Below are 93,877 nucleotides of genomic sequence, written 5' to 3' on the forward strand. Positions count from 1 at the left end.
GGCAGGTCGTGACGCAGCGGCGGCACGCCGAGTTTTCCCTGCGGACGACGCTTCCACCAGATCACCACGCCGCTGACCGCACTGAGCAGGATCATCAGGCAGATCAGCAGCACTATGATCTGATTGAGCGTGCCGAACATCTTGCCTTCGTGCAGCATCACGCCGATTTCCGTGGCGCGGGCGACGGCGCCGTATTGCTCGTAACGCACATCGGCCAGGACCTTGCCGGTGTATTGATCGATGTGCAATGTGGCGTCGTTGCGCGGGTCGTCGGCGAACACGGCGATGGTGAACACACCGGTGGCGGTGGTCGGCAAGGTGATGCTGTAACCCGGCTCGACCTTGCTTTGCACGGCGATGTTTTGCACGTCCTGAAGGCTGATGGTCGGCGCGGCCGGGCCGGCCTGCGCACCGTCGTGGGCCATGTGTTCGGCATGATCGCCGGACATTGGCATCGGTGTATTTTCCATGGCCCACGGCACGGTCTGGCGAGTGGCGCTGTTGAGGCTGCGCGCCTCGACGTCGGACTTCGGCACGTCATCCCACATGGCCGCCGGGAACACGTTCCAGACCGCCGCGTATTGCTGGCCCCAGAACCCGGTCCAGGTCATGCCGCTGAGCAGCATCACCAACAGCAGGGAGGCGCCCCAGAATCCGGTGACGGCATGCAGGTCACGCCAAAGCACCCGCCCGCGGCTGCTCAGGCGTGGCCACAGGATGCCGGCGGCCTGACCGCGCGGCCACCACAGAAATACCCCGGAAACCACCAGCACCACGCCCCAACCGGCGGCCAGTTCGATCAGCCGGTCGCCGACGGTGCCGATCATCAGGTCGCCGTGAATTGCCCGTGCAATGGCTTGCAGGTTCTTCTTGGCGTCTTGCTCGCCGAGGATGTCGCCGTGGTAAGGGTCGACGAAAACATTCAGCTCCTGGCCATCGTTGAGCACGACAAACTGGGCGCTGCGTTCGGCATTGACCGGTGGCAGGTACTGTTTGATCGTTGCCTGTGGATACGCGCCTTTTACCCGCTTGAGCAGGTCGTCGGCCGCAACGGTGTGATGACCGGCCGGGACGTTGAGCAGGCTGCTGTACATCAGCGAATCGAGTTGCGGCTTGAACAGGTAGATGGTGCCGGTCAGGGCCAGCATCACCATGAAGGGCGCAACGAACAATCCGGCATAGAAATGCCAGCGCCAGGCCAGGTTGTAGAAGTTCACTTTGGGCTGTTTCATCACGTGTGCTCCGCTTGGCTGGATCTTTTAGTTGTTTGTTTGGCGGTTGCCTTGCAACCGATCGCGAGCAAGCTCGCTCCTACAGAGCGAGCTTGCTCGCGAAGCTTTTAGAAACTCATGTCCACCTTGGTCCAGAGCGTTCGCCCCGGCTCCTTGATGGCTTGCGGGTCATTGGCCGGGTAGCCGAAACCGGCATTACCGGCCAGGTTCAAGTGCTCGGCGTAAGCCTTGCCGAACAGGTTGTCGACGCCGCTGCTGACCTTCCAGTTGCTGTTGATCCGATAGGCACCGTTGAGGGAGAACACGCCGAACCCCGGCGTCTTGTCGAAGTCCTTGCCGACCACGTTGCCCTTGTTCTGGTCGATGCGGTTTTGTGCGGCGACCACTCTCCACAGTGCGCCGGCGCTCCAGTTGTCTTCGCTGTAGGTCAGGCCGAAACGGGCATCCAGCGGCGGCATCTGTGGCAATGCAGTGCCATCGCTGCTGTTCTTGCCCCAGGCGTAGGCCAGGGTCGCGTCGGCCTTCCAGTTGTCGGTGAGGTTGTAGGCGGCGCCCAGTTCGCCGCCCATGATTCGCGCGTCGATGTTCTCGGCTTGCGAGGTCGTGCCCATCATCCCCGGCGTGTAGTTGAACAGGATGTAGTCGCGCACTTGCCCGACGTAAGCCGAGGCCCAGGCTTCGAGTGTTTCGGTCTTGTATTGCAGGCCGAAATCGAGCTGGGTGGTTTTTTCCGGTTTGATCGAATCGAAGGCATTCACCGAGCCGGCGGGGCCGGAGTTGGGTGAAAACAGCTCCCAGTAATCCGGGAACCGCTGGCTGTGACCGAGGCCTGCGTACAAGGTGGTCGGGCTGTCGGCCAGGTCATGTTCGTAGCGGATGAAACCGCTGGGCAACGTATCGGCGCGGGTGTCGTCAGCCGTTGGGTTCGGGCGGGTCATCATGCCCGAGCCGGTCGTCTGCCGATAATCCTTGGCCGAGGCGCGGTCCAGGCGTGCGCCGCTGATCAGGCGGTCACGGTCGGCGGCGTACCAGGTCAGTTCGCCGAACACGCCGTAGTTATGGAAGTCGGCATCCTTGGTGTACGGCAGGTCCTTGTAGGTGTCGACGCCCATGGCGCTGCGCTGGCGATGCTCGTTGGTCTGCGCGTCGATGCCGCTGATCAACTGCACATCGGCCCAGCGCCAGGTGGCCTTGACCCGTGCACCGAGCGTGCGGCGGTCGACGTTGGAGGCCATGGGGCCAGCCATCATGCCGGTGCCGGACGGCGTTCGCAGGGTGTAGTTGTCCATCACGTGGTCGGCGTAGTTGTAGTAGACCTGCGCCTCAATCTTATCCAGTACCTCGCCGATGTTGGATTGCTCGAATCGCAAGCCGAGGCTCTCGCGCAGGAACTGCGCACCATCCATGCCGCGCCCGGCGTAGCGGGCATCACCGTCGCTACGGCCGGCGGTCAGTTCCAGCAAGGTGTCGGCATTCGGCGTCCAGCCAACCGCCACATCACCGTTCCATTTCTCATAACGCGACGCCACGGTGTCGTTGTTGCCGTCCTGGTAGTCGTCGGAGTGCGCGGTGTTGCCGATGACCCGCACGTAACCCGACTGGCCGCCGGCTGCGGCGTCCACCAGTTTGTCGAAGCGGCCGTAGGAGCCGGCCAGCACGCTGGCGTTGACCCGGGTGCCGAGTTCGCCGAAGTGCTCCGGTTCGCGGTCGAACAGAATGGTCCCGGCCGAAGCCCCCGGTCCCCACAGCACGGTTTGCGGGCCTTTGATCACGGTGAGCTTGTCGTAGGTTTCCGGTGAAATGTAGGACGTCGGGGCGTCCATCCGGCCCGGGCAGGCGCCGAGCATCATGCTGCCGTTGGTGAGAATGTTCAGCCGCGAACCGAACATGCCGCGCAGCACCGGATCGCCGTTGCTGCCGCCATTGCGCACCATGGCGAAGCCCGGGATGGTCTTCAGGTAATCAGCGCCGTCGCTGGCCGGCACCGGTTGGCGCGGGTCCTTGGGGTTGGTGACGATGGTCAAGGGTGAGCTGGGGGCAACGGCGGTAATCACCGTCGGGCTCAGTTCTTCAGTGTGACCGGCATGTTCATCGGCGAGCGCAGAAGGCGCCAGCAACGCACCGCACAGGATCGCGGTGGCGTGCCTGAAACGAACGCCGGATACGTTCAGGCCATTAGAGGCTTGGGCAGGGCTCAAGCACGGGACAGCAGAAAAGCTGGACATGACAATTTCCATCGAACAGTCGTAAACGACACGGCCGGCAGCCTGCGCAATCCCCTGTGGGAACGAGCTTTGGTTGTCTTGCGGACCGTGTGAGATCGGATGCGGGTGTTTACGCGACGGAAGGCGGGGCGCGGGTGCGGGCGCCGGGGAAGAAGGTTTGCCGGGCGTGGCCCAGGCGCGGTGAGGGTGTGGTGTAGGTGTTGACGGGCGCGATGACGAAGTTGGCGAAAGACACGCCACCGGTCAGCGCCGGGCAATTGAACAGCAGGCTGCAATAGCCGCATTTTTCCCACAGCACGTGGTGCCCCGGGGCAGGCGGGCAGTGCTCGGCGGAGTCTTGTTTGCCGTGGTCGGCATGTTCCATCGCCGACATGTCCATGTCCATGCTCATGCCCATAGGCATGGTCATCGACATGGCGCGCGAATCCATCGGCATCGACTGAGAAATCAGCGGACCGATAAAGATCATCAGCATGGCGAACAGGCTGATCCAGCTGCCACGTGTCAGGCTCAATGCCTGATGACGCGACCTGGATGACCTGGCGCTAAGCGGGCGCATGGGCTTGGTCAGCTCAGGCGATTACGGCGTGTGCGCGTGCGCTTGTTGCAGGCCGTCCGGTGCCTGTTTCTGCACCGCGACCTCGACTGTCACGTCACCGGCCTTCTCGAAGTGCAGCGTCATGGGGAAGCGCTTGCCGTCAACCAGCAGGCTGCGGTCCTTGAGGCCCAGCAACATCACGTGATAGGCCATCGGTGCGAAAGTGACCTCACCACCGGCGGGCACTTCCACGCTCGGTACGTGCTGCATTTTCATCAAGTCGCCTTGCATCACATGCTCATGCAATTGCGCTTCACCGGCGATCGGTGTGTCGACGCTGAGCAGGCGGTCGGCGTTCTTGCCTTCATTGTCGATCACGAAATACGCCGCGACGGTGGGTGCGTTGGGTGGCAACTCCTGGGACCACGGGTGAGCGATCTCCAGTGCGCCGACCTTGTATTCGTGGGCATTGGCAAAGCAGGCAGGCAGCAACAAGGCGGCCAGAACGATGAGTTTGTTCAACATGGCAGTTCTCCGGAACGATTTAAACGCAGGTCAATTGCGAGAAAAAATCACACCAGAGGGGACGCGCGGGGGTTGAGACTCGGCCATTGCTGGCGCGGTGACGGGCTTTCAAGCGAGGTTGCAGGCAGGCTTCGGTTGGACTCGAAGTGCGCGAAATACAGCTGTGGCGCATGCCCAGGCAACGCCACCAATGGCGCAGAACCCGAGCAGCACCAGCAATGCTGCATGTTGGAATGATCGTCGTTTTGCGGGGCTTTCTGTTCAAGGTCGCCGATGGAAATTGCCACCATCCTGGTGCCGCCGGAGCTGCAGAAGCTGCCCCACAACAACTGTTCGGCGGGCGACTTCACCGTCTGCGCCATCGCTCCGGACATCGGCATGGCGAGCATGTTGAACAGCACTGCGAAGCAGGCTATCCAGGCAATTGCGAGCCGTTGTCGGGACATGGAACAAAATCCGTTGGGGTGGGCGATCAGGCGCGGGCTATTTAGCCTGATCAGGGCCGATAAGTAAAAAGGCGACGTGCGGTGTGGTGTCGCAGCGCTTGAATCAACAGGTCCAACATGCGTTGAGCAATTTCTGGCTCGCCGTTATGAAAGAGTGTAGCGACTTCGATTCGGAATGCTTGGGCAAATGTCGGATGACTTTTGATACGTGCACAGATGGTGTGGTTGACGTCGCTGAACGCCAATCGAACAAAAAATCCATCTCCCGAATCTTCCTCCTTGCTGGCCTTGACGTAGTTACACATATCGGCCGGAGTTTCGAGAAATTCGGTGATATCGAATCGGGCGAATTTTTCCGTCATTTGAGCTTCCGAGCACTTCAGTTTTGAAGGCCGGAACATAGATGCATAGCTTTGAGTGATCCAGTCCGTGTTTTCTGATTTAGTTGTGGGTAACGTCTTTTTGATCTGTAGGTTCGCGCCTCTGTGTCGCCAGACAGGACGCCTTCGCGGGCAAGCCCGCTCCCACAAGTTTCTCCGTCTGAATCTGATTTGGTGGCCGACCAGGATCACTGTGGGAGCGGGCTTGCCCGCGAAGGCGTCCTTGGGGTGTTCGCAAAAGTCAGGTTTATAACCGCTCTGCAATTGCGCGTAGCACTTCGGCCACTGCCGGAAACTCCCGATCTACCTCAGGCAACATCGGCCGTTTCAACACCAGCACCGGCACCCTGCGCTCCCGCGCCACTTCCAGCTTCGGCTCGGTCGCCGTGCTGCCGCTGTTCTTGCTGATCAGCACGTCGATGTTGCGCCGTTCGAACAGCTCACGTTCATCGTCAATCAGGAAAGGTCCCCGTGCGCCGATCACTTCGCAGCGCTCGTTGCCCGGGTACACGTCCAGCGCGCGCAGGGTCCAGAATTGTTCCTCAGGAATTTCATCGAGATGTTGCAGGGGCTCGCGACCGAGGGTGAACAGCGGCTGGCGGAAAGGCTTCAGGGCTTCGATCAGTTCGCCCCAATCGGCAACTTCCCGCCAGTCATCCCCCGCCTGGGCTTGCCAGGCCGGACGCCGTAGCGCCCAGCAGGGAACGCCGCTCGAGTGCGCGGCCGTCGCGGCGTTCTGGCTGATCTGGGCGGCGTAGGGGTGAGTGGCGTCGAGCAGCAGATCGATCCCTTCATCGCGAATGAATTGCGCCAGGCCCTCGGCACCGCCGTAGCCGCCGACGCGAACCTGGCATTGCAGATCCGTCGGAACCCGACCGACACCGGCCAGGCTGTAGATATGCTGCGGTCCCAGTGTGCGGGCAATGGCCAGAGCTTCGGTCACGCCGCCGAGCAACAGGATGCGTTTCATTGAAAGGATCCCGCATGGCCAACGATCCCGCCCTGGCGATCGATGGCAAAGACTTCCACCTGGACCTGCGCCGGCACCACGCTGCGGGCAAAGTCCAGGGCGTGCTGGCAGACCGCGTCACCCAGGGCGACCCCGGCGGCGGCGGCCATGGCCAGTGCCTGCTGGCTGGTGTTGGCCTCGCGGATGTTTTGCTGCAACGCCGCATCGGCGCCGACCTGCGCTGCCCATGACGCCAGTTGCGGCAGGTCGATGCTCGAATGACGGCTGTGCAGATCCATATGCCCGGCCGCCAGTTTGCTGATCTTGCCGAAACCGCCGCACAGGCTGAGTTTATCCACAGGGACTTTGCGCAGGTGTTTGAGCACGGCGCCGACGAAGTCACCCATTTCGATCAAAGCGATTTCCGGCAGGTTGTAGACCCGGCGCATGGTGTCTTCGCTGGCATTGCCGGTGCAGGCGGCGATGTGCAGGTAACCGTTGGTTTTCGCCACGTCGATGCCCTGGTGGATCGAGGCGATGTAGGCCGCGCAGGAAAACGGCCGGACGATGCCGCTGGTGCCGAGGATCGACAGGCCACCCAGAATGCCCAGGCGCGGGTTCATGGTTTTGAGTGCCAGCGCCTCGCCGTTCTCGACATTGACCGTGACCTCGAAACCGCCGCTGTAGCCGAGTTCGTCGGCCAACCGGGCCAGGTGTTCGCCGATCATTTTGCGCGGCACCGGGTTGATCGCCGGTTCGCCGACAGCCAGCACCAGCCCGGGCCGGGTCACGGTGCCGACGCCGCGACCGGCATGAAAGCGAACCCCGGGTTCGGTGCTCAAGCGCACCTGAGAGTAGAGCAGGGCGCCATGGGTCACGTCCGGATCGTCACCGGCGTCCTTGAGGGTTCCCGCTTCGGCGCCGGCCCCGTTGAGGCGGCAGAACTCCAGGCGCATCTGCACCTGCTTGCCTTTGGGCAGGACGATTTCCACGGCATCGACCGCTGTGCCATCCAGCAGCAGGCGCGCGGCGGCGAGGCTGGTGGCCGTGGCGCAACTGCCGGTGGTCAGGCCGCTGCGCAGGGGGGCGGGTTGTTCGGCGGTTTCGTCACGCATCGAAGGGTTTCGTCACGTCCAGCAAGGTAATCGGCAAGGCCTGGCGCCAGGTGTCGAAGTCGCCCAACGGTTGTGCTTGCGCGATATGAATGCGCGTCAGCTCTCCGCCGTGTTGCTCGCGCCAGGCCATCAGGGTCATTTCACTTTGCAGGGTGACGGCGTTGGCAATCAGCCGGCCTCCGGGTTTGAGTTCGGCCCAGCAGGTATCGAGCACGCCTTCGCGGGTGACGCCGCCGCCGATGAAAATCGCATCCGGCCGCTCAAGCCCGGCGAGGGCCTGCGGAGCGCTGCCGCGAACCAGTTGCAGGCCGGGAACGCCGAGGGCATCGCGGTTGTGTTCGATCAACGCCTGTCGGCCTTCATCGGCCTCGATGGCCAACGCGCGGCAAGCGGGGTGGGCGCGCATCCATTCGATGCCGATCGAGCCGCTGCCGGCGCCAACATCCCACAGCAATTCGCCGGGGACAGGCGCCAGGCGCGCAAGGGTGATGGCGCGCACGTCGCGCTTGGTCAATTGGCCGTCGTGCTTGAAGGCCGAGTCGGGCAGCCCGGCCAATCGCGACAGGCGAGGTGTATCGCGTTCAGCCACGCACTCGATGGCGATCAGGTTCAAGTCGGCGATCGGTGGATCGCCCCAGTCGCTGGCGATACCTTCGACACGCCGCTCGGCTGCGCCGCCCAGGTGTTCCAGCACGGTGAGACGGCTAGGGCCGAAGCCACGCTCGCGCAACAGCGTTGCGAGGGTGGCCGGGCTGCGACCGTCGTTGCTCAATACCAGCAAGCGTACGCCGCTGGACAGGTGGGCGTTGAGCGCGGCGACAGGCCGTGCCACCACCGACAGAGTGACCACATCCTGCAGGGGCCAACCCATTCGCGCTGCGGCCAGTGAGCAGGAGGACGGTGCGGGAAGCGTCAGCATTTCGCTGACCGGGAGCTGCCTGGCGAGGCTGGCGCCGACGCCGTAGAACATCGGATCGCCACTGGCCAGGACGCAAACGGGTTCGCCACGGTTCGAAAGCAGCGACTCAAGGCAGAAGGGGCTCGGCCACGGCTGGCGCTCGCCGCGAATGCACGGCGGGAGCAAATCCAGATGCCGCTGGCCGCCGAAGATTTTCGAGGCGCGCAACAGCGCATGCCGGGCGTTTTTGCCCAGGCCCTTGAAACCGTCTTCGCCGATGCCTACTACCGTCAGCCAGGGTGTCATGCCATTCCTCAATCACGCGTTCAACGTTGTTGGGCGGCATGATAGCGCGGGTTCCTTGAGCTGACTGCCTTGTCTTCCCGACCGGAGTCTTTTCATGCAGCGAAGTAAAGCAGGCATAATACCGCGCACTTTCGCCGTGAACTGCCTCGCCACCTGAACGGGTCCGCCTTGAACGAACGTACACTGTCCGCTGCCTTACGCCCCTCGGCCTGTCCGGGGTTGCTGCGTATTGTCCCGGCGCTGGATGGCGGCATCTGCCGGATCAAGTTGGACGGCGGTTCGATCAGCAGCGGCCAGGCCGAGGTCATAGCGTCTGCGGCCGAGCGATATGCCAGCGGAGCGATCGAGGCGACCAACCGGGCCAATCTGCAGATCCGTGGCATTGGTGATGAGCAAGCGGCGCTGATCGATAGCCTGCTGGCCGCCGATCTGGGGCCGCGTACGGCGGCTGGCGACGATGTGCGCAACCTGATGCTCAGCCCCGGCGCCGGGATCGATCGACGCATGCTGTTTGACACTCGCCCGCTGGCCGGGCAGATCCTCGCGACACTGCAAAGCCAGGAAGCTTTCCACGATCTCAGTGCCAAATTCGCCGTGCAGCTCGATGGCGCTGAAGACCTGGCGATGCTCGACCATCCCCATGACCTGTGGCTCTCTGCGTTTGCGCAAAACGGCGAGCAGCGGCTGGCGTTCGGTCTGGCGGGGTGCCCGACGGACAGACCTGCCGCTTCGATAGCTCTCGCTGACGGGCACGCGCTGGTGGTGGCGGTCCTGGAATTGTTCCTTGAACTGGCGCGTCCCGAGCAAACGCGAATGCGTCATTTGCTGGCCGAATACTCGGTCGAGGACGTGCTGCTTCGACTGGCTGAACGTGTATCGCTGCAAGCGGTCGTCGATTGGCAGCGGATTCCGGGTGGCAGTGATTTGCACATCGGCGCACATCCCCAGGCCGAGCCCGGTGTCGTCTATGTAGGGGCCGTCCCGCCATTGGGGCGGCTCGATCCGACGATGCTGCGCGGTGTGGCACACCTGGCACGCGAGTTCGGTGATTCGAGCTTGCGCTTCACACCCTGGCAAAGTCTGCTGGTGCCCAATGTCCGCGCGGAAAATGCCGCCGAGGTCATTCGGCAATTGCAGTCTCTTGGCTTGCAGTGCGAAGCCGATCAGCCCTTGTCCCGGTTGATCGCCTGCACCGGCTCAAACGGCTGCGGTAAAGGCCTGGCCGAAACCAAGGGCGATGCCCTGAAACTGGCCGCGCTGCTGCACCGCCATGGACCGGCGCTGAACATACACCTGAGCGGTTGCCCGCGTTCCTGCGCCTCCGCACATATCGCACCTGTCACGTTGCTGGCCGTCGCCCCCGGCCACTACGATCTCTATTTTCGCGATGCAGCGCAGCCGGGTTTCGGCGCGCTGCACGCACACAACCTTACTATTGAAGCGGTCGCGACCTTGCTCGACGCCCGCTCACGGAGCCCCCTTGATGCTTGATTACATCCGCGACGGTCAGGAGATCTATCGCAACTCCTTCGCGATCATTCGCGCCGAGGCCAACCTCGAGCGCATTCCGGCCGATCTGGAGAAACTCGCCGTTCGCGTGATTCACGCCTGCGGCATGGTCGAGGCCATCGACGGGTTGCAGTTTTCCGAGGGGGCAGGCAAGGCCGGGCGTGATGCGCTGGCGGCCGGTGCACCGATCTTGTGCGATGCGCGGATGGTCTCCGAAGGCGTGACCCGCGCGCGCCTGCCGGCGAACAATGCAGTGATCTGCACCTTGCGCGACGAGAGCGTTCCGCAGCTTGCCCGTGAATTGGGCAATACCCGCTCAGCCGCTGCGCTGGAGCTGTGGCGGCCGCATCTGGAAGGCAGCGTGGTGGTGATCGGCAACGCACCGACGGCGCTGTTCTATCTGCTTGAAATGCTCGACGCCGGCGCGCCGAAACCGGCGTTGATCCTCGGTTTTCCAGTAGGTTTCGTCGGCGCCGCCGAATCCAAGGCGGCGCTGGCGGCCGACAGCCGTGGTGTCCCTTTTGTCATCATGCAAGGCCGTCTGGGCGGTAGCGCCATGGCCGCCGCCGCCGTCAATGCCCTCGCCACGGAGATCGAATGATGCAGCAACCTGGACGATTGATCGGCCTCGGCGTCGGCCCCGGTGATCCGGAACTGATTACCGTCAAGGCGCTGCGGTTGCTGCGCGAGTCGCCTGTCGTTGCGTACTTCGTCGCCAAGGGCAAGAAGGGCAACGCCTTCGGCATCATCGAAGCCCATCTGCAAGACGCACAGAATCTGTTGCCACTGGTGTACCCGGTGACCACCGAAGCCTTGCCGGCGCCGTTGTCCTATGAGCAAGTGATCAGCGACTTCTACGATGACGCGGCCACCGAACTGGCCGCGCATCTCGATGCGGGCCGTGACGTGGCGGTGATCTGCGAGGGCGACCCGTTCTTCTACGGCTCCTACATGTACCTGCACGACCGGCTCGCCGAGCGTTATCAGGCCGAAGTCGTGCCGGGCGTTTGCTCGATGCTCGGCGGCGCCTCGGTGCTCGGTGCGCCGCTGGTGTATCGCAATCAGAGCCTGTCGGTGTTGTCCGGCGTGTTGCCGCACGATGAACTCAAGCGTCGCCTGGCCGATGCCGATGCAGCGGTGATCATGAAGCTGGGACGCAACTTTCCCAAGGTTCGCCAGGTGCTGGAAGAACTCGGCCTGGCCGAGCGTGCGCTGTACGTCGAGCGCGCGACCATGGCCAATCAGAAGATCGTGCCGCTGGATCAGGTCGAGCCGATGTCCTCGCCGTATTTCTCGTTGATCATCGTTCCCGGTGAAAGGTGGCAAGGCTGATGACCCGTCCAGTTCCGGCGATTGTCATTCTCGGCAATGGCAGCCTCGCGACCGCGCGCAGCATTCAGCAGGTGTACCCCGAAGCCCTGATCCACGGGCTGGCCGAACGAGTCGATGGTGCGGATCGGGTCTATCACGAATTTGGTGCGACCCTGCGCGAACTCTATCAGCAGGGCACCCCGATCATTGCCCTGTGCGCGGCCGGGATCGTGATCCGCACACTGGCGCCCTTGTTGCTGGAAAAGGGCGCCGAACCACCGGTATTGGCGGTGGCCGAAGACGGCAGCGCCGTGGTTCCACTGCTGGGCGGTCTCGGCGGGGTGAATGTGATGGCGCGGGAGATTGCCGCTGCGCTTGAAGTCGCTGCGGCGATCACCACCAGCGGCGAGTTGCGTTTCGGCACGTGCCTGCTCAATCCGCCCAGCGGCTATGCCCTTGGTGATCTGGAGCTGGGCAAGCGCTTCGTTTCCGATTTGCTCGCCGGGGAAACGGTGCGCATTGAGGGGGAGGCTCCGTGGCTGGCGCAGGCGCAGTTGCCCGAAGATGCGCAGGCCCGGCTAGCGGTGCATGTCAGTCATGCCGAACGGGCACCCGCAGCCAATGAACTGTTGATCTACCCGCGCAATGTGGTGGTCGCTGTGGATGCTGGCTTGGTGAACGTCGCCGGGGCAATCCGCGAGGCGTTGCATCAGGCAAAAATCGCCGTGCAGTCGTTGGCCTGCCTGTTGGCCGCCGACAGCGAAATGGCCAGTTCGGCGTTGCGCGAGGCGGCGCTCGAACTGGGTGTGGCGCTGCGTTTTGTTGGCGCTGAGAAGGCGCTTGGCGAACGTCTACGTACTGCAATCGGCCAGCCCGTTTCCATGCTTGATAGCGACACCGTTGCCATTGCGGTGGCAGGGCAGCCGTTGGACCCGTTGCAGATCGGCCGCCCGCGTGGACGGCTGGCGGTGATCGGCCTCGGGCCAGGTGCTGCTGAACTGATGGTGCCGGCAGTGAAGGCTGAACTGGCCCGCGCCAACGATGTATTGGGCTACGAAACCTACGTGCGCATGGCCGGGCCGTTTCGCGCCGACCAGGTGCTGCATTGCACCGACAACCGTGAAGAGATGCAGCGCGCCCGCCACGCTTTCGAACTGGCGGCCCAAGGGCGCTCGGTGGTGGTGGTGTCTTCAGGGGATCCTGGGGTCTTCGCCATGGCCGCGGCGGTGCTGGAGGCACTGCACGAATCCACTGACGTCCATTGGCACAACGTCGATCTCGAGATTTTGCCGGGGGTTTCCGCCTCGCTGGCGACGGCTGCCCAGGCCGGCGCACCGCTGGGGCATGACTTCTGTGTGCTGTCCCTCTCGGATAACCTCAAGCCTTGGTCGATTATCGAGAAGCGCCTGGACCTGGCCGCTCAAGCCGACCTGGCCCTTGCTTTCTACAACCCGATCTCGCGCGCCCGGCCATGGCAATTGGGCCAGGCTCTGGACATAGTCGCCCGGCACCGTGTGCCTGAGACTCCTGTAGTGCTGGGCCGGGACATCGGGCGTCCGGGGCAGACACTGCGGGTTACCACGCTCGGCCAATTGACCCCGGATCAGGTCGATATGCGCACCATGGTGTTGATCGGTTCATCCCTGACTTGCGTATTTCCGCGGGTCGGCGGCGGTGATTGGGTTTACACGCCGCGTTGGTACCCCAGCAAGCCAGCGACCTGAGTGAAAGCGGCTTTATACTAAGGTCGCTGATGTTCAATGCAACAACTAACGATAGGGCCTGCGATTGACGAAAGTTGTCGCGGGCCCTTTTGTTTTTTTCAGGGGTCGTGAAATAAGTTCTCAGTGTTTTTACTTTGACTGGTTCAATCCTGCGCTTTAGTTTCCATGTGGTCGCATGAGGCGACTTGTTAATTAAAGGGAGATTTAAATGACCGATATAGATGTTCGCTCGGTGGCTCAAATCGCATTTGATGATGCCATGCAGGATAGTTATTTCGAAGGCGTTGCCGCAGAACTGAAAAACGTCGCGCCACGGACGCGGACCAAGCGTTCCATCTCGACACTGAGCGCAGAGTCGAGTGATTCGTCGGAGCAAGGTGTAGGGGCTTCGGTAGTAGGGCCTTCGCTCGTGGTGTTCGACCAGGCGCTTTCGGAGGATGACATGCAGGATGCGCTGGACTGCCAGCAGTTTGCCGAAGCAGTGGTCCGGCGCCTGCCCAAGGAAACCAGCAACGAACAGCGTTACCATAAATACAACGAGGCATTGTTGGCGGTGGGCTGGGTGACGGAAAGCTTCACCTACAAGAAATACGTCAGCAAACAGCTCACCATTACGATGAATGAGGCTGTGTTGCAGGTACTGGAGACCGTCATTTCCGGTGGTACGGGCAGTGTCTTGAGCCTTGTCGCGTCGGGTTTCAGCAAGCTTAAGGGCGATAAGGACGCACTGAAGATTGTCGATGCCGGCAGCAAGAAAAACGAAGTCGTCAGCTTCAAGGCTGTGCCTTGCATTGCGACGCCAGGCGGCATGTCCATGTTGATGGGCGGTCTGGACTTGGTGGACAAGGAATACAACGGCAACTTTCTATTCGTGACTTACAAGACCCAAGGCTTGCAGATTTTTCAGGGTGCCGGTGTGCGCAAGTTTAATCGACGTGCATTCGAACGAAAGAAAACCATGATATATGCCTATAACGATGAGTTTGCTGATGGTCTTTTCAAACAATTGACAGGTCAATAAGGCGGGCAGGCTTTGATCAATGTAGTCGATCAAGGCACTGACTGTATGGGTTGAATATGTCTACGTCTGTTAATGCTGTCGTAGTGGGTGGTTGCCTTGTGTCCTTTGCCCCGCAGGTAAGTTCGCAAGACCAGGAGGATATACAAGCCTGCTTGTTGTATGCGGAACTGGCAGCCAATGAGAAATACCCGGATCGGTTGTCGAGGAAGGACTGGTTCGATTATTTTCAAGGGCGACTGCTCAAGGCGGGATTCACGCTCAAGACCCTTGTTCCCGCCGATCCGGTCCTGGTCGCGAGTGTCCGTCAATTGCTCAGTGAAAGTTATACTATTATGGGCAAATTGGGCGTGGAGCGCTTGGGCCAGCTCTTCCAGGACACCTTCAAGGCATTGCGGCTGGATGAGTTTGCCTGGGACTTCTTTCGCGGGAATGTTGCCGAAGGCGGCTCGGGTATCCTCAAGTGCGCGCCTTGCGAGCGGCTCACCTCGGGGGAAGTGGTCGTCTGCCTGCTTGGCTTGCGCTACAGCGCGTCCGTGATTGAAAGCGACTTTTTCCTGTGGAGCGAGTTCGATCGAGAGCTGGCGATCATTCCCGGTGGCGGGGTATTCGTGTTCAACCGAGGGGAGTTTGAAAACTACCGTAAACGGGTCCACGAGAAAATCGACGCTTATTCGAGCAAGGTGTTCATGCGCAAACTCCAGTCATGACTGAAAGGTCTGGTACGCAGTAAAAGACAAGGCCCCGTGATTGATGCACGGGGCCTTGTTTTTCGGGTTTGGACAAGCCGCCGCTTCAAGGCACCAGATAGCCCTTCACCCCGGTGAAGATGATCTGTGCCGCCAGTGCGCACACGAACAACCCCATCAAGCGGCTGACGATCTGTAGCCCCTGGTCGCCAAGAAGGCGCTCGATGCGACCGGATAAAAACAGCACCACGCCCACGGTGAAACTGGCCAGGGCAATGCTGACAATGGCCGTGAGCTTGTCGTCCCAATGCGGCTGGCTCACACCCATCACCAGCAGGGCGCCGATGGTGCCGGGGCCGACGGTCAGCGGAATGGTCAGCGGGACGATGGTCACATCTTGCTGCACATTGTCGGTCTGTACCGCCGACTTGCCTTGTGCCATCCCCAGTGCCGAGATGAACAGGACGCTGCCTGCACCGATGCGGAACGCGTCCACGGTAATGCCGAAAACACTGAAAATCACCCGGCCGAACAAATACAACAGCACGCTGGAGACCAGCGTGGCGACCGCTACTTTCCAGGCCAGCCGACGCTGTTCCTTGCGCGAGTAACCACGGGTCAGGCTGATGAAGCACGACAACACGAAGAATGGGCTGTAGAGCACCAGCATCTTCAGGTAAACGCTGAACAACACATGGAGCATGGTGCCGGGCTCACTGGCGAGGGAAGTCGAGGGGGAGTCTATCAGGGGTTGCGCAGTCTGTCGGCTCAGGACGTTTGGGTCGTTGCGCGATTCTGCTGGTCACGCTGGGCGACCCAGTGTTCGATCAATTCACGCAGCTGCGACAATTCGACCGGCTTGGCCATGTGGCCGTCCATGCCGGCCTGGCGTGCACGCTCCTTGTGTTCGGCCAGGATATGGGCGGTCAATGCCACCACCGGTGTACGGACCCGCTGATTGCCGACTTCCCAGGCACGCAATTGCTGGGTGGCCGAGAAGCCGTCGAGGATCGGCATTTCACAGTCCATCAACACCAGGTCGTAACGTTGGGCCTTCATTGCCTGCAGGGCTTCTTCGCCGTTGCAGGCGGTATCCGGTTGCAGGTTGAGCTTGCTCAGCATGCCGCGGATCACCTTGGTCGAGATGCTGTTGTCTTCGGCCACCAGAATGCGGAAGTCGCTGGGGACCTTGACCGGCAGTGCCGGGCCGTTTGGCAGTGGGTGCGTGACGACCTGGCCTTTGTTGCGTTGGGTCAGTTCGTCGGCCAGGGTGGTCTTGAGGGTGTAGCCGGCCACCGGTTTGGCGAGGATGCGCTTGATCCCGGAGTTGCGCGCGATGATCTTGCTCGGCGCATTGCTGATGCCGGTGAGCATGATCAGCAGGATGTCATGGTTCAGGCTCGGGTCTTCCTTGATCTTGGCCGCCAGTTGCATGCCGGTCATGCCGGGCATGTTCTGGTCCAGCAGGACCACGTCGAAGTAGTCGCGCAAGTGAGCCTTGGTGCGCAGCAGTGCCAGCGCTTCCTTGCCCGAAGGCGCAGCGCTGACGTTCAGGCCCCAGGCGCTGCATTGCTGCACCAGCACCTTGCGACAAGTGTCGTTGTCGTCCACCACCAACACCCGCGCACCTTGCAGCGGGCCGTCGAGGTCGGAGGTCGGGTGTTCGAGGCGATCCGGGTCCAGCGGCAGGGTCAGCCACAGGGTGCTGCCCTGGTTGCTGCCACTCTTGATGCCGAACTCCCCTTGCATCAAGCGAATCAACTGCCGGGCAATCACCAGCCCCAGGTTGCCGCCCAGGTGGGTGGCCGAAAGGAAATGCCGGCTGTGCAGTTCGGCGTGCATCAGGGCGTCGCGTTCTTCGGCGTCCATCGGCTCGCCGCTGTCCTGCACGGCGATGCGCAGGCGTGGTTTGCTGTTGCGCTCGTCGAGCGCCACGACGATCAGGATTTCGCCTTCATCGGTTTTTTTCAGGGCGTTTTCAAGCAGGCTCAACAGGGTCTGGCGCAGGCGCGTCGGGTCACCGCTGATCACCCGCGGCACTTGCGGCTGGATGAAGCTGATCAACTCGACGTTTTGCTGCTCGGCCTTGGCGCGGAAGATGCTCAGGCAGTCTTCGATCAGCGCATTGAGGTCGAACTGCACATCGTCCAGTTCGATCTGTCCGGACTCGAGTTTGGAAATGTCGAGAATTTCGTTGATCAGGGTCAGCAGCTCGTTGCCGGCGCTGTGGATCGTCTGCACATAGTCGCGTTGCTTGACCGAAAGTGGTGTGCCCAGCAGCAGCTCGGTCATGCCGAGGACGCCGTTCATGGGGGTGCGGATCTCATGGCTGATCTTCGCCAGGAACTCGGCCTTGGCGTTGATCTCGGCGTTGCTGGCCGCCAAGTCACGGCTGATGCTGAAACGGTCTTCGGTGATGCGGCGCTGACGCTCGCTCAACGCAATGCTCATCAACAGGCCGCTGATGCAGATGAACAACAGCAAAGTGGTGATCAGGCCATGGGGTTCGATCAGGGTCAGCCCCAACAGTGCGGGCAGGATGACCAGGGTCCCGAGGTTGAACACCACCATGGCCGCCACGAAGAGACGAGCCGGGCGATAACCCTTTTGCCAGTGATAGGCGCTGATGAACAGCATGGTCAGGCCGGCCAGGGCTACCAGGCCATAGGTAATGAAGTTCAGCGGCAAGGTATTGACGAACAGCAGCATCAATCCGCAGGCCGTGATGAGCAGGACCTCGCCGAGCAGCAACCGGTTCAGCGGGTGCGGCCCGAGCGGGGAGAAGAAGCGATAGGCAAGCATCAGGCCGCAGGGCGCGGTCAGCAGCAGTGCCAGGTAAGCCCCCGGTGTTTGCAGTGCGTGCCAGTCCGGGAGCCAGGGGCCGGCGAGGTTCAGCAACAGCAGCAGGCTGAGCATCAGCAGCCCCTCGCACGCCGCCAGCCAGAGGGCGCTGTGCGAACGGGTGTAGGCGTAGCGGATGAGGTTGTGCAGGATCAGCATGGCGATGCAACCGAACAACAGGCCATAGATCAGCGTCTGATTGTGGTTGGCCGCTGCGATGACCGCCGATTGCAGGGTGATGTAGGGCCGTAACTGGTGGTCGGAGGCCAGCCGCAGGTATACGTCCAGGGGGCCGTCGCTTTGCGGCAGGGCCAGCATGAAGTCGCTGCTGGGCAATGGCCGCTCGGATTGCGGCTGTTCGTTGCCGGTGCTGGATTGATCGATCAGCCTGTCGCCGTCTAGCACATACATGTTGAACTGGCGCAGGTCCGGCGCGAACACCCGCAGCACCTGCTCATGTTTGCCCGGTGCAAGCTTGAATCGCAACCATAACGCGCCCTCGGGTTCGGCCGCGGTAATGCGGTCGAGTTCGATGGGGCTGAATTGATTGGTGTAGCGGGCGGAACGGATGTCGCTCAGTTGCAGGTCGCCTTGTTCGTCGAGCAATACCGCCCAGCCACTGCCTTGCGCGGCTTGGGCCGGTAGCATGCAGAGCAGGGTCAGCAATGTGACGGTTAAGCTTATGGCAATCCTGAGCCAGCGCACGGCGAAATCCCTTCGTTAGGTTGATGCCAGAATATAACGATGCGCGGCGCCGGAATAGCCAGGCAATGAACGGTGTTCATTGCCTGGCGCGGTGTCTGCCTTATTCCTGATTTTCGCCACGCTCGCGGGCAATGGCGCGGTAGCCAATGTCCTTGCGATAGAAGCAGCCTTCCCAGTCAATCGCTGCCGCCAGCTTGTAGGCCTGCTGCTGTGCAGCGTCGACACTGGCACCCATGGCTGTGGCGCACAATACGCGACCACCGGCGGTCACTACCTGACCATCCTTGAGCGCAGTGCCGGCGTGGAAAACCTTGCCTTCCAGTGTAGCCGCTGCATCCAGCCCACTGATGGCTGCGCCTTTGGCGTAATCACCAGGATAGCCGCCCGCGGCCAGCACGATGCCGACGCTCGGACGTGGATCCCATTGCGCTTCCACTTTATCCAGTGCCTGCGCCAGGGCAGCTTCGACCAGCAAAACCAGGCTCGACTGCAGGCGCAGCATCACCGGTTGGGTCTCAGGGTCGCCGAAACGGCAGTTGAATTCGATGACTTTTGGGTTACCAGCCTTGTCGATCATCAGGCCGGCATACAGGAAGCCAGTGTAGACGTTGCCTTCCTCGGCCATGCCGCGCACGGTCGGCCAGATCACCAGGTCCATGACGCGCTTGTGCACCTCGGCGGTGACCACTGGCGCCGGGGAGTAAGCACCCATGCCGCCGGTGTTTGGACCGCTGTCGCCGTCGCCGACGCGTTTGTGGTCCTGGCTGGTGGCCATCGGCAGCACGTTCTTGCCGTCGACCATGACGATGAAGCTGGCTTCTTCGCCGTCGAGGAATTCTTCGATGACCACGCGCGAACCTGCATCGCCAAAGGCATTGCCCGCCAGCATGTCGCGCACGGCGTCTTCGGCTTCGGTCAGGGTCATGGCGACGATCACGCCTTTACCCGCGGCCAGGCCGTCGGCCTTGATCACGATCGGCGCACCTTTTTCTCGCAGGTAAGCGAGGGCCGGCTCGATTTCGGTGAAGTTCTGGTAGTCGGCAGTCGGGATCTTGTGGCGAGCCAGGAAGTCCTTGGTGAACGCTTTCGAACCTTCCAGCTGCGCAGCGCCAGCGGTCGGACCGAAGCAATCCAGACCGCGGCTGCGGAACAGATCCACGACACCGGCGACCAGCGGCACTTCAGGGCCGACGATGGTCAGGGAAACGTTTTTCTCGGCAAAGTCTGCCAGTTGCTCAAGGGCCAGTACGTCGATGGCGACGTTCTCGCACTTGGCTTCGATGGCGGTGCCGGCGTTGCCCGGAGCCACGAATACCTTCTGCACACGCGGATCCTGAGCCACTTTCCAGGCCAGGGCGTGTTCACGGCCACCGCTGCCAATGATCAAAACATTCATTTCAAAAACCTCGGATGACGCTAATTCGGGGATGCATCCTGCTGGATGCTGACCGTAGGAGCCGGCTTGCTGGCGTTCGGGTCATCGCCGTTTACCTGGCAGGCCGCTATCGCCGGCAAGCCGGCTCCTACAGTGGACGTGTTATCAGTGACGGAAGTGGCGCATGCCGGTGAAGACCATGGCGATGCCGGCTTCGTCGGCAGCAGCAATCACTTCGTTGTCACGCATCGAGCCGCCTGGCTGGATCACCGCAGTGATACCGGCCTTGGCCGCGTTGTCGATGCCGTCGCGGAACGGGAAGAACGCGTCGGATGCCATGACAGCACCTTGAACCTGCAGGCCAGCATGTTCTGCCTTGATCGCAGCAATACGCGCGGAGTTCACGCGGCTCATCTGGCCGGCGCCGACACCGATAGTCTGGCGGTTCTTGGCGTAGACGATGGCGTTGGACTTGACGTACTTGGCGACTTTCCAGGCAAAGATCAGGTCATGGATTTCCTGTTCGGTCGGAGCGCGTTTGGTCACGACTTTCAGGTCGTCGGCGCCGATCATGCCGATGTCGCGGCTCTGTACCAGCAGGCCACCGTTGACGCGCTTGTAGTCCCAGGCAGCGGCGCGGTCGGCCGACCACTCGCCGCAGGCCAGCAGGCGTACGTTGGCTTTGGCGGCGACGATGGCGCGGGCTTCTTCGCTGACGCTTGGGGCAATGATCACTTCGACGAACTGACGCTCGACGATGGCCTTGGCGGTCTCGGCGTCCAGCTCGCGGTTGAAGGCGATGATGCCGCCGAAAGCGGATTCGGTGTCGGTGGCGTAGGCCAGGTCGTAGGCCTTGCGGATGCCGCCTTCGGCATCAGGGCTGACAGCCACGCCGCACGGGTTGGCGTGCTTGACGATCACGCAGGCCGGCTTGACGAAGCTCTTCACGCATTCCAGCGCGGCGTCGGTGTCGGCCACGTTGTTGTACGACAGTTCCTTGCCTTGCAGTTGGGTCGCGGTGGCGATGCCGACCTCGCTTGGCTTGGCTTCCACGTAGAACGCCGCGCTCTGGTGCGGGTTCTCGCCGTAGCGCATTTCCTGGGCCTTGATGAACTGGCTGTTGAAGGTGCGCGGGAATTCGCTGCGGCCTTCTGTGCTCAGTGTCTCGGCAGCCTGGTTCACGGTGCCCATGTAGTTGGCGATCATGCCGTCGTAGGCCGCGGTGTGTTCGAAGGCCTTGAGCATCAGGTCGAAACGCTGGGCGTAGGTCAGGCCGCCAGCCTTGAGGTTTTCCAGGACGTTGGCGTAATCGCTGGCGTTAACCACGATGGCCACGTCCTTGTGGTTCTTGGCAGCCGAACGGACCATGGTCGGGCCGCCGATGTCGATGTTCTCGATGGCGGTCGGCAGGTCGCAGCCTGGCTTGTTGATGGTGGCTTCGAACGGGTACAGGTTGACCGCTACCAGGTCGATCGGCTTGATGCCGTGCTCGTTCATGATGGCGTCGTCGATACCGCGACGACCGAGGATCCCGCCGTGGATTTTCGGGTGCAGGGTCTTCACCCGGCCGTCCATCATTTCCGCGAAACCGGTGTAATCCGCGACTTCCACTGCGGCAACGCCGTTGTCCTGCAGCAGCTTGAACGTCCCGCCGGTGGAGAGGATCTCGACGCCCAGGGCTTCAAGCTCCTTGGCGAATTCGAGGATCCCGGTCTTGTCGGAAACGCTGATCAAGGCGCGGCGGATCGGCAGGCGGGTAGTCTGGTCGGTCATCTCAATTTCCATCAAAAGCAAAGGAAGTCAGCAAAAAAGGCGACCGGTTTTACGCGGGCGCCTTTCTGGTTTGAATGAATGCTTACAGCAAATCGTACTGCTTGAGTTTCTTGCGCAGCGTGCCCCGGTTCAGTCCGAGCATCTCGCTGGCCTTGGTCTGGTTGCCCTTGACGTAGTTCATCACGCACTCGAGCAGGGGAGCCTCGACTTCGGAGAGCACCAGGTTGTACACATCCGTGACGGCAGCGCCCTCAAGGTGGGCGAAATAATTGTGCAGCGCCTTCTCGACACTCCCGCGAAGGGTCTGGCCCTCTTCGCTCGGTGTATTGAGGTGCTGTTTCAAATTCACGTTGTCGCTCACGGGTGTTGTTCCACTCACTAAAGTCTCGGTCATCATCGTCATGCGGCCACCCACTCTCCGTCCCCTGTCAGGCTCTTGTAACGCTCGGCGAAAAACGCGCGAACGTTGGCGCATTGTGTATCCGTACCATCCAAACGATTGAAGTGGGCGCGAAACTCCCTGGCGCCCGGCAGGGTTGCGAGATACCAGCCCACATGCTTTCGAGCAATGCGCACACCCATGACATCGCCATAGAAGGCGTGCAGGGCAGCCAGATGCTCTAGCAGAATGCGTTCCACCTCGATCAGTTCCAGCGCCGGGAGTTTCTCGCCGGTACGCAGGAAATGGTCGATCTCGCGAAAAATCCATGGCCGCCCCTGGGCGGCCCGGCCAATCAACAAACCATCGGCACCGGTCGCGTCGAGCACGTACCGGGCCTTTTCCGGCGAATCGATATCGCCGTTGGCAAAGACCGGAATCGACACCGCCTGCTTGATCGCGGCAATGGTGTCGTACTCGGCTTCACCGGTGTACAGGTCGGCACGGGTGCGGCCATGCACCGCCAGCGCCGTAATGCCTGCCTGCTCGGCGATCTTCGCCACCGTCAGGCCGTTCTTGTTGTCCCGGTCCCAACCGGTCCGGATCTTCAGGGTAACCGGCACATCGACCGCAGCCACGACGGCCTGCAGGATCTCGGTTACCAGGGGTTCATCCTTCAACAGTGCGGAACCGGCAGCCTTGTTGCAGACTTTTTTCGCCGGACAGCCCATGTTGATATCGATGATCTGCGCGCCCATTTCAACGTTGGCACGGGCAGCATCCGCCAGCATCTGCGCGTCCCCGCCGGCGATCTGTACCGAGCGCGGCTCGGGATCACCTTCGTGGATCATGCGCATGCGCGACTTGCGGGTGTTCCACAAACTCATGTCGCTGGTGACCATTTCCGAGACGACCAGTCCGGCGCCCAAGCGCTTGCACAGCTGACGAAAGGGCTGGTCGGTGACGCCCGCCATGGGGGCGAGAATCAAGCTGTTATGTAATGTGTATGGACCGATGCGTACCGCCGACATAGGACTTCCCTGTTGTGGGGCCGGATCATGAGAGTTCGAAAAAGGGTTGGCATGATACCCGCTCTCGATGACTGGATAAAGGCTGAATTGAACAAAATCTGAACAGTTATTCTGTTATACCCCGTGGTTTGGTTTGCCACGGGGAGTCAGGAAGCCGACGTCAATCGGTGAGCGATGGGGCGTTTCACTCCGGAGAGTGAAAGCTCAGACTGTAGTTCACGGCCTTGGCGCCGGGGTCGAGAATGTCGAGGGCGATGTGGATCGGCGTTTGGGGAGGCATTTCCGCCATGCCTTCGAGATCCCCGTTGAGGTACTCGCCGGGTTTGAAGCGACGACTGGCGATCAGGTGGCCATTGAGGTCGGCGAAGCGCAGTTCCAGCAGCGGGAAGGGCTGGGAGAAGGGTGCGCGGTTGTAGATGATCGCATCGACCACCAGTGCGCCATTGAACTCGGGATGGCTGCGCACCACCAGGTTGCTGCTCTTGATTTTCGCGATGTCGACTTTGGACGGCACGGTGCAGCCGATTTGCGGGCACAGCTGCTGGAACCACGGGCGATATTGATCCTGTCGCGCCAGTTCGTCGAAATGATAGGCAATGTACTGGCCGGCGAGGGCGCCCGCGGCAATCAGCACCAGCAGCAACCACAACAGGCGCCGGCCCCAGGGTGAGCGGCGTTTTTGCCAGTCCAGTTGCAGCGGGTCGTCGGTCAGGTCTTGCAGTACTTCGGCGCGCACGCCCGGCTCACTGCGCTCGCGGCGTTTACGCAGCGGCTCGATCGAGGGCAGGTTGTCGTCGATTTCGTTCTCGTCGGCGGCTGACAGGCGTTCGCGGTGTAGCGGGGCATCGAGAGGGTCGTGCAGGCGCAACTGGGGTGGCTGCGGCTCTTCGTCGAGGTCAACCGGTTCCAGAGACAGCGAAGGTTCGGTGCGCGTGGTTGTGCCCGGTTCGATCGTCGGCTCTGGCGTTTCAGGGTCGTCGAGCGGTTCGCCGGCTTGCGCACGATCGGCTGCCGACTCACTGAACAGGCTGTCGGGCCACTGTTCCTCGTCATCCTGGCCGGCGCTGTCGCGACGGGCACTCAGCGAGTCGTCGCGATGGCGGCCGAGTTCGGTGGTCGGCTGGATTTCCCGCTGCTCGAGCCGGGCGAGTTCTTCGTCGAGGTCGAGAGTGTCCAGGTCCAGTTCGGTCGCGCTCCATTGCTTTTGGCTGATGGCGCGCGGTTCTGCGGGTTCCGGTGTTTCGGCGATGACCGCAGCGATCGGCGCAACGGGCTCTTTGCCGGCCTGTTCAAGCAACTGCTTGGCGGCATTGAACACCTGCAGGCAGGAGCCGCAACGAACTACCCCGCGAGCCACGCTCAATTGGGCATGGCTGACGCGGAAGCTGGTTTGGCAATGCGGGCACTGGGTGACGAAGCTATCGGTCATGCGGCGATCCGGATTATGCAGATGCTCATTCTAGCGCCGACGGCCAGTGATGCGCACCCAGCCATCGCGATTGGCGATCGGGTCCAGATCGAAGTCCTTGGCGTAGGCGGCAGCGACGTCATCACCCTGTTCGGCGAGGATGCCCGACAGCGCCAGGCGACCGCCCGACTTGACCAGGCCGGACAACTGCGGCGCCAGCGAGACCAGCGGGCCGGCGAGAATGTTGGCCACCAGCACGTCGGCCTGCACTTGCGGCAAGTCTTCGGGCAGGTACAGCGGGAACAGGTGTTCGGCAATGTTGTTGCGCCCGGCGTTGTCGCGGGAGGCTTCCAGCGCCTGCACGTCGATGTCGGTGCCCACGGCTTCCTTGGCGCCGAGCAACAGTGCGGCAATCGCCAGGATCCCCGAGCCGCAGCCGAAGTCCAGCACGTTGCAGCCCTTCAGGTCCTGACCGTCGAGCCATTCCAGGCACAGTGCGGTGGTCGGGTGGGTGCCTGTGCCGAATGCCAGGCCCGGGTCCAGCAGCAGGTTCACCGCGTCAGGTTGCGGTGCGGCGTGCCAGCTCGGCACGATCCACAGGCGCTGGCCGAATTGCATGGGCTGGAAACCGTCCATCCAGCTGCGTTCCCAGTCCTGGTCTTCGATCACTTCGCTGTGGTGTTCAGGCAGCGGGCTGCCGGTCAGCAGTTCCAGGTGGGCCAGTACCGGGCCGGGCTCGGTGCCCCCCTCGAACAGGGCCAGCAGGTGCGTGTGCGACCACAGCGGGGTGGTGTTGAGTTCCGGCTCGAAGATCGGCTGATCTTCGGCGTCCATGAAGGTCACCGACACGGCGCCCACTTCAAGGAAAGCGTCTTCATAGGTTTCGGCTTGTTCCGGGCTGATGGCGAGACGTACTTGCAGCCAAGGCATGGCGGGCACCTTTGAAAAATGTTGATAGCAGCCTAGCGGGCTGCGAGAAGCGCGCAAGTTTACGCGAGAGCGGGGGTTTTGTGGGAGTGGGATGAGCTTGGGGCTGGTGCTTGTCTTGAGCCGTTCGCAATCCTGTGGGAGCGAGCCTGCTCGCGAAGACGGTGTGTCAGTCGACATCTAGGTTGAATGTAGTGGCCTCTTCGCGAGCAAGCTCGCTCCCACAGGGGGATTTTTGAAACCTTCAGAAACAACAAAGCCGCCCGAAGGCGGCCTTGTTGATCGGGTCGAAGCTTAGTGCTTCTCGCCAGCCAGCTTGTGCTCGAGGTAGTGAATGTTCACGCCCCCTTTGCAGAAGCCTTCATCGCGGGTCAGGTCGCGGTGCAGCGGGATGTTGGTCTTGATCCCGTCGACAACGATCTCGTCCAGCGCATTGCGCATGCGCGCCATGGCTTCGTCACGGGTTGCCCCGTAAGTGATCAGCTTGCCGATCAACGAGTCGTAGTTCGGCGGAACGGCATAACCACTGTACAGGTGCGAATCGACGCGAACGCCGTTGCCGCCTGGGGCGTGGAAATGCTTGACCGTGCCCGGGCTCGGCATGAAGGTTTTCGGGTCTTCGGCGTTGATCCGGCATTCCAGCGCGTGACCGCGGATGACCACGTCATCCTGGGTGAACGACAGCTTGTTGCCGGCGGCGATGCTGAGCATCTCCTTGACGATGTCGATACCGGTGACCATTTCCGAAACCGGGTGCTCTACCTGGACACGAGTGTTCATCTCGATGAAGTAGAAACGACCGTTTTCGTACAGGAACTCGAAAGTGCCCGCGCCACGATAACCGATGTCGATGCACGCCTTGACGCAGCGAGCCAGAACTTCCTCGCGGGCCTGTTCGTCGATGCCCGGTGCCGGCGCTTCTTCGAGAACCTTCTGGTGACGACGTTGCAGCGAGCAGTCGCGGTCGCCCAGATGGATAGCCTGGCCCTGGCCATCGGAAAGTACCTGGACTTCCACGTGACGTGGGTTGGTCAGGAACTTTTCCAGATAGACCATCGGGTTGCCGAACGCCGCGCCAGCTTCGGTGCGGGTCAGTTTGGCGAAGGAGATCAGGTCTTCTTCTTTATGCACAACGCGCATGCCGCGACCACCGCCGCCGCCAGCGGCCTTGATGATCACCGGGTAACCGACTTCGCGACCAATGCGCAGAGCGGTTTCTTCGTCTTCCGGCAGCGGGCCGTCAGAGCCCGGAACGGTCGGTACGCCGGCGGCGATCATGGCGTGCTTGGCCGATACCTTGTCGCCCATCAGGCGAATGGTGTCGGCTTTCGGGCCAATGAACGCGAAGCCGGAATTCTCGACCTGTTCGGCGAAGTCGGCGTTTTCCGCAAGGAAGCCGTAGCCAGGGTGAATGGCGGTGGCGCCAGTCACTTCGGCCGCGGCAATGATTGCCGGAATGTGCAGGTAGGAGTGGGCGGCCGATGCCGGACCGATGCAGACGGATTCGTCTGCCAGGCCCAGGTGCATCAGTTCCTTGTCAGCCTTGGAGTAAACGGCGACGGTCTTGATGCCCATTTCTTTGCAGGCGCGCAGGATCCGCAGGGCGATCTCACCGCGGTTGGCGATCAGAACTTTTTCCAACTTCGCAGTCATCAAAGGCTCTCCGCGGTTCAAACGATGGTGAACAGCGGTTGGTCGTACTCAACCGGCTGGCCGTCTTCGACGAGGATGGATTCGATCACACCGCTGGTTTCAGCTTCGATGTGGTTCATCATCTTCATGGCTTCAACGATGCACAGGGTGTCGCCTTTCTTCACGGTCTGGCCGACTTCAACGAAGGACGGCGAGGTTGGCGAAGACTTGCGATAGAACGTACCAACCATCGGCGAACGGGCAACGGTGCCGTTCAGTGCCGGAGCGGCCGCGGCAACAGGTGCGGCAGCGGCAGCCGGAGCGGCGGCAGGCGCGGCAACCGGAGCAGGCATCGGAGCCGGCGCGTAGTACTGCTGAGCCGGGGTCTTGCTATGACGGCTGATGCGTACGGACTCTTCGCCTTCCTTGATCTCGAGCTCGTCGATGCCGGACTCTTCCAGCAATTCGATCAGTTTCTTAACTTTACGGATATCCATGAATCATCAACTCCCAAGGGTCGGTCAGGGGCGGTTAACTTGTTGTTCAAGCTGTTCCAGGGCGGCCTCCAGGGCCAGTCGATAACCGCTGGCGCCAAGGCCGCAGATCACTCCCACCGCTACGTCGGAGAAGTAAGAGTGATGGCGGAAAGGTTCGCGTTTGTGCACGTTAGACAAATGCACTTCGATGAATGGGATGCTCACCGCCAGCAGCGCGTCACGTAATGCGACACTTGTATGTGTAAAAGCTGCTGGATTGATCAGAATGAAATCGACGCCTTCGCCGCGCGCGGCGTGGATGCGGTCGATCAATTCGTACTCGGCGTTGCTCTGCAGGTACAGCAAATGGTGACCGGCTTCACGGGCGCGGCGTTCCAGGTCCTGGTTGATCTGCGCCAGCGTCGTGGCGCCATAGGTGCCCGGTTCACGGGTGCCGAGCAAGTTCAGGTTGGGGCCATGCAGAACGAGTAGCGTCGCCATCGGCGGTTCCTTTGTTATCTGTGTGCAGTTGTCAGAACCCGGCGACTATGCCGCAAAGCCTTTGTGACTGTCCAGTTCTCTGCAATAGCCAGCACGATGACCGATGTTTGCGCAAAATATATGACTGCTTGATTAAATGTGGTCATTCGCCCGGGTAACACGTTCGGCGAAGTCTTTGGCGTTGATCTCGCCAATCACCCGCACATCGGCGCGTTCGACGCCGTCCTTGCCGAAAAACATCAAGGCCGGTGGACCGAACAACTGATAACGGTCGAGCAAGGTGCGTTGCTCGGCATTATTGGCGGTGATGTCGACGCGGATCAGCCGGTAGCCCTTCAGGCGTTCGACGACGATCGGGTCCTTCAGCACCTCATGCTCGATGACTTTGCAGCTGATGCACCAGTCGGCGTACCAGTCGAGCAGCAGCGGAGTGCCGGACGACCGGGCCTCGGCGAGTACGCGGTCGAGATCGGCGGAAGTGCTGACGGTTTGCCAGGCACCGATGCCTTGTACAGGCTGGTTGCTTTCGACGACGCGCGGCTGGCCAATGGGATTGAACGGATCGGTCTGGCCGCTGAACGCGCCGTACCAGCAGGCCAGGGCGTAAAACACCAGGAATATTCCGAGCAACTGCCCGAGGCGCTTGCGCGGCGGCTTGTAGACGAACTCCAGCGCACCCATGAACAAGCCTGCGCCACCGGCCAGCAGCCCGATCAACAGCAAGGTGACCTGGCCGGGCAAGACACGGCTGAGCAGGGCGATCGCCAGTCCGAGCAACAACACACCAATCGCGTTTTTCACGTAGACCAGCCATGGACCGCTTTTCGGCAGCCAGGCAGCACCGCCGGTGGCCACCAGCAACAGCGGCGCACCCATGCCGAGGCCGAGCATGAACAGCTTCAGACCGCCGCCCAGCGCATCGCCACTGGCGCTGATGTACAGCAACGCACCGGCCAACGGCGCCGAAACACAGGGTGAAACCAGCAAACTGGAGACCACGCCGAGCACCGCGGCGCCCCACAGCGAACCGCCTTCGGTACGACCGGCGATGCGGTCCAGGCGACTGCTGATGGCATGTGGCAGTTTCAGTTCGAAGACGCCGAACATCGCCAGCGCGAACAGCGCAAAAAACATCGCGAAAGGCACCAGCACCCAGGCCGACTGCAATCGCGCCTGCAGATTGAGCTGGGCACCGAACAGGCCCATCAACGCGCCGAGCAGGGCAAAACACGCGGCCATCGGCAGCACATAGGCCAGTGACAGATTGAAGCCGCGCCAGCCACCGACCTGGCCGCGCAGCACTACACCGGACAGGATCGGCAGCATGGGCAGCACGCAGGGCGTGAAGGTCAGGCCCAGGCCGGCGAGGAAAAACAACGCCAGTTCGCGCCAGCTCCATGAGTAAGCCGTTGTCGCGGCACCACTGCCGTCGATGCTCAAACGCTCGGTTTCCGGCGGATAACACAGGCCTTTGTCGGCGCATCCCTGATAGGTCACGGCCAGGGTGAAGGCGCGTTGGTCGGTGCGCGGCAACTCGACGTCGAGAATGCCGTGATAGACCTCGACGTCGCCGAAGTATTCATCGTGCTTTTTCTGGCCATCGGGCAGTTTTGCCGCGCCGAGAACGACTTCGGCCGGATCGGCGCGGAACTGAAAACGGTGACGGTAGAGGTAATAACCTTCGGTGGCGACGAAACGCAGTTTGATCGATTGCGGTGTGCTCTCTACCAGGCTCAACTGGAAGGCTTCACGCACGGGCAGGAAGTCGGCGCTGTTGTTGATCGAGCCCAGGGTCGAACTGGGGCGATCCTCCAGCAAGCCAGTGGCGCTGGCCGGCAGGGCGAACACTAGAAACAGCAGGCAGAGCAAACGGCGCATGACGATCTCGCGTATCGGAATTGGGGGGATGATAGCGGACAGTCGTTCGGTGTGCAGAGCCAAGGATGTGTGGTGAGTGCACTGACGCCATCGCGGGCAAGCCCGCTCCCACAGTGATCTTCAGTGAGCACGAACATTGTGTACTACCGAGAACCCTGTGGGAGCGGGCTTGCCCGCGATAGCTATCTGTCAGACGCGAAAAGCCTGAACGGCTGTATGCAATCGACCACCCAGCACCAGAAGATTTTCTCCCTGCTCACGGCCTTCGCCAATGCGCAGCAGGTTATCCCCGCCCAACTGGTGAATCCGCTCACTGTGGTCACGAATCTCGCTGACAGCGCCGCTCTGCTGGGCCGTGACATCGGCGATGCGCACGGCCGTGTCGGAAATGGTCTGGATCGCCCCGACGATTTTATCCAGCGCACCATCGGCGGCCTGGGCCTGGTTGGCCGTGGCTTCGGCGTGTTCGACCTGGGCGCGCATGCCTTCCACCGATTGCCGCGCGGCGGTTTGCAGCCCCGCGATCAGTGTCTGGATTTCTGCCGTGGCCCCGGCGGTCCGCTGCGCCAGTGAGCGCACCTCTTCGGCCACCACGGCAAAGCCGCGGCCCATCTCCCCGGCCCGGGCCGCTTCGATGGCTGCGTTCAGGGCCAGCAGGTTGGTCTGGTCGGCAATCGAGCGGATCACCGTCAACACGCCACCGATGGTCGCCGACTCTTCGGCCAGGTGTTCGATCATTTGTGCGTTGCCTTGCACTTCATCCACCAGCGCATGCAGGCCGGTGAGGCTCAGGCCGATGACTTTCTGCCCATGCTCCACGGCCAGGCCCGCGTGGCGGCTGGCGTCGGCGGCCTGGCTGGCATCCCCGGCGACTTGTTGAATGGTCGCTTCCAGTTCGCTGAGGGAATCGCGGATCAGTGCCGTGTCGCCGGCCTGATGCTCGGCTCCGCTGTGCAAGTCGTTGCTGAGGTCGGCCAAGGTGCGGCTACTGCCGGCCACTTGTTCGGCGTTGCGGCGAATGGTCCCCACCAGGTCCACCAGATAGGCGCGCAAGCGGTTGAGCGAGGCTTCAATGTCATGCAGCTCGCGGTTGGTGTTGCCCAGTTGAATGTCGCGGCTGAAGTCGCCTTCGGCCCAGGTCGACAGGGCCGGGGCGAGGTTGGTCAGGGTCCGGGCGAGTTTGCGCTGCAAGGTGTCGATCAGCAGGGCGATCAACAGAATCAAGCCGATCATCACGCCTTGCATCAGCCGCACTTCACCCTGGATCTGCCCGTGCTGGGCGCGCACCACCGGTTCCAGCCCGGCAATGGCTTGCTGAACCTCGGCGATTTTCAAGTGCGTCGCGCTACTGAGGTCGGCACGCTTCTGGATTTGATCGCGGGTACGCGAGAGCTCGGCCGGGTAGCGGCTGAGCAGGCTGTTGAGCTCGCGCTTGAGACCGATGCCGGCATCTTCGGCGACGGTTTTTTCCTTGTTCTCAAGGCCCATCATCGAGGCGAAATCGTCGGTATTCGACTCGCTGCTGGTGGTCACGCCCAGCAATGGCAGGGCGTCCAGTTTTTCAGCCTGGGTGCGGATGTTGGCTACTTCACGTTCGACATCGGCGGCCAGTTCACTGCGGCCGCTGCTGACCAGTTTGTCCCGCGCCAGGGACAATTTACCCAGGTGCTGCGCTGCGCTGAGCAGCGGCGTCAGGTAGTCCGCATTACCGCTGGCGTACTGGCTGAGCTGATCGAGACTGGCGCCCAGTTCGCGCTCGGCCTGCAGCAGCAGGGCCTGCGGATCGCCTGCCAGTTTACCGGCCGCCAGCAGGTCGGTCTTGCTGAATTCTTCAAGGGTCGACAGGCTGGGGCGCAGCGTCTCGGCCAGGGCGGGTGGCAATTCGTCGAGTTGTTTTTGCAGGCTGGCGATACCTTGGGCGGCACTGCTCAGGCGCAGGGCATCGCCGCTGCCAAGGTAATCCTCGACGCTGCGGGCGACCTCATTCTGAAACTGCTGCGACAGGCCCAGGTAGCGCTCCATCAATAGATACGGACGCTCAAGGGCTTTTTGCGACCACCACAGCGTAGCGCCGAGGGCCACGCACACGGCCACCAGAAGGAGGGTATTGAGATTGGTCAGCAGCTTCAGGCGCATTTACGGACTACCAACGGCAGAAATGGTAAGTGCCTGAAGTTATTGCGTTTCTGTTACAGGGTTATGACTGTATCGGTCGATTCCGATAAAAAAGTGGCACTTTGCTTTGATGCACGAGCGGCCTGTACGCGGTTGCGTCCACCATGTTTGGCGCGATACAGCGCCTCATCGGCCTGACTGGCCATCAACAGGCTGTCGGACTCATCACACAGCTCGACCACCCCGGCACTGAAGGTGCACCACAAATCCTGGGGTTGAGCGGGGTAGTGAATTTCGGCAAAGCGCTGCCTGATTTCATCGAGCACGTTGTGCGCTGCTTCGAGGTCGGTGTCCGGCATGACAATGGCAAACTCTTCGCCACCGTAGCGCCCGATGAAGTCGGTTTTGCGCAGGCGTTGCTTGAGAAACAGCGCCAGGCTCTTGATCACCCGGTCGCCCATGGGGTGGCCGTGGCTGTCGTTGACCCGCTTGAAATGGTCGATGTCGAGCATGGCAAAGCTCAGCGGCTTGTCCTCGCGGCGGGCGCGGAACGAGCAGTCTTCGAGCAATTGCAGGATGTGCGTGTGGTTGTACAGGCCTGTGAGGCTGTCGCGGACCATCCGCGCCTTGAGGTTGCGCGCTCTGGCTGCGCGGTTGCGCACGGTGGTGATCAGGTGCCGGGGCTTGATCGGCTTGGTCAGGAAGTCGTCGCCGCCCTCGCTCATGGCGTCGAGCTGTTTGTCCAGGTCGTCTTCGGCCGACAGGTAGATGATCGGCACGCTGACGTAGCGGTCGTTGTGGCGGATCACCTTGGCCAGTTCCGTACCGGTGCAGGCCGGCATGTACATGTCGAGGATGATCAGGTCCGGCTGGAAGTCCGCCAGTTCGGCCATGGCCTGGATCGGCTCGATGAGCGTGCGGGTGACGATCCCGGCGCTGTTGAGCAGGCGTTCGGTGTGCAGGGCCTGGGCCCGAGAGTCGTCGATGATCAGCACTTTATAAGGCTCGTACTGGGCGACGCAGGTCAGGACCTCGATTTTCTCCAGCAGGCTCGACGCTTCGAGGGTGCCGGTGAGGAACTCCTGGCCACCGGCGCGCACGGCGGCCAGGCGGGTCGGGGTATCGGTTTCGTGCAGGCTGAAGAACAACAGCGGCAGCTGATGATCGAGGCCTTCCTGGGCTTCGGCAGCCAGTTTCAGGCCGACGCCGGCGCCACTGAAATCCACGTCCATGACAATCGCCGCCGGCAAGCGCTCGATCATCGAGGAGCGAAACGCGTCTACGCTGTCCAGGGACTGGGCGCTGAGGCCGAAGAACTCCAGTTGCTTGGCCAGGCGCTCGGCGCGGTCGTGATCCTGCAGCATTACATAGATGGGCTTGCGCAACGGCGGCAGGAAGGTCTGATCGAGTTGGTCGCCATGCCGCAAACCGGTGCGCGACAGGCGCTGCATCAGGCGATTGAGGTCGGTGATCAGACCGCTGCTCAGGCGTCCGCGGTTGGCGTCCACCGCCTCCAGGGACAGGCCGATGTGGCGCGCCAGTTGCGTGTGTTCCGGTTGCTCGAAGCGCTCGGCGAAACGCAGCAGGCGCAGATTGGCCTCGCTCAGTTCCGAAAGGTCGGCGGTGGACCACTCGCTGCGTTGCAGGCGCTGCCATATCTCAAGAATCTGACGAGCCTGATGAATTACCCGCTGGGCAAAGTGGTGCTTGAGGCGCTCGCGGCTGGGGTCTTCTGGCTCGGTCATATCCTGACTACTAGTTAGGGTGCACACTGAGGTCGACTGGTGGCTCTATGCTAGCACCACTTTTCGGTAACATGAGTGCTGTACGTCAATAATCTGTAATGCGAGCTCATTCAGTTTGTGACCGGTCGGTCTTGTTCTGGCCTTGAAAGTCGCGGTGTGCGGGGGCGAAGTGCTTTAATCAAGGCACTTGACCGACTTGGGTTGGCAGTTGGAGCGTGGCTGACATCGCAGGGCTGGCCAGTGTTGATCAGTCCGGCTTTCCGGGTCTCGGGGGCTAAGGGATTCCCTTAGACGCCAGCCCGGTAATTTTCCACATTGGTGCAATGGCGGGTGCCGGGCCAAGGCACGTTGTTGTATGGTTGTTGTCGAACCGTTGAACCCAAAAGCTTGAAAGGAAATCGCCATGCTGGACTGGAAGAACCGCACAGGCAGTGCGCCTGAACGTGCCGCTGAACCCAAGTCGGAGACCCGCAGTTATTTGGGCGGCCTGCTGTTCAGCCGGGCGCTGGCCACTCTGCTGGGCATCTACCTGTTGGTGGCGAGTGTCCTGGGCTGGTACTGGAGCCAGGAGCCGGCGCTGTTCCCGGTCCAGCAAACCGCACAACTGGCGGCCGAGAAAGAAGGCAGGCAGATGGTCGTCGGCTACACCACGGTGGAAACCCTCAAGACTGTCGCCGGCACTTTGCTGACCAAGCCGGGCGGCTATATTTCCAACGACCGGTTCCCGCCAGGCCTGTGGATGGACAACATGCCGAGCTGGGAATACGGCGTGCTGGTGCAGGTCCGCGACCTGAGCCGGGCATTGCGTAAAGACTTCGCCCGTTCGCAGTCGCAGTCCGCCGAAGACGCCGACCTGGCCAAGGCCGAGCCGCGTTTCAACTTCGACAACAAAAGCTGGGTGCTGCCATCCAGCGAGTCCGAGTACCAGGAAGGCATCAATTCCCTGAGCCGCTATCAGGCGCGCCTGTCCGATCCGAACCAGAAAAGCGCGCTGTTCTATGCCCGCGCCGACAACCTGAACAACTGGCTGGGGGATGTCGGCACCCGTCTGGGTTCGCTGTCGCAACGGCTGTCGGCCAGTGTGGGCCGGGTCAAGCTCAACACTGCGCTGAAGACCGAGGTGGTGACGCCGGGTGTGGCACCGCAGGTTGATGAAGAGATCGTCGAAACGCCATGGATGCAGATCGACAATGTGTTCTACGAAGCTCGTGGCCAGGCCTGGGCCTTGTCGCATTTGCTGCGCGCCATCGAAGTCGACTTCGCCGACGTGCTGGCCAAGAAGAACGCCACGGTCAGCGTGCGCCAGATCATTCGTGAACTGGAAGCGTCGCAGGAGCCGGTGTGGAGCCCGATGATCCTCAACGGCAGCGGCTTCGGCGTGCTGGCCAACCACTCGCTGGTCATGGCCAACTACATTTCCCGGGCCAACGCGGCGGTGATCGATTTGCGTCAACTGCTCAATCAGGGCTGAGTCATGGTCGATAACACCAGGGAAGCCGCGCACCGCGCAGCTTCCGATGCCGAACAGATCGCCTGGGTCGACGAGCACGACAACCTGCTCGGCGCCCTGGTCCGTTCCGACTTGCGCGAGCGCGGGCTGATCGGGCGCGGCACCTACATCATGTTGTTCAATTCCGCTGGCGAGTTGTGCGTGCATCGCCGCACCCTGAGCAAGGCAATCTATCCCGGCTACTGGGACGTGGCGGCGGGCGGCATGGTGCTCGCCACTGAAACCTATGCCGAATCGGCAGCCCGGGAGCTGGAGGAAGAGCTGGGCGTGAGCGGCGTGGAACTGACCGCCCATGACCACTTTTTCTTCGAGGACACCGGCAATCGCCTGTGGTGCTCGGCGTTCTCGGCGGTGTGGGACGGCCCGTTGATCCTGCAACCGGAAGAGGTGCTTGAAGCGCGCTTTATCCCCATCGATCAGGTCATGCTGGAAATCGGGCAAAAGCCTTATTGCCCGGACTCGCTGGCGGCGTTGAAGCGCTATCTGAAGGCTCAACAAGGCAACGTCGCAAAACAGCTATAAATTGGCGCTGATTGGCTCTTAGCAATCAGCGTTTTTGCCGTTACACTGCGCGACCTTTTCAAACTGAACCGGTATTGCTTCATCTGTAGGAGCGAGCTTGCTCGCGATGGACGTCAACGATAACGCGGGCATCCAGAATGAACGCGTCGCCTTTGAGCTCATCGCGAGCAAGCTCGCTCCTACAGTGAAGTGAATGTTGTACCGTTTCAGTAGCGCTGCCCCTGCCTGAGTGGGGCTTCGCGGTCGATAGCCTTGCCAAGTGCTGCGACCAGTCTTTGTCCTCCGAAGAGGATTGCCGGTGGCCAAAAAAGCCGCATCCTTCGCCGCCCTGGGCGGCCTGGTATTTTCCACCGACGCAGGTCGTCATTGCCCGGAATGCAGTAAACCGGTGGACGCCTGCATCTGCAAACAGACCGTTATCCCGGCCGGCGACGGCATCGCGCGCGTGCGTCGTGAAAGCAAGGGCCGTGGCGGCAAGACGGTGACCACCATCACCGGCGTGCCATTGGCTGAAGACGCGCTCAGGGAACTGGCCACGACGTTGAAAAAACGTTGCGGTACCGGTGGGGCGCTGAAAGACGGTGTCATCGAGATCCAGGGCGATCATGTCGAGCTACTCTTGGCAGAACTGATCAAGTCCGGTTTCAAAGCGAAGAAGTCCGGCGGCTAGCAGCCTCTGTGAAAACCACCCTCGGCTTGATCCGGTCCTGATGGCATTCAGGCCTGGCGTCGCCCACATGGTTTTCACAGAGCCTGTTCATGACCGGTTTCTAAACTCGTTGCGGTCGACGGGGTCTATTGCCTCGTTGACGAACCGTCATTTTCATTCTTTAGACTGCGCCGGCCTGAACCCAGGCGACGCACTATGACTTCTTTATAGGGGACTTCGATGTCCGTACGACGCACACGCAAAGACGATGGCAGCCAATGGACAGTTGCGGACAGCCGCAGTGTTTACGGGATTCGCCATTGGGGGGCCGGGTATTTCGCGATCAATGATGCCGGTCGCGTCGAAGTTCGTCCGAACGGTCCGAGCAGTTCGCCTATCGACCTGTTCGAGCAAGTCGACCAGCTGCGCAAAAGCGGCCTGTCCTTGCCGTTGCTGGTCCGCTTCCCGGACATTCTGCAAGACCGCGTGCGTCAGCTGACCGGCGCGTTCGACGCCAACATCGAGCGTCTGGAATACCAGAGCAAGTACACCGCGCTGTACCCGATCAAGGTGAACCAGCAGGAAGCGGTGATCGAGAACATCATCGCCACCCAGAACGTCTCCATCGGCCTGGAAGCCGGCTCCAAGCCAGAGCTGCTGGCGGTGCTGGCACTGGCGCCGAAGGGCGGCACCATCGTCTGCAACGGTTACAAGGACCGCGAGTTCATCCGCCTGGCGTTGATGGGCCAGAAGCTCGGCCACAACGTGTTTATCGTGATCGAGAAAGAATCCGAAGTCGGCCTGGTGATCGAAGAAGCCAACTCGCTGAAGGTCAAGCCCCAGGTCGGCCTGCGCGTGCGCCTGTCGTCCCTGGCGTCGAGCAAGTGGGCAGACACCGGCGGCGAGAAATCCAAGTTCGGCCTGTCGGCGGCGCAACTGCTGTCGGTGGTCGAGCGTTTCCGCGCGGCCGGCCTGGACCAGGGAATTCGCCTGCTGCACTTCCACATGGGCTCGCAGATCGCCAACCTGGCGGACTACCAGCACGGTTTCAAGGAAGCGATCCGTTACTACGGCGAGTTGCGCAACCTCGGCCTGCCGGTGGACCACATCGACGTCGGCGGCGGCCTGGGCGTGGACTACGACGGTACCCACTCGCGTAACGCCAGTTCGATCAACTACGACATGGACGATTACGCCGGTGTTGTGGTCGGGATGCTCAAGGAATTCTGCGATGCGCAGAGTCTGCCGCACCCGAACATCTTCTCCGAAAGCGGCCGCTCCCTGACCGCGCACCACGCCATGCTGGTGATCCAGGTGACCGACGTCGAGAAACACAACGACGACGTGCCGCAGATCGAGAACAAGGAAGCGCTGCCGGAAACCGTGCAGTGGCTGGTAGACCTGTTGGGCCCGACCGACATCGAGATGGTCACCGAAACCTACTGGCGCGCCACGCACTACATGAGCGACGTGGCAGCGCAGTACGCCGACGGCAAGATGACCCTGGCCGAGAAAGCCCTGGCCGAGCAATGCTACTTCGCCGTGTGCCGTCGTCTGCACAACTCGCTGAAGGCGCGCCAGCGTTCCCACCGCCAGGTGCTGGACGAACTCAACGACAAGCTGGCGGACAAATACATCTGCAACTTCTCGGTGTTCCAGAGCCTGCCGGACACCTGGGCCATCGACCAGGTCCTGCCGATCATCCCGCTGCATCGCCTCGACGAAGAGCCGCTGCGTCGTGCGGTGCTGCAAGACCTGACCTGTGACTCCGACGGCAAGATCAACCAGTACGTCGACGAGCAGAGCATCGAAACCAGTTTGCCGGTGCACGCGCTGAACGAAGGTGAAGACTACTTGCTGGGTGTGTTCCTGGTCGGCGCCTATCAGGAAATCCTTGGCGACATGCACAACCTGTTCGGTGACACCGACTCGGTGAACATCTACCAGAACGCCGACGGCAGCGTGTACCACGCCGGTATCGAAACCCACGACACCATCGAAGACATGCTGCGCTACGTGCACTTGTCGCCGGAGGAGCTGATGACTCACTACCGCGACAAGTGCGCCAGTGCCCGCATCAGCGCAACCGAGCGCACGCAGTTCCTCGATGCCTTGCGCCTGGGGCTGACCCGTTCGTCTTACCTGTCTTCCTGAGGTAAGCGTCACGCTCATCAGGTTGTCTGAAAATTTACCGTTTGCCGCGGAATTTTCAGATGACCTGGTGCGGCGATTCTCCTACTCCAAGCGAAATTTCCCGCGTTCTCGACTAACCACAGCATTTGGTCTTCTTTTCGCGTAGGTCATTTCCTAATTTGTCTTTCGGCACTCTACTCGGTCATGTCTCTCGGCGAGAATCCCCGGCCGCCCCTCCTGTAGAGAAACGCCGATGTTCAATCCAGTCAGCGAACCGTCATTTCGTCTGGATGTTGCAGGTTTGCCCGACTCCTTCGAGGTCCTGGCCTTTACCGGTAGAGAAGCCATCAGCGAGCCCTTCGTGTTCGATCTGGAACTGCTGATCGATGACCCGGTGCTTGACCTTGCCAGTTTGTTGTACCGCCCGGCCTCATTGCATTTCGGGCCAGCCGCAAGCTCGGTGCATGGACAATTGCAGGAACTCGTCCAGCGTGACCATGCCTCGGGACCCCGACTCTGCCAGGTGCGCCTGGGGCCAAGACTGGCGTGCCTGGACCAGCGCTTCAGCCAGCGAATCTTCAGCGCCCGTTCAGTGCCGCAAATTATCGACCAGGTGCTCAAGGAGCACGGCATTGTCGGCAAGGATCGACGCCTGGAGCTGAGCGGTGACTACCCGCCCCAGGATTTCTGCACGCAATATCGAGAGTCAGACCTGCAATTTCTCCAGCGACTGTGCGCCCAGGAACGCCTTCACTACTACTTCGAACACCGGGCCCGCGGGCACTGTGTGGTGTTTGGGGATGAACAGCAGCGCTTTCCGGCCGGCGAACCGGCAGTTTTTCGCAGCGAGGGCGGTCGGCCGGCGGTACGGCAGTTCGAACGACAGCGCAGTGCTGTGACAGCGGCGCAGTGTGCCGATTGCCGGACAGACCTTGGGTCATTGCGCAGCGGCCGGCTGATGCCGTTGTCCGGTCATCCGGTGAGCGATTGCAATCGCCTCTGGTTGTTGACCCGCGTTGAGCATTGGGGCAGCCAGGATACCTACCACAATCAGGCCCGTGCCCTGCAATGGCCGGCAACTTTCGAGCCGCCCTGTGCGACGGTCAAGCCACAGATGCACAGCCTGCAACGGGCGTGGGTGGTCGAAGTCGCGGAACCAGGCCCCGACCCGACACGACCGGTACCCGTGCAGTTCGACTGGCTTTATCAGGGCGAAGGGGCGGCACCCAGCCACTGTTGGTTGCCATTGGCCGGGCCGTTGCAGGCCGAGACGTTCTCGCCATTGCTTGCAGGAACCGAGCTGGTCGTGAGTTTTGTCGAAGGCGACCCCGACCGGCCGCAGATAACCGGGGTGCTGCATGCGCCAGCAACGATCGAGGTGACGGATACCGATGCACCCACGGATTTGTGCAGCCATGATGAAGGCCTCGAGCAATGGTTGCGCTCGGCAGAGCCATTGCTGATGTTGTGCCTGTTGCCCGGCGGCGGCAGCTTCAACCATTGCGCACAGGCGTTGTGCACCTGTCGTCTGGCGACGCAGTTCGGCCAGAGCGCTGGAGCATGATCGTCACACGCACGCCCGAGGCACCCCCGCAGTGGCTGTTGCTGGATGTGCCGGGCACGCCGCAGGCGGGTGTCGCATTTCGGCAGATGTTTACCCAGGCCCGTTGCACCGGATTGTTCGAGGGTACGGAGTGGCATGCGCTGCATGAGCAGGGACCGCTCCTGGTCGACCTGCGCACTTGCCCGGCACTGCTCGATTTATGCAGCGTCGACGGACAACGCTGGCCCGGATTGCTGATGGTCGGCGAGGTCGGCGTTGCGTCGTTGCTGGCGCATTTGCGGCGCATGCTCACGGTCACGCTGGGTCTGCACCGGGCCCTTTTGAGCTATTACAACCCGATCACGGCGAGCTATTTTTTCGATGCTTGCGATGCCGCTGAACTGAGTCGCTGGCTGGGGCCTATCCATCAGTTGCGCTGGTTCGGCGGCAGTTGGGCGGATCGCGCAACGGGAAGCGAGGGCTGGCAACGCTTGTCCAACCCTCGGCTGGCGGTCAGGCCGCTGGCGGTCGAGGAGAGCCTCAGCGCCGGGCAACGGGAAAAACTGCAAACCTGTCTGCTCGAACAGCATGCCTGGCGCTGGAACCGATCCACCGGTGCCGATTTCTCCCGCCTGTGGGCCCATGTGCAGGAAGGACTGGCGTTGGGGTTCAGCGAACGGCCGGTGCTTGATGGCTGGATATGGCTGCGCTTGCAGTACCCCGATGCCGTGCCCATGCAGCCATTGCCGGGCAGGACTCAACAGGAACGCCTCGAGAATTTGCGTCACCTGTGGCAAAACAACCGACCCTGGTCATGAGGTCGATCCGATCAGTGAGTGCTGCCGGCAAACCAGCCATCGTTACGGCGCAGGCGCCAGGCGATCACGCCGAGGGTCAGACTGCGTAGCAGCATGAACAACAGAAAGGTTGTCCACAGGCCATGGTTGCCCAAGCCTTGCAATGCCCAGCCGAAAGGCAGCACCAGCGCCACGGTCAGCAGCATGCCGTTGCGCATTTCCCTGGCGCGGGTGGCGCCGATGAAAAGGCCGTCGAGCAGGTAACTCCAGACGGCAATCAGCGGCAGTACGGCGAGGTAGGGCAGGTAGATGAACGCGGTGTCGCGCACACTTTGAATGTCGGTCTGCATCTCGATGAACAGATGCCCGGCGAACAGGAACAGCACGGCAAAGCCCAGGCTCGCCAGCAACGACCAGCCACCCGCCACCACCAATGAACGGCGCAGCGCATCGCGGTCGCGGGCGCCCAGGGCATGCCCGCACAGCGCTTCGACGGCGTGGGCCAGGCCATCGAGGGCGTGGGCGGTCAGCAGCAAACCATTGAGCAACAGGGCATTGGCCGCGACCGTGGCGTCGCCCAGCCGCGCGCCTTGCACCGTGATCAGGAAAAACACCGATTGCAGCGCCAGGCTGCGGATGAAGATGTCGCGGTTGACCGCCAGCAATGGTCGCCAACTCTGCCACAGCGCCAATGCCGCCCAGGCGATATGCCCGGGGTAGGCGCGCAGGGCTTTGCGGGTCATCAGCAAACCGATCAGCGCACCGGTCCATTCGGCAATCACCGAGGCCCGGGCAGCCCCCGCCACGCCCCATTCCAGGCCGAGGACGAACCACAGGTTGAGGGCAATGTTGACCAGGTTGGTGCTCAGCAGAATCGCCAGCGGCGCCCGGGCATTCTGGGTGCCGAGGAACCAGCCGACCAGTGCATAACTGGCCAGCGCGGCGGGCAGGCCAAACAGGCGGATATGGAAGAACTCGCGGGTCAACTGACCGAGCTCCGCCGAGGGTTGCATGAAGTGCAGCGCCACCCCGCTCAACGGCACCCCGACCGCACCCAACACCACGGCCAGGCCGAAGGCGAGCAACAGGCCTTGCAACAGAACCTGCCGCAAGGCCGCGCCATCCCCGCGCCCGGCCGCCTGGGCGGCGAACCCGGTGGAGCCCATGCGCAAAAAGCCCATGGCCCAGGCAAGGAAGGTATACAGGCTGGCGCCGACCGCGACGGCGCCGAGTTGATGGGCGTGGGGCAGGTGGCCGATGACGGTGCTGTCGACCAGTGCCACCAGTGGTACGGAAATGTTCGAAAGAATCATCGGCGCGGCGAGTGCCCAGACCCGGCGATGGGTAGGGCGGTCGCGCCAGTCGGCGGTCAGGTTGGACATGCGGGCTCCTTGGGGGAGCGGGCATTGTAGCGGCACATTGCGGATATGCCGCGCTCCAATGTAGGAGCCGGCAAGCCGGCTCCCACAGGAATTGCTGGTGTCAGTGAATGATCCAGCTGAGCAACCAAAGCCCCAGCATCAACCAGATGATCCCCATGATGAACGATGCATTGAGAAAGGCGCGGATCGCCGACCACAGCAGGATCAGCCCGAGGATCAGGGTCACGATGCTGACGACCGAGGTGTCCATGCCCAGTGCCCTGGACAGGCCCTCGACAAAATTGCTGCTGGCGTTGCTCAACAGACTGAACAGCCCACCGAGGCCGTCAACGATGAAGCGGATGACCGAGCCGAGTACCTGGCCGAGCCATTCGAAAAAACCTTCTACCTGCATGAAGTGGGTGTCCTGATTGAAGAGAATCGAGTCTTGGGCTGTCGATCATGCTGCCGAGTTCCCACAAGCATAGAGCGTTGCACTGTACCTGTGGGAGCCTGCTTTCGCTGCCCCTTGCCTTCATCTGTGATCCCCCCGAAGCTATACGCCTTCAGGAGAGCCCGATGAACCTTGTTGAACTGACCGAACGCCTGCACGCCATCCGTGACCGCAATGACTGGCGGCAATTTCACAGCCCGAAAAACCTGGCCATGGCCGCGAGCGTGGAAATGTCCGAGCTGGTGGAGATTTTCCAGTGGCTGAGCGAAGACCAGTCGCGCCAGCTGCCGGCGGACAAACTCGCCCACGCCGGACAGGAAGTCGGTGATATCGTCCTTTATCTGTTGCTGTTGTGCAGCGAACTGGGCCTGGACATGGACGCCGTGGTGCGCAGCAAACTGGCGGACAGCGAACGGAGGTTCAGCTGATGAGCGACCGTCATTTCGATCAACTGGCGACCCGTTTCGCCGAAAAAATCTACGGCGGTGCCAAAGGCGCGATCCGTCTCGCAGTGTTGCAGGCCGATCTGGCCGAAACCTTGCCCGACCGTCCGTTGCGCGTGCTGGACATCGGCGCCGGCCTTGGCCATATGTCGCTGTGGCTGGCCCAGCGTGGCCACCAGGTGACCCTCGCCGAGCCGGCCGAACCGATGCTCGAAGGCGCCCGCCAGCGCTTTGCCGAAGCCGGGCAGAGCGCCACGTTCATTCAGGCACCGTGGCAGGAACTGCTCGGGCAGCTCAACGAACCCTACGATCTGGTGCTGTGTCACGCCGTGCTGGAATGGCTGGCCGACCCCCACGCCATCCTGCCGGTGCTGCATCAACTGACCAGGGCGGACGGCTGGTTGTCCCTGGCGTTCTACAACCGCGACGCGCTGATTTATCGCAACTTGCTCAAGGGCCATTTCCGCAAGATGCGCAAGAACGACATGGCCGGCGAAAAACAGAGCCTGACCCCGCAACAGCCGCTTGATCCGCGCGAACTGGCGGCGCAACTTGACGGTCTGTGGCGGGTCGAAACCCAGAGTGGCGTGCGGGTTTTTCACGACTACATGCCGGTGGAATTCCAGGCCCGCGCCGAACTGGTGGATCTGCTGGAAATGGAGCTGGCCCACCGTCGTCACCCGAGCTTTGCCGGGCTTGGGCGTTACCTGCACTGGATCTGTCGGCCTGTCTGAGCGGAGCACGAAATGAAAAACCATTCGGGTGTACTGCTGTTCTGCCTGGGCCTGGCGGCTTGTCAGGGCAGCAACCCTTATGTCGCCACGTCCAACCCGCTGCCACCGGCGCCACCGCAGGCCGCCAACACCTTTGACCGCAGCGCCTACCCGGCAGCGCCGCGTGACTACGCTCAGTACCGCAGTTGGGCCTGGCTCAACGGCCATCTGCCACCGGGCACCGCCTGGGCGGACTCGGCGCAGGTCGCCGAGGCGGTCAGCAATGCCCTGGACCAGCGCGGCTTGCGGCCGTTGCACGACAATCGCCCGGCGGACCTGTTTGTCAGCGCCGACCTGCGCCTGGAAACCCGCTTGCGCCAGGTCCAGGACGACTATTACGGCGGTGGTTATGGCGGCTACAACGGCTACGGCCCTGGATATGGCGGCTATGCCACCGTGCCGATCATCCGTACCTATCAGGAACAGGTCGTGGTCGTGCAGGTGGACATGTTTGACGCCAAGAGCGGTCAGCCGATATGGAGCTCCAGCGCTGAAACCGGCAACCGTGGCAGCGAAAGCGAACGTGCCGATGCGATACGGGAGGCTGTGGAAAAGGCAATGTCGGCGTATCCTCCTGGTTAGCTTCTTGTAGATAAGAAGCATTCCACAGGATCATGCCTTCAACCGGAGAATCATCATGTTCCGCCGTTTTGTTTTATTGGCAGTGGCCGTGCTGCTCAGTGCCTGCGCCGCCAACCAGGTCAATCATGACTTCGACGCCAGCCGCGATTTTGCGGCCTATCGCAGCTGGGCCTGGAAAGAACCCGCCCTGCAATACCGCCCCGATGATCCACGGATCAAGAGCGACCTGACCGAACAGCGCATCCGTCAGGCGGTTGCCGATCAACTGGATCAGCGCGGCCTGCGTCCGGCCGCCGCAGGCACCAAGGGTGATTTGAATGTGCAGACCTACCTGATTGTCGAAGAGCGCCAACAACAGGTGACCACCAACTACGGCGGCGGCTGGGGCTACCCGTGGTACGGCTATTACGGCGCCCCGATGTACAACGAAACCCGCAATGTCAGCTACAAAGTGGCGACCATCCAGATTGACCTGCTCGATGGCAAGGACGGCAAACTGGTGTGGCGCGGCAGTGATGAACAGATACTCAGCCGCACACCGAACCCGTCGGATCGTCGCGATGCCATCCTGGAAACGGTCACGCGGATATTGGCCAACTATCCACCGCGCGCCTCCTAGCCTCGGCCAACATCTCAACCCCTGTGCCCTCGCAGGGGTTTTTTTGGGGCTTTCACTGGCTTGGAGGGCACTTCATTTCCGCGTGGGTATGGTCCCTGTAGGCGCCGGCTTGTAGGCGATGGTCGTTAACGATAACGCGTGCGTCCTGACAGAACGCGGCGCACTTGAGTCCATCGCCAGCAAGCCGGCTCCTACAGTTCCTGCGTGATTGCGTGAGGAACCTTTTTTGGTACCGGCACTGGCAAGTTGCCAGCAGCCTCTGCCACCCTTGACTACACTGCTTCTCACCAATGGAGGTAGCCCCCGGCAGTGTGCCGGCAAAGGAGTGCGCCATGTCTCCCCGCCTGCAGTTTCGCGGCCCGGCCCGGCAACGGGGGGCGATCGGGTTGATGGCCGCGTTGACCCTGGCCTTGGCTTTGGGGTTCATGTTATTGGTGGTCGATACCGGCAGACTGTACTTGGAGAAGCGCAGTTTGCAGCGCGTTGCCGACGTGGCCGCACTTGAAGCGGCCACAAGGGGAGGAGACTGTTCCGCCAGTTCGACCGCGAACACCTATGCGACGGCCAGCGCCCAACGAAATGGCTTCGCCATACCCAGCGATGGACGCGCTTTGGCTGTGGCGTGCGGTGTGCTTGCGCTGGATGCCAACAACCTTCGAGTATTCAGTGCAGACCCAAGTAAGAGCGAGGCTATCCGGGTTATCGCCAGCCATGTCGTGCAACAGAGTATTGCCGGAGGCATCGGCGCGCTGGTTGGCGGCGCACCGGCGGGTTCAACGATGACGCTGAACGCCACGGCGGTCGCCGCGCTGCCGCCACCCTTGGCTTCATTGACGATCCGCAGTACTGCCCTGACGTTCGATACCAGCAAGGCCGCCATTACCAGTCTGCTTTTTGGGGGATTATTGGGCGGTAACGTCAGTATCAGTGCGGCGGGCTGGAACGGTCTGGTCAATACCAACATCAGCCTGCTCGGCTACCTCAATCGCTTGAAAATCGACCTCGGCCTGACCGCTGGCGGCTACGATCAAGTGCTGGGCAATACGGTCAACGTCAGCCAATTGATCCAGACCGCCATCAATGTGCTGGACCCCAACGGCACACTTGGCGCAACTGCAACGATCGTCAGCTTGCAGGCGCTGAAGGTAGCAGCGGGGACGACGTCCGTTGTGCTGGGGAACTTGCTGGATGTTGAAAGTGGCACCGATATCTCGGCCCTAGCCGTGAATCTGAAAGCGTTCGATCTGATCGAAGGGTTTGTGCAACTGGCGAACAAGAAGAACGCCCTGGTCGCGAGTTTGCCGATCAACATCGCAGGATTGGCGCAAATCACTGCACGGGTGCAGGTGATGGAGCCGCCGCAACTGTCTGCAATCGGCAATCCAAAAAACGCGGCATTGGCCCCTTTGGGCCCCAACCGCATCTATGTCCGTACGGCTCAGGTCAAGACATTGTTGTCGATCAACCTGCCGGTACTGGACGCCATCACGCCTCTGGTCAATGCCGTCATCGATCTCGTTGCACCGTTGACCAACACCCTGAATGCCTTGCTGCATCTGGACCTGGTGGGCGTCGTCAACTCATTGACCTGTGCGTTGCTCGTGCCGTGCGACACGCCGGAAATCAAGCTTTTACCGGCACCGATACGGATCGACATTGCGCTGGAAGCAGCGGGCGCATGGAGTTATGTCACTGCTTACAGTTGTGTGAGTGCGACGAACAAAAGCCTGACGACCAACACCACCACCACGCTGATCGGATTGAAGATCGGGCAGATCAACCCGGCCGATGTATTTGGTACATCCTCTGTTCCACCCACCAACAACGTCAGTCCTCTTAAGGTCATTGATATCGGTGTGCAGACCTGCCAGCGACTACTGGTTTTGCCGGCTGTCTGTTACAACCATCGGCCCGGCGTCGGCGGTGGTATCGATATCATGCTCAACATCCCGATTGCACAAAATGCCAACATGCCCCACGTCTATTCAGCGCCGGCAGCGGCCAACCTGCCGGAGATCAATCAGCCACCGTTTTACCATGCCTACACCACGACCAATATCGTCAACAGCCTGACCACCACTGTCAGCAACCTTGGCGTCAATATGTATGGGCCCTCAGGCAGTATCGTGGGTGGTTTGGGGAGCATTTTGAGTGATGTCGCTACCGCGCTGGTCAATGCGATCAATACCGTGCTCAGCCCGCTGCTGGACACGCTGATCAATACGCTGCTGGCAAGCCTGGGGATCGACCTGAACAAAGTCGAGGTGGGAGCCAATCTCAGTTGTCACTCGGGTCGAGCTGCCCTGGTGATCTAGTCCGCCAGCACGATCGGCAGTTCGATGCAGAAGCGCGCACCCTCGGTGGAGTTCCTCACGCTCAGTTTGCCGCCCATGTTTTCGACGATGCCGTAACTCACCGAGAGCCCCAGGCCGGTGCCGACGCCCACCGCCTTGGTGGTAAAGAACGGCTCGAATATGCGCTCCAGCAAACGCCGGTCGATACCGCCGCCGTTGTCCTCGACCCACAGGCGTACCGAGTGCGCATCCTGTTCGGCGTACAGCGAAATCCACGGTTTGAACCCGGGCTGGGTCTCGCGCTTGCCCAGCAGTGCGTCCCGGGCGTTGACCATCAGGTTGATCAGCACCTGTTCAAGCTGATCGACGTAGCCGCGCACCTGCACGTCAAAACCGGTCTCGCTGATGCGCAGGTCGATGCCCTTGCCGCGCATGCCCTCGGACAACAGCGACAGCGTGCCTTCGATGGCCTGGGCGGGGTTGAACGGTTGCTGCTCGATTTCCGAGCGGCGGCCGAACACCCGCATGTGGTCCACCACCCGCGCGGCGCGCTGCACTTGCGTGTCGATGCGGCTGAGCTTGTCGATCAGGTAATCGACCTGTACATCGCCGTTGGCGAGGCGCTTGAGCACATTGACGATGGCCATGCGCATCACGTTCAACGGCTGGTTGATTTCATGGGCCAGGCCGGTGGCCATTTCACCGAGGGTGGCCATTTTCGCGCTTTGCGTGAGCTGCTGTTGTGAGCGCCGCACCTCGGTGTTGTCGCGTCCCACGGCCTGAACCTCGAGCAAACGGCCCTGTTCGTCGAAGACCCCGCGATCGGACCAGACCCACCAGGCGTGCTCGCGGCCGGGCAGTTGCAGGTTGATCTCGGCGGTGCTCACCGGAAACTCGGGGCTCAGCTGGCTCAGCCGTTGGGTGAACGCGTCGCGTTGCTCCGCGGACATCCAGCTGCCCAGGTTCACCCCCGGCAATTGCTCGGACGACAGTTCCAGATAGGTCGCCAACGGACGGTTGCCGAAGGTCAGGGTCAGGTCCGGCTGGTAGCGGCAGATCATCGCCGGCGAGTCTTCCACCAGAATCCGGTAGCGTTCCTCACTCTGGCGAACCTGTTCGGTGGCCAGGGTCGCTTCGGTGACGTCCAGCCACAGGCCCACGGCTTCCACCGGCAAGCCGAGGTCGTCGCGCAGCAACTTCGCTTCATCGAGCAGCCAGTGATAATCGCCGCGGCTGTCGCGCAAGCGATAGCGCGCACGCACCGAGCCTTCACGCAGCAACTGCCGGGTGCGCTCGAAATACTGCGGGCGGTCGTCGGGGTGCACCCGCTCGACCAGCGTTCCGGGGGCGCAGTCGGCCAGGGTCCAGCCGAGCAATGGCAACAGGCTGTCGCTGAAGAACACCGGTTGCAGCGCGCCTTCGTCATATCGCTGCACATAGATTACTGCCGGAGAGCTGGCGATCAGATTGTCCAGGCGGGCATGGGCGGCGGCGGCGCTCTGCTGCTGATTCTTGATGTCGCTGATGTCGAGCATGAAACCCACCAGCCGACGGTTTTTTCCCACCCCCAAGGCCTGGCCTTGCAGGCGGTACCAGATGGGTTCGGGTGCATCGTCGGGGCGGAACAGGCGCACGCACATCAGGAGCGGCACGCCCGACGCCTGCAAGTCTTGCAGGCGCATGCGCAGCTCTTCGCGGTCGGCGGGATACACCTGATCGAGCCAGTTCTGCACGGACAAATGCGATTGAAGGTTCAGGGCTGTGGCCAGCGAAGGCGCCAACTGCACCTCGTCGCTGTCACTGAAGACTTCCCACCAGCCTGTGCCGAGCAAGGCTTGCAGCGATTCCAGGCGTTCCAGTTGCAGATGATGGCGGTGCTCGCGCAGGCGTTCGAGCAAGGGGCTGGCGAGCGCGGCGGTGATTTGCAGCCAGTCGCGCTCCGTGACGTCGGGGGCGCGTTGAGGCGCCGTGTAGAAACCGCACAGCAACCAGGCGACCACCCCATGCGCATCGTGGTAAGGCACGGCGAAGCCATCGGTATTGCCGAAGGTGTCCTGCAGGCGCGGGTGTTCGCGCAGGGTCAGGTGCTGCGGTGCCGAGCCGCTCAGACTGTCCAGCCCGGTGCCCAGGCGCTGGCCGTTTTGCCAGAGCTGCGGTGCATCGAAAGCGCCGTAGTGCTGGTGAATTTGCCAGCCCTGTTCCTGCTCATCGAGCAAGGCCAAGGCAATGCAGGGGATCTGAAAACGCATGGTCAGGCATTGCAGTTGGTCGGCCAGTACGTCGGGCAGGCGCGTCAGGCTGCACAGGCGCAACTGTTCGGCGATCTGCATCGCCAGCACCTGGCATTGCTCGCGGTTGCGCGATTGTCGGCGCTCCATCAGCAAGTCGCCGATGTCGAGCAACTGCAACAACCAGGCCTCGGCCAAGGGCTGCACCCAGCCGCGCAAATGCAGCGGCGGACCGCTGAGGCTGTAAAAATCCAGGTCCAGGGTCTGGCCCTGCCAGTGCGTCGGCGCACCTTCGATGACCAGGCAGCTGTGGGGCAACAGGAAGTCGAGCAGGTGCGGTGCCTGCGCGCGGGGCGGTTGCTGGGCCAGCAAGTGGCGCAGCGGCCCGCTCAGTTGAACGACACGGCCCTCGGCGTTGAGCTGCATCTGCAATCCGAAACCCTGCACCCGCAGCGTCTCCGGCAACTCCTGCGGGGGCGGCGGATGGCGGTGGAGCAGGCGCCCGAAAAGTTTATCCCCAGCGCTCAAAACTGCAGGCTCGAACTGGCCGTGAGGGTGGCCGGCAGATTGGGTACCTGACCGATGCCCGGCAAATTCAGGAACGGAATGACGGCGCTGATTTTACTGGTGGGGTAATTGATGCGAACGGTCAGCAACCCGTCCACGAAGTTGACGGTGGCGTCGGTGGCGGCATCGAAGTTCAGGGCCGGTGGAATCCAGGCTGTTTGCGTGGTCAGCTCCGTTGTGGCGCGGGCAATCAGGGCGGCATTGTAGCCGGGGGTAGCCGGGTCCAGCGCCACGCTGCGGCGCACGGCTTCGGCGGTCGACTGGTTGAACGACTGCATCAGCAACAGCGGCAGGCTGTAACTGATGATGCCGTAGAACACGCCAAAGAAAATGATGAACACCAGGGCGAACTCAATCGCTGCGGCACCTTTTTGTTTGTGGGGGAGGCTGGCTTTCATGAGTGCGTCTACCCTGACCATCACTGTGTAATGTCAGCATAGAATCATTCAGCCGAAACGGACGTTTTTTACCGAATGCAGAGCTTTGTCCTACTGATCTGGTTGGCACTGTGCGCCGCACAGGATGCCCGCCAACGGCACATCGCCAATGGCCTGACCCTGGGCGTCGGCGCCCTGGCCCTGGCATGGCTGCTGTGGAGCGGCACGACCTGGCTGGGCGCCGAGGCGCAACAGGGGGGCTGGGCGTTGTTGCTGGCGCTGGGCTTCACGCTGCCGGGTTATTCCATGAGGCGCCTGGGCGGCGGCGACGTGAAACTCATGGCCGCCCTGGGTCTTGCGACGGACGGTATGCACGTGCTCGGTACGTTTATTGGCGCCGGTTTGGCCAGTGTTTTCTGGCTGCTGCTGGCGCCAAGAGTCTGGCTTCATATGAGTCAAGGGCTTAGAACCCATCTTTGTTATATGGTGCCTGGAATGTCAAAGAAGCAGCCATTTGCTCCGTTCGTGCTGGCGGGAATGCTGCTGACATTGGCCTGGCTCCGCTAATCGAGCCTTGTATGTACATAGCCGGAAACTACGTCTACTTTTCAGACTGTACAGCCGCTGGCTGTCGGTGAGGGACGGGTCAACCTTTGGCCTGACAGGGAGTTGCACGTGAGCAAGTTTACTTCGGCAGTAAAAGTCCTTGTGGTCGACGATGCGCCTCTGATCGTTGAAGAGCTTTGCGAGTTTCTGGAGAGCAAAGGTTACCGTTGTGTTCCCTGCGAGTCGGGTCGTCAGGCGATCGAGCGTTTCAACGAAGACCTCGATATTGGCCTGGTGCTGCTGGACTTGCACATGCCCGGCATGGATGGCCTTGAGCTGATGCAGGAGCTGCAGCGGCTGTCGGGCAAGCACCGGGCGTTCGAGGCGATCATGCTCACCGGGCATGCCGACAAGCAGGACGTGATCAAGGCCTTGCGTGCTGGCGTTGCCGACTACTACCAGAAGCCGATCGACCTGAATGAGTTGTTCGAAGGTTTGCAGCGTCAGGAAATTGCCTTGCAGGAGAAGCACAAGAACCTGCAGTTGGGGCATTTGAATCAGAAGCTGCAGTATTTGTCCGAGTCGATCGATGATCTGTACCAGGACCTGGACAAGGTGCGGCGTGGTCCGCAGGCGGTGGACTCAGGTGAGCGGGGTGGCGCTGATGTCGATGCGCTGGAGATTCCGGCGATTTTCCATCAGCTGTCGCCACGGCAACTGGAGGTGGCGCGGTTGGTGGGCAAGGGGCAGACCAATTATCAGATTGCCTGTGAGTTGGGGATTACCGAGAACACGGTGAAGTTGTATGTGTCGCAGGTTTTGCGGTTGACGCATATGCATAATCGGACGCAGTTGGCTCTGGCTTTGTCGCCCAGCAGTTCGGGGGGGCGGCAGCGGGTTACGGCGCATTGATTTGTGTGTATATCCGTTATTTTTGTAACGGCGGCTTATGGTTTCGCCCTTACGGCGAGTCCCTTTTGGCAAACGCCCCAAAAGGAACCAAAAGGTCTCGCCCCTGGCGTACGGCCCCTCGCTAAGGCTCGGGGTTCCTTCGCTCCGGTATCCATCCGGGGACACTGCCCTCCGGTCGGCTTCGCTTCGACCTACATGCAGCGTGTTCGACTGCGTCGAACGGCGCTGCGCGCCACTCCCCGGATGAACACCTCCACTCAGCCTCCCGAGGGGGCGGGTGGATCAAGATCAAGAGCTGCAGGCGAGCTAACGCTCGGCCTGATGAGTGGTGAAGAGCAGCGGGTGTACGCGGCTTTTGCTTTTGCTTTTCTGTGGGAGCGAGCTTGCTCGCGATGACGGCCTGCCAGCCGACAATCTCTTTGAGATGTACTCAATCCCTGTAGGAGCTGGCTTGCTAGCGATGGCGGCCTGCCAGCCACCCAATCTCTTCCGAATGTACCCAACCCACTGTAGGAGCTGGCTTGCCAGCGATGGCGATCTGTCAGCCCACACAATACTGTGCAGTTTTCCTTAAACCCCAAGGAAACCTCCGACACGTTTTTCAGGTTGTCCCTCGGAAGTGCAATCTCTAGCCTTTATCGGTCACTGCAAATTCAGTGATCGGGTTTGGTCGCCCGGGTTTAGAATGGCGCACAGTGCCGCGTGAGCGGCATTTTTGTGCTCGCTTTATGGCGGGCTGTGCGTGGGAGGGCTCAGGCCCTGCCGGGTTTCCATTCCCTGGTCGACCAACCTGCGTACGGTTCGCCACCTTTCTGCTTGGTCGCAGTGATGGCGAACTCCAAATCAAGAATGGAGCTTCACCATGATCAAACCCACCCCCAATCCCCCCAAACACAAACCCGGCACAATGTTCCTCATCGCCCCAGACATCGACACCGAAACCCTGCTGGCCCATGCCTGTGAATCGCTGGCGTCGGCGAGTGTGATGGCGAGTGATTTTGCGGGGTTTCTGCAGGGCTCCCAGCGCAACACGCTGCTTGGCATTGCGCAGGTGATCATGCTGGGTGAGCTGGCGGTGAATCGGGCGCTGGATAATCTCGATCCGCAGGACTGAACACCGGCAAATCAGGTCAGCCTCCCGACCCGCCGCTATAGACCTTGCCCCCGGCGTCCTGGTCCCAGAACTGTGGGATTTCATGCTGAAAGCTTTTCAGCCAGCGTTGCATGGCCAGTTCGCGTTCGGTGGCGCTGGCGGTTTGGGGTTTGTCGGAGGCGACTTTGTTGCGGGCCTGCAGTTGTAGCCAGCCTTCGGTTTCCTGTTGTTGTGGCGACGCCGGGCCGGCGTCGATGGCGTGGGCGGCGAGGGGCAGGGCCAGCAGGCCGAGGCAGTAGAGGGTGGTCGGTTTCATCCTGGGCGTTCCCTATTGAAGGGCCTGTGGGGATACGGCGGCGACTTGCGCGGCGATGCTCGGGCCCGGCCTGGCCGGGGCCTTGAGTTTCTCGGCGCGGGCCTGGGCTTCGGTGACCTGGGCCGGGGTCAGGCCGACGCGGCTGACCAGTTCGGCGGCGCGGCTCCAGTCGTCCTGATAGATCAGCAGGGTCACCAGATTCACGGCCGCCAGTTGATCGCTTTGCTTGAGTTCGATGGCGGTGAGGAATTCGAATTTGGCGTCTTCGACCCGCAACTGATTGAGGTACACCACGCCCAGGTCGTTGCGGACTTTTGCGTCGGTGGGCGCCAGTCGCGCGGCCCGTTGCAGGTGGGCCTGGGCCTGGCCGTTATCGCCGCTGGCGGCGGCGAGTTGGCCCAGGCCATGTTCGGCTTCGGCCGCCAGGCAAGTGCCGAGCAGGCTGCGGTACAACGGCTCGGCTTCGCTGCGGCCCAACTGCCGATAGACCTTGGCCTTGCGCAGGCGTACGTCGGCGAGGTTGTCCGGCAGGTTTTGCAGGTTGGCCAGGCTGGCGTGCAGTTTGCCGTCCTTGGCCATGTCGTCGGCGAGGTTCATCGACAGCTGTTCCTCGGAGCTCAGCTTGCCGCAACTGGCGGTGCTGGTCAGGGCGCTCCAGGGTGTCTGGCCGTTGCTGGCGCAGCCGCTCAACAGCAGCAGACTCAAACCGGCTATCAATGCTTTCATCAGGTTCCCTCTAGGAAGCAAAGGCCCGGGACAGGGCGGTGAAGCCCGGTCCGGCCAGGACGATCAACAACGCCGGGAAGAGAAACAGCATCATCACGACGGACATTTTCGCGGACATCTTGGAGATGTATTCCTGCAGGCGCGTCAGGCGCCGGTCATCGAGCAATTGTTTGAGCGCCAGCAAGGATTTCATCGCGCCGCCGCCCTGGTGGATCAACTGTTGAAGGATCACGCAGGTGTCGGTGAACTCGTCTACCGCGAGTAATCGGGTGGTCTTGTTCAGCTCTTCGCCCAGCTCCAGCCCGGAATCGACACGGACCAGAATCAGGCGCAATTCATGGGTCAGGGCGGGCAGCAATTGCTTGCCCTCCTGGCTCAGCACGCGCAGCGACTGCTCCACCGCCATGCCCGATTCGAACAGGACGCGCAGCAGTGAGATAAAGGTCGAGGTCTCGGTTGCCAGTTGCTTTTGCCGACGCTGTGCGGCGGCGGCCAGCATGCGTTTGGGCAACAGATAGCCGATGCCGGCGGCGAATGCCGGGGCGATCCAGTGGCTCTCCACGTCGGGGTAGAAAAGTCCCTGGATCAGCAGGCACAAGGACAGTGCCAGCAGCGGTACGCCCACCTGCAAGGCGGCGAACATCGAGCGTTGGCGTACGCTGCGCCAGCCCAGGCGGTTGAGCAGGGTCTGGGTTTCATTGTCCATTTTCACCGACTGCTGCCCCAGGCGGCTGGCGCCCAGGGCGTGCAGCAGATGGCTGAGGCGGCTGTCGCCCGGCGCCTTGCCGTCCAGCCGTTGGGTCACCTGGCGCTTGCGTCGCTGCTGATCCAGCAAGGCGCTGAGCAGCAACAGTGCGGCGCCGAACAGTAGAAGTGCGCTCACCAGCAAGGGCATCTGCATATTCATAGGCTGCGCATCATGCGCCACAGCGCCAGGCAACCGATCACCTGCAAACCAAAGGCACTGGCCAGCATCATTTGCCCCGAGCTGTCGTGCCACATGGAAAGCAGATAGGTTGGATTGGTGAGTAGAAAGTAGCCGGCGACCGTCACCGGCAACAGGGCGAGGACTACCGCCGTGATTCGGGTTTCGCCGGTCATGGCTTTCAATTGGCGAGACGCCTGTTCGCGTTCGCGGATTATCTTGATCAGGTTTTCCAGCAGCTCACTGGCATTGCCGCCGTAGCGGTGGTTGACCTTCAAGCCGAGGGCGAACAGGCGCAGTTCATCTTTCTCGTACAGTTCGGCGAAGTCTGACGTGGCGTCCGCCAGGCTGACCCCCAGTTGCACATTGCGCTGGATCCGGCCCATGGCATTTTTCAGCGGGTCTTCGGCGGCATCGATGGCGCCGAGCACGGCATCGGCCAGGGTCCGTCCGGATTTCAGGCTGCGCACGGCATGGTCGAGCAGCGTCGGCAGTTGTTCGATCATGCGCGCGAGGCGACGTTGATAACGCCAGCTGATAAACAGCCGTACCACCGCCGGCGGTATCAGCAGCAACAGCAAGGCGCCGATCCAGCCACCCAGGGCGAAACCCAGCAGCACCCCGAGTATCCAGAACGCCAACCATTGGCCGAGGCGTTCGGCGGGGCGCCCGAGGCCGGCGCGCAGGAATGCCCGGTCAAGACCTGCCCACGACGATTTCTGCACGATCCGCTGCGGTTGCCCCTGGTTCAGGCGCCCGAGAATCCGTTCGTTGCCGGTCTGGCGCAAACCGTTATAGAGCAAGCGCAGCGACAGCCCGAGAAAGATCAGGCAAACGAGGATGAGCAGCGCCGGTTTGAGCATGCGATGGCCTCAGTACGCCGAAGGAGACAGCGCCGAGTCCCGGCGCAGTTTGTCGCCCGCCGGGTTGACCGCTTCGCGCAGGAAACCGAAACCTGTGCGGCGATCGAGACGGAACAGGGTGTTGGTGACATACACGTCGTCTCGCACGCCGACGACTTCCACCACTTCGCTGACGCAGCGGCGACCGTCGGGCATGCGGGTGAGCTGGATGACCACGTCGAGCGCCGCGCAGATCATCTGCCGCAGGGTGCGTTCGGCGATGCTGCGGCCGGTCAGGCCTACCAGGGTCTCCAGGCGCAGCAGCGCATCCTGGGCGTTGTTGGCGTGTACGGTACTCATGGAACCGTCGTGGCCGGTGTTCATGGCGGTGAGCACATCGACCACTTCGACGCCGCGAATTTCGCCGAGGATGATCCGGTCCGGCCGCATCCGCAGGGCGTTGCGAATCAGGTCGCTGGCTTTGACTTCGCCATGGCCTTCGGCATTCGGTGGCCGGGTTTCCAGGCGCACGACGTGAGGGTGGCCCAGTTGCAGTTCGGCGACGTCTTCGATGGTGACCAGGCGTTCGTGCGGGTTGATCAACTGGCTGAGAATGTTCAGCAGCGTGGTCTTGCCGGTGCCGGTGCCGCCGCTGATCAGGATGTTGCAGCGTTTGCCCACGGCTTCCTGAATGAATTCGTAAATCGCTTGGTCGATGGTCTGCATCGCCATCAGGTCGGTGCTCTTGAGCATGTCCTGGCGGAATTTGCGGATCGACAGGCACGGGCCATCGAGGGCAATCGGCGGAATGATCGCGTTGACCCGGCTGCCGTCCGGCAGGCGCGCGTCGACCATCGGTGAGGACTCGTCGAGGCGTCGGCCCAGCGGCGCGAGAATCCGCTGCATGACGCGTTCGACGTGGTGCGCATCGATGAAGCGCAAGTCGCTCAGATGCAGCACGCCGTCACGTTCGACAAACACCCGGTGCGGGCCGTTGACCAGAATCTCGGTCACCGCCGTGTCGCGCAGCAGCACTTCCAGCGGGCCGAAACCGGTGAGCTCGTCGACGATCTCTTCGGCCAGACGCTCCATTTCGTAGCGGGAAATCGCCAGGTGCAAGCGCGCGATGTACTCGGCCACTTTGTCGATCACGAACTGCGACAGCACCTGCCGCGAACCTTCCAGCAGGTTTTTCCCGGACTCTTCGATGGCGTCGATGATGTAGCGGTGCAACACCAGTTTCAGGCCTTCGTGGTCGGTGTTGCCGACCGCGCCGCGCTGGGGCGAACCGAAGAGTTTTTCACCGTTCATTGTGCGCCCCTCAAGCGGTTGAACCAGCCGGTCTTGGGTTTGGCCAGGCCTTCGGAACGTTTGGCCAGGCGGTCGCCGAGGGCGCGCAGGCCCTGGGTGAGGCCTTCGCGAGGGGCCAGTTCGAACAAGGTCAGGCCTTGGTTCTTGGCGTTGAGGCGTACTTCCGGGCTGTAGGCGAGGGTGGCGATGATCTCCAGGCCGAACGTCTTGCCCAGGGTGTCAGAGTCCGGGGCGACGTTGCGCAGGTAGCGGTCCACGAGCAATTTGGCGTGATCGAGCTTCATGCCTTTTTCGCGCCACAGATTGAGCACCGCGAGGTTGCGGCGGCAATCGAGAACGTTCTGGTCGGTGTACCACAGCAGTTTGTCGCAATGGCTGACGAAGGTGCGCAGCGCTTCGCTGTCCGGCTGCCCGGTGAGGTTCACCACGATGTGCTGGAAGTGTTGGCGCAAGGCGCTGAGGAGCATGTACAACTCGGCGGCGCTGGTGTGTTCCAGTGGTTCATCGCCCGCGGCGTAAGCGAGGATGCGCAAGCCTTCGGCGCAACTGGTGAAGGCGCTGTCGATCAGTGTGGCGTCCAGCCGGCGCAGATGGCGCAAGGCATCGCCGAAGTGAAACGAGCTCTCCAGGCCGAGCAACGCCAGGCTGTCACCGCGAGGCAAACCCAGGTCCAGCAGCAGCGTATGTTGACCGCTCTTTTGCACCACTTGCGCCATGTGCGTGGCCAGCAATGCGCCGTCGGCGCTGCTTTGCACGCCATACAGCACGGTCAGGCCGCCCAGGTGCGTATTCGGCGTGACGGCGGGCAGGCGTTTGCTCAGGCGCCGCACCAGCCCTGCGACTTCACTGGAGCGTGAACCATAGGCCACGAAATCCCGGGCCCCGGCGCGCATCGCATTGAGTACCAGCTGGTTGTCCATGCCGTCGCCCAGCGCGACGATCGCCAGCATCGGCTTGGCTTCCAGCGCGCCTTCGATCAACGCGCTCTGCGCCACCACGTGGTCGCGGTCCAGGCCGATGAACACCAGGCTGGCGAAGGTCACGTCGACCAGTGCCAGGAGTTCATCGAGGCTGCCGCCACCGGCGCTGACCACTTGGCCCAGGGGCGCGAGCGCACCTTGCAGCCATTCCAGGTCGGTGCTGTTGCGCGTGATTGCGAGGAAGGTTTGACTGAGGTTCTGGCTCATTGCGATAACCCGCTGCGTTTATCGAAGTTGCCGTTTTCGAGGAAGTACATTCGATACCAGTTCGGGTCGTAGTTGCGCAGTTGTTCACCGGGTAGCGACGGCAGTTGGGCGTTGGCGGCCAGCGGCTGCACCAGGTGCGGCGTGACGATCATCAGCAGTTCGCGTTCTTCGCGGTTGATCGAAGAGCTGCGAAAAAACGCGCCGAGAATCGGGATATCGCCCAGCCCCGGAAACTTGTCCACCTGCGAGGTGTTTTGCGTGCTGATCAAGCCGCTGATGACAAAGCTCTCGCCATCGGCCAGGGAGATGCTGGTGTCGGTGCGTCGGATGGTGAAGGCCGGTACCGTGGTGCCGCCGATGGTCACGGCGTTGTTGTAGTCCAGTTCGCTGACTTCGGGCGCGACCTTGAGGGCGATCTGGTCATTGCTGACCACGGTCGGCGTCAGCGTCAGGCGGATGCCGAATTCCTTGTATTCGATGGAGTAGCTGTTGCTGTTGGCGCTGGGGATCGGAATCGGGATTTCTCCGCCGGCGAGGAAGCTCGCGCTTTGTCCGCTGATCGCCACCAGGCTGGGCCGCGCCAGGGTGTAGGCAAAACCGCTGCTTTCCATGGCATTGATAATGGCGAGGAAGTTACCGCCGCCGGCGACGATGTTGAACATGTCGTTGGCCAGCGGAATGCTCGGCACGGCGATGCGTGGGTCGAGGTTGCGCAGCGGGAATACCCGGGGCGTCACGGCGGTGTTGGGGACGGTGCCGGGCGAGCCGAACAGGAAGTTCGAGTTCTTGCCGTAGATCGAGGTGCTGGCTTCCTTGAGCTTGGTGCGGCTGACTTCGACGAAGCGGATGTCGGTCTGCACCTGGGACGGCAGCAACGGGTTATCGGAGGGCAACTTGCTGGCGCTGGTCATGGCGGCGGTGGCGCGCCCCTGGACGAACACCATGCTCTGGCGCGGCGCGCTGGCGCAGGCTGTCCAGACCATCAGGCTGGTGGCGCCGGGGGCCATGCCGGTGAGCAGCAAGGCCTGACTGCCGTTGACCCGCACGTCGGCAATTTTCGGGTCGCCCACGGCCACGCGGGTGACGGCCACCGGCGATTGCAGTTCCTGTTGCAACCCTTCGCCGACTTCCATCGCCGCCGGCAACGGACCGAGCGTGGCGCAATTGCCCACCGCCGCCGAGACCGCACCGGCTGGCAGGCCGCCGAGCAAAGCGACCCAGATCATGCCGTTGAACAACGGCGTAAAACGTCTGCGCATGGAAAGGCGTCCTTGCTCGATTCAGGGTGCTTGTTGAGTGATTTCGTTGCCGCGAATGACTTCCACGCTCGGCTTGCGCGGCGTGGTTGCAGAGTTTGTCGCGACTGGTTTGGGCGGCGCCGTCATGGCCAGTTGGCTGAACTGCAACAGCTCGCGGTTGGCATTGGCCAGGCTGGCAGCCGAGTTGCTTTCGCCGGCCCAGTAGCGCGCCAGGCGTTTTTCCTCGGCGCTGCGCACGGCCAGGCGCAACACGCCGGCCTGGGTCGCGAGCATCAGGCGGCTCACCAGTTGTTCGGGAACGGCGAGCAACACCGTCCGGGCCGTGACGCGCGATTGATCCAGCCTGAGTTTTTCTTCGGCGCTGCGCGCCGGGCTGGCAGGCTGGCCGTCGTTGGTCAGGCCCAGTTGTTCGCCGACCCCGAGCACCCGCAAGGCCGGCACCACCAGTTGTGCCGTTGGCTGAACGTTGAGGCTGTCCATGCGCAGGAACAGCAGCACGTCGACATAGTCGCCGGGTGTCAGTTGCCCGCCGGCATTGACCACTTCGTCCACGGCAACCGCCAGGGCGCGCTCATCGGGGCGGATCATCCGTGACAGCTTGCTGCCGGCTTCGAAGCTTTCATCGTTGAGCCAGTTGCCGGCGGGGAGGGCGCGCCAGGGTGTGCGGCCAATCGCCTGGTCAAGGCTGGTCAGGCTGCCGGCGGGCACGGTGTGCAGTTTTTCCAGGGTGACATCGGCGGCGGTGATCGGCGCAAACGGCGCAACATCGTTGATCAGCACGACCACGGGATGAAGGGTAGGGTCTTCTGCCGGAGCAGGCACCTGGGCGTTGGCGGGCGCTGCGCTGACGGTGGTTTGGGCAACGGGTTCAGGGGCCGGCTGACGACTCAATGCGAGCCCCCAGTACCCGGCAATGATGGCACCGACCAGAAACAATCCGGCGAGGCCCAGAGTGACACGGCTGTTCATGTAGGCTCTCCCTTTCCTGCTGCGCAAAAACTCGTCCTTTCCGACGAGACAACTTCGCAATCAGGCAGCTATGAACATGGAACTATTTCGCTATGTGACGGTAGCTCAGCTAGAGCGAAATGCCATTACCGTGGGGGAAATATCTAACGAAAGTGCGAACTTGCGACGAAATGACCGGTTTTTTGACGTCAACGAAACGGTTAATACTTTAGTGTTAATGCGTATTTACAGTTGTTGGGCCGGGGAATGCCGACAATGCTGGTGCTGGCACTGGGGAATCATGTTGCGTCCGTGCAACACCCGTCGTCGTCCAGGAGAATGTCATGTCTTTTTCCAAGCTTGTTCAGAAGGTCAAATCCGAGATCGTTTTCTACAAAAACCTCGCCAAGGACACCGAGGGGGCTTCGGGCATTGAGTACGCCATGATTGCCGGGATGGTGGCGGTTGCGTTGGCTGCTTTCGTGACGCCGATCAAGACGGCGGTCACCACGATGTTCACCACGATCTCAGGGTCGCTGTGACAAGGAAATCGGTCATTTGCCATTGTTTAAAACGGTTCCTTACGTCAGCGCTTCGTCCAATGCAGGTGTTGTCTCATGAACGCTCTCGCACAGCCACGCCAACAGTTGCTTCTGGTGGATGACGAAGAGGACGCACTGCTTGAATTGGCGGAGTTGCTGGAGGGCGAGGGGTTCAATTGTTTTACCGCCACTTCGGTCAAGCTCGCGTTGCAGCATCTGACGCGGCATCCTGACATTGCTTTGGTGATTACTGATTTGCGCATGCCGGAGGAGAGTGGCATGTCGTTGATCAGGCGGTTGCGTGAGCATACGGCTCGTGAGCATTTGCCGGTGATTGTGATGTCGGGGCATGCGGATATGGACGATGTGAGTGATATGTTGCGGTTGCAGGTGTTGGATCTTTTTCGCAAGCCGATTTATCACGTGCGGTTGTTGGAGACGCTGAATAATCTGTTTCCGTTGCCTCAGGTTTACTTGGTTAGGAGGTGATGGGGGCATATCCGTTTTTTCGGTAACGGCGGCTGGCGGTTTCGCCCTTACGGCGAGTCACTTTTTTTACAAGCGCCCGGAGTGCCGGCCCAGTAAAAAAATAACCAAAAAAACGCTCGCCCCTTGCGTCCGGCCCCTCGCCTAGGCTCGGCGTTCCTTCGCTCCGGTATCCATCCGGGGGCATCGCCCTCCGGTTGGCTTCGCTGGCACCTACATGCGATGAGTTCGACTGCGTCGAACGGCGCTGCGCGCCAATCCCCGGATGAACACCTCCACTCAGCCTTCCGAGGGGGCGGGTGGATCAAGATCAAGAGCTGCAGGCGAGCTAACGCTCGGCCTGTTGAGTGGTGAAGAGCAGCGGATGTACGCGGCTTTTCTGTAGGAGCTGGCTTGCCAGCGATGACGGCCTAACGGCCGACCAGTATCTCCCAGACATACGTCGATCCCTTGTAGGAGCTGGCTTGCTAGCGATGGCGGCCTGCCAGCCAACCAGTATCTCCCAGACATACGTCGATCCCTTGTAGGAGCTGGCTTGCTAGCGATGGCGGCCTACCGGCCGGCCTGATTATCTGGCTGTACATTCCCGCCTTATCAAGCCACCGGCCGCCAATGCCCAACCATATGCTCAAGTTCCCCGGCGCCCGCTAACTGCAAATCCCCGATCGACCTTGGCGCACTGGCGAGCAATGTCACCTCACTGGGCAACCGTACCGGTTTCCTGAACTGCACCGTGATCTCGACATTCGCTGTTGGCAGATGCCCGGCCAATGCCGCCAACGTGCGCGCCTTGTTCCACAAGCCATGAGCGATGGCGGTGGGGAAGCCGAAGAGTCGGGCGCTGGCTGCGCTGAGGTGGATCGGGTTGTAGTCGCCGGACACCTTGGCGTATTGCCGGCCGATGTCGGAGGGGGCTTTCCAGTGCTCGATTTCGCTGAGGGCCAGGCTCGGTGTCAGGTTTTCTTCGAGGGGGTCGCCTTCGAGTTTGACGCCGCGGCAGAGCATTTGGCTTTGCGCTTCCCACAAGGGGCCCAGTTGGTCGTCGAGGGTGGTCAGCAGATCGAATGTCGCGCCTTTGGCGTGGGGTTGCAGGTTTTCTACCTGGACGCTGACGCGCACCCGATTCACTGCGCCCATGGGGCGCAGCACGCGGATGCGATTGCTCAGGTGAATCAGGCCCAGCAGCGGGAACGGGAAGTCTTTGGCTGTGAGCAATTGCATCTGCAAGGCAAAGCCGAGGATGTGTGGGTAGGTTGGCGGCAGCAGGCCGTTGTCGGCGAAGCCGCAGACTTTGCGATAGGCCGCAAGGCGCTTGGGATCGACATCGACCCAGCAACGCAAGCCGGAGTCGGGCAGGGTGGTGCCGGTGATTTTGCGTCGCGTCGCTGCACGGGCGTATAACCCCGGCAGGCTGGGTTCGCGGTTGAGTGTGTGCCAGTCGGTAATCATCCTTAAGCCCCCAGAACGCTTTGCCCGCACACGCGCAACGCTTGCCCGGTGAACGCGCCTGTGCCCGGTTGCGCCAGCCAGGCCACGGCTTCGGCAACGTCCTGTGGCAAGCCGCCCTGGCCGAGGGAGCTCATGCGTCGTCCGGCTTCGCGCAGGCCGAAGGGGATGTGCGCGGTCATCTGTGTTTCGATGAAGCCCGGCGCCACCGCATTGATGCTGATACCGCGTTCGCTGAGCAGCGGCGCCCAGGCTTGGGCCAGGCCAATAAGCCCGGCCTTGCTCGCCGCGTAATTGGTTTGCCCGCGATTGCCGGCGATGCCGCTGATGGACGCCAGCAGGATCACCCGGCCGTTGTCGTGCAGGGTGCCGCCGTCGAGCAGGGCCTTGGTCAGCACTTGGGGGGCATTGAGGTTGACCGCCAGTACGGCGTCCCAGAATTCCGGGGTCATGTTGGCCAGGGTTTTGTCGCGGGTGATGCCAGCGTTGTGCACCAGGATGTCGAGGCCGTCGGGCAACTGTTCGATCAACTGCGCAGCGGCGTCTTCGGCGCAGATGTCGAGGGTGATGCTGTGCCCGCCGAGGCGTGCGGCGAGAGCTTCGAGATCGGTTTTGGCCGGTGGCACGTCGAGCAGGATGACCTCGGCGCCGTCACGGGCCAGGGTTTCCGCAATGGCTGCGCCAATGCCCCGTGCCGCGCCGGTCACCAGTGCCTTGCGTCCGGCGAGCGGGCGCGTCCAGTCGCTGACGGGCGTCGAGCACGGATTCAGGCGAATGACCTGCCCGGAGACGAAGGCGCTTTTGGGCGAGAGGAAAAACCGCAGCGGGCCTTCCAGCTGCGCCTCGGCACCTTCGCCGACGTAGATCAGTTGCAGGGTGCCACCGCTGCGCAACTCCTTGGCCAGTGAACGGCTGAAACCTTCCAGGGCACGCTGCGCGCTGGCGGCGAACGGGTCGCGCAGGGTTTGCGGGTCGCGCCCGAGAATCACCAGATGCGCGCAGTGATCGAGGTTCTTCATCAGCGGCTGGAAGAATTCGCGCAGTTGCTTGAGCTGGTCGGTGTGCAGCAGGTCACTGGCGTCGTACACCACGGCCTTGAGTTTGGGGCCGTGGCCGGGAATCCACGCCGTGGCCATCGAAGGCTCGGTGCCGTAGCTGTAGATCGCGTCGGTCAGGCGGTTGGCGAAGGCGTTGACGCGTTCGGCCAACGGCCCGCCGCCGATCAGCAGCGCACCTTCCACGGGCCGCAGCCGGCCTGCTTGCCAGCGCTCCAGTCGAGTCGGTGCCGGCAACCCCAGGGCGCCGACCAGACGGTGGCCGATGGACGAGTTGGCGAAGTCGATATAGCGGTCAGACATGGAACGCGCTCCGAAAGCTGGGGTTCAAAGTGTGGACCATGAATGGCGATCAGTCGTTCGATCCACGAGATAAGGCCTACGCTTGGTTACATTGTAGGAGCGAGCTTGCTCGCGATGGTCGTGAACGATGACGCGTATCGTCTCGAGAAATGCGTCGCCTTCCAACTCATCGCGAGCAAGCTCGCTCCTACAGGGGGCGGTTTTCGATTTGAATCATTCACCAGGAGTTCTTATGACCCAACTGCGCCGCGTCGCGATCATCGGCGGTAACCGGATTCCCTTCGCCCGCTCCAACGGCCCCTACGCCACGGCCAGTAACCAGGTGATGCTCACCGCCGCCCTCGAAGGCCTGATCGAGCGTTACAACCTGCACGGCCAGCGCATTGGCGAAGTGGTCGCCGGGGCGGTGCTCAAGCTGTCGCGGGACATGAACCTCACGCGCGAGTGCGTACTGGGTTCGCGCCTGTCGCCCGCCACCCCGGCCTATGACATCCAGCAGGCATGCGAAACCGGGCTGGAGGCGGCGTTGCTGGTGGCGAACAAGATTGCCCTGGGCCAGATCGACTGCGGCATCGCCGGTGGCGTGGACACCACTTCGGATGCGCCGATCAGTGTCAGCGAAGGGCTGCGCAAAATCCTTCTGCAAACCAACCGCGCGAAGAGCACCGGCGACAAACTGAAAACCTTCCTGCAGTTGCGCCCCAGGCATCTGATCCCGGAGTTCCCGCGCAATGGCGAGCCGCGCACCGGGTTGTCCATGGGCCAGCACTGCGAGCTGATGGCCCAGACCTGGAACATCCCGCGCGAAGCGCAGGATCAACTGGCGCTCGAGAGCCATCAGAAACTGGCGGCTTCCTACGCCGAAGGCTGGCACAACGACCTGATGACACCCTTCCTGGGGCTCACCCGCGACAACAACCTGCGCCCGGACTCCACGCTGGAAAAGCTCGCAGCGCTCAAGCCGGCCTATGAGAAAAGCGCCAAGGGCACCCTGACCGCAGGCAACTCCACGCCACTGACCGATGGTGCGTCACTGGTGTTGCTGGGCAGCGAAGAGTGGGCGAAGGCGCGAGGCTTGCCGATTCTGGCTTACTGGCGCGACGGCGAGGCGGCGGCGGTGGATTTCGTCAACGGCGCGGAAGGCTTGTTGATGGCGCCGGTCTACGCCGTGCCACGGTTGCTGGCGCGCAACGGGTTGACCTTGCAGGACTTCGACTATTACGAAATCCACGAAGCCTTCGCTGCGCAAGTGCTGTGCACCTTGAAGGCCTGGGAAGATCCCGAGTACTGCAAAGCCCGTCTGGGGCTCGATGCGCCGCTGGGCTCGATCGACCGCAGCCGGCTCAACGTCAAGGGCAGTTCACTGGCGGCGGGGCATCCGTTTGCCGCCACGGGCGGGCGCATCGTCGCCAACCTGGCGAAGTTGCTGGATGCGGCGGGCAAGGGGCGGGGACTGATTTCGATCTGTGCGGCGGGTGGGCAGGGTGTGACTGCCATTATCGAACGCTGAACACAAAAAACTGTGGGAGCGAGCTTGCTCGCGATAGCGGTGTGTCAGTCAACAAAGATGTTGAAACTGCTGGCCTCATCGCGAGCAAGCTCGCTCCCACAGGTTTTGTGTTTGGCTCAGATTATGTGAACGACACTGAAATCTTGTGGGAGCGAGCTTGCGGGTTAAGTACGAAACCTGCGCACCAACCCGTCCAGTTCATTCGACAACCCGGCCAGGCTCTGGGAGTCCAGGCGCGCCGAGTTGGCCAGTTCCGCCACCAGTTGCGCATCGCCATGGATCTGGCTGATGTGCCGGTTGATGTCTTCGGCCACTTGATGCTGTTGTTCCGCCGCCGTGGCGATCTGGGTGTTCATGTCGCGGATCACGTCCACCGACTCGCGAATCTGCCCGAAGCTGTTGCGCGCCTCGCCGATGCGCGTCACCGATTGCTGGGAGACTTCCAGGCTGGCGTGCATCTGTTGGGTCACCTGGCTGGTGCGTTTGGCCAGGTTGCCCAGCAGCCCGTCGATTTCTGCGGTGGAATCGGCGGTGCGCTTGGCCAGGGCGCGCACTTCGTCGGCCACCACGGCAAAACCGCGACCCTGTTCACCGGCCCGTGCCGCTTCGATCGCGGCGTTCAGCGCCAGCAGGTTGGTCTGTTCGGCGATTGAACGGATGGTCCCGAGGATCGACTGGATGTCATTGCTGTCACGCTCCAGTTGCTGCATCGACTGGGCCGACTGTTCGATTTCCTGGCTCAGGCGATCCACGCTGTTCACCGCCGCATCGATCTGCTGCTGACCTTCGCGCGCCTGGCGCTGGCCACTGTCGGCCGATTCCGCCGCCTGGCTGCAAGAGCGCGCGACTTCGTTGGCGGTGGCGACCATTTCGTGGAACGCCGTGGACACCATGTCCACCGCTTCGCGCTGGCGCCCGGCGGCTTCGGCCATGTCGCTGGAGACCTGGGTCGAGCTCTTGGACGTGGCGAGGATCTTGCCTGCCGCGCCGCCGATGTTCTGGATCAGGTTGCGAATCGCGGCCAGGAACTGGTTGAACCAGTTGGCCAGTTGCGCGGTTTCGTCGCTGCCGCGGATTTGCAGGTTCTGGGTCAGGTCGCCTTCGCCCTGGGCGATGCCTTCCAGGCCGCTGGCCACGCTGCGGATCGGGCGCACGATGAGGCTGGCAAAGCTGGCGCCGACGACGGCGAAGATGACCGCCAGTACGGCGGCGATGATCGCGATCAGCCAGGTCAACTGGGTCGCGGAGCTCATCACGTCGTCCTGTTTGATCAGGCCGATGAAGGTCCAGCCCAGCTGCTCCGACGGCCAGACGTTGGCCATGTAGCGCTCGCCATTCAATTCCACTTCCACCAGGCCCTTGCCGGCCTTGGCCAGTTGCGCGTAGCCGTCGCCCAGGCTGTTCAGCGGTTTGAAGTTGTGTTCCGGTTGTTTCGGATCCACCAGGACCATGCCGGTGTTTTCCAGCAGCATCAGGTAGCCGGTTTCACCGAGCTTGATCTGCTTGACGATTTCGGTGAGCTGCTTGAGCGTCACATCGATGCTGACCACACCGCCGTTGGTGCCCAGCTTGTTGTCGATGGTGCGCACGGTGCTGACGTAGGTCGCGTCGTCCTGGGCCCAGTAATAGGCCTCGGTACGGAACGGCTTGCCCGGCTTGGCCTGGGCGGCCTTGTACCAGGGGCGCTGGCGCGGGTCGTAGTTGTTCAGTTTCGGATCATCCGGCCACGACACGTAGCCGCCGGCCGCCGTGCCGAGGATGGCATAGGCGTAAGACGGGTGACTGTTGCCCAGGTCCTGGAGCAGGGTGAAGACTTTCTTGTCCGCCTCGCCCTGGGGGACGCTCTCGGCGTTGGCAGCCATGTAAGTCTTGAGGCTGTCGTCGGAATTTCGGATCAACGGCTGCTTGGCCAGGTAATCGACGTTCTGGCTGATGCCGTCAAAGAACAATTGCATGGCGTTGCTGACCTGACGAATTTCGCGGGCACTGCCGTCGATGAATTCGTCCCTGGCATCACTGCGCAGGTTCAGCACAACGAGCGTGGCGACCAGCACCACGGGCAGGCAGGCGATGATTGCAAACGCCCAGGTCAACTTCTGTTTGATGTTCATCCGCGCTCCAGATTTTCTTGTAGGCCCACGCAGTGCAGATGACTCGCGGTTTATTGGCAGCCGTAAACGTTCTTGGTCAACCCGGGTCCTTGAGTGCGGCATCGCTATTATTGGGGGAGCGATTGTCGGACAAATCACTTTGTCACTAAGGACTTCGGCTGTTGTCGGAGGAAATTGAGGCCTGATGGGAAAAATCCTACGGAAGGTGCGAGCTGTGATGTCAGCTTCTGTCGCAATTGCCCTCAATGCCCTTGCACAACAACTGACGCAAGCTCGGCTATGATCTGCTCCGACCGGTGGCGGTCGTCGGTTTTACCCGGTGAAATCGGCACATTGTGTGCTTCTGCAATACTCATGAGTCGGCAACCCCTCCCCCCGTGGATGGATTGCCGTATAACGAATGACTTTCGCGTGTTTGGTAATAAAGGACCCACAATAAAAGCTGATGAAGACTCCAAAACGCATTGAACCCCTGATCGAGGACGGTCTGGTCGACGAGGTGCTGCGCCCACTCATGAGTGGTAAAGAAGCAGCTGTTTATGTGGTGCGCTGCGGCAACGAGTTACGTTGCGCGAAGGTCTACAAGGAGGCGAATAAACGCAGTTTCCGTCAGGCGGCCGAGTATCAGGAAGGCCGCAAGGTACGCAATAGCCGTCAGGCCCGGGCAATGGCCAAGGGCTCCAAGTTTGGCCGCAAGGAAACCGAAGACGCCTGGCAGAACGCCGAAGTGGCGGCGCTGTTCCGTCTGGCCAGTGCCGGTGTGCGGGTGCCCAAGCCGTTCGACTTCCTCGAAGGCGTACTGCTCATGGAACTGGTGGCCGACGAGTACGGTGACGCCGCGCCGCGCCTGAACGATGTGGTGCTGGAGCCGGACCAGGCCCGCGAGTATCACGCGTATCTGATTTCGCAGATCGTGCTGATGCTGTGTACCGGTCTGGTGCACGGTGACCTGTCCGAGTTCAACGTGCTGCTGACACCGACCGGCCCGGTGATCATCGACCTGCCGCAAGCGGTGGATGCCGCGGGCAACAACCACGCGTTCAGCATGCTGGAGCGCGATGTGGGCAACATGGCGTCTTACTTCGGGCGGTTTGCCCCGGAGTTGAAGAAGACCAGGTACGCCAAGGAAATGTGGGCCCTGTACGAGGCCGGCACCTTGCACCCGGCCAGTGTCCTGACCGGCGAGTTCGCCGAAACGGAAGAGCTGGCCGACGTGGGCGGCATCATGCGCGAGATCGAGGCCGCGCGCCTGGATGAAGAGCGCAAGCAAGCCGTACGCGCGGCGGACGATGCTCCGCCGGGCAAGACCGAAGAACCGCCTCCGCCTTGGATGCAGTGATCGGTTAAAAAAACCCGGCTTCGGCCGGGTTTTTTGTGGGTTACAGATTCAATACCTGTGTCGACTGTTAGTCCGCCTTCGCGGGCAAGCCCGCTCCCACAGGGATTTGTGCATGTGTGCAGAATTTGTGATCGGCCGCAAACACTGTGGGAGCGGGCTTGCCCGCGATGGCGTCGGTACAGCCGGCTTCAATGCATCAGGCTTGAGCCGGTTCAGCACAACACCCCGATTCCAGATTCTTCAGAATCGGGCAATCCGGCCGATGGTCGCCATGGCAGTGCTCGACCAGGTCCTGCAAGGTGTCGCGCAACTGCCCCAGCTCACGGATCTTCCGGTTCAACTCATCGATGTGCTGGCGGGCCAGGGCTTTCACGTCGGCGCTGGCGCGCTGGCGGTCTTGCCAGAGGGTCAGCAACTTGCCGACTTCTTCCAGGGAAAACCCCAGGTCCCGCGAGCGCTTGATGAACGCCAGTGTGTGCAGGTCGCCGTCGCCGTATACCCGGTAGCCGCTGTCGGTGCGATGGGCTGCCTTGAGCAGGCCGATGGATTCGTAATAACGGATCATCTTCGCGCTTAGGCCGCTGTGGCGGGCCGCTTGGCCGATGTTCATCGGTTGTCCTCCAGGTCCTTGGGTTTCCAGGTTTTCAACAGTAGCGCATTGCTCACCACGCTGACGCTCGACAACGCCATGGCCGCACCAGCCAGCACCGGATTGAGGAAGCCGAACGCCGCCAGCGGAATGCCGATCAGGTTATAGACGAAGGCCCAGAACAGGTTCTGGCGGATCTTGGCGTAGGTCTTGCGGCTGATCTCCAGCGCGGCCGGCACCAGTCGCGGGTCACCGCGCATCAGGGTGATGCCGGCCGCGTGCATGGCGACGTCGGTGCCGCCGCCCATGGCGATGCCGATATCGGCGGCGGCCAGTGCCGGGGCGTCGTTGATGCCGTCACCGACCATCGCCACCACGCCGGTTTCTTTCAAGGCGGCGACGGTGGCGGCTTTGTCCGCCGGCAGCACTTCGGCATGCACGTCATTGATGCCCAGCGCCTCGGCGACCACCCTGGCGCTACCGCGATTGTCGCCGGTCAGCAGGTGGCTGCTGATATTGCGTGCGCTCAGTTGTTGCACCGCTTGCAGTGCGCCGGGCTTGAGCGTGTCACCGAAGGCGAACAGGCCCAATACCCGTGGTTCGGGAGTTTGTTCGATCAGCCAGGACAAGGTTCGGCCTTCTTTTTCCCACGCGATAGCCGAGTCGGCCAGCGCCCCGGCATTCAAGCCGCTATCCTCCAGCAGGCGACGATTGCCCAGCGCCAGGCGGCGCCCTTCGAGGCTGCCGGCGATGCCGCGACCAGTCAGGGATTGGCTGTCGCTGACATCGGCCACCTTCATTCCACGCTCGGCACAGGCATCCAGGACAGCCTTGGCCAGCGGATGCTCACTGCCGCGTTGCAGGGCGCCGGCCAATTGCAGCAGGCTCGCTTCATCACCGTCGACGGCACTCAGATGTGCAATGCGCGGGGCGCCGGAGGTCAGGGTGCCGGTCTTGTCGAACACCACCGCGCTGACTTCATGGGCACGCTCCAGTGCTTCGGCGTCCTTGATCAGAATCCCGTAGCGCGCCGCCACGCCGGTGCCGGCCATGATCGCCGTCGGCGTGGCCAGGCCCAGGGCGCACGGGCAAGCGATCACCAGCACTGCCACGGCGTTGATCAGCGCGGTTTCCATCGGCGCACCATAAAGCAGCCAGCCGATCAGCGTCGCCAGGGCAATGACCAGCACGGTGGGCACGAACACCTGGCTGACTTTATCCACCAGTTTCTGGATCGGCGCCTTGGCGGCCTGGGCGTCTTCCACCAGGCGGATGATCCGCGCCAGCACGGTTTCCGCACCGAGGGCCCGGGTGCGCACCAGCAACCGGCCTTCACCGTTGATCGCGCCGCCGGTGACGGTGTCGCCGGGCTGCTTGGGCACCGGCAGGCTCTCGCCACTGATCAGGGCTTCGTCGGCGTGGCTCTGGCCTTCGACCACTTCGCCATCCACCGGGAAGCGTTCACCGGGTTTGACCATCACCAGGTCATCGAGGCGCAGGTCGCTGATGGCGACTTCTTGCTCGTGGCCATCGATCACCCGGATCGCCCGTTCCGGACGCAAGGCTTCGAGGGCGCGGATGGCGCTGGCGGTCTGGCGCTTGGCGCGGCTTTCCAGGTACTTGCCCAGCAGCACCAGCGCGATCACCACCGCCGAGGCTTCGAAATACAGATGCGGCATGCGCCCGGCGGCGGTGGCCCATTCGTACAGGCTCAAGCCATAACCGGCGCTGGTGCCCAGGGCCACCAGCAGATCCATGTTGCCGGCCCCGGCGCGCACGGCTTTCCACGCGGCGACGTAAAACCGTGCACCGAAGATGAATTGCACCGGCGTGGCGAAGGCGAACTGCGCCCAGGCCGGCAGCATCCAGTGCACGCCGAACGGTTGCAGCAGCATCGGCAACACCAATGGCAAGGCGAGGGCAATGGCCATGATCAAGGCCAGGCGTTCGCGATGCAGGCGTTGCTGCTGGTTGTCGGTGAGCGGGTGTTCGGCTTCCCATACGCTGGCGCTGTAACCGGCCTTGCTCACGGCGGCGATCAGGCTTTGCGGGTCGACCCGACCGAGCAGTTCAAGGTGGGCGCGTTCGTTGGCCAGGTTGACGCTGACGCTTTTTACTCCCGCCACCTTGCCCAGCGCACGCTCGACCCTGCCGACGCAGGACGCGCAGGTCATGCCGTCGATGCTCAGTTCCAGGCTGTGTTGCGGCACGCTGTAGCCGGCCCTGGCCACGGCGTCCATCAGGGCCGGCAGGCTGTCGACGGGTGCCTGGACCCGCGCCTGTTCAGTGGCGAGGTTGACGCTGACGGCACTGGCGCCAATGACTTTGCTCAAGGCGCGCTCGACCCGCCCGGCGCAACTGGCGCAGGTCATGCCGGCAATCGGCAGGTCGAACGTGGTGGATTCGGACATCGGTCGCACTCCCTGTAGTAGATGACCACAGGATCAACCTTGCCACGCTGGCAAGGTCAAGTGCCATGTTTCAGATCAAGCAGCCGATCAGTAGCCGAGACCGGCGCGCTTGAGGTACATCCCTTCCTGCGTCATCGCGATGCGGTACTTGAGCACATCCCCGGCCTTGAGCTGGATTTCCTGCGAACCCGGCGCGAGCATGCCCGCATTGCAACCCGGCGCCTGCCCCGGGAGCAGTTTGAGGCGCAGCGAGACGATGCCGGGCGGCAGATTGAACGAGGTGCTCTGTTCCTGAAACAGCCGCGCCGCCAGTTGATCCTGGATATACACCCCGATTTCGCAATTGGTCGCGACTTCCAGGCGCTCGCGGGAAATGATCAGCACGCCATAATCCTGACCGGCAGCATTGACCGAAGGCGTGGCGGCGAAAAGGCTGAGAAAGCCAAACAGGCTGAAAACTGACCAGCGCATGGCTGAATCTCCTGAGTTCGAGTCATTGATGGACGCAGCTTGGCCGAGCGTCGCGCCGATTGCCAGCCCGGCAGCTAACTTCAGAACTTGACCTTGCCATGGTGGCAAGCTCGAAACTGGCCCCAACCCTCGGAAAAGGAGTCATCCCATGCAAGTGTTCAACGTTGAAGGCATGTCTTGTGGCCACTGCGTCAAGGCCATCACTCAAGCGGTGCAGGCCAGGGATCCGGCAGCCAGTGTGCGGGTCGATCTGGCGGCCAGGGAGGTCGGTGTCGAAAGTGCGCTGAGCGCCCAGCAAGTGATCGAGGCGATCAGTGAAGAAGGCTACGGCGTCAAACTGGCCTGATTTTAATAGTTAGCGAGCTACCGGAATGTTCAAGAAGTCCATGCGCGGCTAGACTGTCGGGCTGCCGACTCCTGCCTCACTGGATGCTTGATGAACTTTCGTACCATTTTGATTCTCGGCGCCTTGAGCGCTTTCGGTCCGCTGGCGATCGATTTCTATCTGCCAGCGTTCCCGGCCATGGCCCTGGCTTTCGGGACGGACGAAAATCACGTCCAGATGACCTTGGCGGCGTACTTCCTCGGCTTGTCCATCGGTCAGTTGGCCTATGGCCCGGTGGCGGATCGTTTCGGGCGACGCATTCCGTTGCTCATCGGTGTCGGCCTGTTCACCGTCGCCTCCGTGGCGTGCGCCTATGCGCCGAATCTGGAATGGCTGATCGGCGCACGTTTTATCCAGGCGCTGGGCGGCTGCGCGGGGATGGTGATTTCCCGGGCGGTGGTCAGCGACAAGTGTGATGCGGTGGGTTCGGCGAAAGTCTTTTCGCAGTTGATGCTGGTGATGGGGCTTGCGCCCATCCTCGCGCCATTGCTGGGTGGATTGTTGGTCAACACGGCGGGCTGGCAGTCGATCTTCCTGGCCTTGACCGGTTTCAGTGCGCTGGCGGGGCTGGCGGTTGCGACGGGATTGCCGGAAAGCATGCCGGCCCACATGCCGCGTCAACCGTTGTCGGGTGCGCTGCGTCAGTACGGCCGGTTGCTGGCCGACCGGGTGTTCCTCGGCCATGCCTTGACCGGGGGCATCGCCATCGCGGGGATGTTTGCCTACATCGCCGGTTCACCCTTCATCATCATCAAGCTTTACGGCGTTGCGGCCGAGCATTTCGGCTGGCTGTTCGGCATCAATGCGGCGGGCTTCATTCTGGTGGCGCAGGTCAATGCGCGGTTATTGGCCAAACGTGGCCCGATGTTCTTGCTGGCGCGCGCGGTGTGGGTTTATCTGGCAGCCGGTTTGACCCTGCTCGCGGTCAGCTCCCTGCACCCGGCACAACTGTGGCCACTGCTGATTCCGTTGTTCGTCTGTATCGCCAGCCTTGGTTGCATCAGTCCGAATGCCGCGGCCCTCGCGATGAACGGGCAGGGTGCGCGGGCTGGCAGCGCTTCGGCGTTGCTCGGTTGCCTGCAATTCAGCGTGGCTGCCGGTGCCTCTGCGCTGGTGGGCGTGCTGCACGACGGCAGCGCCGTGCCGATGGCGATGGTCATCAGCCTGTGTGGAATTCTGGTGGTGGGCGTGGCGATATTCACCCGGCGCTTGCAAAAGGCCCGGGCGTTGGCGCAAACCCAGGTTTGAGGCTGGAATCAGCCGGCTGCCTGCTGCGGGTGAAGGGGGGAATCTGGTGAGGGGCGTGGATGCGGGCTTCGAGAGTGCGCGTGAAAGCGCGAGCTTCTGCTTCGCTGCGGAACGTTACCGCATGCTGATCAAGACGGACTTGCCACTGGGACTTTGCCAGTTCTTTTATCAGGATCTTCATAGCCGATCTCCTCTTGTAAAAGACGTTACGCAAAAAGACTGCCTCGCAGGAGATTCGATTGTAGTCCTGAATACGAGCACGATTGTGACAAGAGGTAACTGTCGGACTGACGGTTTGTAACTAAAAAAAACATGGCTTTACGATGGCCTTCACAGGGGCTGTCAGCGACCGGGACGTCCCGGTCGCAGTGGAAACCCCCGCTTCAGAAACCTTCCAGCACGATCTTGCCCTTGGCCTTGCCGCTTTCCAGCAGGGCATGGGCACGGCGCAGATTGGCCGCGTTGATCGTGCCGAAGTGTTCGCCCACCGTGGTTTTCAGGGTCCCGGCGTCGATCAGCCCGGCGACGCGATTGAGCAGGTTGTGCTGCTCGATCATGTCAGCGGTTTCAAACAGCGAACGGGTGTACATGAACTCCCAGTGCAGTGACAGGCTCTTGCGCTTGAGCTTGGTCACGTCCAGCGACTTGGGGTCATCGATCAGCGCCAGTTTGCCTTGGGGCGCCAATGCCTCGACCAGTTGGTCCAGATGCTGGTCGGTCTGGGTCAGGCTGGCGACGTGGGTGACCTGATCCACCCCGGCATCCTTGAGGGCTTCACTCAGTGGCTGACCATGGTCGATCACCAGGTCGGCGCCCAGTTCCTTTACCCAGCTTTGAGTCTGTGGACGCGAAGCGCTGCCGATGACTTTCAGGGCCGTGAGTTGGTGAGCGAGCTGCGTGAGAATCGATCCCACGCCACCCGCCGCGCCGACGATCAGCAGGCTCTGGCCTTCAGCGGTTTTGCCTTCACGGACTTGCAGGCGTTCGAACAACAGTTCCCACGCCGTGATCGCGGTGAGCGGCAGGGCCGCTGCTTCGGCGAAACCCAGGGTCTTGGGCATGTGACCGACGATGCGCTCGTCCACCACATGCAACTCGCTGTTGCCGCCTGCTCGCGCAATGGAGCCGGCGTAGAACACCTTGTCGCCGGCCTTGAACAGCGTCACTTCACTGCCCACCGCCTTGACCACACCGGCCACGTCCCAACCCAGCACCTTGGCCGCGCCGCCTTCGGGCTGGACGTTCTGGCGCACCTTGGTGTCCACCGGGTTGACCGAGATGGCTTTGACTTCCACCAGCAAGTCGCGGGGACCGGCAACCGGTTCCGGCAGTTCGATGTCTTGCAGTGCGTTGTCATCACTGATCGGCAACGAGGCGTAGTAGGCAATGGCTTTCATGGGGCGGCTCCAGAACACGGATAAGGGAAGAGATTCGATGGAGAGATGATTGGCTATTTCTCCTGAAGATAAAACCGGCTAAAAGAGCAGTCTCTTTCAATATTTTTTTGATAATCGGTGTTCTGAATGCTGCGTTTCGATGACTTGCAGTTGTTTGTCCGGGCGGCGGACCTGGGCAGTCTGTCCGCCGCCGCGCGGGGCATGGACATGTCAGCGGCGGTGGCCAGTGCGGCGCTCAAGCGCATCGAACAGCAACTCGGCGTGCGTTTGTTGGCCCGCTCGACCCGCAGCCTGCGCCTGACCGCCGAAGGCGAGGGCTTTCTCGAATACGCCCGGGCGGCCCTTGGTCATCTCGACGAGGGCCGGCGATTGCTGGCCAGTGGTCAGGACCAGGTCAGCGGGGTGCTGCAGTTGTCGGCGCCATCGGACTTTGGCCGCAACCTGCTGTTGCCCTGGCTTGACGAGTTTCAGCGCGAACATCCGAAACTGACCGTGCGCCTGCTGCTGGGGGACCGTATCGCCGACCTGTTTCGCCAACCGGTGGACATTGCCCTGCGCTACGGTGAGCCGGAAGACTCCAGCCTGGTGGCGCTGCCCATCGCCCCGCAGAACCGCCGGGTACTGTGTGCCGCTCCCGACTATCTGGCACGCCATGGCGAGCCACGGCATCTGGAGCAACTGGCGCAGCACAATTGCCTGTTGTACATGCTCGGCAGCCGGGTCCACGATCACTGGAGTTTTCACGACGGCAAACGCGAAGTCAGCCTGACCGTCAGCGGCGATCGCTTCAGTGACGATGCCGATGTCGTTCGCCTGTGGGCCGTGGCCGGTGCCGGGATCGCCTACAAATCCTGGCTCGATGTCGCCGCCGATGTACTGGCCGGTCGCTTGAAGGTGTTGATGCCGGAACTGCTCTGTGAGCGCGCACCGTTGAATCTGTTGTGTGCCCATCGGGCGCAATTGAGCAAGCCGGTGAACCTGTTGCGCGAAATGCTTGTCAGCCGATGCTCTTCGTTGAGTAGTCAATTTCCGGGCGTTGCGGATATCGCTCATTAATCGCACGAAAAAAGAGAAATTTCTCTCAGGCACGATCACCACCTATGCCGGGCAGAGGACAGGATCCGGCGATCAACCCGCATATACTAACGCCCTCGTCATGGAAGTAGCGTCGATACTGGTCAAGATGACTCTGGGCAGAAGACGAAACGATTCAACAGGGAGTGAATACATGGAACATGCACCTTGCATCAGCCAGATCGCCACATTGCTGGCTGACCCAAAGCGCAGCGCGATGATGTGGGCCTTGATGGACGGTTCCGCGCGAACAACCGAAGAGTTGGCATTGCTGGCCGGCCTGTCACCGTCTTCGGCCAGTGCACACCTGGGACGTTTGTCCGCTGGAGGTCTGTTGAGGGTTGAAAGCCGTGGCCGCAAACGTTTCTTCCGCCTGGCCGCTCCCGAGGTCGGCGCGGCAATCGAAGCGCTGGCCAGCGCGACCTTCGCCAGCGCACCCCAGGATACTGCGCAGGTGTTCAAGCGCCCTACGCCGCTGGTCAAACCCCGGTCAGTGCGTTCGTCTTTGCTGAGTGCCCGGCTGTGCGACGATCACTTGGGAGGCACCCTGTCCGCCGACCTGTATCAGCGATTGCTGGAGGCCGGCTGGATCGAACATTCAGATCAGCGGGTCAAGGTCACGCTCAAGGGCGCGACGGAGTTGGCGGCACGAGGCGTGTTCGTCCAGGCGCTGGCCCATCACAACGGCAGGATCGCCTGCGCATGCCCGGACTGGAGCGAAAGACGCCCGCACATGGGCGGCTCTCTGGGCGCGGCATTGTTGCAGCTGTTCATGCAGTCGGGGTGGCTGAGCCTGCTCAACGATTCCCGAGTCTTGCAGGTGACAGCCTCCGGGCAACGCGAGATCCATCGCTTTGCCCGGGAGGCCGAGTTGGAAATGGCGCTGTAGGAGCCGGCTTGCCGGCGACGGCGGCGCCACATTCAGCTTTTTTGTTGAAAGAGAGGGCGCCATCGCTGGCAAGCCAGCTCCTACAGTTTTACCAACCGCGCATCGAGGCTGTTCTGCGCCAGGCGTTTGGCCTGGTCCTGGGTCATGCCCAGGTGGGTGTGCAGGGCATGGAAGTTCTCGGTGACATAACCGCCGAAGTACGCCGGGTCGTCGGAGTTCACCGTCACTTTCACGCCGCGTTCGAGCATGTCGAGAATGTTGTGCTGCGACATGTGATCGAACACGCAAAGCTTGGTGTTCGACAACGGGCACACGGTCAGCGGGATCTGCTCATCGATGATTCGCTGCATCAGGCGCTCGTCTTCGATGGCGCGCACGCCATGGTCGATGCGCTGGATTTTCAGCAGGTCGATGGCTTCCCAGATGTATTCGGGCGGGCCTTCCTCACCGGCGTGGGCGACGGTCAGGAAGCCTTCGTGACGGGCACGATCGAACACACGCTGGAACTTGCTCGGAGGGTGGCCCATCTCGGAACTGTCCAGGCCCACGGCGACGAACGCATCGCGGAACGGCAGCGCCTGGTCGAGGGTTTTCTGTGCCTCGTCTTCGCTCAGGTGGCGCAGGAAGCTCAGGATCAAACCGCTGGTGATACCCAGTTGCTGTTCGCCATCCTTCAGTGCCGCGGCGATGCCGTTGAGCACGACTTCGAACGGGATGCCACGGTCGGTGTGGGTCTGCGGGTCGAAGAACGGTTCGGTGTGAATCACGTTCTGCTCTTTGCAGCGCAGCAGGTATGCCCAGGTCAGGTCATAGAAATCCTGGGACGTGCGCAGCACATCGGCACCCCGGTAATACAGGTCGAGGAACTCCTGCAGGTTGTTGAAGGCATACGCCTTGCGCAAGGTTTCGACGTCGTCCCATGGCAAGGCGATCTTGTTGCGCTCGGCCAGGGCGAACAGCAGCTCGGGTTCCAGCGAGCCTTCCAGGTGCAGGTGCAGTTCTGCCTTGGGCAGGGCGTTCAGCCAGTCGTACATAATTCTGTTCTCATCAGGTGCAATGGTCGCCATTCTACAGAGGGTTGCCGCAACAATTGGTAAAACCTGACCAGGCGGTTCATCACACCGCTTGCGGTTCCCTTCGATAAGCGTAGGTGTCGGCGAAGCGCGAGAGCAGGAACTCGGCGCAGGTGGTGACCGGGTATTTCGCCGGGTGCGATTCATCCCGGCAACCGGGCAGGCATTCGATGCGGGTATCGGGGTGCGGCTCGGCGAAGAACGGCATTGAATAACGATCCACGCCGAGCGGGCTGAGCACCCGGTGCGGCGTCGACAGGTAACGGTCGTTGCTCCAGCGCGCCATCATGTCGCCGAGGTTGACCACGAACGTACCTTCGATGGGCGGCGCGTCGATCCATTCGCCCTTGACGTTGCGTACCTGCAAGCCGCCGGCGGCGTCCTGATAGAGCAGGGTGATGCAACCGTAGTCGGTGTGGGCGCCGGCGCCTTGCTGCTCGGTGGAACTGGCAGTATGGCGCGGCGGGTAATGGATCATCCGCAGCACGCTGACCGGGTCGTTGAAGCGTTTGTCGAAGAAGTCGCGCTCGATCCCCAGCGCCATGGTCATCGCCCGCAACAGCGTTTGCGCGAGGCTCTGCATGTCGACGTAATGTTGCTCCATCAGCGCTTGCCAGCCGGGTATCGACGGATGGCGATTGGGGCCGCGCAAGGGTTTTTCCGCCAGCACGTCAGGATGGTCGGCCGGCAGGTGCAGGCCCATGTCGAAGGTTTCCTTGAGGTCGCTGGGTTTGCTCGGGTCCAGTTGCTCGGTGGCAATGGCGCCATAGCCGCGATGATGGCGGGTCTGGGTGATGTCGATCCTGAGTTTTTCGGTGGCGGGTTGGGCGAAGAAGCGTTTGGCGTGGTCGAGAAGGGCGTCGATGCGCGCCGCTGAAATCGGATGGCCCTTGATGTAGAAGAAACCCCACTCGCGACAGGCGTGGTCGATTTGTTTGGCCACAGTTTGCCAGGCCATTTGGTCTTCGCTGTAGAGCGGGGTGATGTCGATGAGGGGAAGGCTGTTCATACGCAATCCTTGAACGCGATGAAGATCATATGTGGGAGCGAGCCTGCTCGCGAATGCGGTGTGTCAGCCAACATCAATGTTGAGTGTACAGACGCCTTCGCGAGCAGGCTCGCTCCCACAGGGTTTTGTGTTGTGGTTAAAACGTTACTTCGGTATTTCGGCCTTCATGCCTTCCACGTAGTAATTCATCGACGCCAGCTCCGCCGTGGTCGCGCTCACGCCCGCGGGGATTTTTTCGACGCCGGACTGATCCTTGATCGGCCCGGTGAACGGCTGCAGCGCACCGCTCTTGATATTGGCGATGAGTTGTTCGGCTTCGTTTTTTACCGCTGCCGGCACCAGGTCGCTGATCGGCAGCTCAACCGTGCCCTCTTTCAGGCCGCCCCAGTAGTCCTGGGACTTCCAGTCATGGTCGATCACGCTTTGGGCGGCCTGAATGTAGTGCGGGCCCCAGTCGTTGACGATGGAGGTCAGCACCGCCTTCGGTCCGAAGTGCGCCATGTCCGAAGCGTAGCCTACGGCATACACGCCGCGACGCTCGGCGGCCTGGATCGGCGCCGGGCTGTCGGTGTGCTGGAACACCACGTCCACGCCCTGGTCGATCAGGGCGTTGGCGGCATCCGCTTCCTTGCCCGGGTCGAACCAGGAGTTGACCCACACCACCTTGATCTCGGTGCCGGGGTTGTACTTGTTCAGGGCCAGCTGGATGGCGTTGATGTCGCGGATCACCTCCGGGATCGGAAACGACGCGACGTAGCCGATCTTCTTGGTCTTGGTCATCTTCGCCGCGAGGAAGCCGCCGACGTAGCGGCCCTCATAAGTGCGCGCCAGGTAAGTGCCGAGGTTCTTGTCTTGCTTGTAGCCGGTGGCGTGTTCGAAGGTCACCTTGGGAAACTGTTTGGCAACTTTCACGGTGGGGTTCATGTAGCCGAAGGAGGTGGTGAAGATCAGGTCGTATTTGTCCTTGGCCATGTTGCGGATCACCCGCTCGGCGTCGGCGCCTTCGGCGACGTTTTCCACGTAGTTGGTGGTGATCTGCGCGCCGAATTTTTCCGCGAGTTCCTTGCGCCCCTGTTCATGCTGATACGTCCAGCCGTGGTCGCCGATCGGGCCGATATAGACGAAGCCGACTTTCAGCGGGTCGTTGGCACTGGCACCCAGGCTGGCGCTCAGGCCCATGGCCGCCGCAATGGCGCAAAGCAGCTTCTTCAACGGACGTTTATGCATGAATTGAAACTCCATTTTGTTGTGAGGTTGGCTGGGCTCTCGGGCTTGCACAGGGCAATGCAAATTGCTGACCAACAAGACAACAAACACCTCAAGACCGAGGTGATGCTTTCGCGAGCAGGCTCGCTCCCACAAAAGCGCCGCAATCTCTGTGGGAGCGAGCCTGCTCGCGAAGAGGCCGGTAAGTCCGATAAAAGTGCACCTGCCAAACCGGCTGCCTGCTCTTGGTGCGCTAAGGTAAAACGAACCGTCAGCGCCCCTCCGGAGTCAGTAGCTCATCGATTCCACTCGGCAAAAAGGCTCGCCATGCTCACGACCCTCAAGCAAGAAAGTTTCCTGCTGTTGGCGCTGATCGCCGCGTGCGTGGCTTATCCGCTGGAGCACTGGATGCTGCACAGCGGCCAGGTCGTCGCGCTGGCGAGCGGGCTGGTGCTGATCGTCTTCATCGTCGCCGCCTCCATGCGCGTCGCCCATCAGGCCGAGTTGCTGGCGGAGAAGGTCGGCGATCCCTACGGCACGATGATCCTGACCCTGGCCGCCGTGCTGGTGGAAGTGGTGATCCTGGCGATCATGATGAGCAACGAAGCCTCGGCGACGCTGGTGCGCGACACGATCTATTCGGCGGTGATGCTCGACATCAATGGCATCCTGGGTCTCGCGGCGCTGATGGGCGGGCTCAAGCACGGCGAACAGTCCTATAACGACGATTCGGCGCGCAGCTACGGCGTGATGATCCTCACCGCCATGGGCGTCTCGATGGTGGTGCCGGAGTTCATTCCAGAAGCACGATGGAAGCTCTATTCAGCCTTTACCATCGGCGCGATGGTGGTGCTCTACGCATTGTTCCTGCGCATGCAGGTCGGGCCGCACAGCTATTTTTTCAGCTACAGCTACCCGGACAAGCGCCGCAGGAAGGAGCCTGGCGCAGAACCGCAGCCGATCAATCTGGTGCTGAGTATCGGCACCCTGGTGTTTGGGGTGGTGGTGATTGGCGCACTGGCCGAAGTGATGTCCAAGACCCTCGATCTGGGGCTGGAAGGAACGGGGGCACCGCCGGTGATCACGGCGATCCTGGTGGCGGCGATATCCGCGGCGCCGGAGATTTTGACCGCATTGCGCGCGGCACTGGCCAACCGCATGCAGTCGGTGGTCAACATCGCCTTGGGCGCGTCGTTGTCGACGGTGATCCTGACGGTGCCGGTGATGGAGGCGATGGCGCTCTATACTGGCCAGCCATTCCAGATGGCCATGACCCCGGTGCAGACCGTGATGGTTTTTCTCACCCTTATCGTCAGCGCGATCAACCTCAATGACGGCGAAACCAACGCCATCGAAGGCATGACGCACTTCGTGTTGTTTGCGACGTTCATCATGTTGTCGTTGCTTGGCCTTTAAGAACACCACAAAAACCTGTGGGAGCGAGCTTGCTCGCGATAGCGGTGTGTCATTCACAAAATATGTCGACTGACATGCCGTCATCGCGAGCAAGCTCGCTCCCACATTGGATCTTCGGTGCTTTAGGTCCCGGCGATCAACTGCCGTGCCGCCTGGCTGTGATCAGCAATCAAGCCCTTCAGGTCCAGCCCTTCGACCTGGCCATCGATCACTCGCCACTTGCCGCCGACCATCACCCGGTCCGCGCGATCGGCGCCGCACAGCAGCAGTGCCGAGACGGGATCATGGCTGCCGGAGAAGCGCAGTTCATCCAGCTTGAACAGGGCCAGGTCGGCCTGTTTGCCCACCGCCAGTTCGCCGATGTCCGTACGGCCCAGCAGACTTGCCGAACCTTTGGTCGCCCAGCCGAGCACGCGCTCCGGGGTGATCTTCTCGGCGCCGTAACGCAGGCGCTGGATGTACAGCGCCTGACGCGCTTCGAGCATCATGTTCGAAGCATCGTTGGACGCCGAGCCGTCCACGCCCAAACCAAGCAAGGCGCCGGCATCGGTCAGCTCGATGCTCGGGCAGATGCCCGAGGCCAGGCGCATGTTGGAGCTCGGGCAATGGCAAATACCGGTGCCGGCGGCGCCGAGGCGGGCGATCTCGTCCGGGTTGAAATGGATGCCATGGGCCAGCCAGGTGCGCGGGCCGAGCCAGCCGACACTGTCCAGATAGTCCACGGTGCGCAGGCCGAAGCGCTGCAGGCAGAAGTCTTCTTCGTCGAGGGTTTCGGCCAGGTGGGTGTGCAGGCGCACGTCGAGTTTGTTTGCAAGTTCAGCGCTGGCCGACATGATTTCCGGGGTCACCGAGAACGGCGAGCACGGTGCCAGGGCGATCTGGATTTGCGCGCCGTCACCGCGTTCGTGGTATTCGGCGATCAGTCGCTGGCTGTCGGCGAGAATCACTTCGCCTTCCTGCACGGTCTGTTGCGGTGGCAGGCCACCGTCCTTTTCACCGAGGCTCATGGAACCGCGGGTCAGCATGGCGCGCATGCCCAGTTCGCGAACGCTCTCGACCTGAACGTCGATGGCGTTTTCCAGGCCTTCCGGGAACAGGTAGTGGTGGTCGGCTGCGGTGGTGCAACCGGACAGCAGCAATTCAGCGAGTGCGACCTTGGTGGCGAGTGCGAGCTTTTCCGGGGTCAGGCGTGCCCAGACCGGGTACAGGGTTTTCAACCAGGGGAACAGCGGCTGATTGACCACCGGCGCCCAGGCGCGGGTCAGGGTCTGATAGAAGTGATGATGGGTGTTGATCAGGCCCGGCAGGATCACATGCTCGCGGGCATCGAACACTTCATTGCACGGCGCGGACGGTTGTTGACCGACGCCAAGCACTTCGACGATCAAACCGTCTTGCAGCACCAGGCCGCCACGGGCATCGAGACCGTTGGAGGTGAAAATGGCGAGGGGATTTTTTAACCAGGTACGGGTCGCAGGCATGTTGCCGGCTCCTCTGAAAGTTGGGTTCAGGGTTGCCAGCTCAGTGTTGTCCTGTCTGCTGATCCAGGTTCGCCGGGGAGGCGAGGTGCGCAGTGTCGATCAAAACGCTCTGGCGGGCAAGCCCGACCCGACAGGACACCCCCCCTACGGGCGGCGGTGATTACCAGGGAATGGTTTCACCCCGGTAATTGATGAAATGGTGCCCACCCTTGCCGACAAACGCGTTCACCTGATCCACCAGGCCACGGGTGCTGGTATCGACATCGATGTCCGCGCCTTCACCGCCCATGTCGGTTTTCACCCAGCCCGGGTGCAGCGACAGCACGGTGAGGCCGGTTTCGCCCAACTGGGTGACGAAGCTGTTGGTCATGGAGTTCAGCGCCGCCTTGCTGGCCTTGTACAGTGCCAGTTCCGGCGCATCGGGCATGGTCACGCTGCCCAGCACCGAGCTCATGAAGGCCAGCACGCCGGTATCCGGGCGCAGTTGCTCGACAAAACGCTGGGCCAGGTTGATCGGCGCCACGGCGTTGGTGAAAAACAGCTGACCGACGTCGGCCATTGTCGCGCCGCCGTTGGGCGTCTGGACCTCCGGCCCCTTGACCCCGGCATTGACGAACAACAGGTCAAACACCTCGCCCTTGAATTGTTGGCTCAGGGCGGACACCGCTTGCTGATCGTCCATGTCGAGCTTCTCGATGCGCACCTTGCCCAAGGCCTGCAAGGCTTCGGCTTTTTGCGGGTCGCGCACGGTGGCGGTGACTTGCCAGCCATCGGCCAGCAGGGTTTTCACCAGCCCGAGGCCAAGCCCTCGGGAGGCGCCGATGATGAGTGCGGTTTTTGCCTTGGACATGAGTGGCTTCCTTGAAAATTCAGAGTCGTGGATTCAATGGACACTGTTGCCCGAGCCGTTGTTGCAACTCGTCGCGCAGGGCGCCGAGTTCGGTCATGCGGGCTTCGATCAGTTTGAGTTTGTCTTGCAGCAATTGGGTGACGGCGCTGTCCGGGTCGGGCGACTGCCAGATCGCAGCGACGCTGTCTCCGATCTCGCCGAGGGTAAAGCCCAGCCGTTGGGCGGTCTTGATGTACTGCACCAACTGCACCATGTCTGGCGGGTAGTCGCGATACCCGTTGGCACTGCGTTGCGCGGCGATCAACCCGCGCTGCTCGTAAAAGCGCAGCGTGTCGCGGCTGACGGCGCTGGCCTGGGCTAATTCACCGATGCGCATCATCACGTCTCGAAGGGGCTTGACCCTGGAGCATACTCCAGGCTTTAGCCTTGTTGCTCCCTGAATTGATGGAGCAATGTCGATGTGGACTACAGCGCAATATCGCCGGTTGGTGCAAGGCAGTGCCTGGTACGACCTGATCGTGACGGTCGCGTTTGTCACGCCGTGGAGTTTTGCGGCGTTGCATGGGGTTTTGACCGGGGTGAGTCAGGCATTGAATTTACCCGGTGAACTGCCGCCGTTCGAACCGGTGCACATGTTGATGGCGAATCTGCTGGGGTCGATTGTCTGCGTGTGGTCGGTACTGCGGATTCGTGATCCGCAGCAGGTGTTTGGGCGGTATGACGCCGTGGCCAGATTCCTGTTCTCGGCCTGGCAGGCTTATGCCCTGAGCCGGGGTGCGAGTTCGATTCTGGTGGTTTTCTTGTTCTTTGAGTTGGCGTGGGGCATTGCTCAAGTGTTGCCTGTGCGGACGCCATCGCGGGCAAGCCCGCTCCCACAGGTACCGCAATATCCTTGTGGGAGCGAGCTTGCTCGCGATGAGGCCACACCAGTCAACCACTAATGCCCAGCCTGCCACGGCTGCCCCAACGACACCGGCGCATACAACCGTGTGCGCAGCGCGTCCCGCGACAGCAGCACCAACACCACAATGGTCGCGACATACGGCAGCATCGCCAGCAGACTCGAAGGAATCGCCAGCCCCAACCCCTGCGCCACCAGGTGCAGGATGCTGGCGAGGCCGAACAGGTAGGCGCCGAGCAGCAGGCGCCACACCCGCCAACTGGCGAACACCACCAGCGCCAGGGCAATCCAGCCGCGCCCGGCGCTCATGTTCTCCGCCCACATCGGCGTGTAGGCCAGCGATAGATAGGCCCCCGCCAACCCGGCCATTGCACCGCCGAACAACACCGCGAGGGTGCGCACCGCCAGTACCGGCAAGCCCATGGCGCTGGCTGCATCCGGGTTTTCCCCGACCGCCTGAATGATCAAGCCCACGCGGCTTTTCAGAATCACCCAGGCCACCAGCGCAAACAGCGCGAACGACAGGTACACCAACAGATCCTGGGCAAACAGCATCCGCCCGATCAGCGGGATTTCACTCAGATAGGGAATCGCCATCGGCTCGAACCCTGCCAGCGGCTTGCCGACCCACGCCGCACCGACGAAGGTCGACAGGCCCACGCCGAAAATCGTCAGGGCCAGGCCGGTGGCGACCTGATTGGCATTGAACAGCAGCGCCACCAGGGCAAACAGCGACGACAGCAACATCCCGGCGAACATCGCCAGCAACACGCCGAGCCACAGATTGCCGGTGTTGAACGCGACGATGAAACCGATCACCGCGCCAAACAGCATCATGCCTTCCTGGCCCAGATTGAGAACGCCGCTCTTCTCGCAGATCAGTTCGCCCAGCGCCACCAGCAGCAACGGCGTACCGCAGCGGACCATGGCGTAGAAAATATTGCTCAGCAGATCGATATCCATCACAACGCTCCTGCGTGTACGGCGGTGGCTTGGGCGCGGCGGGTCCAGCGCAGGTTCAGGCGGGGGCGATAGAGGATCAGCACATCACTGGCCAGCAGGAAAAACAGCATCATCCCCTGGAACAATTGGGTGATCGCCTGTGGCAGGTTCAGGCTCATCTGTGCGCTTTCACCGCCGATGTACAGCAGCGCCATCAACAGGCTGGAAAACAGGATGCCGACGGGATTGAGGCGGCCGAGAAACGCCACGGTGATGGCCGCATAGCCATAGCCCGGCGAGACCTGCGGCACCAACTGGCCGATAGGCCCGGTGACTTCGCACACGCCGGCCAGCCCCGCCAGTCCACCGCTGATCAGCAGTGCGAGCCAGATCAGGCGCCTCTCGCGAAAGCCGACGAAACCGGCGGCGCGCTTGTCCAACCCGAGCACTTTGATCTGGAAACCGACAAAGCTTTTCTGCAGCAATACCCAGACCGCCACCAACGCGAGCAGGGCGAAATACACCCCGGCGTGAACCCGGCCATCTTCCATCAACAGCGGCAAGCGGCTGGCATCGCCGAACATCGCCGATTGCGGAAAATTGAAACCTTCTGGATCTTTCAGTGGACCGTGCACGCAATACAGCAAAAGGTTCAGGGCGATGTAATTGAGCATGATGCTGGTCAGGATCTCATTGGCGTTGAAGCGCGTGCGCAACCACGCCGTCAGCCCGGCCCACGCGGCGCCGGCAAGCGTGCCGGTGAGCAAAATCAGCACCAGCGCCCAGCGGCTTTGCATGCCGATGATGTTCACCGCCAGCGCACTGCCGGCCAACGCACCGAGCAGCAGTTGACCTTCGGCGCCGATGTTCCAGATACGCGCCTGATAGGCGACGGCCAGGCCCAATGCGCAGAGCAGGATCGGCAGGGCCTTGACCAACAATTCGGAGACGCCGTACAGGTCACTGACCGGTGCGATCAGCAACGTGTGCAAGGTCAGCAGCGGGTCATGCCCGAGCGCGATGAACAACAGTGATCCACAGCCCAGGGTCAGTGCAGCCGCCAGCAACGGCGAGCACCACAGCATCAGGCGCGATTGCTGGCCGCGGGGTTCAAGAGAAAGCAGCATGTGACACTCCGTTAACGCGTGGCGAGTGATTGAGGGGCAGCGAACTGGCCGGCCATCCAGCCGCCGACATCGCTCAGGCGCGTATCGACGGTGGCGCTGAGTGCCGACAGCCGGCCGCCGCACAAGGCGCCGAGGCGGTCGCTGATCTGGAAGAGTTCGTCGAGGTCTTCGGAAATCACCAGGATCGCCGCGCCGGCATCGCGCAAGGCAATCAAGGCGCGATGAATGGTGGCGGCGGCACCGACGTCCACGCCCCAGGTCGGGTGCGCGGCGACCAGCAGCGCGGGTTGCTGGAGGATTTCCCGGCCGAGGATGAATTTCTGCAGGTTGCCGCCGGACAGGCTGCGGGCCGGCGTCTGGCTATCGGGTGTCTTGACGCCGAAGCGGCGGATGATCTCCTCGGCCAGCGCTTCGACTTTGCCGCGCTGAATCAGGCCGTTACTCACCAATCCCTGCTGGAACGCGGTCAGCAGTGCGTTATCCGCCAGGCTCAGCTCCGGCACCGCACCATGGCCCAGGCGCTCGGCGGGGACGAACGCCAGACCCAGTTGGCGGCGCGCATCGGGACGCAGGTGAGCGACGGGCTCCTCGGCAAAACGGATCGTCGCGCTGGCTTCGCGGGGCAGTCGCTCTTCGCCGCTGAGCAAGGCCAGCAACTCATCCTGACCGTTGCCCGCGACACCCGCGATACCGACGATTTCACCGCAGCGCACTTCAAGGTCGATGTCGTTCAGCGAGCAGCCGAACGGATCCGGGTTGTGCCAGGACAGTCCACGTACATCAAGGAACGCCTCACCGCCGATGACCTTCGGATAGTCGGCGATCAATTCCGCCGCCTCACCGACCATCAAACGCGCCAGTTGCTGATCCGAGCACTCGGCCGGCACGCAATGCCCGGCCACCCGTCCGCCGCGCAGCACCGTCGCACCATGGCACAACGCGCGGACTTCGCCGAGCTTGTGGCTGATGAACAGAATGCTGCAGCCCTCGGCGGCGAGCCGGCGCAGGGTCACGAACAAATCGTCGGCCTCTTGCGGCGTCAGCACCGAGGTCGGTTCATCGAGAATCAGCAGGCGGATGTCCTGCATCAGGCAGCGAATGATTTCCACCCGTTGCCGCTCGCCAATCGACAGGCTGTGGACAAGTCGCTCCGGTTCCAGCGCCATGCCGTAGCGCCGGGACACCTCGCGAATCTTCGGCTCAAGCTGTTTCGGTGTGCCTGCCGCCGCGCCCATGGCCAGGGCGATGTTCTGCGCCACGCTCAGGGTTTCGAACAACGAGAAGTGCTGGAACACCATGCCGATGCCCAGACCGCGCGCCTGGGCCGGGTTGCGCAGGCTCACCCGCTGACCTTCCCAGATCACTTCGCCCGAATCGGCGTGGGTGACGCCGTAGATGATCTTCATCAGCGTGCTTTTGCCTGCGCCGTTCTCACCGAGCAGGGCATGGATCTCGCCAGGGGCAATGGTCAGGTCGATGCCATCGTTGGCCAGGCAACCGGGGTAGCGTTTGGTGATTTTGCGCAGTTGCAGGCGCGCAATAGGGTCTGGGGCTGGAGCGGGATTGGGCATGACAGGCTCGGTGCTGTTGGACTTGTGCCTGTGGATAAAGCAATTTTCTGGCCATTAGGTCAGGAAAACTTTCGAGCCCGTTGAGCCGAGGCGCTGAGTACGCCGCTTTCAAGTGTGTCCCACGGAGCCGGGCACCAGATGGGGGCAATGCCGCGAATCAAGCCCCGATTTTGCTCGTGGGGATTTGCTCAAAAAATGAGCAAACGACCACAAGCCATGCCGTACAGGGCGCCGAGAGGGCCATGAACGGGTTATCCACAGATTGCTCCACAGTATTTGTGCGCAAGCTCAAAGCATGGGCATAAGCACTGAGTGGCTTTCTTCTAAAGGCGATAAACCGTTGTAACTGATTGTTTTTATTTAAATTTAAGGTGCGTGATGGCAAATTGGGCGAAAAATGAGCAAAGTCCGCAAAGCCGCATGACAGAAGGGTTACAGCGGTATGTGCTCAGGTTATCCACAGCCGGGTGCACAGCAGATGTGGGCAAATATGGAATATGTGAAAAAGCGCCGTGCCCCAAAAGATCGCAGCCTGTGCCGGCGTCTTTCAGCGCTGCAACAAAATGCGCCCGCGACTCAAATCGGCCAGTTGTGATTGCAAGGTATCGATCTGCGCAGCTCCCACGGCCAACTGCAATTCGACGCCATTGGCGGTGAAGGTTTCATCCACAACCAGCCCACCTGCCTCCGCCACCCGCAGCTTGACCAGGGCCAACTCGGCAAACCCGCACGCGCAACGCAGCGGCACGCGGCTGATCAGCTCGATCTTTGGCGCCGCTTGCAGGCATTTGTTCGCGCCGCCGCCATAGGCCCGGGCCAGCCCGCCGGTGCCCAACTGGATGCCGCCATACCAGCGAATCACCAGCACCGCGACCTGATCGCAATCCTGCGCCTCTATCGCCGCCAGGATCGGGCGGCCGGCCGTACCGCCGGGTTCGCCGTCATCCGTGCTGCGATACTGATGGCCGAGCTTCCACGCCCAGCAGTTGTGCGTGGCATTCAAGTCACTGTGTCGTTCAATGAACGCCTGGGCCTCGGCCGGGCTGGCAATGGGCTCCGCGAAGGTGATGAAGCGACTTTTGCGAATCTCTTCGCGGTATTCGCAAAAACCGCTGAGGGTAAATGGCATAGGTCATCAAATGGCAGGTTTCAGGCCGCAGCCCTTGAGAATGATGCGGATCAGGTTGTCCCCGGCGTCTTGCATGTCTTGCTTGGTCAACCGGGTGCGCCCGGTGACGCGGCAGATTTGCGTGGCGAAGTCGGCGTAGTGCTGGGTGCTGCCCCACAACAGGAAAATCAAGTGCACCGGGTCGACCGGGTCCATTTTACCGGCGTCGATCCAGGCCTGGAACACGCCCGCACGACTCTGGAACCAGGCGCGGTAATCCTGGTTGAAGTACTCGGTCAGGCACGCGCCGCCGCTGATGACTTCCATGGCAAAAATCCGCGAGGCTTGCGGCTGGCGGCGGGAAAACTCCATTTTCGCGCGGATGTAGCGGGTCAGGGCTTCGGCCGGATCGTCCTCGGCGGTGAGGGTGTTGAAGGTGCTGTCCCACAGCTCGATGATGTTGCTCAGCACCGCCACGTACAAGCCGAGCTTGTTGGTGAAGTAGTAATGCAGGTTCGCCTTGGGCAACCCGGCGTTCTGGGCGATGGTGTTCATGCTCGTGCCTTTGTAACCGTGACGGGCGAACTCGTCTTCGGCGGCCTTGATGATGGTCTCTTCGTTTTTCTGACGAATGCGGCTGGTGGGCCTGCCGCCGTGGGCTGGGACTTCAAAGGTCATAAGCACTTCCGAACTGATGGGTGGGACGGCCAGTGCGTTGATAGCGTACCCACCGGCTTCAGACAAGTCCTTATAGGGCGCAATGATCATTAACGCGTCGCGGCCAGGCTTTCCAGAAAACTCTCCAGCACCAGGTGGGGGCGACGTCCCTTGCGGGTGACCGACGCCAGGCTGAGGTCATAGAAGCGAGTTTTCGCTTTCAACGCGCGCAACCGGCCTTGTTGCACCCAAAGACTCGCGTAGTGATCCGGCAGGTAACCGATATAGCGCCCGGTCAGGATCAGGAACGCCATGCCTTCGCGGTCCGAGGCGCTGGCGGTGCAATTGAGCGCCTGGTAGTGGGCCTGGATTTCCGCTGGCAAACGGAAGGTCGGTGCGATGGCGTCCTGGCTGTTCAGGCGTTCGTCGTCCAGTTGTTTATCGTCGACATAATACAGCGGATGGCCGACCGCGCAGTACAACAGCGAACGTTCGCTATAGAGCGGTTGATACTCCAGCCCCGACAACGCGCTGGCCTGCGGCACCACGCCGACGTGCAGGCGGCCGTCGAGCACGCCTTGTTCGACTTCATTGGGCGCGATCATACGGATCTGGATCTGCACGTCCGGGCCGCGTTCTTTCAACTGCGCGAGGGCATGGGTGATGCGCATGTGGGGCAGGGTGACGAGGTTGTCCGTCAAGCCGATGATCAATTCGCCGCGCAAGTGCTGGTGCAGACCGTTGACCTCGGTGCGGAAACTTTCCAGCGCACTGAGCAGTTGCAACGCCGATTGATAGACCTCGCGACCTTCTTCGGTCAGGGAAAACCCCGCACGTCCCCGTTGGCACAGGCGCAGACCGAGGCGTTGCTCCAGGTCGCTCATCTGCTGGCTGATCGCCGAGCGACCGATGCCCAGTACGGTTTCGGCCGCGGAGAAGCCGCCGCATTCCACCACGCTGCGAAAAATCCTCAGCAGGCGGATATCAAAGTCGCTGACCTGGGCCAGCGGATCGGGACGGCGAGTGCTCATGCGGGTTACTCGAAAGTTTAGTAGGTGGCTGACTGAACATTAGAAGAGTTGCATTTCACCGACTTTATCCCCGTGGCAATTTAGCTGCAACAACGGTTTTCAATCCTTACGCCGCTTACAGCCTTGCGAGATTTTGCCCATGAACTTGCCTGAAAACGCCCCGTCGTCCCTGGCCAGCCAGCTCAAGCTTGATGCTCACTGGATGCCTTACACCGCCAACCGTAACTTCCAGCGTGATCCACGCCTGATCGTTGGCGCCGAAGGCAGCTGGCTGATCGACGACAAGGGCCGCAAGGTGTATGACTCGCTGTCGGGTCTGTGGACCTGTGGCGCCGGGCACACCCGCAAGGAAATCCAGGAAGCGGTCGCCAAGCAGCTGGGCACTCTCGATTACTCGCCAGCCTTCCAGTACGGCCACCCGCTGTCGTTCCAACTGGCCGAGAAAATCACCGACCTCACCCCGGGCAACCTGAACCACGTGTTCTTCACCGACTCGGGCTCCGAGTGTGCCGACACCGCCGTGAAGATGGTTCGCGCTTACTGGCGCCTGAAGGGCCAGGCGACCAAGACCAAAATGATCGGCCGCGCCCGTGGCTACCACGGTGTGAACATCGCCGGCACCAGCCTCGGTGGCGTGAACGGCAACCGCAAGCTGTTCGGTCAGGCAATGATGGACGTCGACCACCTGCCGCACACCCTGCTGGCCAGCAATGCTTACTCCCGTGGCATGCCGGAGCAGGGCGGTATCGCCCTGGCTGACGAACTGCTGAAGCTGATCGAGCTGCACGACGCATCGAACATCGCCGCCGTTTTCGTTGAGCCTCTGGCCGGTTCCGCTGGCGTGCTGGTTCCGCCACAGGGCTACCTCAAGCGTCTGCGTGAAATCTGCGACCAACACAACATCCTGCTGGTGTTCGACGAAGTGATCACCGGTTTCGGCCGTACCGGCACCATGTTCGGCGCCACCACCTTCGGCGTGACCCCGGACCTGATGTGCATCGCCAAGCAAGTCACCAACGGCGCGATCCCGATGGGCGCGGTGATTGCCAGCTCCGAGATCTACCAGACCTTCATGAATCAGCCGACGCCTGAATACGCGGTTGAATTCCCGCATGGCTATACCTATTCCGCGCACCCGGTGGCATGCGCCGCTGGCCTGGCAGCACTCGACCTGCTGCAAAAGGAAAACCTGGTGCAGAACGTGGCTGAAGTCGCACCGCATTTCGAAAATGCGCTGCACGGCCTCAAAGGCACCAAGAACATCATCGACATCCGCAACTTCGGCCTGGCCGGCGCGATCCAGATCGCTCCACGTGACGGCGATGCCATCGTGCGTCCGTTCGAAGCCGGCATGGCGCTGTGGAAAGCCGGGTTCTACGTACGCTTCGGCGGCGACACCCTGCAGTTCGGCCCAACCTTCAACAGCAAGCCGCAGGACCTGGATCGCCTGTTCGACGCGGTCGGCGAAGTGCTGAGCAAGATCGACTGATTTCTCCTTCTATATACCTACAAACAACGGGCGCCCGGAAACGGGTGCCTGTGGACAACTTTTCAGGAGCTTCCATGAGCGTTATTCCGCATTTGATCAATGGCGAACTGGTGACCGAGAACGGTCGCGCGGTCGATGTGTTCAACCCGTCTACCGGCCAGGCTATCCACAAGTTGCCGCTGGCGACCCGCG

86 protein-coding genes and 1 pseudogene (2 of these 87 cut by a window edge) are annotated in these 93,877 nt (G+C 61.8%); 32 read left to right on the top strand and 55 right to left on the bottom strand.

All coding sequences use genetic code 11. The features are described 5' to 3' along the window. From AB4O16_RS19380 to cbiE, 9 genes are all read right to left on the bottom strand, one after another. On the bottom strand, positions 1-1,232 hold the 5' portion of the coding sequence (locus AB4O16_RS19380) for a PepSY-associated TM helix domain-containing protein (RefSeq protein WP_460155568.1). It extends 148 nt beyond the left edge of the window; only the first 1,232 of its 1,380 coding nucleotides appear in the window; it begins with the start codon at positions 1,230-1,232; its stop codon lies off the left edge, out of view. Positions 1,233-1,339: 107 nt separating this feature from the next. Beyond that, positions 1,340-3,457 (bottom strand): TonB-dependent copper receptor, encoded by a 2,118-nt coding sequence (locus AB4O16_RS19385; protein WP_460155569.1) that lies wholly within the window; start codon positions 3,455-3,457, stop codon positions 1,340-1,342. Between the two features lie 109 nt (positions 3,458-3,566). Beyond that, a complete protein-coding gene (locus AB4O16_RS19390; protein WP_160389586.1) occupies positions 3,567-4,016 on the bottom strand; it encodes a DUF2946 domain-containing protein in 450 nt (149 codons plus the stop codon). Between the two features lie 21 nt (positions 4,017-4,037). Then, positions 4,038-4,520: a copper chaperone PCu(A)C gene (locus AB4O16_RS19395; RefSeq protein ID WP_460155570.1), complete on the bottom strand. Its 483-nt coding sequence runs from the start codon at positions 4,518-4,520 to the stop codon at positions 4,038-4,040. A gap of 47 nt (positions 4,521-4,567) precedes the next feature. Further along, positions 4,568-4,966: a DUF2946 domain-containing protein gene (locus AB4O16_RS19400; protein WP_460155571.1), complete on the bottom strand. Its 399-nt coding sequence runs from the start codon at positions 4,964-4,966 to the stop codon at positions 4,568-4,570. Between the two features lie 50 nt (positions 4,967-5,016). Beyond that, positions 5,017-5,328: a hypothetical protein gene (locus AB4O16_RS19405; protein WP_460155572.1), complete on the bottom strand. Its 312-nt coding sequence runs from the start codon at positions 5,326-5,328 to the stop codon at positions 5,017-5,019. A gap of 265 nt (positions 5,329-5,593) precedes the next feature. Beyond that, the gene (locus tag AB4O16_RS19410; protein WP_460155573.1) at positions 5,594-6,316 is read right to left on the bottom strand and encodes a cobalt-precorrin-6A reductase; all 723 of its coding nucleotides are present in this window, start codon (positions 6,314-6,316) and stop codon (positions 5,594-5,596) included. After that, the gene (locus AB4O16_RS19415; RefSeq protein WP_460155574.1) at positions 6,313-7,410 is read right to left on the bottom strand and encodes a cobalt-precorrin-5B (C(1))-methyltransferase; all 1,098 of its coding nucleotides are present in this window, start codon (positions 7,408-7,410) and stop codon (positions 6,313-6,315) included. Before AB4O16_RS19415 ends, AB4O16_RS19410 begins: the two co-directional genes overlap by 4 nt. Continuing rightward, complete coding sequence (cbiE, locus tag AB4O16_RS19420; RefSeq protein ID WP_460155575.1) at positions 7,403-8,614, bottom strand: precorrin-6y C5,15-methyltransferase (decarboxylating) subunit CbiE; 1,212 nt, start codon at positions 8,612-8,614, stop codon at positions 7,403-7,405. Before cbiE ends, AB4O16_RS19415 begins: the two co-directional genes overlap by 8 nt. Before the next feature lie 183 nt (positions 8,615-8,797). Between cbiE and cobG the strand changes: the two genes are divergently transcribed. The 6 genes from cobG to AB4O16_RS19450 all read left to right on the top strand — a co-directional run bounded on the left by cobG (position 8,798) and on the right by AB4O16_RS19450 (position 14,886). After that, positions 8,798-10,105: a precorrin-3B synthase gene (cobG, locus tag AB4O16_RS19425; protein WP_460158074.1), complete on the top strand. Its 1,308-nt coding sequence runs from the start codon at positions 8,798-8,800 to the stop codon at positions 10,103-10,105. Further along, on the top strand, positions 10,098-10,724 hold the full coding sequence (locus AB4O16_RS19430; protein ID WP_160389579.1) for a precorrin-8X methylmutase: 627 nt from the start codon (positions 10,098-10,100) through the stop codon (positions 10,722-10,724). Before cobG ends, AB4O16_RS19430 begins: the two co-directional genes overlap by 8 nt. Then, positions 10,724-11,455: a precorrin-2 C(20)-methyltransferase gene (locus AB4O16_RS19435; protein ID WP_160389603.1), complete on the top strand. Its 732-nt coding sequence runs from the start codon at positions 10,724-10,726 to the stop codon at positions 11,453-11,455. Before AB4O16_RS19430 ends, AB4O16_RS19435 begins: the two co-directional genes overlap by 1 nt. After that, positions 11,455-13,158, top strand: a complete 1,704-nt coding sequence (gene cobJ / locus AB4O16_RS19440; RefSeq protein ID WP_460155576.1) for a precorrin-3B C(17)-methyltransferase — start codon at positions 11,455-11,457, stop codon at positions 13,156-13,158. Before AB4O16_RS19435 ends, cobJ begins: the two co-directional genes overlap by 1 nt. A 208-nt stretch (positions 13,159-13,366) precedes the next feature. After that, the gene (locus AB4O16_RS19445; RefSeq protein ID WP_160389577.1) at positions 13,367-14,179 is read left to right on the top strand and encodes a hypothetical protein; all 813 of its coding nucleotides are present in this window, start codon (positions 13,367-13,369) and stop codon (positions 14,177-14,179) included. Between the two features lie 98 nt (positions 14,180-14,277). Next, positions 14,278-14,886: a hypothetical protein gene (locus AB4O16_RS19450; protein WP_460155577.1), complete on the top strand. Its 609-nt coding sequence runs from the start codon at positions 14,278-14,280 to the stop codon at positions 14,884-14,886. Between the two features lie 85 nt (positions 14,887-14,971). On the opposite strand, the gene AB4O16_RS19455 is transcribed toward AB4O16_RS19450, so the two are convergent. The 14 genes from AB4O16_RS19455 to gcbA form a co-directional block, all read right to left on the bottom strand. Then, positions 14,972-15,568, bottom strand: coding sequence for a MarC family protein (locus AB4O16_RS19455; RefSeq protein WP_160389575.1), 597 nt, complete (start codon positions 15,566-15,568; stop codon positions 14,972-14,974). Positions 15,569-15,633: 65 nt separating this feature from the next. Next, a complete protein-coding gene (locus AB4O16_RS19460; RefSeq protein ID WP_160389574.1) occupies positions 15,634-18,411 on the bottom strand; it encodes a hybrid sensor histidine kinase/response regulator in 2,778 nt (925 codons plus the stop codon). Between the two features lie 100 nt (positions 18,412-18,511). Beyond that, positions 18,512-19,807, bottom strand: a complete 1,296-nt coding sequence (gene purD / locus AB4O16_RS19465; protein WP_460155578.1) for a phosphoribosylamine--glycine ligase — start codon at positions 19,805-19,807, stop codon at positions 18,512-18,514. A gap of 144 nt (positions 19,808-19,951) precedes the next feature. Next, entirely contained in the window at positions 19,952-21,559 is a 1,608-nt protein-coding gene (gene purH / locus AB4O16_RS19470; RefSeq protein ID WP_160389572.1) for a bifunctional phosphoribosylaminoimidazolecarboxamide formyltransferase/IMP cyclohydrolase, read from the bottom strand. An 82-nt stretch (positions 21,560-21,641) separates the two neighbouring features. Beyond that, entirely contained in the window at positions 21,642-21,962 is a 321-nt protein-coding gene (fis, locus tag AB4O16_RS19475) for a DNA-binding transcriptional regulator Fis (protein ID WP_015093301.1), read from the bottom strand. Then, positions 21,959-22,969, bottom strand: coding sequence for a tRNA dihydrouridine synthase DusB (gene dusB / locus AB4O16_RS19480; protein ID WP_008016791.1), 1,011 nt, complete (start codon positions 22,967-22,969; stop codon positions 21,959-21,961). The genes fis and dusB overlap by 4 nt, the downstream gene beginning before the upstream one ends. 184 nt (positions 22,970-23,153) lie before the next feature. Further along, the gene (locus AB4O16_RS19485; protein WP_460155579.1) at positions 23,154-24,398 is read right to left on the bottom strand and encodes a DUF3426 domain-containing protein; all 1,245 of its coding nucleotides are present in this window, start codon (positions 24,396-24,398) and stop codon (positions 23,154-23,156) included. Between the two features lie 30 nt (positions 24,399-24,428). Then, positions 24,429-25,307: a 50S ribosomal protein L11 methyltransferase gene (gene prmA, locus AB4O16_RS19490; protein ID WP_160389570.1), complete on the bottom strand. Its 879-nt coding sequence runs from the start codon at positions 25,305-25,307 to the stop codon at positions 24,429-24,431. Between the two features lie 291 nt (positions 25,308-25,598). Beyond that, a complete protein-coding gene (gene accC / locus AB4O16_RS19495) occupies positions 25,599-26,957 on the bottom strand; it encodes an acetyl-CoA carboxylase biotin carboxylase subunit (RefSeq protein WP_160389569.1) in 1,359 nt (452 codons plus the stop codon). A gap of 17 nt (positions 26,958-26,974) precedes the next feature. Continuing rightward, on the bottom strand, positions 26,975-27,433 hold the full coding sequence (gene accB, locus AB4O16_RS19500; RefSeq protein ID WP_160389568.1) for an acetyl-CoA carboxylase biotin carboxyl carrier protein: 459 nt from the start codon (positions 27,431-27,433) through the stop codon (positions 26,975-26,977). A gap of 24 nt (positions 27,434-27,457) precedes the next feature. Beyond that, positions 27,458-27,913 carry a type II 3-dehydroquinate dehydratase gene (gene aroQ, locus AB4O16_RS19505; protein WP_150714527.1) on the bottom strand — a complete coding sequence of 152 codons (456 nt, stop codon included), beginning with the start codon at positions 27,911-27,913 and terminating at the stop codon, positions 27,458-27,460. 132 nt (positions 27,914-28,045) lie between these two features. Continuing rightward, positions 28,046-29,791: a protein-disulfide reductase DsbD gene (locus tag AB4O16_RS19510; protein WP_160389567.1), complete on the bottom strand. Its 1,746-nt coding sequence runs from the start codon at positions 29,789-29,791 to the stop codon at positions 28,046-28,048. Positions 29,792-29,980: 189 nt separating this feature from the next. Beyond that, entirely contained in the window at positions 29,981-31,927 is a 1,947-nt protein-coding gene (locus tag AB4O16_RS19515) for a methyl-accepting chemotaxis protein (RefSeq protein ID WP_460155580.1), read from the bottom strand. Positions 31,928-31,980: 53 nt separating this feature from the next. Next, the gene (gcbA, locus tag AB4O16_RS19520; RefSeq protein WP_160389565.1) at positions 31,981-33,651 is read right to left on the bottom strand and encodes a diguanylate cyclase GcbA; all 1,671 of its coding nucleotides are present in this window, start codon (positions 33,649-33,651) and stop codon (positions 31,981-31,983) included. Between the two features lie 403 nt (positions 33,652-34,054). Here gcbA and AB4O16_RS19525 point away from each other — a divergent pair, with 403 nt between their 5' ends. The 6 genes from AB4O16_RS19525 (at position 34,055) to AB4O16_RS19550 (ending at position 40,826) form a co-directional block, all read left to right on the top strand. Then, positions 34,055-35,122, top strand: coding sequence for a DUF2333 family protein (locus AB4O16_RS19525; RefSeq protein ID WP_160389564.1), 1,068 nt, complete (start codon positions 34,055-34,057; stop codon positions 35,120-35,122). A gap of 3 nt (positions 35,123-35,125) precedes the next feature. Continuing rightward, positions 35,126-35,683, top strand: a complete 558-nt coding sequence (locus tag AB4O16_RS19530; protein WP_160389563.1) for an NUDIX hydrolase — start codon at positions 35,126-35,128, stop codon at positions 35,681-35,683. 298 nt (positions 35,684-35,981) lie between these two features. Further along, positions 35,982-36,353: a translation initiation factor Sui1 gene (locus tag AB4O16_RS19535; protein WP_160389562.1), complete on the top strand. Its 372-nt coding sequence runs from the start codon at positions 35,982-35,984 to the stop codon at positions 36,351-36,353. Positions 36,354-36,572: 219 nt separating this feature from the next. Further along, positions 36,573-38,486: an arginine decarboxylase gene (speA, locus tag AB4O16_RS19540; RefSeq protein WP_160389561.1), complete on the top strand. Its 1,914-nt coding sequence runs from the start codon at positions 36,573-36,575 to the stop codon at positions 38,484-38,486. Positions 38,487-38,718: 232 nt separating this feature from the next. After that, positions 38,719-40,029: a type VI secretion system Vgr family protein gene (locus AB4O16_RS19545; protein ID WP_460155581.1), complete on the top strand. Its 1,311-nt coding sequence runs from the start codon at positions 38,719-38,721 to the stop codon at positions 40,027-40,029. Further along, positions 40,026-40,826 (top strand): DUF4123 domain-containing protein, encoded by an 801-nt coding sequence (locus tag AB4O16_RS19550; protein ID WP_460155582.1) that lies wholly within the window; start codon positions 40,026-40,028, stop codon positions 40,824-40,826. The genes AB4O16_RS19545 and AB4O16_RS19550 overlap by 4 nt, the downstream gene beginning before the upstream one ends. Before the next feature lie 11 nt (positions 40,827-40,837). Here the strand turns inward: AB4O16_RS19550 and AB4O16_RS19555 are convergent, their stop codons facing one another. Together AB4O16_RS19555 and AB4O16_RS19560 are read right to left on the bottom strand one after the other, a co-directional pair. Then, a complete protein-coding gene (locus tag AB4O16_RS19555; protein WP_160389558.1) occupies positions 40,838-42,187 on the bottom strand; it encodes an MATE family efflux transporter in 1,350 nt (449 codons plus the stop codon). Positions 42,188-42,287: 100 nt separating this feature from the next. Then, positions 42,288-42,581 carry a hypothetical protein gene (locus tag AB4O16_RS19560; protein ID WP_160389557.1) on the bottom strand — a complete coding sequence of 98 codons (294 nt, stop codon included), beginning with the start codon at positions 42,579-42,581 and terminating at the stop codon, positions 42,288-42,290. Between the two features lie 164 nt (positions 42,582-42,745). Between AB4O16_RS19560 and AB4O16_RS19565 the strand changes: the two genes are divergently transcribed. The 5 genes from AB4O16_RS19565 (at position 42,746) to AB4O16_RS19585 (ending at position 47,352) form a co-directional block, all read left to right on the top strand. Beyond that, positions 42,746-43,048, top strand: coding sequence for a MazG-like family protein (locus AB4O16_RS19565; RefSeq protein WP_160389556.1), 303 nt, complete (start codon positions 42,746-42,748; stop codon positions 43,046-43,048). After that, positions 43,048-43,797, top strand: a complete 750-nt coding sequence (locus tag AB4O16_RS19570) for a methyltransferase domain-containing protein (RefSeq protein WP_460155583.1) — start codon at positions 43,048-43,050, stop codon at positions 43,795-43,797. Before AB4O16_RS19565 ends, AB4O16_RS19570 begins: the two co-directional genes overlap by 1 nt. A gap of 12 nt (positions 43,798-43,809) precedes the next feature. Then, entirely contained in the window at positions 43,810-44,418 is a 609-nt protein-coding gene (locus AB4O16_RS19575) for a DUF4136 domain-containing protein (RefSeq protein ID WP_160389554.1), read from the top strand. Between the two features lie 55 nt (positions 44,419-44,473). After that, complete coding sequence (locus AB4O16_RS19580; RefSeq protein WP_160389553.1) at positions 44,474-45,037, top strand: DUF4136 domain-containing protein; 564 nt, start codon at positions 44,474-44,476, stop codon at positions 45,035-45,037. A 332-nt stretch (positions 45,038-45,369) separates the two neighbouring features. Next, positions 45,370-47,352 carry a pilus assembly protein TadG-related protein gene (locus tag AB4O16_RS19585; RefSeq protein ID WP_460155584.1) on the top strand — a complete coding sequence of 661 codons (1,983 nt, stop codon included), beginning with the start codon at positions 45,370-45,372 and terminating at the stop codon, positions 47,350-47,352. On the opposite strand, the gene AB4O16_RS19590 is transcribed toward AB4O16_RS19585, so the two are convergent. Together AB4O16_RS19590 and AB4O16_RS19595 are read right to left on the bottom strand one after the other, a co-directional pair. Next, entirely contained in the window at positions 47,349-50,087 is a 2,739-nt protein-coding gene (locus AB4O16_RS19590) for a PAS domain-containing sensor histidine kinase (RefSeq protein WP_460155585.1), read from the bottom strand. The genes AB4O16_RS19585 and AB4O16_RS19590 overlap by 4 nt on opposite strands. Continuing rightward, entirely contained in the window at positions 50,084-50,524 is a 441-nt protein-coding gene (locus AB4O16_RS19595; RefSeq protein ID WP_160389550.1) for a TadE/TadG family type IV pilus assembly protein, read from the bottom strand. The genes AB4O16_RS19590 and AB4O16_RS19595 overlap by 4 nt, the downstream gene beginning before the upstream one ends. Before the next feature lie 75 nt (positions 50,525-50,599). On the opposite strand from AB4O16_RS19595, the gene AB4O16_RS19600 reads away from it, so the two are divergent. The 3 genes from AB4O16_RS19600 to AB4O16_RS19610 all read left to right on the top strand — a co-directional run bounded on the left by AB4O16_RS19600 (position 50,600) and on the right by AB4O16_RS19610 (position 53,075). Then, positions 50,600-51,070 (top strand): prepilin peptidase, encoded by a 471-nt coding sequence (locus tag AB4O16_RS19600; protein ID WP_460155586.1) that lies wholly within the window; start codon positions 50,600-50,602, stop codon positions 51,068-51,070. Between the two features lie 108 nt (positions 51,071-51,178). Then, on the top strand, positions 51,179-51,961 hold the full coding sequence (locus AB4O16_RS19605; protein WP_460155587.1) for a response regulator transcription factor: 783 nt from the start codon (positions 51,179-51,181) through the stop codon (positions 51,959-51,961). Between the two features lie 862 nt (positions 51,962-52,823). Beyond that, on the top strand, positions 52,824-53,075 hold the full coding sequence (locus AB4O16_RS19610) for a DUF6124 family protein (protein ID WP_150714506.1): 252 nt from the start codon (positions 52,824-52,826) through the stop codon (positions 53,073-53,075). Between the two features lie 16 nt (positions 53,076-53,091). On the opposite strand, the gene AB4O16_RS19615 is transcribed toward AB4O16_RS19610, so the two are convergent. From AB4O16_RS19615 to cpaB, 8 genes are read right to left on the bottom strand one after another with little or no spacing between them, the layout of a single operon-like run. After that, the gene (locus tag AB4O16_RS19615; RefSeq protein WP_460155588.1) at positions 53,092-53,370 is read right to left on the bottom strand and encodes a DUF3613 domain-containing protein; all 279 of its coding nucleotides are present in this window, start codon (positions 53,368-53,370) and stop codon (positions 53,092-53,094) included. 12 nt (positions 53,371-53,382) lie between these two features. After that, positions 53,383-54,096 carry a tetratricopeptide repeat protein gene (locus tag AB4O16_RS19620; protein ID WP_460155589.1) on the bottom strand — a complete coding sequence of 238 codons (714 nt, stop codon included), beginning with the start codon at positions 54,094-54,096 and terminating at the stop codon, positions 53,383-53,385. Between the two features lie 10 nt (positions 54,097-54,106). Beyond that, complete coding sequence (locus tag AB4O16_RS19625; protein ID WP_460158075.1) at positions 54,107-54,997, bottom strand: type II secretion system F family protein; 891 nt, start codon at positions 54,995-54,997, stop codon at positions 54,107-54,109. A 2-nt stretch (positions 54,998-54,999) separates the two neighbouring features. Beyond that, a complete protein-coding gene (locus tag AB4O16_RS19630) occupies positions 55,000-55,884 on the bottom strand; it encodes a type II secretion system F family protein (RefSeq protein ID WP_460155590.1) in 885 nt (294 codons plus the stop codon). A 9-nt stretch (positions 55,885-55,893) separates the two neighbouring features. Beyond that, positions 55,894-57,174, bottom strand: coding sequence for a CpaF family protein (locus AB4O16_RS19635; RefSeq protein WP_460155591.1), 1,281 nt, complete (start codon positions 57,172-57,174; stop codon positions 55,894-55,896). Continuing rightward, complete coding sequence (locus AB4O16_RS19640; protein WP_160389542.1) at positions 57,171-58,361, bottom strand: AAA family ATPase; 1,191 nt, start codon at positions 58,359-58,361, stop codon at positions 57,171-57,173. Before AB4O16_RS19640 ends, AB4O16_RS19635 begins: the two co-directional genes overlap by 4 nt. Continuing rightward, entirely contained in the window at positions 58,358-59,620 is a 1,263-nt protein-coding gene (locus AB4O16_RS19645) for a type II and III secretion system protein family protein (protein ID WP_460155592.1), read from the bottom strand. The genes AB4O16_RS19640 and AB4O16_RS19645 overlap by 4 nt, the downstream gene beginning before the upstream one ends. Before the next feature lie 21 nt (positions 59,621-59,641). Next, positions 59,642-60,589, bottom strand: coding sequence for a Flp pilus assembly protein CpaB (cpaB, locus tag AB4O16_RS19650; protein ID WP_460155593.1), 948 nt, complete (start codon positions 60,587-60,589; stop codon positions 59,642-59,644). A 323-nt stretch (positions 60,590-60,912) separates the two neighbouring features. Between cpaB and AB4O16_RS19655 the strand changes: the two genes are divergently transcribed. Together AB4O16_RS19655 and AB4O16_RS19660 are read left to right on the top strand one after the other, a co-directional pair. After that, on the top strand, positions 60,913-61,110 hold the full coding sequence (locus AB4O16_RS19655; RefSeq protein ID WP_150714498.1) for a Flp family type IVb pilin: 198 nt from the start codon (positions 60,913-60,915) through the stop codon (positions 61,108-61,110). Between the two features lie 75 nt (positions 61,111-61,185). Next, positions 61,186-61,599 (top strand): response regulator, encoded by a 414-nt coding sequence (locus tag AB4O16_RS19660; RefSeq protein WP_160389538.1) that lies wholly within the window; start codon positions 61,186-61,188, stop codon positions 61,597-61,599. 591 nt (positions 61,600-62,190) lie between these two features. Here AB4O16_RS19660 and AB4O16_RS19665 read toward each other — a convergent pair. Both AB4O16_RS19665 and AB4O16_RS19670 read right to left on the bottom strand, forming a co-directional pair. Further along, positions 62,191-63,045 carry a MaoC family dehydratase gene (locus AB4O16_RS19665; RefSeq protein WP_160385974.1) on the bottom strand — a complete coding sequence of 285 codons (855 nt, stop codon included), beginning with the start codon at positions 63,043-63,045 and terminating at the stop codon, positions 62,191-62,193. 2 nt (positions 63,046-63,047) lie between these two features. Continuing rightward, a complete protein-coding gene (locus AB4O16_RS19670; protein ID WP_460155594.1) occupies positions 63,048-64,400 on the bottom strand; it encodes a 3-oxoacyl-ACP reductase in 1,353 nt (450 codons plus the stop codon). Between the two features lie 232 nt (positions 64,401-64,632). On the opposite strand from AB4O16_RS19670, the gene AB4O16_RS19675 reads away from it, so the two are divergent. Next, on the top strand, positions 64,633-65,910 hold the full coding sequence (locus AB4O16_RS19675; protein WP_460155595.1) for an acetyl-CoA C-acetyltransferase: 1,278 nt from the start codon (positions 64,633-64,635) through the stop codon (positions 65,908-65,910). 164 nt (positions 65,911-66,074) lie between these two features. On the opposite strand, the gene AB4O16_RS19680 is transcribed toward AB4O16_RS19675, so the two are convergent. Both AB4O16_RS19680 and AB4O16_RS19685 read right to left on the bottom strand, forming a co-directional pair. Next, entirely contained in the window at positions 66,075-66,842 is a 768-nt protein-coding gene (locus tag AB4O16_RS19680; RefSeq protein WP_371319548.1) for a methyl-accepting chemotaxis protein, read from the bottom strand. A 90-nt stretch (positions 66,843-66,932) separates the two neighbouring features. Continuing rightward, a pseudogene (locus AB4O16_RS19685) lies at positions 66,933-68,123 on the bottom strand (cache domain-containing protein); the annotation flags it as partial. Between the two features lie 343 nt (positions 68,124-68,466). Here AB4O16_RS19685 and AB4O16_RS19690 point away from each other — a divergent pair. Continuing rightward, positions 68,467-69,360, top strand: coding sequence for a PA4780 family RIO1-like protein kinase (locus AB4O16_RS19690; protein WP_150719181.1), 894 nt, complete (start codon positions 68,467-68,469; stop codon positions 69,358-69,360). Positions 69,361-69,556: 196 nt separating this feature from the next. Here the strand turns inward: AB4O16_RS19690 and cueR are convergent, their stop codons facing one another. From cueR to AB4O16_RS19705, 3 genes are all read right to left on the bottom strand, one after another. Beyond that, on the bottom strand, positions 69,557-69,970 hold the full coding sequence (gene cueR, locus AB4O16_RS19695; RefSeq protein ID WP_160385970.1) for a Cu(I)-responsive transcriptional regulator: 414 nt from the start codon (positions 69,968-69,970) through the stop codon (positions 69,557-69,559). Next, a complete protein-coding gene (locus AB4O16_RS19700) occupies positions 69,967-72,360 on the bottom strand; it encodes a heavy metal translocating P-type ATPase (RefSeq protein ID WP_460155596.1) in 2,394 nt (797 codons plus the stop codon). The genes cueR and AB4O16_RS19700 overlap by 4 nt, the downstream gene beginning before the upstream one ends. Positions 72,361-72,447: 87 nt before the next feature. Then, on the bottom strand, positions 72,448-72,831 hold the full coding sequence (locus tag AB4O16_RS19705) for a hypothetical protein (RefSeq protein ID WP_460155597.1): 384 nt from the start codon (positions 72,829-72,831) through the stop codon (positions 72,448-72,450). Positions 72,832-72,979: 148 nt separating this feature from the next. Between AB4O16_RS19705 and AB4O16_RS19710 the strand changes: the two genes are divergently transcribed. Both AB4O16_RS19710 and AB4O16_RS19715 read left to right on the top strand, forming a co-directional pair. Further along, on the top strand, positions 72,980-73,177 hold the full coding sequence (locus tag AB4O16_RS19710) for a heavy-metal-associated domain-containing protein (RefSeq protein WP_160385967.1): 198 nt from the start codon (positions 72,980-72,982) through the stop codon (positions 73,175-73,177). A gap of 90 nt (positions 73,178-73,267) precedes the next feature. After that, the gene (locus tag AB4O16_RS19715) at positions 73,268-74,464 is read left to right on the top strand and encodes a multidrug effflux MFS transporter (RefSeq protein ID WP_160385966.1); all 1,197 of its coding nucleotides are present in this window, start codon (positions 73,268-73,270) and stop codon (positions 74,462-74,464) included. Positions 74,465-74,847: 383 nt separating this feature from the next. Here the strand turns inward: AB4O16_RS19715 and AB4O16_RS19720 are convergent, their stop codons facing one another. Beyond that, the gene (locus tag AB4O16_RS19720; protein WP_460155598.1) at positions 74,848-75,861 is read right to left on the bottom strand and encodes a zinc-binding alcohol dehydrogenase family protein; all 1,014 of its coding nucleotides are present in this window, start codon (positions 75,859-75,861) and stop codon (positions 74,848-74,850) included. A 126-nt stretch (positions 75,862-75,987) separates the two neighbouring features. Between AB4O16_RS19720 and AB4O16_RS19725 the strand changes: the two genes are divergently transcribed. Further along, positions 75,988-76,917, top strand: coding sequence for a LysR family transcriptional regulator (locus AB4O16_RS19725; RefSeq protein ID WP_460155599.1), 930 nt, complete (start codon positions 75,988-75,990; stop codon positions 76,915-76,917). A gap of 172 nt (positions 76,918-77,089) precedes the next feature. Beyond that, positions 77,090-77,824, top strand: a complete 735-nt coding sequence (locus AB4O16_RS19730; protein WP_460155600.1) for an ArsR/SmtB family transcription factor — start codon at positions 77,090-77,092, stop codon at positions 77,822-77,824. Between the two features lie 80 nt (positions 77,825-77,904). On the opposite strand, the gene AB4O16_RS19735 is transcribed toward AB4O16_RS19730, so the two are convergent. The 3 genes from AB4O16_RS19735 to AB4O16_RS19745 form a co-directional block, all read right to left on the bottom strand. Then, the gene (locus AB4O16_RS19735; protein ID WP_160385962.1) at positions 77,905-78,858 is read right to left on the bottom strand and encodes an adenosine deaminase; all 954 of its coding nucleotides are present in this window, start codon (positions 78,856-78,858) and stop codon (positions 77,905-77,907) included. A gap of 82 nt (positions 78,859-78,940) precedes the next feature. Further along, positions 78,941-79,906 carry a 2-oxoglutarate and iron-dependent oxygenase domain-containing protein gene (locus AB4O16_RS19740; protein WP_460155601.1) on the bottom strand — a complete coding sequence of 322 codons (966 nt, stop codon included), beginning with the start codon at positions 79,904-79,906 and terminating at the stop codon, positions 78,941-78,943. A gap of 144 nt (positions 79,907-80,050) precedes the next feature. Continuing rightward, positions 80,051-81,133, bottom strand: coding sequence for a BMP family ABC transporter substrate-binding protein (locus AB4O16_RS19745; protein ID WP_160385960.1), 1,083 nt, complete (start codon positions 81,131-81,133; stop codon positions 80,051-80,053). A 306-nt stretch (positions 81,134-81,439) separates the two neighbouring features. On the opposite strand from AB4O16_RS19745, the gene AB4O16_RS19750 reads away from it, so the two are divergent. Then, positions 81,440-82,528, top strand: coding sequence for a calcium:cation antiporter (locus AB4O16_RS19750; RefSeq protein ID WP_460155602.1), 1,089 nt, complete (start codon positions 81,440-81,442; stop codon positions 82,526-82,528). Between the two features lie 122 nt (positions 82,529-82,650). Here AB4O16_RS19750 and AB4O16_RS19755 read toward each other — a convergent pair whose 3' ends face one another. The 3 genes from AB4O16_RS19755 to AB4O16_RS19765 form a co-directional block, all read right to left on the bottom strand. Further along, positions 82,651-84,009, bottom strand: a complete 1,359-nt coding sequence (locus AB4O16_RS19755; protein WP_150719194.1) for an 8-oxoguanine deaminase — start codon at positions 84,007-84,009, stop codon at positions 82,651-82,653. 160 nt (positions 84,010-84,169) lie between these two features. Continuing rightward, the gene (locus AB4O16_RS19760; RefSeq protein WP_460155603.1) at positions 84,170-84,859 is read right to left on the bottom strand and encodes an SDR family oxidoreductase; all 690 of its coding nucleotides are present in this window, start codon (positions 84,857-84,859) and stop codon (positions 84,170-84,172) included. 19 nt (positions 84,860-84,878) lie between these two features. Next, positions 84,879-85,235 carry a MerR family transcriptional regulator gene (locus AB4O16_RS19765; protein WP_150719199.1) on the bottom strand — a complete coding sequence of 119 codons (357 nt, stop codon included), beginning with the start codon at positions 85,233-85,235 and terminating at the stop codon, positions 84,879-84,881. An 82-nt stretch (positions 85,236-85,317) separates the two neighbouring features. On the opposite strand from AB4O16_RS19765, the gene AB4O16_RS19770 reads away from it, so the two are divergent. Continuing rightward, entirely contained in the window at positions 85,318-85,800 is a 483-nt protein-coding gene (locus AB4O16_RS19770) for a hypothetical protein (protein ID WP_160385958.1), read from the top strand. Here the strand turns inward: AB4O16_RS19770 and AB4O16_RS19775 are convergent. The 6 genes from AB4O16_RS19775 to AB4O16_RS19800 form a co-directional block, all read right to left on the bottom strand. Beyond that, positions 85,797-86,723 carry an ABC transporter permease gene (locus AB4O16_RS19775; protein WP_150719197.1) on the bottom strand — a complete coding sequence of 309 codons (927 nt, stop codon included), beginning with the start codon at positions 86,721-86,723 and terminating at the stop codon, positions 85,797-85,799. The two genes, AB4O16_RS19770 and AB4O16_RS19775, sit on opposite strands and share 4 nt — an antisense overlap. Beyond that, positions 86,723-87,829 (bottom strand): ABC transporter permease, encoded by a 1,107-nt coding sequence (locus AB4O16_RS19780; protein WP_460155604.1) that lies wholly within the window; start codon positions 87,827-87,829, stop codon positions 86,723-86,725. Before AB4O16_RS19780 ends, AB4O16_RS19775 begins: the two co-directional genes overlap by 1 nt. A gap of 11 nt (positions 87,830-87,840) precedes the next feature. Next, positions 87,841-89,400 carry an ABC transporter ATP-binding protein gene (locus tag AB4O16_RS19785; RefSeq protein WP_460155605.1) on the bottom strand — a complete coding sequence of 520 codons (1,560 nt, stop codon included), beginning with the start codon at positions 89,398-89,400 and terminating at the stop codon, positions 87,841-87,843. A gap of 547 nt (positions 89,401-89,947) precedes the next feature. Next, on the bottom strand, positions 89,948-90,529 hold the full coding sequence (locus AB4O16_RS19790; protein ID WP_160385955.1) for an IMPACT family protein: 582 nt from the start codon (positions 90,527-90,529) through the stop codon (positions 89,948-89,950). Between the two features lie 6 nt (positions 90,530-90,535). Further along, positions 90,536-91,186: a TetR/AcrR family transcriptional regulator gene (locus tag AB4O16_RS19795; RefSeq protein ID WP_460155606.1), complete on the bottom strand. Its 651-nt coding sequence runs from the start codon at positions 91,184-91,186 to the stop codon at positions 90,536-90,538. 89 nt (positions 91,187-91,275) lie between these two features. Beyond that, entirely contained in the window at positions 91,276-92,196 is a 921-nt protein-coding gene (locus AB4O16_RS19800; protein WP_460155607.1) for a LysR family transcriptional regulator, read from the bottom strand. 139 nt (positions 92,197-92,335) lie between these two features. Between AB4O16_RS19800 and aptA the strand changes: the two genes are divergently transcribed. Then, on the top strand, positions 92,336-93,685 hold the full coding sequence (aptA, locus tag AB4O16_RS19805) for an omega-aminotransferase AptA (protein ID WP_160385953.1): 1,350 nt from the start codon (positions 92,336-92,338) through the stop codon (positions 93,683-93,685). A 74-nt stretch (positions 93,686-93,759) separates the two neighbouring features. Further along, a protein-coding gene (locus AB4O16_RS19810; protein ID WP_110661513.1) for a CoA-acylating methylmalonate-semialdehyde dehydrogenase crosses the window boundary here: on the top strand, positions 93,760-93,877 show its 5' end (the start). It continues 1,376 nt past the right edge of the window; only the first 118 of its 1,494 coding nucleotides appear in the window; the start codon lies at positions 93,760-93,762; its stop codon lies off the right edge, out of view.

Source organism: Pseudomonas sp. S2_H10 (assembly GCF_054668285.1).

Coding starts and splice junctions, on each gene's coding strand:
- AB4O16_RS19625 (WP_460158075.1), bottom strand. CDS start 54,997: ATGCAGATGCCCTTGCTGGTGAGCGCACTTCTACTGTTCGGCGCCGCA.
- AB4O16_RS19755 (WP_150719194.1), bottom strand. CDS start 84,009: ATGCCTGCGACCCGTACCTGGTTAAAAAATCCCCTCGCCATTTTCACC.
- AB4O16_RS19635 (WP_460155591.1), bottom strand. CDS start 57,174: ATGAACGGTGAAAAACTCTTCGGTTCGCCCCAGCGCGGCGCGGTCGGC.
- AB4O16_RS19410 (WP_460155573.1), bottom strand. CDS start 6,316: ATGAAACGCATCCTGTTGCTCGGCGGCGTGACCGAAGCTCTGGCCATT.
- speA (WP_160389561.1), top strand. CDS start 36,573: ATGTCCGTACGACGCACACGCAAAGACGATGGCAGCCAATGGACAGTT.
- accC (WP_160389569.1), bottom strand. CDS start 26,957: ATGACTGCGAAGTTGGAAAAAGTTCTGATCGCCAACCGCGGTGAGATC.
- AB4O16_RS19730 (WP_460155600.1), top strand. CDS start 77,090: ATGGAACATGCACCTTGCATCAGCCAGATCGCCACATTGCTGGCTGAC.
- fis (WP_015093301.1), bottom strand. CDS start 21,962: ATGACGATGATGACCGAGACTTTAGTGAGTGGAACAACACCCGTGAGC.
- dusB (WP_008016791.1), bottom strand. CDS start 22,969: ATGTCGGCGGTACGCATCGGTCCATACACATTACATAACAGCTTGATT.
- aroQ (WP_150714527.1), bottom strand. CDS start 27,913: ATGGCGACGCTACTCGTTCTGCATGGCCCCAACCTGAACTTGCTCGGC.
- AB4O16_RS19395 (WP_460155570.1), bottom strand. CDS start 4,520: ATGTTGAACAAACTCATCGTTCTGGCCGCCTTGTTGCTGCCTGCCTGC.
- AB4O16_RS19435 (WP_160389603.1), top strand. CDS start 10,724: ATGCAGCAACCTGGACGATTGATCGGCCTCGGCGTCGGCCCCGGTGAT.
- AB4O16_RS19785 (WP_460155605.1), bottom strand. CDS start 89,400: ATGCCCAATCCCGCTCCAGCCCCAGACCCTATTGCGCGCCTGCAACTG.
- AB4O16_RS19660 (WP_160389538.1), top strand. CDS start 61,186: ATGAACGCTCTCGCACAGCCACGCCAACAGTTGCTTCTGGTGGATGAC.
- AB4O16_RS19530 (WP_160389563.1), top strand. CDS start 35,126: ATGGTCGATAACACCAGGGAAGCCGCGCACCGCGCAGCTTCCGATGCC.
- AB4O16_RS19665 (WP_160385974.1), bottom strand. CDS start 63,045: ATGATTACCGACTGGCACACACTCAACCGCGAACCCAGCCTGCCGGGG.
- AB4O16_RS19790 (WP_160385955.1), bottom strand. CDS start 90,529: ATGCCATTTACCCTCAGCGGTTTTTGCGAATACCGCGAAGAGATTCGC.
- AB4O16_RS19725 (WP_460155599.1), top strand. CDS start 75,988: ATGCTGCGTTTCGATGACTTGCAGTTGTTTGTCCGGGCGGCGGACCTG.
- AB4O16_RS19545 (WP_460155581.1), top strand. CDS start 38,719: ATGTTCAATCCAGTCAGCGAACCGTCATTTCGTCTGGATGTTGCAGGT.
- AB4O16_RS19735 (WP_160385962.1), bottom strand. CDS start 78,858: ATGTACGACTGGCTGAACGCCCTGCCCAAGGCAGAACTGCACCTGCAC.
- cueR (WP_160385970.1), bottom strand. CDS start 69,970: ATGAACATCGGCCAAGCGGCCCGCCACAGCGGCCTAAGCGCGAAGATG.
- AB4O16_RS19550 (WP_460155582.1), top strand. CDS start 40,026: ATGATCGTCACACGCACGCCCGAGGCACCCCCGCAGTGGCTGTTGCTG.
- AB4O16_RS19775 (WP_150719197.1), bottom strand. CDS start 86,723: ATGGATATCGATCTGCTGAGCAATATTTTCTACGCCATGGTCCGCTGC.
- AB4O16_RS19525 (WP_160389564.1), top strand. CDS start 34,055: ATGCTGGACTGGAAGAACCGCACAGGCAGTGCGCCTGAACGTGCCGCT.
- AB4O16_RS19515 (WP_460155580.1), bottom strand. CDS start 31,927: ATGCGCCTGAAGCTGCTGACCAATCTCAATACCCTCCTTCTGGTGGCC.
- AB4O16_RS19795 (WP_460155606.1), bottom strand. CDS start 91,186: ATGACCTTTGAAGTCCCAGCCCACGGCGGCAGGCCCACCAGCCGCATT.
- accB (WP_160389568.1), bottom strand. CDS start 27,433: ATGGATATCCGTAAAGTTAAGAAACTGATCGAATTGCTGGAAGAGTCC.
- AB4O16_RS19750 (WP_460155602.1), top strand. CDS start 81,440: ATGCTCACGACCCTCAAGCAAGAAAGTTTCCTGCTGTTGGCGCTGATC.
- AB4O16_RS19600 (WP_460155586.1), top strand. CDS start 50,600: ATGCAGAGCTTTGTCCTACTGATCTGGTTGGCACTGTGCGCCGCACAG.
- AB4O16_RS19675 (WP_460155595.1), top strand. CDS start 64,633: ATGACCCAACTGCGCCGCGTCGCGATCATCGGCGGTAACCGGATTCCC.
- AB4O16_RS19670 (WP_460155594.1), bottom strand. CDS start 64,400: ATGTCTGACCGCTATATCGACTTCGCCAACTCGTCCATCGGCCACCGT.
- AB4O16_RS19415 (WP_460155574.1), bottom strand. CDS start 7,410: ATGCGTGACGAAACCGCCGAACAACCCGCCCCCCTGCGCAGCGGCCTG.
- AB4O16_RS19610 (WP_150714506.1), top strand. CDS start 52,824: ATGATCAAACCCACCCCCAATCCCCCCAAACACAAACCCGGCACAATG.
- AB4O16_RS19640 (WP_160389542.1), bottom strand. CDS start 58,361: ATGAGCCAGAACCTCAGTCAAACCTTCCTCGCAATCACGCGCAACAGC.
- AB4O16_RS19595 (WP_160389550.1), bottom strand. CDS start 50,524: ATGAAAGCCAGCCTCCCCCACAAACAAAAAGGTGCCGCAGCGATTGAG.
- AB4O16_RS19615 (WP_460155588.1), bottom strand. CDS start 53,370: ATGAAACCGACCACCCTCTACTGCCTCGGCCTGCTGGCCCTGCCCCTC.
- AB4O16_RS19560 (WP_160389557.1), bottom strand. CDS start 42,581: ATGCAGGTAGAAGGTTTTTTCGAATGGCTCGGCCAGGTACTCGGCTCG.
- AB4O16_RS19715 (WP_160385966.1), top strand. CDS start 73,268: ATGAACTTTCGTACCATTTTGATTCTCGGCGCCTTGAGCGCTTTCGGT.
- AB4O16_RS19740 (WP_460155601.1), bottom strand. CDS start 79,906: ATGAACAGCCTTCCCCTCATCGACATCACCCCGCTCTACAGCGAAGAC.
- AB4O16_RS19645 (WP_460155592.1), bottom strand. CDS start 59,620: ATGCGCAGACGTTTTACGCCGTTGTTCAACGGCATGATCTGGGTCGCT.
- cbiE (WP_460155575.1), bottom strand. CDS start 8,614: ATGACACCCTGGCTGACGGTAGTAGGCATCGGCGAAGACGGTTTCAAG.
- AB4O16_RS19455 (WP_160389575.1), bottom strand. CDS start 15,568: ATGCTCCATGTGTTGTTCAGCGTTTACCTGAAGATGCTGGTGCTCTAC.
- AB4O16_RS19585 (WP_460155584.1), top strand. CDS start 45,370: ATGTCTCCCCGCCTGCAGTTTCGCGGCCCGGCCCGGCAACGGGGGGCG.
- AB4O16_RS19690 (WP_150719181.1), top strand. CDS start 68,467: ATGAAGACTCCAAAACGCATTGAACCCCTGATCGAGGACGGTCTGGTC.
- AB4O16_RS19400 (WP_460155571.1), bottom strand. CDS start 4,966: ATGTCCCGACAACGGCTCGCAATTGCCTGGATAGCCTGCTTCGCAGTG.
- AB4O16_RS19485 (WP_460155579.1), bottom strand. CDS start 24,398: ATGACCGATAGCTTCGTCACCCAGTGCCCGCATTGCCAAACCAGCTTC.
- AB4O16_RS19680 (WP_371319548.1), bottom strand. CDS start 66,842: ATGGCCGAAGCCGCCGGGCGCCAGCGCGAAGCGGTGGACATGGTGTCC.
- AB4O16_RS19445 (WP_160389577.1), top strand. CDS start 13,367: ATGACCGATATAGATGTTCGCTCGGTGGCTCAAATCGCATTTGATGAT.
- prmA (WP_160389570.1), bottom strand. CDS start 25,307: ATGCCTTGGCTGCAAGTACGTCTCGCCATCAGCCCGGAACAAGCCGAA.
- cpaB (WP_460155593.1), bottom strand. CDS start 60,589: ATGAACAGCCGTGTCACTCTGGGCCTCGCCGGATTGTTTCTGGTCGGT.
- AB4O16_RS19580 (WP_160389553.1), top strand. CDS start 44,474: ATGTTCCGCCGTTTTGTTTTATTGGCAGTGGCCGTGCTGCTCAGTGCC.
- AB4O16_RS19565 (WP_160389556.1), top strand. CDS start 42,746: ATGAACCTTGTTGAACTGACCGAACGCCTGCACGCCATCCGTGACCGC.
- AB4O16_RS19800 (WP_460155607.1), bottom strand. CDS start 92,196: ATGAGCACTCGCCGTCCCGATCCGCTGGCCCAGGTCAGCGACTTTGAT.
- AB4O16_RS19630 (WP_460155590.1), bottom strand. CDS start 55,884: ATGCTCAAACCGGCGCTGCTCATCCTCGTTTGCCTGATCTTTCTCGGG.
- purD (WP_460155578.1), bottom strand. CDS start 19,807: ATGAATGTTTTGATCATTGGCAGCGGTGGCCGTGAACACGCCCTGGCC.
- purH (WP_160389572.1), bottom strand. CDS start 21,559: ATGACCGACCAGACTACCCGCCTGCCGATCCGCCGCGCCTTGATCAGC.
- cobJ (WP_460155576.1), top strand. CDS start 11,455: ATGACCCGTCCAGTTCCGGCGATTGTCATTCTCGGCAATGGCAGCCTC.
- AB4O16_RS19780 (WP_460155604.1), bottom strand. CDS start 87,829: ATGCTGCTTTCTCTTGAACCCCGCGGCCAGCAATCGCGCCTGATGCTG.
- AB4O16_RS19745 (WP_160385960.1), bottom strand. CDS start 81,133: ATGCATAAACGTCCGTTGAAGAAGCTGCTTTGCGCCATTGCGGCGGCC.
- AB4O16_RS19620 (WP_460155589.1), bottom strand. CDS start 54,096: ATGAAAGCATTGATAGCCGGTTTGAGTCTGCTGCTGTTGAGCGGCTGC.
- AB4O16_RS19575 (WP_160389554.1), top strand. CDS start 43,810: ATGAAAAACCATTCGGGTGTACTGCTGTTCTGCCTGGGCCTGGCGGCT.
- AB4O16_RS19765 (WP_150719199.1), bottom strand. CDS start 85,235: ATGCGCATCGGTGAATTAGCCCAGGCCAGCGCCGTCAGCCGCGACACG.
- AB4O16_RS19720 (WP_460155598.1), bottom strand. CDS start 75,861: ATGAAAGCCATTGCCTACTACGCCTCGTTGCCGATCAGTGATGACAAC.
- AB4O16_RS19710 (WP_160385967.1), top strand. CDS start 72,980: ATGCAAGTGTTCAACGTTGAAGGCATGTCTTGTGGCCACTGCGTCAAG.
- gcbA (WP_160389565.1), bottom strand. CDS start 33,651: ATGACCGAGCCAGAAGACCCCAGCCGCGAGCGCCTCAAGCACCACTTT.
- AB4O16_RS19705 (WP_460155597.1), bottom strand. CDS start 72,831: ATGCGCTGGTCAGTTTTCAGCCTGTTTGGCTTTCTCAGCCTTTTCGCC.
- AB4O16_RS19385 (WP_460155569.1), bottom strand. CDS start 3,457: ATGTCCAGCTTTTCTGCTGTCCCGTGCTTGAGCCCTGCCCAAGCCTCT.
- AB4O16_RS19770 (WP_160385958.1), top strand. CDS start 85,318: ATGTGGACTACAGCGCAATATCGCCGGTTGGTGCAAGGCAGTGCCTGG.
- AB4O16_RS19700 (WP_460155596.1), bottom strand. CDS start 72,360: ATGTCCGAATCCACCACGTTCGACCTGCCGATTGCCGGCATGACCTGC.
- AB4O16_RS19430 (WP_160389579.1), top strand. CDS start 10,098: ATGCTTGATTACATCCGCGACGGTCAGGAGATCTATCGCAACTCCTTC.
- AB4O16_RS19570 (WP_460155583.1), top strand. CDS start 43,048: ATGAGCGACCGTCATTTCGATCAACTGGCGACCCGTTTCGCCGAAAAA.
- AB4O16_RS19510 (WP_160389567.1), bottom strand. CDS start 29,791: ATGCGCCGTTTGCTCTGCCTGCTGTTTCTAGTGTTCGCCCTGCCGGCC.
- AB4O16_RS19555 (WP_160389558.1), bottom strand. CDS start 42,187: ATGTCCAACCTGACCGCCGACTGGCGCGACCGCCCTACCCATCGCCGG.
- AB4O16_RS19760 (WP_460155603.1), bottom strand. CDS start 84,859: ATGTCCAAGGCAAAAACCGCACTCATCATCGGCGCCTCCCGAGGGCTT.
- AB4O16_RS19655 (WP_150714498.1), top strand. CDS start 60,913: ATGTCTTTTTCCAAGCTTGTTCAGAAGGTCAAATCCGAGATCGTTTTC.
- AB4O16_RS19405 (WP_460155572.1), bottom strand. CDS start 5,328: ATGACGGAAAAATTCGCCCGATTCGATATCACCGAATTTCTCGAAACT.
- aptA (WP_160385953.1), top strand. CDS start 92,336: ATGAACTTGCCTGAAAACGCCCCGTCGTCCCTGGCCAGCCAGCTCAAG.
- AB4O16_RS19390 (WP_160389586.1), bottom strand. CDS start 4,016: ATGCGCCCGCTTAGCGCCAGGTCATCCAGGTCGCGTCATCAGGCATTG.